The 115,343-nt window shown below is 60.1% G+C and carries 103 protein-coding genes and 3 pseudogenes (1 of these 106 only partly in view); 62 read left to right on the forward strand and 44 right to left on the reverse strand.

Annotated features, from left to right (window positions below; translation table 11 throughout):
* Positions 1-249 precede the first annotated feature (249 nt).
* On the forward strand, positions 250-1,587 hold the full coding sequence (locus J3P77_RS17605; RefSeq protein ID WP_434677863.1) for a hypothetical protein: 1,338 nt from the start codon (positions 250-252) through the stop codon (positions 1,585-1,587).
* A gap of 128 nt (positions 1,588-1,715) precedes the next feature.
* Here J3P77_RS17605 and J3P77_RS17610 read toward each other — a convergent pair whose 3' ends face one another.
* The 4 genes from J3P77_RS17610 to edd form a co-directional block, all read right to left on the reverse strand.
* A complete protein-coding gene (locus J3P77_RS17610) occupies positions 1,716-3,122 on the reverse strand; it encodes an ATP-binding protein (protein WP_434682048.1) in 1,407 nt (468 codons plus the stop codon).
* Between the two features lie 55 nt (positions 3,123-3,177).
* Entirely contained in the window at positions 3,178-3,915 is a 738-nt protein-coding gene (locus tag J3P77_RS17615) for a response regulator (RefSeq protein WP_434677864.1), read from the reverse strand.
* A gap of 92 nt (positions 3,916-4,007) precedes the next feature.
* Complete coding sequence (locus J3P77_RS17620; protein ID WP_434677865.1) at positions 4,008-4,979, reverse strand: glucokinase; 972 nt, start codon at positions 4,977-4,979, stop codon at positions 4,008-4,010.
* Entirely contained in the window at positions 4,976-6,802 is a 1,827-nt protein-coding gene (gene edd, locus J3P77_RS17625; protein ID WP_434677866.1) for a phosphogluconate dehydratase, read from the reverse strand. The genes J3P77_RS17620 and edd overlap by 4 nt, the downstream gene beginning before the upstream one ends.
* 218 nt (positions 6,803-7,020) lie before the next feature.
* Between edd and gap the strand changes: the two genes are divergently transcribed.
* The 13 genes from gap to J3P77_RS17690 all read left to right on the forward strand — a co-directional run bounded on the left by gap (position 7,021) and on the right by J3P77_RS17690 (position 21,776).
* Entirely contained in the window at positions 7,021-8,022 is a 1,002-nt protein-coding gene (gene gap / locus J3P77_RS17630; protein WP_434677867.1) for a type I glyceraldehyde-3-phosphate dehydrogenase, read from the forward strand.
* 176 nt (positions 8,023-8,198) lie between these two features.
* Positions 8,199-8,717: an RNA polymerase sigma factor gene (locus J3P77_RS17635; RefSeq protein ID WP_434677868.1), complete on the forward strand. Its 519-nt coding sequence runs from the start codon at positions 8,199-8,201 to the stop codon at positions 8,715-8,717.
* A 58-nt stretch (positions 8,718-8,775) separates the two neighbouring features.
* Positions 8,776-9,753 carry a FecR family protein gene (locus tag J3P77_RS17640; protein WP_434677869.1) on the forward strand — a complete coding sequence of 326 codons (978 nt, stop codon included), beginning with the start codon at positions 8,776-8,778 and terminating at the stop codon, positions 9,751-9,753.
* A 116-nt stretch (positions 9,754-9,869) separates the two neighbouring features.
* The gene (locus J3P77_RS17645; protein ID WP_434677870.1) at positions 9,870-12,443 is read left to right on the forward strand and encodes a TonB-dependent receptor; all 2,574 of its coding nucleotides are present in this window, start codon (positions 9,870-9,872) and stop codon (positions 12,441-12,443) included.
* Between the two features lie 114 nt (positions 12,444-12,557).
* Entirely contained in the window at positions 12,558-13,166 is a 609-nt protein-coding gene (locus J3P77_RS17650) for a biliverdin-producing heme oxygenase (protein ID WP_434677871.1), read from the forward strand.
* Between the two features lie 11 nt (positions 13,167-13,177).
* A complete protein-coding gene (locus J3P77_RS17655; RefSeq protein WP_434682049.1) occupies positions 13,178-13,669 on the forward strand; it encodes a YbaN family protein in 492 nt (163 codons plus the stop codon).
* Between the two features lie 114 nt (positions 13,670-13,783).
* Complete coding sequence (locus tag J3P77_RS17660; RefSeq protein WP_434677872.1) at positions 13,784-14,140, forward strand: DUF5064 family protein; 357 nt, start codon at positions 13,784-13,786, stop codon at positions 14,138-14,140.
* Between the two features lie 195 nt (positions 14,141-14,335).
* Positions 14,336-15,844 (forward strand): sigma-54-dependent transcriptional regulator, encoded by a 1,509-nt coding sequence (locus tag J3P77_RS17665; protein ID WP_434677873.1) that lies wholly within the window; start codon positions 14,336-14,338, stop codon positions 15,842-15,844.
* 281 nt (positions 15,845-16,125) lie between these two features.
* Positions 16,126-16,509 (forward strand): glycine cleavage system protein GcvH, encoded by a 384-nt coding sequence (gcvH, locus tag J3P77_RS17670; protein ID WP_434677874.1) that lies wholly within the window; start codon positions 16,126-16,128, stop codon positions 16,507-16,509.
* Positions 16,510-16,519: 10 nt separating this feature from the next.
* Positions 16,520-19,384, forward strand: coding sequence for an aminomethyl-transferring glycine dehydrogenase (gcvP, locus tag J3P77_RS17675; protein WP_434677875.1), 2,865 nt, complete (start codon positions 16,520-16,522; stop codon positions 19,382-19,384).
* A 79-nt stretch (positions 19,385-19,463) separates the two neighbouring features.
* The gene (gene gcvT, locus J3P77_RS17680; protein ID WP_434677876.1) at positions 19,464-20,588 is read left to right on the forward strand and encodes a glycine cleavage system aminomethyltransferase GcvT; all 1,125 of its coding nucleotides are present in this window, start codon (positions 19,464-19,466) and stop codon (positions 20,586-20,588) included.
* 393 nt (positions 20,589-20,981) lie between these two features.
* A complete protein-coding gene (locus J3P77_RS17685; protein WP_434677877.1) occupies positions 20,982-21,194 on the forward strand; it encodes a cold-shock protein in 213 nt (70 codons plus the stop codon).
* Between the two features lie 96 nt (positions 21,195-21,290).
* Positions 21,291-21,776, forward strand: coding sequence for an RDD family protein (locus J3P77_RS17690; RefSeq protein ID WP_434682050.1), 486 nt, complete (start codon positions 21,291-21,293; stop codon positions 21,774-21,776).
* A 62-nt stretch (positions 21,777-21,838) separates the two neighbouring features.
* On the opposite strand, the gene lptG is transcribed toward J3P77_RS17690, so the two are convergent.
* Together lptG and lptF are read right to left on the reverse strand one after the other, a co-directional pair.
* Positions 21,839-22,900 carry an LPS export ABC transporter permease LptG gene (gene lptG / locus J3P77_RS17695; protein ID WP_434677878.1) on the reverse strand — a complete coding sequence of 354 codons (1,062 nt, stop codon included), beginning with the start codon at positions 22,898-22,900 and terminating at the stop codon, positions 21,839-21,841.
* Complete coding sequence (lptF, locus tag J3P77_RS17700; protein WP_434677879.1) at positions 22,893-24,014, reverse strand: LPS export ABC transporter permease LptF; 1,122 nt, start codon at positions 24,012-24,014, stop codon at positions 22,893-22,895. Before lptF ends, lptG begins: the two co-directional genes overlap by 8 nt.
* 319 nt (positions 24,015-24,333) lie before the next feature.
* Here lptF and J3P77_RS17705 point away from each other — a divergent pair, with 319 nt between their 5' ends.
* The 5 genes from J3P77_RS17705 to rlmF all read left to right on the forward strand — a co-directional run bounded on the left by J3P77_RS17705 (position 24,334) and on the right by rlmF (position 30,848).
* Complete coding sequence (locus J3P77_RS17705) at positions 24,334-25,824, forward strand: leucyl aminopeptidase (protein WP_434677880.1); 1,491 nt, start codon at positions 24,334-24,336, stop codon at positions 25,822-25,824.
* A gap of 56 nt (positions 25,825-25,880) precedes the next feature.
* The gene (locus tag J3P77_RS17710; protein WP_434677881.1) at positions 25,881-26,309 is read left to right on the forward strand and encodes a DNA polymerase III subunit chi; all 429 of its coding nucleotides are present in this window, start codon (positions 25,881-25,883) and stop codon (positions 26,307-26,309) included.
* 7 nt (positions 26,310-26,316) lie between these two features.
* Positions 26,317-26,730: a DNA polymerase III subunit chi gene (locus J3P77_RS17715; RefSeq protein ID WP_434677882.1), complete on the forward strand. Its 414-nt coding sequence runs from the start codon at positions 26,317-26,319 to the stop codon at positions 26,728-26,730.
* Between the two features lie 122 nt (positions 26,731-26,852).
* Positions 26,853-29,699 carry a valine--tRNA ligase gene (locus J3P77_RS17720; RefSeq protein ID WP_434677883.1) on the forward strand — a complete coding sequence of 949 codons (2,847 nt, stop codon included), beginning with the start codon at positions 26,853-26,855 and terminating at the stop codon, positions 29,697-29,699.
* A gap of 147 nt (positions 29,700-29,846) precedes the next feature.
* Positions 29,847-30,848: a 23S rRNA (adenine(1618)-N(6))-methyltransferase RlmF gene (gene rlmF / locus J3P77_RS17725; protein ID WP_434682051.1), complete on the forward strand. Its 1,002-nt coding sequence runs from the start codon at positions 29,847-29,849 to the stop codon at positions 30,846-30,848.
* A 186-nt stretch (positions 30,849-31,034) separates the two neighbouring features.
* On the opposite strand, the gene J3P77_RS17730 is transcribed toward rlmF, so the two are convergent.
* Positions 31,035-31,316: an HU family DNA-binding protein gene (locus tag J3P77_RS17730; RefSeq protein WP_020292090.1), complete on the reverse strand. Its 282-nt coding sequence runs from the start codon at positions 31,314-31,316 to the stop codon at positions 31,035-31,037.
* Positions 31,317-31,710: 394 nt separating this feature from the next.
* On the opposite strand from J3P77_RS17730, the gene yejK reads away from it, so the two are divergent.
* Together yejK and J3P77_RS17740 are read left to right on the forward strand one after the other, a co-directional pair.
* Complete coding sequence (gene yejK / locus J3P77_RS17735) at positions 31,711-32,712, forward strand: nucleoid-associated protein YejK (RefSeq protein ID WP_434682052.1); 1,002 nt, start codon at positions 31,711-31,713, stop codon at positions 32,710-32,712.
* 3 nt (positions 32,713-32,715) lie between these two features.
* Positions 32,716-33,066, forward strand: coding sequence for a glutaredoxin family protein (locus J3P77_RS17740; RefSeq protein ID WP_434677884.1), 351 nt, complete (start codon positions 32,716-32,718; stop codon positions 33,064-33,066).
* A gap of 53 nt (positions 33,067-33,119) precedes the next feature.
* Here the strand turns inward: J3P77_RS17740 and J3P77_RS17745 are convergent, their stop codons facing one another.
* Positions 33,120-34,052 (reverse strand): glutathione S-transferase family protein, encoded by a 933-nt coding sequence (locus J3P77_RS17745; RefSeq protein ID WP_434677885.1) that lies wholly within the window; start codon positions 34,050-34,052, stop codon positions 33,120-33,122.
* A 302-nt stretch (positions 34,053-34,354) separates the two neighbouring features.
* Here J3P77_RS17745 and J3P77_RS17750 point away from each other — a divergent pair, with 302 nt between their 5' ends.
* A complete protein-coding gene (locus tag J3P77_RS17750) occupies positions 34,355-39,697 on the forward strand; it encodes an RHS repeat domain-containing protein (protein ID WP_434677886.1) in 5,343 nt (1,780 codons plus the stop codon).
* On the opposite strand, the gene J3P77_RS17755 is transcribed toward J3P77_RS17750, so the two are convergent.
* The 7 genes from J3P77_RS17755 to J3P77_RS17785 form a co-directional block, all read right to left on the reverse strand.
* Entirely contained in the window at positions 39,687-40,058 is a 372-nt protein-coding gene (locus tag J3P77_RS17755) for a GIY-YIG nuclease family protein (protein WP_434677887.1), read from the reverse strand. The two genes, J3P77_RS17750 and J3P77_RS17755, sit on opposite strands and share 11 nt — an antisense overlap.
* Complete coding sequence (locus J3P77_RS17760) at positions 40,030-40,521, reverse strand: nuclear transport factor 2 family protein (RefSeq protein ID WP_434677888.1); 492 nt, start codon at positions 40,519-40,521, stop codon at positions 40,030-40,032. The genes J3P77_RS17755 and J3P77_RS17760 overlap by 29 nt, the downstream gene beginning before the upstream one ends.
* Before the next feature lie 83 nt (positions 40,522-40,604).
* Positions 40,605-41,837, reverse strand: a complete 1,233-nt coding sequence (locus tag J3P77_RS17765) for a CynX/NimT family MFS transporter (RefSeq protein ID WP_434677889.1) — start codon at positions 41,835-41,837, stop codon at positions 40,605-40,607.
* A gap of 227 nt (positions 41,838-42,064) precedes the next feature.
* Complete coding sequence (locus tag J3P77_RS17770; protein ID WP_434677890.1) at positions 42,065-42,829, reverse strand: amino acid ABC transporter ATP-binding protein; 765 nt, start codon at positions 42,827-42,829, stop codon at positions 42,065-42,067.
* Between the two features lie 10 nt (positions 42,830-42,839).
* Entirely contained in the window at positions 42,840-43,937 is a 1,098-nt protein-coding gene (locus J3P77_RS17775; protein ID WP_434677891.1) for an amino acid ABC transporter permease, read from the reverse strand.
* 10 nt (positions 43,938-43,947) lie between these two features.
* Positions 43,948-45,129: an amino acid ABC transporter permease gene (locus J3P77_RS17780; protein ID WP_434677892.1), complete on the reverse strand. Its 1,182-nt coding sequence runs from the start codon at positions 45,127-45,129 to the stop codon at positions 43,948-43,950.
* Between the two features lie 70 nt (positions 45,130-45,199).
* Positions 45,200-46,228 (reverse strand): amino acid ABC transporter substrate-binding protein, encoded by a 1,029-nt coding sequence (locus tag J3P77_RS17785; protein ID WP_434677893.1) that lies wholly within the window; start codon positions 46,226-46,228, stop codon positions 45,200-45,202.
* 480 nt (positions 46,229-46,708) lie between these two features.
* Here J3P77_RS17785 and J3P77_RS17790 point away from each other — a divergent pair, with 480 nt between their 5' ends.
* Both J3P77_RS17790 and rhlB read left to right on the forward strand, forming a co-directional pair.
* Positions 46,709-47,368, forward strand: a complete 660-nt coding sequence (locus J3P77_RS17790; RefSeq protein WP_434677894.1) for an alpha/beta hydrolase — start codon at positions 46,709-46,711, stop codon at positions 47,366-47,368.
* A gap of 292 nt (positions 47,369-47,660) precedes the next feature.
* A pseudogene (gene rhlB / locus J3P77_RS17795) lies at positions 47,661-48,938 on the forward strand (ATP-dependent RNA helicase RhlB); the annotation flags it as partial.
* 63 nt (positions 48,939-49,001) lie between these two features.
* On the opposite strand, the gene J3P77_RS17800 reads toward rhlB, so the two are convergent.
* From J3P77_RS17800 to J3P77_RS17835, 8 genes and pseudogenes are all read right to left on the reverse strand, one after another.
* A complete protein-coding gene (locus J3P77_RS17800; RefSeq protein WP_434677895.1) occupies positions 49,002-49,661 on the reverse strand; it encodes a DUF799 domain-containing protein in 660 nt (219 codons plus the stop codon).
* Complete coding sequence (locus J3P77_RS17805; RefSeq protein WP_434677896.1) at positions 49,658-50,029, reverse strand: DUF4810 domain-containing protein; 372 nt, start codon at positions 50,027-50,029, stop codon at positions 49,658-49,660. The genes J3P77_RS17800 and J3P77_RS17805 overlap by 4 nt, the downstream gene beginning before the upstream one ends.
* A 24-nt stretch (positions 50,030-50,053) precedes the next feature.
* Entirely contained in the window at positions 50,054-50,704 is a 651-nt protein-coding gene (locus J3P77_RS17810; protein ID WP_434677897.1) for a CsgG/HfaB family protein, read from the reverse strand.
* 192 nt (positions 50,705-50,896) lie between these two features.
* Positions 50,897-51,346 (reverse strand): molybdopterin synthase catalytic subunit MoaE, encoded by a 450-nt coding sequence (moaE, locus tag J3P77_RS17815; protein ID WP_434677898.1) that lies wholly within the window; start codon positions 51,344-51,346, stop codon positions 50,897-50,899.
* A gap of 2 nt (positions 51,347-51,348) precedes the next feature.
* The gene (locus tag J3P77_RS17820; protein WP_434677899.1) at positions 51,349-51,594 is read right to left on the reverse strand and encodes a MoaD/ThiS family protein; all 246 of its coding nucleotides are present in this window, start codon (positions 51,592-51,594) and stop codon (positions 51,349-51,351) included.
* Complete coding sequence (moaC, locus tag J3P77_RS17825; RefSeq protein ID WP_434677900.1) at positions 51,591-52,076, reverse strand: cyclic pyranopterin monophosphate synthase MoaC; 486 nt, start codon at positions 52,074-52,076, stop codon at positions 51,591-51,593. Before moaC ends, J3P77_RS17820 begins: the two co-directional genes overlap by 4 nt.
* A gap of 195 nt (positions 52,077-52,271) precedes the next feature.
* On the reverse strand, positions 52,272-53,663 hold the full coding sequence (locus J3P77_RS17830) for a PhoH family protein (RefSeq protein WP_434677901.1): 1,392 nt from the start codon (positions 53,661-53,663) through the stop codon (positions 52,272-52,274).
* A gap of 439 nt (positions 53,664-54,102) precedes the next feature.
* Positions 54,103-55,284: pseudogene (locus J3P77_RS17835) on the reverse strand (polysaccharide deacetylase family protein); the annotation flags it as partial.
* Positions 55,285-55,435: 151 nt separating this feature from the next.
* On the opposite strand from J3P77_RS17835, the gene yaaA reads away from it, so the two are divergent.
* From yaaA to J3P77_RS17910, 15 genes are all read left to right on the forward strand, one after another.
* On the forward strand, positions 55,436-56,215 hold the full coding sequence (gene yaaA, locus J3P77_RS17840; protein ID WP_434677902.1) for a peroxide stress protein YaaA: 780 nt from the start codon (positions 55,436-55,438) through the stop codon (positions 56,213-56,215).
* An 815-nt stretch (positions 56,216-57,030) separates the two neighbouring features.
* Positions 57,031-58,347 carry a nucleotide sugar dehydrogenase gene (locus J3P77_RS17845; protein ID WP_434677903.1) on the forward strand — a complete coding sequence of 439 codons (1,317 nt, stop codon included), beginning with the start codon at positions 57,031-57,033 and terminating at the stop codon, positions 58,345-58,347.
* A 101-nt stretch (positions 58,348-58,448) separates the two neighbouring features.
* Positions 58,449-59,930: a mannuronan synthase gene (alg8, locus tag J3P77_RS17850; RefSeq protein WP_434677904.1), complete on the forward strand. Its 1,482-nt coding sequence runs from the start codon at positions 58,449-58,451 to the stop codon at positions 59,928-59,930.
* Positions 59,931-59,971: 41 nt separating this feature from the next.
* Positions 59,972-61,144 (forward strand): PilZ domain-containing protein, encoded by a 1,173-nt coding sequence (locus J3P77_RS17855; protein ID WP_434677905.1) that lies wholly within the window; start codon positions 59,972-59,974, stop codon positions 61,142-61,144.
* 2 nt (positions 61,145-61,146) lie between these two features.
* Positions 61,147-62,559, forward strand: coding sequence for an alginate biosynthesis TPR repeat lipoprotein AlgK (gene algK, locus J3P77_RS17860; protein WP_434677906.1), 1,413 nt, complete (start codon positions 61,147-61,149; stop codon positions 62,557-62,559).
* On the forward strand, positions 62,556-64,058 hold the full coding sequence (locus J3P77_RS17865) for an alginate export family protein (RefSeq protein ID WP_434677907.1): 1,503 nt from the start codon (positions 62,556-62,558) through the stop codon (positions 64,056-64,058). The genes algK and J3P77_RS17865 overlap by 4 nt, the downstream gene beginning before the upstream one ends.
* A 26-nt stretch (positions 64,059-64,084) precedes the next feature.
* On the forward strand, positions 64,085-65,695 hold the full coding sequence (gene algG, locus J3P77_RS17870) for a mannuronan 5-epimerase AlgG (RefSeq protein ID WP_434677908.1): 1,611 nt from the start codon (positions 64,085-64,087) through the stop codon (positions 65,693-65,695).
* Positions 65,696-65,709: 14 nt separating this feature from the next.
* Positions 65,710-67,152, forward strand: a complete 1,443-nt coding sequence (locus tag J3P77_RS17875) for an alginate O-acetyltransferase AlgX-related protein (RefSeq protein ID WP_434677909.1) — start codon at positions 65,710-65,712, stop codon at positions 67,150-67,152.
* Between the two features lie 8 nt (positions 67,153-67,160).
* Positions 67,161-68,294 carry a mannuronate-specific alginate lyase gene (locus J3P77_RS17880; protein ID WP_434677910.1) on the forward strand — a complete coding sequence of 378 codons (1,134 nt, stop codon included), beginning with the start codon at positions 67,161-67,163 and terminating at the stop codon, positions 68,292-68,294.
* 203 nt (positions 68,295-68,497) lie between these two features.
* The gene (locus J3P77_RS17885) at positions 68,498-70,054 is read left to right on the forward strand and encodes an MBOAT family O-acyltransferase (RefSeq protein ID WP_434677911.1); all 1,557 of its coding nucleotides are present in this window, start codon (positions 68,498-68,500) and stop codon (positions 70,052-70,054) included.
* 10 nt (positions 70,055-70,064) lie between these two features.
* Positions 70,065-71,240 (forward strand): alginate O-acetyltransferase, encoded by a 1,176-nt coding sequence (locus J3P77_RS17890; protein WP_434677912.1) that lies wholly within the window; start codon positions 70,065-70,067, stop codon positions 71,238-71,240.
* Positions 71,241-71,252: 12 nt separating this feature from the next.
* Positions 71,253-71,921, forward strand: a complete 669-nt coding sequence (locus J3P77_RS17895; protein ID WP_434677913.1) for an alginate O-acetyltransferase AlgF — start codon at positions 71,253-71,255, stop codon at positions 71,919-71,921.
* Between the two features lie 116 nt (positions 71,922-72,037).
* Positions 72,038-73,489, forward strand: coding sequence for a mannose-1-phosphate guanylyltransferase/mannose-6-phosphate isomerase (locus J3P77_RS17900; protein WP_434677914.1), 1,452 nt, complete (start codon positions 72,038-72,040; stop codon positions 73,487-73,489).
* A gap of 199 nt (positions 73,490-73,688) precedes the next feature.
* Positions 73,689-74,153: a multidrug transporter gene (locus J3P77_RS17905; protein WP_434677915.1), complete on the forward strand. Its 465-nt coding sequence runs from the start codon at positions 73,689-73,691 to the stop codon at positions 74,151-74,153.
* A 40-nt stretch (positions 74,154-74,193) separates the two neighbouring features.
* Positions 74,194-75,012 carry an SDR family oxidoreductase gene (locus tag J3P77_RS17910; RefSeq protein WP_434677916.1) on the forward strand — a complete coding sequence of 273 codons (819 nt, stop codon included), beginning with the start codon at positions 74,194-74,196 and terminating at the stop codon, positions 75,010-75,012.
* Between the two features lie 141 nt (positions 75,013-75,153).
* Here the strand turns inward: J3P77_RS17910 and J3P77_RS17915 are convergent, their stop codons facing one another.
* From J3P77_RS17915 to J3P77_RS17930, 4 genes are all read right to left on the reverse strand, one after another.
* Complete coding sequence (locus J3P77_RS17915; RefSeq protein ID WP_434677917.1) at positions 75,154-76,017, reverse strand: efflux RND transporter periplasmic adaptor subunit; 864 nt, start codon at positions 76,015-76,017, stop codon at positions 75,154-75,156.
* A gap of 19 nt (positions 76,018-76,036) precedes the next feature.
* A complete protein-coding gene (locus J3P77_RS17920; protein WP_434677918.1) occupies positions 76,037-76,237 on the reverse strand; it encodes a DUF1656 domain-containing protein in 201 nt (66 codons plus the stop codon).
* Complete coding sequence (locus J3P77_RS17925; RefSeq protein WP_434677919.1) at positions 76,227-78,413, reverse strand: FUSC family protein; 2,187 nt, start codon at positions 78,411-78,413, stop codon at positions 76,227-76,229. Before J3P77_RS17925 ends, J3P77_RS17920 begins: the two co-directional genes overlap by 11 nt.
* Before the next feature lie 100 nt (positions 78,414-78,513).
* Positions 78,514-80,025: an efflux transporter outer membrane subunit gene (locus J3P77_RS17930; protein WP_434677920.1), complete on the reverse strand. Its 1,512-nt coding sequence runs from the start codon at positions 80,023-80,025 to the stop codon at positions 78,514-78,516.
* A gap of 184 nt (positions 80,026-80,209) precedes the next feature.
* On the opposite strand from J3P77_RS17930, the gene J3P77_RS17935 reads away from it, so the two are divergent.
* The gene (locus J3P77_RS17935; protein ID WP_434677921.1) at positions 80,210-81,157 is read left to right on the forward strand and encodes a LysR family transcriptional regulator; all 948 of its coding nucleotides are present in this window, start codon (positions 80,210-80,212) and stop codon (positions 81,155-81,157) included.
* An 87-nt stretch (positions 81,158-81,244) separates the two neighbouring features.
* Positions 81,245-82,219 (forward strand): 2-hydroxyacid dehydrogenase, encoded by a 975-nt coding sequence (locus J3P77_RS17940; RefSeq protein WP_434677922.1) that lies wholly within the window; start codon positions 81,245-81,247, stop codon positions 82,217-82,219.
* Positions 82,220-82,375: 156 nt separating this feature from the next.
* Here the strand turns inward: J3P77_RS17940 and J3P77_RS17945 are convergent, their stop codons facing one another.
* The gene (locus J3P77_RS17945; protein ID WP_434677923.1) at positions 82,376-83,269 is read right to left on the reverse strand and encodes a DMT family transporter; all 894 of its coding nucleotides are present in this window, start codon (positions 83,267-83,269) and stop codon (positions 82,376-82,378) included.
* A gap of 135 nt (positions 83,270-83,404) precedes the next feature.
* On the opposite strand from J3P77_RS17945, the gene J3P77_RS17950 reads away from it, so the two are divergent.
* Positions 83,405-84,295 carry a helix-turn-helix domain-containing protein gene (locus J3P77_RS17950; RefSeq protein ID WP_434677924.1) on the forward strand — a complete coding sequence of 297 codons (891 nt, stop codon included), beginning with the start codon at positions 83,405-83,407 and terminating at the stop codon, positions 84,293-84,295.
* Here the strand turns inward: J3P77_RS17950 and J3P77_RS17955 are convergent.
* The 3 genes from J3P77_RS17955 to J3P77_RS17965 are packed head-to-tail and all read right to left on the reverse strand — an operon-like array spanning position 84,285 to position 86,529.
* The gene (locus J3P77_RS17955; protein WP_434677925.1) at positions 84,285-84,611 is read right to left on the reverse strand and encodes a DUF3325 domain-containing protein; all 327 of its coding nucleotides are present in this window, start codon (positions 84,609-84,611) and stop codon (positions 84,285-84,287) included. The two genes, J3P77_RS17950 and J3P77_RS17955, sit on opposite strands and share 11 nt — an antisense overlap.
* Entirely contained in the window at positions 84,611-86,164 is a 1,554-nt protein-coding gene (locus J3P77_RS17960) for a PepSY-associated TM helix domain-containing protein (protein ID WP_434682053.1), read from the reverse strand. Before J3P77_RS17960 ends, J3P77_RS17955 begins: the two co-directional genes overlap by 1 nt.
* 20 nt (positions 86,165-86,184) lie before the next feature.
* Positions 86,185-86,529: a DUF3649 domain-containing protein gene (locus J3P77_RS17965; protein ID WP_434677926.1), complete on the reverse strand. Its 345-nt coding sequence runs from the start codon at positions 86,527-86,529 to the stop codon at positions 86,185-86,187.
* Positions 86,530-86,697: 168 nt separating this feature from the next.
* Here J3P77_RS17965 and J3P77_RS17970 point away from each other — a divergent pair, with 168 nt between their 5' ends.
* From J3P77_RS17970 to J3P77_RS17990, 5 genes are all read left to right on the forward strand, one after another.
* Positions 86,698-87,201, forward strand: a complete 504-nt coding sequence (locus J3P77_RS17970) for a sigma-70 family RNA polymerase sigma factor (RefSeq protein WP_434677927.1) — start codon at positions 86,698-86,700, stop codon at positions 87,199-87,201.
* Between the two features lies 1 nt (position 87,202).
* Positions 87,203-88,174 carry a FecR domain-containing protein gene (locus tag J3P77_RS17975; RefSeq protein WP_434677928.1) on the forward strand — a complete coding sequence of 324 codons (972 nt, stop codon included), beginning with the start codon at positions 87,203-87,205 and terminating at the stop codon, positions 88,172-88,174.
* 447 nt (positions 88,175-88,621) lie between these two features.
* The gene (gene fecA / locus J3P77_RS17980) at positions 88,622-90,973 is read left to right on the forward strand and encodes a TonB-dependent Fe(3+) dicitrate receptor FecA (protein WP_434677929.1); all 2,352 of its coding nucleotides are present in this window, start codon (positions 88,622-88,624) and stop codon (positions 90,971-90,973) included.
* Between the two features lie 266 nt (positions 90,974-91,239).
* On the forward strand, positions 91,240-91,665 hold the full coding sequence (locus J3P77_RS17985; RefSeq protein ID WP_434677930.1) for an HPF/RaiA family ribosome-associated protein: 426 nt from the start codon (positions 91,240-91,242) through the stop codon (positions 91,663-91,665).
* A 360-nt stretch (positions 91,666-92,025) separates the two neighbouring features.
* Positions 92,026-92,355, forward strand: a complete 330-nt coding sequence (locus J3P77_RS17990; RefSeq protein ID WP_434677931.1) for a DUF3509 domain-containing protein — start codon at positions 92,026-92,028, stop codon at positions 92,353-92,355.
* Positions 92,356-92,386: 31 nt separating this feature from the next.
* Here the strand turns inward: J3P77_RS17990 and J3P77_RS17995 are convergent, their stop codons facing one another.
* A complete protein-coding gene (locus tag J3P77_RS17995; protein ID WP_434677932.1) occupies positions 92,387-92,875 on the reverse strand; it encodes a phosphate-starvation-inducible protein PsiE in 489 nt (162 codons plus the stop codon).
* Positions 92,876-93,136: 261 nt separating this feature from the next.
* Between J3P77_RS17995 and J3P77_RS18000 the strand changes: the two genes are divergently transcribed.
* Entirely contained in the window at positions 93,137-93,397 is a 261-nt protein-coding gene (locus J3P77_RS18000; protein ID WP_434677933.1) for a YebG family protein, read from the forward strand.
* Between the two features lie 13 nt (positions 93,398-93,410).
* Here J3P77_RS18000 and J3P77_RS18005 read toward each other — a convergent pair whose 3' ends face one another.
* Positions 93,411-94,433, reverse strand: a complete 1,023-nt coding sequence (locus tag J3P77_RS18005) for a Leu/Phe/Val dehydrogenase (RefSeq protein WP_434677934.1) — start codon at positions 94,431-94,433, stop codon at positions 93,411-93,413.
* 162 nt (positions 94,434-94,595) lie between these two features.
* Here J3P77_RS18005 and J3P77_RS18010 point away from each other — a divergent pair, with 162 nt between their 5' ends.
* Positions 94,596-95,399 carry a SirB1 family protein gene (locus tag J3P77_RS18010; protein ID WP_434677935.1) on the forward strand — a complete coding sequence of 268 codons (804 nt, stop codon included), beginning with the start codon at positions 94,596-94,598 and terminating at the stop codon, positions 95,397-95,399.
* Between the two features lie 225 nt (positions 95,400-95,624).
* Here J3P77_RS18010 and J3P77_RS18015 read toward each other — a convergent pair whose 3' ends face one another.
* From J3P77_RS18015 to J3P77_RS18025, 3 genes are all read right to left on the reverse strand, one after another.
* Entirely contained in the window at positions 95,625-96,182 is a 558-nt protein-coding gene (locus J3P77_RS18015; protein ID WP_434677936.1) for a hypothetical protein, read from the reverse strand.
* Between the two features lie 250 nt (positions 96,183-96,432).
* The gene (locus J3P77_RS18020; RefSeq protein WP_434677937.1) at positions 96,433-97,344 is read right to left on the reverse strand and encodes an SDR family oxidoreductase; all 912 of its coding nucleotides are present in this window, start codon (positions 97,342-97,344) and stop codon (positions 96,433-96,435) included.
* Between the two features lie 116 nt (positions 97,345-97,460).
* Positions 97,461-97,913, reverse strand: coding sequence for a flavodoxin (locus tag J3P77_RS18025; protein ID WP_434677938.1), 453 nt, complete (start codon positions 97,911-97,913; stop codon positions 97,461-97,463).
* A 90-nt stretch (positions 97,914-98,003) separates the two neighbouring features.
* Between J3P77_RS18025 and J3P77_RS18030 the strand changes: the two genes are divergently transcribed.
* Together J3P77_RS18030 and J3P77_RS18035 are read left to right on the forward strand one after the other, a co-directional pair.
* A complete protein-coding gene (locus J3P77_RS18030; RefSeq protein WP_434677939.1) occupies positions 98,004-98,450 on the forward strand; it encodes a PAS domain S-box protein in 447 nt (148 codons plus the stop codon).
* A 70-nt stretch (positions 98,451-98,520) separates the two neighbouring features.
* Positions 98,521-99,126, forward strand: coding sequence for a hypothetical protein (locus tag J3P77_RS18035; protein WP_434677940.1), 606 nt, complete (start codon positions 98,521-98,523; stop codon positions 99,124-99,126).
* A 12-nt stretch (positions 99,127-99,138) separates the two neighbouring features.
* On the opposite strand, the gene J3P77_RS18040 is transcribed toward J3P77_RS18035, so the two are convergent.
* Entirely contained in the window at positions 99,139-100,101 is a 963-nt protein-coding gene (locus J3P77_RS18040; protein ID WP_434677941.1) for a MerR family transcriptional regulator, read from the reverse strand.
* A gap of 224 nt (positions 100,102-100,325) precedes the next feature.
* Between J3P77_RS18040 and J3P77_RS18045 the strand changes: the two genes are divergently transcribed.
* The 5 genes from J3P77_RS18045 to J3P77_RS18065 all read left to right on the forward strand — a co-directional run bounded on the left by J3P77_RS18045 (position 100,326) and on the right by J3P77_RS18065 (position 102,866).
* Complete coding sequence (locus tag J3P77_RS18045; protein ID WP_434677942.1) at positions 100,326-100,895, forward strand: antibiotic biosynthesis monooxygenase; 570 nt, start codon at positions 100,326-100,328, stop codon at positions 100,893-100,895.
* A 178-nt stretch (positions 100,896-101,073) separates the two neighbouring features.
* Positions 101,074-101,784, forward strand: coding sequence for a dihydromonapterin reductase (folM, locus tag J3P77_RS18050; protein ID WP_434677943.1), 711 nt, complete (start codon positions 101,074-101,076; stop codon positions 101,782-101,784).
* Positions 101,785-101,820: 36 nt separating this feature from the next.
* Entirely contained in the window at positions 101,821-102,192 is a 372-nt protein-coding gene (gene folX, locus J3P77_RS18055; RefSeq protein ID WP_434677944.1) for a dihydroneopterin triphosphate 2'-epimerase, read from the forward strand.
* Between the two features lie 43 nt (positions 102,193-102,235).
* Positions 102,236-102,532, forward strand: coding sequence for a DUF1244 domain-containing protein (locus tag J3P77_RS18060; RefSeq protein WP_434677945.1), 297 nt, complete (start codon positions 102,236-102,238; stop codon positions 102,530-102,532).
* Complete coding sequence (locus J3P77_RS18065) at positions 102,525-102,866, forward strand: HopJ type III effector protein (protein WP_434677946.1); 342 nt, start codon at positions 102,525-102,527, stop codon at positions 102,864-102,866. The genes J3P77_RS18060 and J3P77_RS18065 overlap by 8 nt, the downstream gene beginning before the upstream one ends.
* Positions 102,867-103,043: 177 nt before the next feature.
* On the opposite strand, the gene trxB is transcribed toward J3P77_RS18065, so the two are convergent.
* Positions 103,044-104,006: a thioredoxin-disulfide reductase gene (trxB, locus tag J3P77_RS18070; RefSeq protein WP_434677947.1), complete on the reverse strand. Its 963-nt coding sequence runs from the start codon at positions 104,004-104,006 to the stop codon at positions 103,044-103,046.
* Between the two features lie 460 nt (positions 104,007-104,466).
* On the opposite strand from trxB, the gene cysZ reads away from it, so the two are divergent.
* A complete protein-coding gene (gene cysZ / locus J3P77_RS18075; protein ID WP_434677948.1) occupies positions 104,467-105,228 on the forward strand; it encodes a sulfate transporter CysZ in 762 nt (253 codons plus the stop codon).
* A gap of 67 nt (positions 105,229-105,295) precedes the next feature.
* On the opposite strand, the gene J3P77_RS18080 is transcribed toward cysZ, so the two are convergent.
* Positions 105,296-105,880, reverse strand: a complete 585-nt coding sequence (locus J3P77_RS18080; RefSeq protein ID WP_434677949.1) for a hypothetical protein — start codon at positions 105,878-105,880, stop codon at positions 105,296-105,298.
* A 323-nt stretch (positions 105,881-106,203) separates the two neighbouring features.
* Here J3P77_RS18080 and J3P77_RS18085 point away from each other — a divergent pair, with 323 nt between their 5' ends.
* Both J3P77_RS18085 and J3P77_RS18090 read left to right on the forward strand, forming a co-directional pair.
* Positions 106,204-106,530: a hypothetical protein gene (locus J3P77_RS18085; RefSeq protein WP_434677950.1), complete on the forward strand. Its 327-nt coding sequence runs from the start codon at positions 106,204-106,206 to the stop codon at positions 106,528-106,530.
* 149 nt (positions 106,531-106,679) lie between these two features.
* Complete coding sequence (locus J3P77_RS18090; RefSeq protein WP_434677951.1) at positions 106,680-107,894, forward strand: glycosyltransferase family 4 protein; 1,215 nt, start codon at positions 106,680-106,682, stop codon at positions 107,892-107,894.
* On the opposite strand, the gene J3P77_RS18095 is transcribed toward J3P77_RS18090, so the two are convergent.
* The 3 genes from J3P77_RS18095 to J3P77_RS18105 all read right to left on the reverse strand — a co-directional run bounded on the left by J3P77_RS18095 (position 107,863) and on the right by J3P77_RS18105 (position 110,220).
* Positions 107,863-108,966: an NADH:flavin oxidoreductase gene (locus tag J3P77_RS18095; protein WP_434677952.1), complete on the reverse strand. Its 1,104-nt coding sequence runs from the start codon at positions 108,964-108,966 to the stop codon at positions 107,863-107,865. The genes J3P77_RS18090 and J3P77_RS18095 overlap by 32 nt on opposite strands.
* Positions 108,967-109,113: 147 nt before the next feature.
* On the reverse strand, positions 109,114-109,602 hold the full coding sequence (locus J3P77_RS18100) for a glutathione peroxidase (protein WP_434677953.1): 489 nt from the start codon (positions 109,600-109,602) through the stop codon (positions 109,114-109,116).
* A gap of 132 nt (positions 109,603-109,734) precedes the next feature.
* Entirely contained in the window at positions 109,735-110,220 is a 486-nt protein-coding gene (locus tag J3P77_RS18105) for an FKBP-type peptidyl-prolyl cis-trans isomerase (protein WP_434677954.1), read from the reverse strand.
* Between the two features lie 13 nt (positions 110,221-110,233).
* Between J3P77_RS18105 and J3P77_RS18110 the strand changes: the two are divergent.
* The 3 genes and pseudogenes from J3P77_RS18110 (at position 110,234) to J3P77_RS18120 (ending at position 113,691) form a co-directional block, all read left to right on the forward strand.
* Positions 110,234-110,551 (forward strand): annotated as a pseudogene (locus J3P77_RS18110) (DUF3565 domain-containing protein).
* Positions 110,552-110,629: 78 nt separating this feature from the next.
* On the forward strand, positions 110,630-112,720 hold the full coding sequence (gene pta / locus J3P77_RS18115; RefSeq protein ID WP_434677955.1) for a phosphate acetyltransferase: 2,091 nt from the start codon (positions 110,630-110,632) through the stop codon (positions 112,718-112,720).
* 65 nt (positions 112,721-112,785) lie between these two features.
* Entirely contained in the window at positions 112,786-113,691 is a 906-nt protein-coding gene (locus J3P77_RS18120) for an acyltransferase (protein ID WP_434677956.1), read from the forward strand.
* 435 nt (positions 113,692-114,126) lie between these two features.
* Here the strand turns inward: J3P77_RS18120 and J3P77_RS18125 are convergent, their stop codons facing one another.
* Positions 114,127-114,831 carry an OmpA family protein gene (locus tag J3P77_RS18125; RefSeq protein ID WP_434677957.1) on the reverse strand — a complete coding sequence of 235 codons (705 nt, stop codon included), beginning with the start codon at positions 114,829-114,831 and terminating at the stop codon, positions 114,127-114,129.
* Between the two features lie 98 nt (positions 114,832-114,929).
* Positions 114,930-115,343, reverse strand: the end of a protein-coding gene (locus J3P77_RS18130; RefSeq protein ID WP_434677958.1) for an ABC transporter permease. The gene runs 513 nt beyond the window's last position; 414 of the gene's 927 nt are visible here — the last part of the coding sequence; its start codon lies beyond the right edge, outside the window; its stop codon occupies positions 114,930-114,932.

Raw genomic sequence — 115,343 nt, forward strand, 5'->3', positions numbered from 1 at the left:
CTTTCCAGGCCTCTCACCTCAGACTTTAGCGTGATGAAAGACACAAGAGACCGCGGGACGACGCCAGTAAAAGCGGCGACCGAGACAGCCAGTCCATATCTGGAAGGCAGGCCTACCAGTCACAACCGATCTAAGAGATCAGATCCAGACGCTTATTCTTTTAAAACCAATTTCCTGCTTGCAGGGAAAGCGGCATATAGCTGTACACCTTACACATGGAAGTAAATCGATCTTACAAGGAGTAAGAACATGAAAACTGCTCGCCAAAGCAGTCGAGCCGGTGAAGTCGATCCCGGATTCGCACCTATCGTCATACCTAATCCAGTTGCAGGTGAAAGAGAGCTGTATGCAGATCTCGTACTTGCGCTTCCCGAGGGCGGTTTGGTTGTGGGATGTCAGGACGACAACCCTATGCAACCACCCACCTTGGTCAGAATTGGCCCCGACTATCAGCTCGATACTCTTTTTGGCCAGCAAGGCTATGCATCTGTCGATCTCCAGACCGCAGAGCCGTCGGCGCGAAACGACGGTCATCTGCTGAGTCTGGACCGGCTTGCGGATGGCAGATTACTGGCAAGGCTGGAAACCCACGTGGTGCTGGAAGACGAGCGGCGTATCACTTGTCTGGCGTTGGCCTGCTTCAACAGCGACGGGTCGAAGGACCTGGGTTTCGCTAACGGCGGAGTGCGAATCTACCCCTTGCCCGGACCAGAACTGAAGCGGCCCAAGACATTGAGTAAACTCGCGAGCAAGATACCTGTGCCCAGAGTCGTCCGATTCCCGCTTAGATCCTATGGCGACCTGAAATTATTGCCCGATGGAAAGCTGCTGATAGTGACGTCGGTCCAGGACGTTACCGAAGGCACACATCGCGCCTACGTCCTGCGGCTGACACCCGATGGCGAATTCGATCCGACATTCAACGGGAACGGTCTCATGGAGCCGAAAAGTTACATGTGGTTCAAGCCGTATCGGCTGCTGCCACAGGGTAACGGCATGATGCTCATCGGCGGCGAGCATCCTGGCATACCGTTCATTGCCAGATTCGACGAAAGCGGCGCCCTTGATCAATCTTTCGCGGACGAGGGCTACTTTACCGATTTTGGCAATTACGCTTATACATCCTTCTTCAAACTGCTGCCCGACGAAGCCGGCAACGTCTTTTTTACAGGCCAGAGGGGTGGCACCACTTTCCTTGACGGCAGAGGCGTGGTCGCTGTCGGGAAATTTGATTCTCAAGGCCAGATATCTTCCGACTTCAACGGCGGGCAAACCGTCCTCATTGAACCGAACGAACCGGAGGACGTAGTTCTTTACAACTTCGATACCTTCATCGACAGCTCCAAAAGGGTTGTGCTTGCGGGCAGAAAAATGGCCCCTGGCGGAGCCATTGGGTACGTCGCCCGGTTGCTGGAGGACGGTCAGGTTGATACCAGCGTTGGCATGGACGGTGTGCGATATTTCACGCCCGAGGGGATCAGAGGCCTGACGGATATCTTCGAATCACCTGCCAGCCCTGAGTATTACTATGCGACTGCCCTAGCGCCGGATTATCAGCCTGCGCGGCTATACAGGCTGCTCAGTTGACAGGTTCGGATCTGCGTTACGCCTATCCCGTAAAAGCGCTTGCCCGCGACGGCGCGCTCAAAGACGACAGTTAAGCCGCGGCTGCACTGGCCTCTTCGCGAGTATGCTCGCGAAGAGGCCAGGCACCATTACTCCGCCGATCTGGGCAAAAACAACGTCACCCGCAACCCGCCATCGCGCAGGTTCTGCAGGGTGACCTCGCCGCCGTGGCTATGGGCGATGTTGCGGGCGATGCCGAGCCCGAGTCCATAGCCTTGCTGCTGATTGCCCGCCAGCCTGAAGTGCGGTTCGAACACATGCTCCAGTCGCTGTTCAGGCACGCCGGGGCCCTCGTCGTCCACGTGCAGGACAAACGCCAGTGGATTGTCCTCGACCTTCAGGTGAGCGCGATGGCCGTACTTGAGGGCGTTGTCGATGAGGTTGCCAATGCAGCGTTTGAGTGCCAGTGGCTTGCCGGGATAAGGCGCCAGCGCGTCGCCATGCTGGGTGACGCGCCCTTCTCCATCCGGTCGCAGGTAGGGTTCCACCAGACATTCGACCAGCGCATTGAGGTCGACCGGCTCGATGTTTTCATGGATATCGGTGTCCTTGACGCATTGCAGCGCGCCCTTGACCAGCAGCTCTAGTTCGTCGAGGTCACGACCGAATTTGGCCTGCACACGTTCGTCTTCCAGCAGCTCGACCCGCAGGCGCAGGCGTGTGATGGGCGTGCGCAAATCGTGGGAAATGGCGCTGAACAATTGACCGCGCTCGGTCAGGTAGCGACTGATGCGTGTGCGCATGGCGTTGAACGCCCGGCTGACTTCGACAACTTCGCTGCCGCCGCCTTCCACCACCGGCTCGACATCCGCCCCCAGCGACATGTCGTGCGCCGCACGCGCCAGCCGTTTCAGCGGGCGGCTCTGCCAATGCACCAACAGGCCGATGAACAGCAACAGAAATGCACTGGTCAGCAGGATGAACCAGACCTGCTGAACCGGCAATTCCTGTTCTTCTAGCGAGGTGTAGGGTTCGGGCAGCAGCGACGCGATGTAAAACCACTCGCCGGGTGCCAGCTCGATCTGCGTGACCAGAACTGGCGGGTTGACCGGCTCCAGCGTCAGCGCGTAGTGCGCCCAGGAGCGAGGCAGCTCGTCGAGTTTCAGGCCGCTGTTGAAGATCCGCAGTTCATCCGGTCTGACGAACCACACGGCAATGTTCGGATCGGTGCCCAGGTGCCGGCGCAACACATCGGTGACCACGTCGAGCACCGCTTGCTTGCGAGGCGTGGGTTGCAGCAGCTGCATGTCCAGCGGATGGTCATTGAGCGACACCACGAACCGCGTGCCACCCATGCTGCGCAACTGATCGAGCACCAGAGGCCGATAGGCCACCGGCAACGAACGAAAGTAACTGACGCTTGCCGCCATGGAATAGGCCAGGCTGCGGGCACTGGTCACCAGGCCTTCCATCTGCGTGGCGCGTAGCTGAGACAGCCAGATCACGCTGGATAACGCCTGCGCCAGAAGAACCGCCAGCAGCGTCAGCAACAACATGCGGCCCAGCAGCGAGCGCGGCAACGGCAGACGCCGCTTGCCCACGGACGCGATGTTAATAGCCGCTGCCCGCTTGCGCGTTGACGTTGGCCGCCAGCAGATAGCCGCTGCCGCGCACGGTGCGAATCAGGCGCGGAGACTTGCCGGTATCGCGCAGCCGTTGTCGCAGCCGACTGACCGCCATATCGACGATGCGCTCCAGCGGCATCAGCTCGCGCCCCCGGGTGGCGTTGCCGATGGTGTCGCGATCGAGGATCTGCTGCGGATTGTCGAGGAACAGTTTGAGCAGCGCAAAGTCGGCGCCCGACAGAATGACTTCTTCGCCATCGTTGTGAAACAGCCGGTGGCTGACCATATCCAGCCGCCATTCATCAAACACCAAGACCTCGCCACCGGAGCGTTCCTGACCGAACTGCGCGCGACGCAACAAGGCCTTGATCCTGGCCTGCAGTTCGCGAGGGCTGAACGGTTTGCCCAGGTAATCGTCAGCGCCCAGTTCCAGTCCGATCACCCGGTCGGCTTCATCGGAACTGGCGGTCAACATGATGATGGGCACGTGAGGCTGACGCGGATGCTGACGCACCCAGCGACATAAACTGAAACCGTCTTCGTCGGGCAGCATGACGTCCAGAATCAACAGGTCGGCGGGTGCCTCGTTGAACGCCTGACGAAATCCGGCACCGTCGCCGACTGTCCGAACCTGAAAACCGGCACGGCTCAGGTAGGTGTCCAGCAACTCGCGAATCTCCTGGTCGTCGTCGACCAGCAAAATCGATTTACTGACTGAACTCAAAATGGATCGTCCTTGTGACGCAATCGTTATTGTTTTTCAACCAGGCTTTCCTGCCAGCCGCGGCCGCCCTGGCTCGCAGTCATCACCAGAGATCAAGGCTCAAGCTGCGGACCGAATACCTGCTGCAGCGCCACGCCCGCGCCCATCAGGCCCGGATATTCGGCGGTAACCAGCCAGACCGGCAAGCCCTGGAAATAATCGCTCATGACGCCCTTTTCACCAAGGGCCCGCTTGAAGCCGCTGGCCATGAAGAAATCGATGAAGCGTGGCACCACGCCGCCGACAATATACACGCCGCCGAGGCCGCCCACGGTCAGAACCTGATTGCCGACCACTCGGCCCAGGAACACGCAGAACTGCTCCAGCACGGCGGCCGCGACTGGCTCACCCGCCAATGCGGCGGTGGTGATGGCGGCTGGCGATTTGTGAATCGGCTCGACGTCATCCAGCGCGCAACTGGCCTGATACAGATTCAACAGTCCCGCACCGCTGAGCACGGTTTCGGCGCTGACATGCTCGTGCTCGGCCATCAGACGCGCCCAGAGCAGCGCTTCGCGGGCGCTGCCGATGGGCAGGTCGACGTGTCCGCCTTCGCCGGGCAATGCCATCCAGTGACCGTCGCCGGTATTGATCAGGGTGCCGACGCCCAGACCGGTGCCCGGCCCGACCACGGCACGTGGACGCTCCGGCCTGCCGACGCCGTGACAGACGGTCAGGTACTCGTCGTCGCGCAAACGGGTCATGCCCAGCGCCATGGCGGTGAAGTCATTGATCAGCAGCAGATGTTCGACCTTCAAGGTCGCGCAGAACGCCTTGCGGCTCAATTCCCAATGGCTGTTGGTGAATTGAAAATGATCACCGTCCACCGGACCGGCTACCGCCAGGCAGACATGACCGATATCACCGCGTCGCAATTCGAGATCCTGCATGTAGATCTCGATGGCCTGCTCCGGCCCGCTGTAATCGATGGTCGGAAATACCCGCACGGAGTGCAGCTTGTTGTCTTCCCAAATGGCAAACCGCGCATTGGTGCCGCCTATATCTCCGACCAGGGCCAACTTCACTTGAGCTTCTCCAGACTTGAGGTAAATGCGCTTGCGCCCTGCTCCGCTGAGCTGAAGGCCATACGCATGAACCCGAACAATTCCCGTCCGCAGCCTACCCCGTTGTCGAGGTGGCCGACGGCCGGTTCCCTGGATGCCAATTCTGACGCTTCGACCAGAACTTGCAACGTGCCTTTTACGCCGTCGACGCGAATCACGTCACCATCCTGAACAAGCGCCAGCGGTCCGCCATCGAAAGCTTCGGGGCAGACGTGGATCGCCGCCGGGATTTTCCCGGACGCGCCGGACATGCGCCCGTCGGTGACCAGTGCGACCTTGAAGCCACGATCCTGCAATACGCCAAGGAACGGCGTCATCTTGTGCAGTTCGGGCATGCCGTTGGAGCGCGGGCCCTGAAAGCGCATGACCGCTACAAAGTCGCGCTCCAGCTCGCCTGCCTTGAACGCATCGGCGAGGTCCTGCTGATCGTGGAAAACCCTGGCCGGCGCTTCGACAATCTGATGTTCCGGCGCCACGGCCGAGACCTTCATAACGCCACGGCCGAGGTTGCCTTCCATGACCCGCAGGCCGCCTTCAGCCGAGAACGGACGGGAAATCGGGCGCAGTATGTCTTCGTCCAGGCTCTTGGTCGGGCCGTCGCGCCACACCAGTTTGCCGTCTTCAAGGAAGGGTTCGCGGGTGTAGCGGCTCAGGCCATGGCCCACCACGGTATTGACGTTTTCATGCAGCAACCCGGCGCTGAGCAGTTCACGAATCAGGAAGGCCATGCCGCCCGCTGCCTGGAAGTGGTTGATATCTGCCTTGCCGTTTGGATAGACGTGAGTAAGGGTCGGCACCACTTCAGACAGATCGGCCATGTCCTGCCAGGTCAGCTGAATGCCGGCAGCCTGGGCGATGGCTGGCATGTGCAGCGTGTGGTTGGTGGAGCCGCCGGTGGCATGCAGCGCCACGATGGAATTGACCAGCGAACGCTCGTCGACAATCTCACCGATGGGCATGAAGTTGCCGCTCTGAGTCGTCAGACGCGTCACCTGATGAGCAGCCTCTACCGTCAGCGCGTCACGCAGCGGTGTGTACGGATTCACGAATGAAGCGCCGGGCAGGTGCAGGCCCATCACTTCCATCAGCAACTGGTTGGTGTTCGCCGTACCGTAAAAGGTGCAGGTGCCAGGGCTGTGGTAGGACTTCATTTCCGAGTCCAGCAGCTCCTCGCGGGTCGCCTTGCCTTCGGCATAGCGTTGGCGAACGTCGGCTTTTTCCTTGTTGGACAGCCCGGACACCATCGGTCCGCCGGGCACGAATATCGTCGGCAAGTGGCCGAACCGCAGCGAGCCCATCATCAGGCCCGGCACGATCTTGTCGCAGATGCCGAGCATCAGTGCCGCGTCGAACATGTTGTGCGACAACGCCACGGCGGTGGACATGGCAATCACTTCGCGGCTGGCGATCCCCAGCTCCATGCCCGGCTCGCCCTGAGTAACGCCGTCGCACATTGCAGGCACCCCGCCGGCGAACTGGCCGACCGAGCCAATATCACGCAAGGCCTGTTTGATCTGGGCTGGATAGTGCTCGTAAGGCTGATGCGCCGAGAGCATTTCGTTATACGAGGAAACGATGGCGACGTTGGCGGCGTTCATCAAGCGCAGGCTTTGCTTGTCTTCCGGGCCGCAGGCGGCGACGCCATGAGCGAAGTTGGCGCATTGCAGTTTGCCGCGCACCGGACCTTCGCTGGCGGCGCCGCGAATCAGTTGCAGGTAGCGCTGACGGGTATCGCGGCTGCGGGCGATCAGCCGCTCGGTTACCTCAAGAATGCGGGGATGCATGTGATGAACTCCAGGCTAACGTCTGTGGTCACCCGTTAAGACATCTCCGGTTGACGGTCTCAAGCGATTGCGAACAAAAGCGTGATGTCGGTCAACTGAACAGGCCTTCCAGGCTTCTATTTGTAGATAAACCAAAATACTGCCACTAAAAAGGGTTGTTTTCTATTTTTATGAGCATAATCTTGTAATTCCAACAACAAATTCTGAGGGACGGCTGTATGACTCTTCGTATTGCAATCAATGGTTTTGGCCGTATCGGCCGCAACGTCCTACGCGCACTGTATACCCAAGGCTATCGTCAGGATCTGCAAGTCGTCGCGATCAATGATCTGGGCGACAGTGAAATGAACGCGCATCTGCTGCGATTCGACACTGTACACGGCCCCTTCGGCGGAACAGTCGAATGCGATAGTGAAAGTCTTACCGTCAATGGTGACCGTATTGCGGTCAGCGCGATCCGCAACCCGGCCGAGCTGCCATGGAAGTCCCACAATATCGACGTGGTCTTCGAATGCACCGGCCTGTTCACCAGCCGCGACAAAGCTGCCGCTCACCTGACTGCCGGCGCGCGCAAGGTGATTATCTCGGCCCCGGCCAAAGGTGCCGACGCGACCATCGTCTATGGCGTCAACCACGACACGCTGCGCCAGTCGCACCAGATCATTTCCAGCGCTTCCTGCACCACCAACTGCCTGGCACCGGTCGCTCAAGTGCTGCACCGTGAGCTGGGTATCGAAAACGGCCTGATGACCACGATCCACGCTTACACCAACGACCAGAACCTGATCGACGTGTACCACACCGATCCTTACCGCGCGCGGTCGGCCACTCAGTCGATGATCCCGAGCAAGACGGGCGCTGCTGAAGCGGTCGGTCTGGTACTGCCGGAACTGGCGGGCAAACTGACCGGCATGGCGGTACGAGTGCCGGTAATCAACGTTTCGCTGGTCGACCTGACCGTGACCCTCAAGCGCGAGACCACGGCCGACGAAGTCAACGCGCTGATGAAAGAAGCCAGCCAGCATTCGAAAGTCCTGGGTTACAACGCGTTGCCGCTGGTATCCCATGACTTCAACCACAACCCACTGTCGTCGATCTTCGACGCCAACCACACGAAGGTCAGCGGCAAGCTGCTCAAAGTGCTGTCGTGGTATGACAACGAATGGGCATTTTCCAACCGTATGCTGGACAACTGCCTGGCCCTGCATAACGCACAGTGATTCACAGGTAGTCCGGGCTGCCTGATTCTGCTGCCGCTTCGCGCCAGATCGCAGGCAAGCCAGCTCCTACAGGCTTTGCGTGCGCGCCGCCCGCCCCTGTAGGAGTTTTTTCTGGCTTGACCGGAGAAGCAGATGAGAAGCATTATCATCGGCTTCGTTTCCGGTCGGGCTCCGCCGTGTCGCAATCGCACTTCAATAATGTCTTTCATGCTCAACGCGATGTGTTGCTTCGCACCTTGCAACGCATGGTCGGGAATCACAGCGCCGCCGAGGACCTGCTGCAGGAAACCTGGCTGCGGGTGACTCGCGCATTGACTGAACGGCCCATTGAGCACCTCGAACCATTCGTATACCAGACCGCGCGCAATCTGGCGCTGGACCATCTGCGCGCGCGACGTCTGCACGGTCGGACCATGATCGAGGACGTGCCGGTAGCTCAGCTGGAAAGCGTCGTCGCACAGCTCGGCTCGCCCGAAGACGCCGCCCACGCCAACCGATTGCTGGAAAGCCTCAGCCTCAGTCTGAGCCAGCTGAGCCCGCGCCAGCAGAAGATCTTCACCCTCAACCGGATTCACGGATGCAGCTATCTGGAAATTGCCGAGCAACTGGGCGTCTCGGCCAGCACGGTGCAGAAGGAGCTCAAGCTGATCATGGCGATCTGCGTGGCTGTCGTCAGCAGGCTTGACCCGCCTTGATCGCTGCCGCAGGCTGCGCCCATTCCAGGCTACTCCCGATTCAGGACCACCACGCGCCATGACTTCACACCCGCAACGCCCGCAATCGCCTGCCGCTGATGTCTTGAGCGATCCAGCCATGGATCAGGCGCTGGACTGGTTGGTGACGCTGGAGTTCGCGGATGTGGACGAGCAAGCTCATTTCCAGGCCTGGCACGACGCCTGCCCCGGCAACGCCCGCGCGTTTGCAAAAGCCCAGGCGATCTGGAATTCGCAGACGGTGCACGCAACGGCCATGGTGCTGGATCGACCCGCGCGGCCTTCGGTGCTTCGCCGTTTGCGTCCGCACTGCAAGCCTCTCGCCACCGCTGCGGTGCTGGTGCTCGGGCTGTTCAACTTCAGCAACCTGCCGGTACGCCTTCAAGCAGATCACTTGACCGTCGTCGGCGAGCGGCAACGCCTGCAACTGGAGGACGGCTCCAGCATATTGCTCAACACAAACTCGGCATTTTCCAGCGAATTCGAGGCAGGCCGCCGTCACGCACGCCTGTATCAGGGCGAAGCCTATTTCGACGTGCCCGGCGCAGCCCCGGTCGACACCGGAGCCGCGCTTGAAGTCGAAGCCGGGCCGATCCGCATGCAAGCCAACGGCACCGAGTTTTCCGTGCGGTATCTTGACGGCGTCGCGCAGGTCAACGTGCAACGCGGGGCCGTGGATGTGCGCGCGATCCGTGGCAATGCACAGCTCAGCCTGGCGGCCGGCGAGAGCGTCAAGGTCGGGCCGGCCGGATTCGGGCAGCGGGAAAAGCTCGATGCTGCCAAGGACATGGCATGGGTTCAGGGCCGGCTGATCTTCGTCGATTGTCCGCTTGGCCAGGTGCTGAACGAGCTGCGGCGCTATTACCCCGGGCTGATCATCAACCCCAACAGCACGCTCAACCAAGTGGCGGTCACCGGTAATTACCGGCTCGACGATCCATTGAACGTGGTTCGCTCACTGGCGCAGGTCACGTCCGCCAGCCTGCACGAGTTGCCATCGATGCTGGTCATCAACTGAACGGATTTTTTTACGCGGTAGCCATTCGTCGTTCGTCAAGTCATAGCCAATGCAACTGATTCTCATCAGAAAACAGTTCGCAACTATAACTACAGACACGCCACGGAGCGCTATCCATGTCATCCAGCTTCATCGCCGACCACCCTTACCGTTCGCGTTTCGCACCTTCACTTCTGGCAATCGCCGTGCTGGCCGGACTGGTCCAGGCGCTGCCCGCGCAGGCCGCGCAAGACGGTACGCAGCTGTCCAGACCGGCCGGGACCTATCCGTTTTCGATTCCCCGCCAGCCGCTGGTATCAGCGCTCAATGAGTTCAGCCGGATCACGGGCTGGCAGGTCGGCGTGTCGTCGCAGCTTGTTCAGGGGATCGTGTCGCCCGGCGTAAGTGGCTCGCTGTCGGCGGATCAGGCGCTGGAACAACTGCTCGATGGCAGCCCGTTGAGCTATCGCAACCTGGGCGGCAACAACGTGGTGCTGGAAAAACGCGCCGACGGCGTGCTTGCGTTGAACCAAATCACCGTCAGCGCGACCCGGCAAGCGCAGGATGTATCGACAGTGCCCAACACCGTCAGCGTGCATACCCGCGAAGAATTGGACCGGAGCAACGTCAACAACATCCGCGACCTGGTGCGTTACGAACCGGGTGTGTCGGTAGGCGGTGCCGGGCAGCGCGCCGGGACCACCGGCTACAACATTCGCGGCATCGACGACGACCGTATCCTGACCCAGATCGACGGGGTCGAAGTTCCCGACAGTTTCTTCACCGGCCCCTATGCCCAGACCCACCGCAACTATGTCGACCCGGAAATCGTCAAGCGCGTGGAAATTCTGCGCGGCCCGGCTTCGGCCCTGTACGGCAGCAGTGCGATCGGCGGCGTGGTCAGCTATTACACACTGGACCAGGAAGACATCATCAAGCCGGGCAAAGATGTGGGTGCGCGTCTGAAAACCGGCTACAGCTCGGCGGACGACAGCTGGCTGACCTCGGCCACGGTCGCAGGTCGTCATGAAGATTTCGACGCGCTCCTGCACCTCAGCCAACGCAACGGCCATGAAACCGAATCCTATGGCAGCACCGGCGGCACCGGTCTGAATCGTACCGAAGCCAATCCTGAAGACGTGCGCAGCGCCAACCTGCTGGCCAAGCTCGGCTGGAACTACGCTGACGGTGCCCGCCTGGGCCTGACGTACGAAAAGTACAAGGATGATCGCGACACCGACCAGCAGAGCGCTGTCGGCGGTCCGTTCGCCGGCGGCAGCGGGATCGGCATGTACCAGGCGCGCGTCGGCAACGACACCATCACCCGGGAGCGCTTCGGTCTGGAAAACAGCTTTGCGCTCGACAGCCTGCTGGCTGACAACGTCAAGCTGAGCCTGAACTACCAGACAGCCAAGACCGATCAGAGCACCCAGGAACGTTACTTCCCGTTCTCCCGTGACGTGATTCGCGAGCGCGAAACGGTCTATCGGGAAAAGCAATGGATCCTCGATGCCCAGCTGGACAAGAGTTTTTCCCTCGCCAGCACCGATCACGTGCTGACCTATGGCACGACGGTAAAGCAGCAGAAAGTCACCGGGCTGCGCACCGGCAGCGCCACCTGCGCAAGGGTGTTCGGCTCGTGCCGCGCGCTCGGCGCGGACAGCCCCGCAGACCGGCTGGTGCCGACCAGTGACTTCCCGGACCCGACCATCACCAGCTACGCGCTGTTCGCCCAGGACCAGATCAGCTGGAACGACTGGACCTTCCTGCCGGGCGTGCGTTATGACCACACGCGTCTCAATCCGAAGATCACGCCGGAATTTCTCAGATCTGTGGGGTTGACCAGTCCGGATCAAGCCAGTGACGAGAACAAGACCTGGCATCGTGTTTCGCCCAAATTCGGCCTGACCTACGCGCTCAGCGATCAATACACCTGGTACGGCCAGTACGCCGAAGGTTTCCGCACGCCGTCGGCCAAGGCGCTGTATGGCCGCTTCGAAAACCTCAGCGCCGGCTACGTGGTGGAACCCAACCCGGATCTAGAACCGGAAAAGAGCAAAAGCTACGAGACTGGCCTGCGGGGCCGCTTCGACGCCGGCTCGTTCGATCTGGCGGTGTTCTACAACAAGTACCGAGACTTCATCGACGAGGATGCCATCACGCCCGGCTACGATCTGCCGACGTTCCGGTCGTCCAACATTCGCCACGCCACCATCAAGGGCGCGGAGTTCAAGGGCCGCCTGAACCTCGACAGCTTCGGCGCGCCACAAGGGCTCTATACCCAGGCTTCCATCGCTTACCTGCACGGCCGCAACAACGACACGGGCAAGCCGCTCAACAGCGTCAACCCGCTGACCGGCGTATTCGGCCTGGGCTACGAACGCGATGCCTACGGCGGCTTGCTGAGCTTGACGCTGGTCAAGGCCAAATCAGGCGTGGACGACCTGAATTTCCATACCCCCGATGGCACTAGCAGCCAATTCAAGACATCCGGGTTCGGCCTTATGGACCTGACCGGCTACTACAAACTCACCGACGATCTGACGCTCAACGCGGGCGTGTACAACCTGACCGATCGCAAGTACTGGCTGTGGGACGACGTTCGTGGCTACGACGGAGTGGGTGAAGCGGGCGTGACCTCTCCGGCGAACCTGGATCGCCTGACGCAGCCGGGCCGCAACTTCAGCGTCAACCTGGTGTGGGACATCTGATCGCAGCACCTTGCGCTCACGTCGTCTGCCGTTGCGGGCGACGTGATTTTTACGCATCACCCAGCCGCCAAACGTCTATTCAACAACCCCCTGATCATTTGCAAGGAAGACCGGATGACCACTGACAACCTTCATCACGTCCTGCGCTCGCAACGCCTGAACCAGATCACCCATGCGCCCCATGACCGGCTCGACAAGGCGGTCAAGGCTCATGCGCCTTTCGAAACCCTGACCAGCTACTCGCGCTTTCTGATCGCCCAGTATCTGTTCCAGGCCGAGTTGCAGGGCCTGTACAACGACCCGGAGCTGATCCGTCTTGTTCCCGATCTGGCCTTGCGGTGCCGGGCCGAGCAGGCCGCGGCGGACCTTGCCGACTTGGGCGTCGCGTTGCCAGCGCCGCTCGCCGAAGCCCTGCGCGCACCGAGCCAGGCCGAAGCGCTCGGCTGGCTGTTCGTGTCCGAAGGCTCGAAGCTCGGCGCGGCGTTTCTGATCAAGCGCGCTGTGGCGCTGGACTTGAGTGAAACCTTTGGCGCGCGCCATCTGGGCGAGCCCGCGGGCGGGCGCGCCGCAGGCTGGAAAGCTTTTGTCAGGACGCTCGATACCCTGTCCTTGAGCGTCGAGCAGGAAGCGCAACTGGACCAAGGCGCGGTCGCTGCGTTCGAGCGATTCAACCTGTTGCTGGAACACGCCTATGCCACCGCACCCGAGGTGGAAGTCGCGTGAACAAAACGCCGATGGTCCGCCGGGCTCATCGCGCCATCACCGCTCGACGCCAGCCGGCAGACCGCCTAAGCTGGCCGGGCTCTGTAAATCTGCCTGTAGTGACCATGACGTATAAACCGCCCGGTTCCAGACTCTCCCGCTTCCTGTTCGGCATCCTTGCCTACGTCAGCCTCGGTATCGGCATCGCTGCGATCTTCATTCCAGGGCTGCCGACCACCGAGTTCATTCTGCTCGCGGCCTGGGCGGCGACCCGCAGTTCACCACGGCTCAACGCCTGGCTGGAGCACCATTGGGTGTTCGGCCCCATCCTCCATAACTGGCGCAACGGGCGGCTGGTGGCCCGGCGCGCCAAGATCAGCGCGACGGTCAGCATGCTGGTCTGCGCCATCGTCATGCTTGGTCTGCTCGACCACGCCTGGTGGCTGTATCTGGCCATCGCCGGCATGGCGCTGGGCAATCTGTGGATCTGGTCGCGGCCCGAGCCGGTACGCGAACTGAGCTGAATCATCGGCACGTTGTCGCGGCGCGGCTACTCTGTGCACAGAGCAGATGCTGAACCGGCGGCTTGCCGGCAGTGTCTACCCGAGCACATTCCCCGTCCCGATGGAGCGAAATCCATGTTCGAGCCTGGCCACCTGCACCTTACCCACGCCGCGCTGCAGCAGTCGGACGTCACCTACGACATTCATATCCGTTACGAAGTGATCGAAGACCCCAAGGAAGGCAAGAGCATGGGCTTTACCATGGAGGGCGATATCAACGGCAAGGCGTTCAGCGAGCAGTTTCAGTTGCCGCGTGACCTGGCCTTCAACTTCGCCCACGACGCCAGCCGCATCGGCATCAAGCATGGTCTGCCCAACGCCGACAGCCTGCCGCTTGCCCGTGATCCAGATTACGACCGGATGTTCGAAGATGTGCGCGACCAGCTCGATGCCAAGTCCGGCGAGCCAGTGAAGCCCGAGCATCTGGAATAGCATGAGGGCTTGTGGAAGCGGACTTGTCCGCGAAGAGGCTCGTACAGCCGCAGCATGTGTTTCGCCTGTACCTGTACCTTTGCGCACAAGCGGAACGCCGCCCGGTCCGCTCCAACAGGCAAGTCGGCTTCTACAAAATCGCGCTTCCGCAAGGCATACTGGCCACCCTCTTGCGCCAGGAACCCGTAGCCTCTCATGCGTATCCACGTCACGTTCATCGACCGCGTCGGCATCACCCAGGAAGTGCTGGCGATTCTGGGCGGGCGGAATCTGAATCTGGACGCCGTGGAAATGGTGCCGCCCAACGTGTACATCGACGCACCGACCTTGAGCCACCAGATGCTCGAAGAGCTCAAGGACGCGCTGTTTCGGGTGCGAGGCGTCGAGGCGATCACCGTGGTCGACATCCTCCCCGGCCAGCGCCGCCACTTGCAGCTGGACGCTCTGCTCGCCGCGATGACCGATCCGGTGCTGGCGCTGGACAGCGCCGGCCACGTGCTGCTCGCCAACCCGGCATTCATCTCCCTGATCGGACGCGAGCTTGCCGGTGAGCCGATCGGCGAGCTATTCGCCGATCCTAGCCTGCAGGCCGAACTGCTGGAACATGGCTTCCGCCTGCCGCTGCGCGAGATCACCCTTAATGGCGAAGCGCTGCTGCTGGACGCAACACCCATCACCGAAGCCGGCGCGCTGATCACGCTGTACCTGCCCAGCCGGATCGGCGAACGTCTCTCGGCTCTGCACCATGACCATGCCGAAGGTTTCGATGCACTGCTGGGTGACTCACCGGCCATCCGCACGCTCAAGGCCCGCGCGCAACGGGTCGCGGCGCTGGATGCGCCGCTGCTCATCCAGGGTGAAACCGGCACCGGCAAAGAACTGGTTGCCCGGGCCTGTCACGCCAGCAGCGCTCGCCACGGCGAACCGTTTCTGGCCCTGAACTGTGCCGCACTGCCGGAAAATCTCGCCGAAAGCGAACTGTTCGGCTACGCGCCAGGCGCCTTTACCGGGGCGCAGCGCGGAGGGAAACCCGGTCTGATGGAGCTCGCCAATCAGGGGACGGTATTTCTCGACGAAATCGGCGAGATGTCACCGTACCTGCAAGCCAAGCTGCTGCGCTTTCTCAACGACGGCAGCTTTCGGCGAGTAGGCGGGGATCGGGAAGTGAAGGTCAACGTTCGTATCCTCAGCGCGACGCATCGCAATCTGGAAAAGATGGTCAGCGAAGGCACCTTTCGTGAAGATCTTTTCTACCGACTCAATGTGCTCAACCTGGAAGTGCCGCCCTTGCGCGAACGCGGCCAGGACATCCTGCTGCTGGCCCGCTACTTCATGGAACAGGCCTGCGCGCAGATCCAGCGACCGGTCTGTCGTCTGGCCTCAGCCACCTACCCCGCATTGCTGAGCAACCGCTGGCCGGGCAATGTGCGCCAGCTTCAGAACGTGATCTTCCGCGCCGCCGCCATCAGCGAAAGCAACCTGGTGGATATCGGTGATCTGGATATCGCCGGCACCGCTGTGGCCCGTCAGCACGACGGCGAAGTCGGCAGCCTGGAGCAGGCGGTCGAGGCCTTCGAAAGGGATCTGCTGGAAAAACTCTACCGTCAGCACCCTTCCACTCGCCAACTGGCCGCCCGTCTCAACACCTCCCATACCGCAATAGCCCATCGCCTGCGCAAGTACGGAATCCCTTCCCAACTCTAAACGCACAGTGGCGTAACGAATTCAACACACCGTAACGATTTCATTCCACTCTCTCTCCAAGCGCCACCGGTACGAGCGGACTTGTCCGCGAAAAGGCCAGAACCCTCAACAAAATTCCAGAAGTGGAACGATTTCGCTACACCAGCCATTCGCTATAACTACAACAGATAGATAAGTTGTTGATTTATATAATAAAAACCGTTGTGGCCGCAAAATTGCTAAGAGTTCCTCAATAACGTTCGCGCCCCCAAGCGCGAACCATCGAACCCTGAGGAGTTTTTATGAGCGAGTTGCGATTCACCGTTGAGCACGAATGGCTGCGGGCCGAGGCCGATGGCAGTGTGACGGTGGGTATCACCCCTTATGCGCAGGAATCGCTCGGCGACGTCGTATTCGTACAACTCCCGGAATTGCAGGCCTACACTCAACACGCCGAAGTATCGGTCGTGGAATCGGTGAAAGCCGCCAGCAGCATCAACATGCCACTGGACGGCGAAGTGGTCGAAGTCAATGCTGCGCTGGACGCCACTCCAGAGCTGGTCAATGAAGACGCCCTCGGCGCAGGCTGGTTCTTTCGCTTCATTCCCGCCAACGCTGATGCCATCCACGGCTTGCTGGATCAGGACGCCTACGACCGCCTGATCAAAGCCAACGCCGAAGCCTGAGGAGCGCGCCATGACTGACCGTATCGAATTGAACACCACCAACGAATTCATCGCCCGTCACATCGGCCCGCGCGCCGCTGACGAACGCGCCATGCTCGAAACCCTGGGTTTCGACTCCATTGAAGCGCTGAGCGAAAGCGTGATTCCGGAAAGCATCAAGGGCACCAGCGTCCTGGATCTGCCTGCCGGGCAAAGCGAAGCCGATGCGCTGGCATCGATCAAAGCCATCGCCAGCAAGAACCAGCTGTTCAAGACCTGGATCGGCCAGGGCTATTACAACACTCATACCCCGGCGCCGATCCTGCGCAACCTGCTGGAAAACCCGGCCTGGTACACCGCTTACACGCCTTATCAGCCTGAGATTTCCCAAGGTCGTCTGGAATCGCTGCTCAACTTCCAGACTTTGATCAGCGACCTGACCGGTCTGCCGATCGCCAACGCCTCTTTGCTCGACGAAGCCACTGCGGCCGCCGAGGCCATGACATTCTGCAAGCGCCTGAGCAAGAACAAAGGCAGCCAGCAGTTCTTCGCTTCCAGCCATTGCCATCCGCAGACACTCGACGTGCTGCGCACCCGCGCCGAACCGCTCGGCATTACCGTAGTGGTGGCTGACGAGTCGGAACTGGGCGACGTCAGCGATTACTTTGGCGCCCTGCTGCAATACCCGGCCAGTAACGGCGACGTGTTCGATTACAGGGACCTCGTGGAGCGTTTCCATCAGGCCAACGCGCTGGTCGCCGTTGCCGCCGACCTGCTGGCCCTGACCCTGCTGACGCCACCGGGCGAGTTCGGTGCCGATGTCGCTATCGGTACCGCGCAGCGCTTCGGTGTACCGCTGGGCTTCGGCGGGCCGCACGCGGCCTACTTCTCGACGCGTGATGCGTTCAAGCGCGACATGCCGGGCCGTCTGGTTGGCGTTTCCGTCGACCGCCATGGCAACCAGGCCCTGCGTCTGGCAATGCAGACCCGCGAACAACACATCCGCCGCGAGAAAGCCACCAGCAACATCTGCACAGCGCAGGTTCTGCTGGCCAACATCGCCAGCATGTACGCCGTTTACCATGGGCCGCGTGGCCTTGTGCAAATCGCCAATCGCGTGCATCGCCTGACCGCGATCTTCGCCGAAGGCATGAGCCAACTGGGTCATAAAGCCCAACAGGCGTTCTTCTTCGACAGCCTGACCTTCAACACCGGCGCCAACACCGCAGCCTTGCATGCCAAGGCCCGTGCGCAGCAGATCAACCTGCGTGAAGTGAGCGACGACGTGCTCGGCCTGTCGTTCGACGAGACGACTTCTCAAGCCGCAGTAAAAGCGCTGTGGGCAATCTTCGCCGCCGATGGCCAGGCCGTGCCTGACTTCGCAGCGCTAGCCGACAGCGCGCAATCGCGCCTGCCGGATGCCCTGCTGCGTCAGTCGGCGATCCTCAGCCACCCGGTATTCAACCGTTACCATTCCGAAACCGAACTGATGCGCTACCTGCGCAAGTTGGCGGACAAGGACCTGGCGCTGGACCGCACCATGATCCCGCTGGGCTCGTGCACCATGAAGCTCAACGCCGCCAGCGAAATGATCCCGATCACCTGGGCCGAGTTCGGCAACCTGCACCCGTTCGCACCTGCCGAGCAGAGCGCCGGTTACCAGCAACTGACCGACGAACTGGAAACGATGCTGTGTGCCGCCACCGGCTACGACGCGATTTCGCTGCAACCTAACGCAGGCTCCCAAGGCGAGTACGCCGGCCTGCTGGCGATCCGCGCTTATCACCAGAGCCGTGGTGACGATCACCGCGATATCTGCCTGATCCCGTCTTCCGCCCACGGCACCAACCCGGCAACGGCCAACATGGCCGGCATGCGCGTAGTTGTGACCGCCTGCGACAGCCGCGGCAACGTCGACATCGAAGACCTGCGCGCCAAGGCCGTCGAGCACAGCGAGCATCTGGCGGCGTTGATGATCACCTATCCGTCGACTCACGGCGTTTTCGAGGAAGGCATCCGCGAGATTTGCGGCATTGTCCACGACAACGGCGGCCAGGTTTACATCGATGGCGCGAACATGAACGCCATGGTCGGCCTGTGCGCACCGGGCAAGTTCGGTGGTGACGTTTCGCACCTCAACCTGCATAAGACCTTCTGCATTCCCCATGGCGGTGGCGGCCCGGGCGTCGGCCCGATCGGCGTCAAATCGCACCTCGCTCCGTTCATGCCCGGCCATGCCCGCATGGAGCGCAAGGAAGGTGCGGTGTGTGCCGCGCCATTCGGCAGCGCCAGCATCCTGCCGATCACCTGGATGTACATCCGCATGATGGGCGGCGAAGGTCTCAAGCGTGCTTCGCAGCTGGCGATCCTCAATGCCAACTACATCTCCCGCCGCCTTGAAGACCATTACCCGGTGCTCTACACCGGCAGCAACGGCCTGGTTGCTCACGAATGCATCCTCGATCTGCGCCCGATCAAGGACAGCAGCGGCATAACCGTCGACGACGTGGCCAAGCGCCTGATCGACTTCGGCTTCCACGCCCCGACCATGTCGTTCCCGGTGGCCGGGACGCTGATGATCGAGCCGACCGAAAGCGAATCCCGCGAGGAGCTGGACCGCTTCTGCGACGCGATGATCAAGATTCGCGAGGAGATCCGCGCGGTCGAAAACGGCACGCTGGACAAGGATGACAACCCGCTCAAGAACGCACCGCACACTGCAGCGGAAATCGTCGGCCAGTGGAGCCATCCGTACAGCCGCGAACAGGCGGTGTATCCGGTCGAGTCGCTGATCGACGGCAAGTACTGGCCACCGGTGGGCCGCGTCGACAACGTTTTCGGCGACCGCAATCTGGTTTGTGCCTGCCCGTCCATCGAGAGTTATCAAGAGGCGTAAGGCGCATTTTGATTGTAGGAGCCAGCTTGCTGGCGAAGCGTTGGCTCCTACGTCTGCCTATTTAACAAGGATTGAAACCATGACCACCGAACAACTGCTCACCACACCGTTGCACGCCCTGCACCGCGAACTGGGCGCGAAGATGGTGCCGTTCGCCGGCTACGACATGCCCGTGCAATACCCGGCGGGCGTCATGAAAGAGCACTTGCACACTCGCAGTCAGGCGGGTCTGTTCGACGTCTCGCACATGGGTCAGATTCTTCTGACCGGGCCTGAAGCAGCCATGGCCCTAGAGACCCTCGTGCCGGTCGATATCATCGACCTGCCGGTGGGCATGCAGCGTTACGCAATGTTCACCAACGAAAGCGGCGGCATTCTGGATGACCTGATGGTCGCCAATCTGGGTAACGATCAGCTGATGCTGGTAGTCAACGCTGCCTGCAAGGACCAGGATCTGGCGCACCTGCGCAAGCATCTGGGCGGCTATTGCACCATTCAACCTCTGTTCGAGGAGCGCGCGCTGCTCGCCCTGCAAGGACCGGCAGCCGTAACCGTGCTGGCGCGTCTGGCGCCGGAAGTGGCGAGCATGACGTTCATGCAGTTCGCTAGCGTCAAATTGCTGGGCGTCGACTGCTATGTCAGCCGCTCGGGCTACACCGGCGAAGATGGCTACGAGATTTCCGTTCCCGCCGGGCAGGCCGAAGCGCTTGCTCGCCGCTTGCTGGCTGAACCGGAAGTTGCGCCCATCGGCCTGGGCGCGCGCGATTCACTGCGCCTGGAAGCAGGCCTGTGCCTGTACGGCCACGACATGGATACGCAAACCTCGCCGATTCAGGCCAGCCTGCTTTGGGCAATCTCCAAAGCGCGGCGGGCCGACGGCATTCGAGCCGGTGGATTCCCGGGCGCTGAGCAGATCTTCGACCAGCACAAGAACGGCGTGAGCCAGAAACGGGTCGGCCTGTTGCCGCAGGAACGTACACCGGTTCGCGAAGGCACGGAGATCGTCGACGCGCAGGATCAGCGTATCGGGACGGTGTGCAGCGGCGGTTTTGGCCCGAGCCTCGGCGGCCCGCTGGCGATGGGTTATCTGGATAGCGCCTTCACCGCGCTCGATACACCAGTCTGGGCTATCGTGCGTGGAAAGAAGATACCGATGGTGGTGACTAAAATGCCTTTTGTTGTGCAGCGTTACTTCCGCGGTTGAATAACGGCGTCAAAAAACCGCTGCCGTTTTTTCGTTCTAACTCGCTGTTGCATTGCTCGTTTTCGGGGCGCGCAACTGCGTGTTAGAGCGCGCGCGAAGTGCACCGTCGCAGGGCAAAAACCTTGCCAGAACGAAGCCCTGCACCTAATAGGGGAAGGCGCTTGCATGGCCAGTCAGGGCCGCTGAATCAGGTAGCGAAGCGGGGCTTGTTTTTGTAACGAGAGTTGGCGTAGAGTTTCTGAACTGTGTTTGCATAGGTCGCTGAATCTGGACCTGGGCAGTAGCTCTAGGTTTGCTACATCCCGTTCTACGTTTCTTACTTCCTGCAACCAGCCCAGTACTCTTTCAGTTGAAAGAGGCTGTTATTAATTCAAGCGTCAAGGAAATAAGAAAATGTCTCAACGTCAGAGCGGCACCGTCAAGTGGTTCAACGATGAAAAAGGTTTTGGCTTTATCACTCCAGAAAGCGGTCCGGACCTGTTTGTACACTTCCGCGCTATTCAAGGCAGCGGCTTCAAGAGCCTGAAAGAAGGCCAGAAAGTGACATTCGTTGCGGTGCAGGGCCAGAAAGGCATGCAGGCTGACGAAGTTATCGCCGAGGGTTGATAGCTCGGTCACAAAAGCCTCTGATATTGATATCAGGGGCTTTTTTGTGGGCGCGATTCCGTACCATGCAGCCTCCACATGATCGAGAGCCCTGCGATGCCTCAACACCTGCTGCGACCGCAAGGCGATTTCGCCCCCGCCAGCTTTCCCCGACGTCTGGCTGCCATTTGCTACGACGCCCTGCTCTGCCTCGCCCTGTGGCTGGTTACAGGCTTCATCTACAAGCTGCTGCAGATGGCCTCCATCGGTGAGGCCCGTTTGCGCGAACTGTCCGAAGCGGGCGCCCTGGATGGCGATCCGTTGCTGTCTTCCATTCTGCTGCTGGTGACGTTCGGGTTCTTTGCCAAGTTCTGGACCCATGCCGGACAGACGCTGGGGATGCAGGTCTGGGGCATCCGCGTGCAGAACGCCGATGGCACCGCGATCAGCCTGATGCAGGCGCTGCTGCGCTTTATCGTGGCGATTGCGTCCTGGCTATGCGCGGGACTGGGATTTTTCTGGTGCCTGTTCGACAAGCAGCGCCGTACCTGGCATGACCGGTATTCGGACAGCGTGCTGGTGCGGGTGCCAAAGCAGAAATAAAAGGGGCCGCGTGCGGTCCGTGGCCGGCAAGCGCGCTCCTGCAGCGCGCCTGCCCGGGATCGTTAACCGGCGCGGCGCAGGAGCCAGACGCCCGCCAGCGCACAGAACGTGGCGGGAAGCAGTACCGCGAACAGCGGCGAGAAGCCGAACACCAGACTCGACGGCCCCAGCAGATCCTGAATGATGCGGAAGGTGAACCCGACCAGCACGCCAGTGAACACGCGCTGACCCAGAGTCACCGAACGCAGCGGGCCGAAGATAAAGGAAATCGCCATCAATACCAGTGCAACGGTTACCAGCGGCTGCAAGACCTTGGTCCAGAACGCCAGCCAGTAACGGCCGTTGCTCAGACCCTGATCGGCCAGATAATGCGTATAGCTCCACAAGCCGGTAATCGACAGCGACTCGGGCGGCATCACCACCGTGCTCAGCAGTTGCGGGCTCAGTGAGACGTCCCAGCGCTCGGTCGGCGTGTTGATGACTTCGGTGGCGCCTTCGCGGAAGAAGGTGGTTGCGACATCCTTCAGCTCCCAGAAATCGGTGTTGAAGGTGGCCTGACGGGCGAAACTGGATGAAAGCATGTGGCGCTGGTCGTCGAAACGGTAGCGCGTCACACCGTACATGACCCCGTTGGGCTGCACGCTGTTGATATGGATGAACTCGTCGCCCTGGCGATGCCACAGACCATGCTTTGCGCTTTGCGCGTCGCCACTGCCCTGCGCCAGGGAACGCGCGGCCTGGGCCTGGTTCTCGGCGTAGGGCGCAACGTATTCGCCGACCAGCACGCCGGCCACCATCAGAAACAGCATGGGTTTCATCACGGCCCAGACGATGCGCCCGATGGAAACGCCCGCCGCGCGCATGATGGTCAGCTCGCTGCTGCTGGCCAGACTGCCAAGGCCGATCAGGCAGCCGATCAGCGCCGCCATCGGCAGCATTTCATAAACCCGGCGCGGCGCGGTCAGCATAACGAAGCTGCCCGCGTCCCACAGGCTGTAGCTGTCGCTGACATCGCCCATCTCGTCGATGAAGGCAAACAGCGACGCCAGACCCAGGATGATCCCCAATACCGCGAGGATCGCCACGAAAACACTTTTGCCAATGTACCGGTCGAGCTTAACCACGAGCCACCTCCGAAACGCCGCGGCGACTCGCCATTTTCAGCCGCAAGGGCTCCCAGTAAAGCAGGCCCAGACCGATCAGCAGGAACAGGGCGTGCACCCACCACATGCCCAGCGCGAATGGCAGCCGGCCTTTTTCCAGCGCGCCGCGCACAGCGATGAGGATCGTCAGGTAAGACATGTACAACAGGATCGCCGGCAACAGTTTCAGGTAGCGACCCTGGCGCGGATTGACCCGCGACAGCGGCACGGCCATCAGCGTCACGATGAAGACCAGAATGGGCAGCGAGATGCGCCATTGCAGCTCGGCCTTGTAGCGCGGCGTGTCGTTGCCGAACAATTCTGGGGTAGGGATCGCTTCGCGGTCAGTGATTTCGTTGCTGATGTCGGGCTTGGGCAACATCGCGCCATAAGTCTCGTACTGGATGGCGCGGTAATTGGCCTGACCCGGATTGCCGTCGTAACGATAGCCGTTCTGCAGAATCAGAAACCGGCTGCCGTCGGGCCGGACTTCCAGATGGCCCTTTTCGGCGACCAGCACGGTGATGCCGCGATCCTTGGTCTTGTCGGTCGACAGACGTTTCTCGGAGATGAACACACCTCCAAGCCCGGCGCGGTCTTCCGACAGTTCCTGCGTATAGGTGACTCGCGTGCCATCACGCAGCGCCTGGAAACGTCCCGGCACCAGCGTGTCGAACTCTGTCATGGCGTCCTGCTTGTTGAGCAGCAGCGAAAATTGCGTGGCGCCCTGGGGCGCGAGGCTGAAGCTCAGCCAGGCCACCAGCAACGCCACCAGCGCAGCCGGAGCCATCGTCACTGCGAGCAGGCGCTGCTGGCTCATGCCGGTGGCGGCCAGCACGGTCATTTCGCTTTCCAGATACAGCCGGCCATAGGCAAGCAGAATGCCGAGGAACAGGCCCAGCGGCAGGATCAGCTGCAGAAAGCCCGGCAGGCGAAAGCCCATGATCATGAACAGCACGCCTGGGTCCAGCGCGCCCGAGGCAGCCTGGGCCAGGTATTTGATGAAACGCCCGCTCATGATGATGACCAGCAGTACGGCGCTGACCGCACTCAAAGTCACCAGCACTTCACGGGAGAGATAACGAAAGACAATCAAACCAGACACTCCAGAGTTGTCAGGCTCAGGCAGCCAAACAGAGAAAATGGTGAGCCACGGCAGCCCGGACTCGCAGCCGGTTAGAGGGCCGGCCGCCAAAAAATATGCGGCATTATCCTGTGATTGAGGGTTTCTGTCACTGCGCAGGCTGGATAGTTCGCACATACGCGTCCTACAAGCCTTTGATCGGGGTTGTCACAGGTCGTGCAGCGGGGTCAAACTGCGAGACTGATCGCCGGCATCGCCCTGCAATAGGCCTGAGTCCTGCCGCGTACGTCACGCAAACTTGCGAATCTCACAGATCATTTGAGGACCCGACATGGAATTGGTTGTTAAAAGCGTAAGCCCAGAAACCTTGAAAACCGCCACGCTGGTGGTCACTGTCGGTGAAGACCGCGTTCTGGGTCCCGCTGCGCAAGGCATCGACGCACTGAGCGGCGGCGCCATCGCGGCTGTTCTCAAGCGCGGCGACCTGGCGGGCAAGGTTGGTCAGAGCCTGCTGCTGCACAACCTGCCAAACCTCAAGGCCGAACGCGTGCTGCTGATCGGGATCGGCAAGGAATCCGAGCTGTCCGACCGCCAGCTCAAGAAAGCCGTGACCGGTGCCCTCTCGATCCTCAAGAGCCTGGGTGGCGCCGATGCAGCCATCGCGCTGGACGGCATCGCCGCCAAAAACCGCGACACCTACGGCACCGCACGCCTGCTGGTCGAAGCCCTGGCGGATGGCGAGTACGTGTTTGATCGTTTCAAGACGCAGAAAGCCGAACCGCGCGCGCTGAAGAAAATCACCCTGCTGACCGCCAAGCTTAATGTCGCCGAAGTCGAGCGCGCCGCCGCCCACGCACAGGCTATCGCCACCGGCATGGCGCTGACCCGCGACCTGGGCAACCTGCCGCCCAACATCTGCCACCCCGTCTACCTGGGCGAACAGGCCAAGGCGATGGGCAAGGAATTCAAGAATCTGAAAGTCGAAGTCCACGACGAGAAAAAGCTCGCCGAATTGGGCATGGGCTCGTTTCTCGCTGTCGGCCAGGGCAGCGCCCAGCCGCCGCGCCTGATCGTGATGAACTACCAGGGCGGCAAGAAAAACGATCAGCCGTTCGTGCTGGTGGGTAAAGGCATCACCTTCGACACCGGTGGCATCAGCATCAAGCCGTCTGCCGGCATGGACGAAATGAAGTTCGACATGTGCGGCGCCGCTAGCGTGTTCGGTACCCTGCGCGCCGTTCTCGAACTCAAGCTGCCGATCAATCTGGTGTGCATCCTGGCGTGCGCGGAAAACATGCCGAGCGGCAACGCGACACGTCCAGGCGATATCGTCACCACCATGAGCGGCCAGACTGTCGAAATCCTCAATACCGACGCCGAAGGCCGTCTGGTGCTGTGCGATGCGCTGACTTACGCCGAACGTTTCAAACCCAAAGCGGTGATCGATATCGCCACCCTGACCGGCGCTTGCGTCGTGGCACTGGGCGGTCACACCTCGGGTCTGCTGGGCAATAACGATGTGCTGATCAATCAGTTGCTCGACGCCGGCAAGCAAGCCGACGACCGTGCCTGGCAGTTGCCGTTGTTCGACGAGTATCAGGAGCAACTGGACAGCCCGTTCGCCGACGTCGCCAATATCGGCGGCCCGAAAGCCGGGACAATCACTGCGGCATGCTTCCTGTCGCGCTTCACCAAGGCTTATGACTGGGCGCATCTGGACATCGCCGGTACCGCCTGGCTCAGCGGCGGCAAGGAAAAAGGCGCCACCGGCCGTCCGGTACCGCTGCTGACTCAATACCTGCTCGACCGCGTCGGCGCTTGAGATGACCTGCGGCGTATCGCCCGTCCGGGCCATACGCCGCATGCTCGGAAACCCACATGACTCAAGTCGACTTCTACATTCTTCCCAGCGCAGACCCGGCGGCTCGCCTGGACTTCGCTTGCAAGCTCACGGAAAAAGCTTGGCGGCTGGGCCACAAGGTCTACCTGCATTGCAGCGATGCAGCGCAGCGCGACGACCTCGACGCCCGGCTCTGGCGTTTCAAAGGTGAGGTTTTTCTGCCGCACGGCAATGCCGAGGGCGATCACGACGCTCCGGTAGTCCTCGGTCTGGGCGAAGACGCCGGCCCCCACGAGGACCTGCTGATCAACCTCGACCTGCGCATCCCGGGTTTCTTCAAGCGCTTCGCGCGGGTGGCGGAAGTGGTTGTCGAAGAGCCTGCCATACGCCTGGCCGCGCGCGAGAGTTTCCGCTCGTATCGCGAACAGGGCTATCCTCCGCAAGACCACCGACTGCAGCGTCTTTGAGGACACGATGGACACTTCAAAAAAAGCTGAATCCGCACATTTGCTCGATGATCTTGAATCGATCCGCGAGCTGCTGGGCGATGACAGCCTGCAACCGCCGCTGCTGACCGATACCGTGCACCGCGAGGGCCAGATCCCGCTGTTGTTCGATGTGGTTGGCAGCCGACCCGAAATCATCGGGCACGATGATCATGACCCGGTCGAAATCCCGACCCTCGCGGTCGACCCCGTGCTTGCCGCCCCCGACGTGGAGCCGCCGTCAAACGCCGACGCCCTGCTCTATCTGGACCGCGAGCTGCGTGCCGCCGCCGAGCTGATCATGCAGGACGTCATCGACGACTTCGCGCCGCATATCGAAACCGAGATCAAGCGCCGCCTCGATGCCCGTCTGGAACGGCTGCTCAGCCAGTACCAGATCTGAGCGCCAAATCCGTCCGCAAGAGTGACGAAGGCTGCCCGCAGGCTTGAGCTTGTGGCCTGCGGCTGCCCCCATCGCTATACTTGTCGGCTTTCCCGAATTAATGCCACAGGTTCCCGCCGCGCATGGACAAGACCTACCAGCCGCACGCCATCGAAACTTCCTGGTACCAGACCTGGGAGTCCGAGAATTATTTCGCTCCGCAAGGCGCGGGTGACTCCTACACCATCATGATCCCACCGCCGAACGTCACCGGCAGCCTGCACATGGGCCACGGTTTCAACAACGCGATCATGGACGCGCTGATCCGTTTCCGTCGCATGCAGGGCCGCAATACCCTGTGGCAGCCGGGCACCGACCATGCCGGTATCGCGACGCAGATGCTGGTGGAACGCCGTATCGAAGCCCAGGGCCAGAACCGTCATGACCTGGGTCGCGAGAAGTTTCTTGAGAAAGTGTGGGAATGGAAAGCCGAGTCCGGTGGCAACATCAGCCGGCAGATTCGTCGCCTCGGCTCGTCGGTGGACTGGTCCCGCGAGCGCTTCACCATGGACGACGGCATGTCCAGGGCCGTTCAGGAAGCCTTCGTGCGCCTGCATGAAGACGGCCTGATCTATCGCGGCAAGCGTCTGGTCAACTGGGACACCAAACTGCACACGGCGATTTCCGACCTTGAAGTCGAGAACCATGACGAGAAAGGCAGCCTGTGGAACCTGCGTTATCCGCTGGCCGATGGCGCGAAAACCGCCGACGGCCTGGATTACCTGATCGTCGCCACCACCCGTCCGGAAACCATGCTCGGTGATGCCGCCGTTGCCGTAAACCCCGAGGACGAGCGCTACAAGGCGCTGATCGGCAAGTTCGTCGAGCTGCCGCTGGTAGGCCGTCGCATTCCGATCATTGCCGATGACTACTGCGACCCCGAGTTCGGCACCGGTTGCGTGAAGATCACCCCGGCCCACGACTTCAACGACTATGAAGTCGGCAAGCGCCACAACCTGCCGCTGCTCAACATCTTCGACAAGAACGCCTCGGTGCTGCCTGCCGCGCAGGTCTTCAACCTCGATGGCACCTTGAACGAAAGCATCGACGGCAGCCTGCCGGCCGAATACGCGGGTCTGGACCGCTTCGAGGCGCGCAAGCGCATCGTCGCCGCGTTCGACGCCGCCGGCCTGCTGGTCAGCGTGGATGATCACGCGTTGAAAGTACCCAAGGGCGACCGCTCCGGCACGATCATCGAGCCGTGGCTGACAGACCAGTGGTACGTTTCGACCAAGCCCTTGGCCGAGCCCGCCATCGCCGCCGTGGAAGATGGCCGCATCGCGTTCGTGCCCAAGCAGTACGAAAACATGTACTTCTCGTGGATGCGCGATATCCAGGACTGGTGCATCAGCCGTCAGCTGTGGTGGGGCCATCGTATTCCGGCGTGGTACGACGAGTCCGGCAAGGTCTACGTCGGTCGCGACGAGGCCGAAGTCCGCGCCAAACACAACATCGGCCCGGACGTTGCGCTTCAGCAGGACAACGACGTGCTGGATACCTGGTTCAGCTCGGGCTTGTGGACCTTCTCGACCCTCGGCTGGCCGGAAAAGACCGAAGCGCTGAAGACGTTCCACTCCACCGACGTGCTGGTCACCGGTTTCGACATCATCTTCTTCTGGGTCGCCCGGATGATCATGCTGACCATGCACCTGGTGAAGAACGAGGACGGCACGCCGCAGGTTCCGTTCAAGACCGTGTACGTGCATGGCCTGGTTCGCGATGGCCAGGGCCAGAAGATGTCCAAGTCCAAGGGCAACGTACTGGACCCGCTGGACATCGTCGACGGCATCGACCTGGAAACCTTGGTACAGAAACGCACCAGTGGCCTGATGCAGCCGCAGCTGGCCAAGAAGATCGAGAAGCAGACCCGCCAGGAATTCGCCGACGGTATCGCCAGCTACGGCACCGACGCGTTGCGCTTCACCTTCTGCTCGCTGGCGTCCACCGGTCGCGACATCAAGTTCGACATGGGCCGCGTCGAAGGCTATCGCAACTTCTGCAACAAGATCTGGAACGCTGCGCGTTACGTGCTGGACAAGGGTGAAGACTGCGGCCAGAACGGCGAAGCGGTCGAGCTGTCGCTGGCTGATCGCTGGATCATCTCGCAGCTGCAACGCACCGAAGCCGAAGTGACCCGTCAGCTGGAACAATTCCGCTTCGACCTCGCGGCCCAGGCGCTGTACGAGTTCATTTGGAACCAGTATTGCGACTGGTACCTGGAACTGTCCAAGCCTGTGCTGTGGGACGAAACCGCGCCGATCGAGCGTCAGCGTGGCACACGCCGCACGCTGGTTCGTGTACTGGAAGTAGCGCTGCGCCTGGCCCATCCGTTCATGCCGTTCATTACCGAAGAAATCTGGCAGCGCCTCGCGCCGCTGGCCGGCGTCAGCGGCAAGACCATCATGCTGCAGCCGTGGCCGGTGGCGAACGAATCGCGCATCGATCAGGCCGCCGAAGATGACATCGAATGGCTCAAGGGTTTGATGCTCGCCGTGCGCAACATCCGTGGCGAGATGAACATCGGTCCGGGCAAGCCGTTGCAGCTGTTCCTCAAGAACGTGACCGCCGAAGACCAGCGCCGCCTGAACGAGAACGACTACCTGCTCAAGAAACTGGCCAAGCTGGAATCCATGACCGTACTCGCCCAGGGTGCCGAAGCGCCGTTGTCCGCCACTGCGCTGGTGGGCGAGATGGAAGTGCTGGTGCCGATGGCCGGCCTGATCGACAAAGGTGCCGAACTGGCGCGTCTGGACAAGGAAATCCAGCGCCTGCAAGGCGAAGTGCAGCGCGTGGGCGGCAAGCTGTCCAACGCCGCATTCGTCGACAAGGCGCCGCCGGAAGTGATCGCCAAGGAACGCGCCAAGCTGACCGAGGCCGAACAGGCACTGGGCAAGCTGGCCGAACAACACGCACGCATCACCAGTTTGTAAAGGCTTGAGGTACACCGGCCCACGTCGGGCCGGTGGACGGCTGTAGGAGCGCTTGCCCGCGACAACGCGCTCCCGGTCGACATCTATATCGACCGGACATACGCCGTCGCGGGCAAGCGCTCCTACATACGTATCACGCCCATGACCATCTCTGATAAACCCAAACCTCCCCGCAAAAAACCGCAAAAGCCGGCCAAGCCCGCCGAGCCGCGCGAAAAAGCCACCCTGCACCCGCGCAACCGGCACCAGGGTCGCTACGATTTCCCCAAGCTGATCAAATCCAGCCCGGAACTGGCGGAGTTCGTGATCCTCAATCCGTACGGCAAGGAAAGCATCGACTTTGCCAACCCGCTGGCGGTGCGCGTGTTCAATCGCGCGTTGCTCAAGGCGTTCTACGGCATTGCCCACTGGGACATCCCGGCTGACTACCTGTGCCCACCGATTCCGGGGCGCGCGGATTACCTGCATTTTCTGGCGGACCTGCTGGCCAGCGACAACGACGGCACGATCCCGCGTGGCGCGGCGGTCAAGGTGCTGGACATCGGCACCGGCGCCAATTGCATCTATCCGTTACTCGGCCACAGCGATTACGGCTGGCACTTCGTGGGCTCGGACATCGACAAGGTTGCCATCGCCTCGGCCACCACCATCGTCAAGGCCAACGGGCTGCACAAGGCGATCAGCGTGCGTCAGCAGGCGGATCGCAAACACATTCTGCTGGGCCTGCTCGACAGCCAGGAGCAGTTTGATCTGAGCCTGTGCAACCCGCCTTTCCATGCGTCGCTGGACGAAGCGCAACGCGGCAGCCAGCGTAAATGGCGTGCGTTGGGCAAGGCCGATCCGAAGCGCAAGCTGCCGGTGCTGAATTTCGGTGGGCAGTCTCAGGAGTTGTGGTGCGAAGGCGGTGAGATCGGCTTCGTGACCCAGCTGATCAAGGAAAGCGCGCAAATCCCGATGCAAGTGCTTTGGTTCAGCACACTGGTGTCAAAAGCCTCGAACCTGCCCCCTATCCAGAGCGCACTGAAAAAAGCCGGAGCGCTTGAGGTGCGGGTCGTGGAGATGGGCCAAGGCCAGAAGCAAAGCCGATTCGTGGCCTGGACCTTCCAGAATCCGGCGCAGCAGCAAGCCTGGCGGCAACGCTGGAAGTAGACAGCCTCTCTGTGGGAGCGGACTTGTCCGCGAAGACTCACGTATATCCGCAGCAGATGCGGAGCCTGACGAAATGTCTTCGCGGACAAGTCCGCTCCTGCAAAAATGCGCCGCCACAATATCAACGCCCACAAAAAAGCCGTGCCCGGTTGTCCGGCGCACGGCTTTTTTACAGCAAGCGGATGCTTACTTGTTGATCGAGTCGCTCAGCACTTTGGCTGGTACGAACTTGATAACTTTCTTGGCAGCGATTTCGATGGCTGCGCCAGTCGAAGGGTTGCGGCCAGTACGGGCTGGACGCTCAGCCACTTTCAGCTTACCGATACCCGGCAGAGTGATTTCAACGCCGTTTTCCAACTGATCGGCAACGATCTGGCCCAACTGCTCAAGAGCATTACGCGCGGTGGTTTTCGGCGCGTCGATAGCTTCGGCGATATCGGCGATCAATTGGTCTTTAGTAAGAGCCATGGTGGTGTTCCTTCCCTATCAAATTCATTTGGATTGCAGAGCACAACATCGGCCGGCGGCCAGGCAACGAACCTGACCACCCGCTAGCAGCCACGATTAATCGCGAAATGTAGATACTGAAACCGGGTATTGGTTCGGCCTACGCGTGCACAAACTGCATGCTTGACGCGCTAGTGTGCGCAAGACCGCGCAAAACTAGCACAGAGCCGTGGCAAAATCCGCACCTACCTATCCTTTTGGTCAGGTTTAACGGCATTTTGCGTGAAAAACACTTCTCAAAGCCGCGCCGAAGGCCGAAAACCGGGCTGTGCAGGCCCGACCGGGGCGGACGTGAGTTACACTTGCCGCCCTGCAACGAGCCATGCGCTCTTCACCTCCACCAGCCGAGAAGCCCATGCCGATCCGTCACTGCATCGTCCACCTGATCGACAAGAAACCCGACGGTACGCCCGCTGTTCTCCATGCCCGCGACTCCGAACTCGCTGAGTCCCAAGCCATCGAGAACATGCTGGCCGACCTCAACGAAAGCTATAACGCCAAGCAAGGCAAAGCCTGGGGATTGTTCCATGCCGAGTCCGGCGCGCACCCCTTCAGCGGCTGGCTGAAGGAGTATCTGGACGGTGGCAAGGATTTCACGGCGTTCTCCCGCGTAGCGGTCGAGCATCTGCAGAAGCTGATGGAGGAATCCAATCTGTCGGTCGGTGGGCACGTGCTGTTCGCGCATTATCAGCAAGGCATGACCGACTACCTGGCCATCGCCCTGCTCCACCACAGCGAAGGCGTCGCTGTGGACGAAGAGCTGGACGTGAAGCCGTCCCGTCATCTGGATCTGGGCCAACTGCATCTGGCAGCGCGCATCAACATTTCCGAATGGCAGAACAACAAGCAGTCCAAGCAGTACATTTCGTTCATCAAAGGCAAGAACGGCAAGAAGGTCTCGGAATACTTCCGCGACTTCATCGGCTGCCAGGAGGGCGTCGACGGCCCTGGCGAAACGCGCACGCTGCTCAAGGCCTTCAGTGACTTCGTCGAAAGCGAAGACCTGCCTGAAGAATCCGCGCGCGAGAAAACCAAGACGCTCGTCGATTACGCCAGCAGCCAGACCAAGATGGGCGAACCCATGGGGCTGGAAGAGCTGTCCGAACTGATCGACGAGGACCGGCCGCGCGCTTTCTATGACCACATCCGCAACAAGGACTACGGCCTGTCGCCGGAAATCCCGGCCGATAAGCGCACCTTGAATCAGTTCCGTCGCTTCACCGGCCGCGCTGAAGGCCTGTCGATCAGTTTCGAAGCGCACCTGCTGGGTGACAAGATCGAATACGACGAAGCCGCCGGCACGTTGATCATCAAGGGACTGCCGACCCAGCTCACTGACCAGTTGAAGCGACGCTGACCGATGCTGCTGCGCACGCTCAAGAAGTTCGCCCTGATCATGCTGGTGGTCGTGGTCTGGCAGAACTGGGGCAAGATCGAAAACTTCTTCAGCCCGCCGCCGGCCACGGTCGCCCAGACCTACAGCCAGGCCAGGGTGGTGATGTACGCCACCGAATGGTGCGGCTACTGCAAACAGACCCGACGCTTCCTCGACAGCAAAGGTATTCCATTCAAGGAATACGATATCGAAAAGTCAGAAGAAGGCCGCAAGGCCTATGAGGCCCTGGGCGGGCGCGGGATCCCGATGATCGACGTCAACGGAACCCTGATACGCGGCTTTGCGCCGGATGAAATATTGGCGGCGTTGGAATAAGCGGCGGAGTGAAGCCTGTGGGAGCTGGCAGCGGCCAGCTCCCACAGCCTCAGCTAGAGCTTTTCGACGCGGAACCCCAGACGTGGGAAGTGCACGTGCACGATGCCGGCGCGTGGATCTTCGCGGCGCAGGATCAGTTCTTCGCGGCCGGCGAATACCAGCTCCCCTTCCACCGTATCTACACCGTAATCCACTGCGCTGATCGCTACCCGATCGCCCGGCGCGAGCCCGTTGAATGCTGCGAAGGGTTCTTCGGGCAGCGGCGCGGGAGCCGAGCGGGCGGCAATTTCGATCGCTTCAGCCGGGCTCAGCTCGCTCGGCGCGCCGTGACCGAAACCCAGCACGCGGCCCAGCCAGGCGGCCACGGTCGGGTAATCATCGACCAGCGGCGCGGTGACCGGCGTCTGTTTAAGGAACCACAAAGTGTGCGCCACGCTGAAGTCGGCAATCGAAGGTTCGTTCAGGAGGAAATCTCCATCGCGTGACAGTTGCTGCTCCAGGCGGCTCATCAGAGTCGGCCATTGCTGCAAGGCTTGCTCGGCCGGCAACCGCGTGGCGCTGCCTCCATCGAACAGCTTGCCGCGGTCGGCTACGAACGCCTTCATCACTTCAGCCGGAACATTGGCGAAGCGGGCCGCCAGGGACGCGGGCTGAAAAACCAGGCTGACGGCGTGGAAAAACATCGTCGCGTCGGCCCACGCGGCCAGGCTGGCGGCAGCGAACTCCTTGCCTTCGGGGTAGAAAGACGGCGATGCCTTTTCCTGCTCCAGGCGGCGCGCCATCAAGGCTGTGTCGCAATACACATCCGCGCCGATCTGCAGAACCGGTGTCTTGCGGTAACCACCGGTCAAGGCGGTCAGATCGGGCTTGGGCATGATCGAAGGAACGGTCACCGAGCGCCATGAGAGCCCTTTGAAGCCAAGCATCAGACGGGCCTTTTCGGCAAACAGCGAGGCGGGATAGTGGTGCAGAATCAATTCGTTCATGTGGATTCTCTTGGTCTGATCGGGCGTTTCCAGCGTAGCGCCTCAAACGGCTAATGCACAGCACGAACCATGGGCCTGGACATGTATTTACGGTGAAGCTTGTCTGCCGCCCGTCAGAGAAAGTTACCTCTTCGCGTAAAAAGACCGAGCAACCTTGAACCAATCACAAAAAACGTTAAGCACTGACATTTCTGTCAGCAGACAAAAGCGCTGAAAAACTTAAAATAAATGAACACGGATGTCATCTCATCAGCTGCAGTACGCGCGATCAGGAGCCCAAAACCTGATCATGGATAACCACCATGGAAAAGGCACTTCTCAAACAGCTCTATCAACTTCCGAAGAATACTCCGCTCCGCGTTCACGGAAATTTTGGATCAATCTCCGGCGACTTGGAGAAAGGCAATCTGGTTTCTCTGGATCTTGCCCGAAAGACTCTTACTCTTTATAACACGGTTTACAGCTCTAACCGAACCATCAACACTGAAAACATTAGATACATTACCTATACCCTTAACGGCAAATCATATCCGTTAGTACCGGATCGGCCTTCTTATTTAAACACCGGCATTGCGGAACACAACGACGGGGACTTACAAACAGGCGAATTCAATGCTTACTTGCCCATATCCAACCTCATCGGAAACAACGGCATGGGGCCCTCGCTGGCACTAAACTACTACTATTCAGTGGGTGTGGAATTTACCTTGGGCGGTTGGGCACCCCGTTTCAGCTACGTGACCATTTACGATACGGTTGTAAAGTTACACCTGCACACGGGGCAGACATTCACTATCTTCGAGTCGATGGTACCTTACTCCCCACAACCCGGACTTACTATCAAAGATTTCTCTACACCTTCGCAGATGAAAATCGTCCACAAAGACGGGACCGTAGAGATCCTGGAAGACATATTTGTAAAAAATATCAATAGCGATACCGTCTTCCAGCCCGAAATCTCGGCTTACGCCGGCAACGTCGATAGGTGCCTGGTGCCCACACAGATCATCAACAGCGCAGGCCACGCTCTTTATTTCGAATGGACGGGCACGCTGTATGCCAACCTCCTGCTCAGCAAGATTTCAGACGACACCCAGGTACTCTTAAATACAAGTCGGCTGACAAAGAAAACACTGCTTGCCAACCAAACCGTCAGCCTTGACGCCGTTGAATTTATCGAGCGCCCGAACCAGGCTCCTGTCACGCTGTGCACCCTTTATCTACAAGATTCAAAACTGATCAAATACGAGAAAAATAACGGTCCCGACGCTGATACTCAGGAGTTCACCTACACCGGTCAGCATCTTACAACCATCCAGCATTCTCGCCCTTTGAAAGAGCTGGTGACCTACTCCACAGACAACCGCGTTTCCCGTTACACCGTGACAGGCAACAACGCTTCATCCAGCCGAGTCGAAGACTATACATTTACCGCATCTACTGCAAAACGGGTCACCACCTTTGATAATACCTCGCTGACGACAGAGCTATTTTTTGACGCTGATGATCTTTTAACCAAAACATCTGTCATGCAGGGCGATTGCATAAAGAGCACGGAATATAAGCGGGAATTCGATTCGACAGCCGGCTTGCTATTGCTACACACTTTGACAACGTACAAAAACAAGCAATCACAAAGAACCGAGACCCAGTGTTCGGTGTTTGATGTCTTGGGCAACCTCGTCAAGCGGACCGCTAACGACGTAACAACTGAGTTCACCTACTACCGGGGGCAGGCCAAGGAAGAAGAAATGGTGACCAACACCAGCACCTATACTGATACATCTGGGCTGCACGGGAAACTGGGATGGATGCTCGATTACATGAACCCTATTGGCTGGGGTTTTCTGATGTTTGGCAAACAAGGGATGACGTGGGGAACCATCGAACATCGAAGCGTCGTACACAACCCTTACCCGACCAATACTGGAATGACATCCTATAACCTGCCCCTCAGAATAGAGTGCCCGGGCGACCCCAATTACTTCCGCGTTTACGTTGAGTCTGAAAAGAGTTACCGCACCATCAATGGAAAGCGGCTCGATCTACGCTGGACGTTCTATGGCTACACCAGCCTGCCAGTGAAGGGACAACGGGCGTCCGGCCCCGCAGTAAGACCGAGTGTGAAACTGATCATTCACAACCCGCAGTCCGATGACACGCTCAAACTCAGAGAGTGGAGCAACAGTCGCATGGTAGTGCAAGAGACCGACTATTACACCGACCCTGGAGACCTGTCTTTCGGCCGCATCAGATCTCTGACCCAGCGACTGCTCGATGCGTCCGGCAAGACCATCCCCCTGTCGCTCCAGAAGACCTCCTACACCTACCAGCTGCAGGGCGACGCGCTCACCACGACCACCACCTTCCAGTCTTCTGAAAACACTCAGGATGTGACTCAAGCTACGCATTCCATGAGGTCTTATCAGCTTGTACATTCGCAGGATCCGCACGGCAACAGCGTGAGCTACAGCTACGATGCCCGCGGTCGGATGTTGACCAAGTCCGAACAGCCCCAGGATAAAAGTGCCCCGCACAAAACCGGTTATGCATACTCGCTTACTCAGGGTTGCCCTACGGTGATCACGACATTCCCAACGGGGCAGCAGTATCGAGAATGCTATGACGCCTTTGGCCGCATCGCCAGCACTGAAACCCGTGCCTCAAGCGATACCAGCCTGGGATGGCGGCAGCTTTCCAGTACGGTCTACGATGGTCTGGGCCGAGAAAAAACAACCCTTGAATATGACTACGCTACTGCTGCCTCTGAAACTTCCCCGATCACCAAACGGCAACTGGAGCACATCTACGATAACTGGGGAAACCCTACAGGCCTCCAGGTACAGGGCGGCATTGCTCGCCATAACGAGTATGACCCCGTGACCCAGACGAGAACGGTGAGACAGCAATACCTCTCCACCGCGTGCTGCAAGCAAATCACGCAGTACAACTCACTGGGCGGTATTGATAAGCACTCTTTTGTCGACGCAGCCGGCACGGTGTGTCAAACGGTCCAATACGGATACGATGCTGCTGGCCGAATCAGTACACAAAGAGGGATCAATGCCCTTGAACAGACGTATGCGTGGGACAGTTTTGGTCGACTGCAGAAGTCTTGCGGCGACGCCGTTGAACACACGTGCGAATACCCTGATCACACGACATCGTCTCTTGCGTCACGCATTAAGCTCGACAGATTGTCTGACGCATACGCCTACGAGTGGGGAAGCCGCAAGATTGACGGCCTTGATCGAGTGGTCGAAGTGCGGGCAGGTGGGCGTGCCAGAACTTACACTTATACGGGAAGTAACACCTGGGGCACGTTGAGCAGCGCGCCTGCGCCATCGGTCAATCTTTCTCAAAGAGTGAGCACGCAACTGGCGTATGACTCATCGACATCCACATTGACCCAGACGACGACCGGCTACCCCGCGCAAACAACCAAGTCCGCCTACACGTATTCGCTACGAGGCGTGTTGCTTAAGTACACGGACGATTTCGGCAACCAGACAACATTCACCTACGACCTGCTGGGGCGTCTGACCGGTACTTCCGGCACGTGGGGCAGCACTGCCTTGAGCTATGACAGCGATGAGCGCCTCATCAAAGAAAGCGTCACGGAGTCGGCCGGCAAGGTCTGCATGACAATCACGTATAAATACGATAATCAAAGCCGCGAAATAGAGCGCGTCTTCACTGCTTCCGGGTACCCTAACCTGACAGCCAGGCAAAGCTTCGATGCCAACAACCGGTTGGCGGTTATCACGCTGCTTCGAGACAGCACCGAACTGTCCCAGGAACGTTTTTCCTACACTCCCGGCGGCCAGCTCGCTGTCTATGAATGCAGCGGATCGCAACGCCCCCTGGATGCCCAAGGCAAGAAGCTGAGCAAGCAGACATTTTCCTATAATCCGTTGGGCGGTATTCAACAGTGCATCAGCGTCTTCGACGGCGGTCAGGACACTGCCACTTTCAATTACGATGCTAAAGACAAGACCCAACTGCGCTCGATCAGTCACTCGGCTGCTGGCCGGAGCACCGTTACGCTTGACTACGATACGGATGGACGCCTGAGGAACAACGAAAGTGGATACTCGTTGTCCTACAACGCTGCTGGCCGGCTTGCTCGGCTTGTCCGCTCTGACGCGAACTTCCGTGAATACAGCTATCTCTATGACGAGCAAGGCAAGGTGATGGCTTGCTTCGGTACTTATTATTACGAGCGTTACTATTACCGTAATGGCCAGCAATATGCGCGAGATGGTGTGGTTCAGATCAACGGCAGCTATTACTCGCGTCTGTCTCGTTTTGCGAACCAGAGTGATGCCTGCCAGCTCCTGCAGCAGACTTTGACTTTGGCAGACACCAGCGGCAGCGGCAAACCCAGTTACAGTTTTGAACTCAAAAACGCCATGGGTTCCGTCATTGCCAGTTATGACTTGGCGACCAAAGCCCAGACGCTTTTCAGTTATACCCCATTCGGTTATCGCCCCGATGACTGGACGCAGCGAAGCTGGCTGGGTTTCAACGGTGAGCCCATCGACCGGCCTACCGGTGCCTACCATTTGGGCAATGGCGCTCGGGTCTACAACAGTGCATTGCAGACCTTCCAGACGCCTGACAGCTTCAGCCCATTCGGGATAGGCGGGCTTAATGGCTATGTGTATTGCAGCAATGATCCAGTTAACTTCAGTGATCCGGATGGCCATGCAGAAGTTGTCAGACAGTACAGTGAAGTGAGCCACGGCGCGTTTGTAGAAGACACGATCGTCAGGGCTTCAATGGACCTGGTCTTCGGCGCTGCCCTGTCCGTGGCAACCGGGGGGATATCCACAGGCTTCGGCGTTGCAACATTAGGGCTTGAGATTGTTTCAGGTAGTTTTGGAGTTGCCGCAGCAGCGTTGGCAGAGCGAGACCCTCACACCGCAAACATATTAAGTTGGGCGTCGTTTGGCACGTCTACGACCGGCAACATTTTCGATGTTGCTGACATGATAAAGGTCGGGCGCTATGCCACCGGCTCGCTTTCAGGCATTGCTATCAGTGCCGAGCGTCGAGCCACGGCCGCACTGACGAAAACCTTTGACGCCGCAGACCACCTGGTCACGATGGGCGGAACGATGCGCTCGCTCACGCAGATTGACGGGGAGCTTTACACCTTCGTCGACACTTACAAAGCCAAAGACCGTCTGAATATTGCGGTACACGGCAAAGACCTGAATTTCATTGAGGAGAAACTGCTTAACAACAGCTCATCCGTCATCCTGAATAATGCGGAGCATTCCGCCGCCGATGTGCTGAGGATGTTGAATGATCAAAACGTTGACCCGACGCTCTACGACAATATTCGTCTGCTGATCTGTTTTTCAGGCAACGGTGGGGCCAGTTCATTCGCTGCGCAATTCAAGAACCTTGTCCACCGACCTACCAAGGGGTTCATCGGCCCGGTCACAATGAATTATGGGTCTACCCCCATGGCCAAGATATTCTCCCACGCAGCCCAGTCAGGGGGCGCTGGAACGGCAGAACTGGCCGCAGTTTTTTCGCAGAGCATTGAGCACAGGGTGCTCAAGAAAAACCCTTATAACCTGTTGGAGAAACCTTTGCTTTACGCTGGTTTCAGGTATAAACCCGTCAAATTCTGATAGGCAGGATGTGAGTGCCAAGGTCGCCATTCGGCCTTGGCACTTCCGTGCGGCCGCCTGTCCTGGCTGTCTCTACCAAGGCCTCTTTGGCGCTCTTGCGCAACTTCTTGATCAGCCGTTCGTGACGCAGCGCCTCGCTCTTGCTGGGCCAGGCTTCCAAGTACACCAGAGCCACCGCCGGGCTGGAGTGGAAATAGCGCGCTCCTTTGCCACACTGGTGCGCAGCAAACCGCCGTTGCGGGTTATCGCTGATCCCGCAGTACAACGAGCCATTAGCGGCGCGCACAAGGTAGACGAACCAGGGTTTCGTCGTCGGCTCCTCAGGTTTGAAGTCAGACACGACGGCTCTCGGTGTAGGCATTCAGCCCCTTGAGCGCCTGGGCGCGGATAGCGTTCTGCACCAGCGGCGTCCAGCCCAGCAGCAGGCCCTTGGCGCCCAGCGCCTGGCGGGACCAACGCCAGAGGTCGAACCGGTCACGGTGCTCGCGGATCCTGCCATCACGAAAGACGAAACTTCCCTGGATATCGTTGACCACGGTGCGGCCGGTCTGGCTGAACAGGTAGGTGGCCACCCAATGCGCGCTGCCGATCCGGTCGTCGGCGCGGACCTGATCGAACACTACATTGAAGTCCCGTGCCCGCGACGTCAGCATCCGCCACATGTTGCCGACCTGCTCACCACGCAGCTCGCCGAACGCCGGATCGCTGAACACCACGTCCTCGGTGTAGCACGCAGTCATGGCTTCGGCGTCCAGCCGGGCGAAGGCTTCGTAGAATCGGGTGATCAGCGCACTATTGGCCTGGCTGGCTGTTTCGTAGCTCATGTCTGCGGGTCCCTTCCAAATGGTGCGAGCACGATAAGCGGCAACGCGAGGCTTTGCCATCCTTGATCGCGGCGCACTTCCGGTTACTCGACTTTCTCGCTGGTCACCTGCACGTACAGCGCCCGACCAGCGCCCAGACCAGCCACCGCCGCACCCAGGCCAAGCACAGCGAAGATCCAGCCGATGGCGTTCCAGCTGCCGGTCACGTCATGCACGACGCCGACCGCAAATGGCCCCATGGAAGCGATGGTGTAGCCGATACCCTGGGCCATGCTCGACAGGTTGGCGGCCACATGGGAATCGCGCGAGCGAAGCACGATCAAGGCCAGCGCCACGCTGAACATTCCGCCCTGCCCCAGGCCGAGCAGAATCGCCCAACCCCACAAACCTTCGAGCGGTGCATACAGACAGCCGAAAAGTCCGCTGAGCGTCAGCGTCATGAGAATCATGATCGGCAGGCGCTGATCCTTGCCGCGAGTCGCCAGCCACGGAACGCCCAGGGCACTGACGACCTGGACGATGATTGAACCCGACAGCAGCAGACCGGCGTGGGTAGGCGTCAGGCCGCGACCGATGAGGATTGACGGCAACCAGCCAAAGACGATGTATGACAGCGACGACTGCAACCCCATGTACAGCGTCACTTGCCACGCCAGCCGATCACGCAGCAGCCCTTTGACTCGATACACGGCTCGGTTCGAGTCGTGCGATTCGCGGGCCTGCGGAAACCACACCACTGCCGCGATCAGCGCGGGGATCAGCCAGAACCCGAGCCCTGCCTGCCAACTGTCATTGAAATACTGGCTCAAGGGCACGGTCGAGCCGGCCGCAATCGCGGCGCCAAGACACAACGCCATGGTGTAGACGCCGGTCATCGCGCCGGCCTGTTTCGGGAAGTCGCGCTTGACGATGCCAGGCAGCAGAACGCCGATCACACCGATGCTGGCACCCGCCAGCAGGCTGCCGCCGAACAGACCGATTTCGCCGAACAGGCTGCGCAGTGCCAAGCCGGCAGCGAGGGTCAGCAGAATCATCAGCACCACCCGCTCGCTACCGAAGCGACGCGCCAGCACCGGCGCCAGCGGCGCGAAAAGCCCCAGACACAGGACCGGCAAGGTGGTCAGCAATCCCGCCTCGGCGGCGGACATCCCGAGGTCTTTGGAGACCGTATTGAGTAGCGGCGCGATGCTCGACAACGCAGGACGCAAATTGAGAGCGACCAGCACCAACCCCAATAGCAGCAACCACGGGCGCTTCAGAATCGGATGGGCATGGTCGGAGGCAGGTTGAGGGGTCGGGGGTGCCTTGGCAGTCATCAGCTTCTCGTTATCAGGAATATCAGCCCGTTTCAGGGGGGCAATATCCTGTTGGAGAACGCAGAGGAATACAAGGTTCAGGCGGGAGGGGAATTCGGCGGGCCTCAGGCCCGTGGGAGCGAACTTGTTCGCGAAGACTTGTGTACAGCCAATGCAAATGCTTTGACTATACAGGCCTCTTCGCGGACGAGTCCGCTCCTACAGAGCTGTCTGCTCCTACCAGGGCATCAATGAATGATCTGGCTCAGGAACAGCTTGGTGCGGTCACTTTGCGGGTTGTCGAAGAAGTCGTTCGGCGCGGCCTGTTCGACGATTTCGCCCTTGTCCATGAAGATCACCCGGTTTGCCACGGTGCGGGCAAAGCCCATTTCGTGGGTCACGCAGAGCATGGTCATGCCTTCTTCGGCCAGGCTGACCATGGTGTCGAGCACTTCCTTGACCATTTCCGGGTCGAGCGCCGAGGTCGGCTCGTCGAACAGCATGATCTTGGGCTTCATGCACAGGGCACGGGCGATGGCCACACGCTGCTGCTGGCCGCCGGAAAGCTGGCCCGGATACTTGTGCGCCTGCTCCGGAATCCGCACGCGCTCCAGGTAGTGCATGGCGATTTCTTCAGCTTTCTTCTTCGGCATGTTACGCACCCACATCGGCGCCAGCGTGCAGTTCTGCAGGATGGTCAGGTGCGGGAACAGGTTGAAGTGCTGAAACACCATGCCGACTTCGCGGCGAATGGCTTCGATCTGCTTGAGGTCCGAGGTCAGCTCGGTGCCGTCCACCACGATCCGGCCTTGCTGATGCTCTTCCAGACGATTCAGGCAACGAATGGTGGTCGACTTGCCCGAACCCGAAGGCCCGCACAACACGATACGTTCACCCTGACGCACATTCAGGTTGATGTCCTTGAGCACGTGGAACTGGCCGTACCATTTATGGACGCCTTCCATGCGGATCATGCCTTCAGCGCCCAGAGGCTTATTGATAACTTCACTCATCACAAAACTCCTAACGCTTGTGGCCTGTGTCCAGCTTGCGTTCCAAATGCATGGAATAGCGGGACATGCCGAAACAGAAGATCCAGAACACCAGGGCCGCGAATACATAGCCCTCGGTAGCCATACCCAGCCATGACGGGTCGGCAGTGGCTTGTTTGACGCTGTTGAGCAGGTCGAACAGGCCGATGATGATGACCAGGCTGGTGTCTTTGAACAGGGCAATAAAGGTGTTGACGATGCCGGGGATAACCATCTTCAACGCTTGAGGCAGAATCACCAGCCCCATGCTGCGCCAGTAACCCAGGCCCATCGCGGAGGCGGCCTCGTACTGACCCTTGGGAATGGCCTGCATGCCGCCACGCACCACTTCAGCGATGTAGGCGGACTGGAACAGAATGACGCCGATCAAGGCCCGCAGCAGTTTGTCGAAGTTCATCCCTTCCGGCATGAACAGCGGCAGCATCACCGAAGACATGAACAGCACGGTGATCAACGGCACGCCGCGCCAGAACTCGATGAAGGTCACACACACCACGCGCACCGCAGGCATGTTCGACCGACGACCCAGCGCCAGCAGGATACCCAGCGGCAATGCACCGGCGATGCCGACGGTGGCGATCACCAGAGTCAGCATCAGGCCGCCCCACTGGCTGGTCGGAACGGTGGTCAGACCGAACGCGCCGCCATGCAGCAGGTAGAACGCAACTACCGGGTAGACCACCAGGAAACCGATGGCATAGATCGCCTTGCGCGGGAACCGGGAGATGAACAGCGGCGCAGCGCCGACGATTGCCAGAATAGCCGTCAGGTCTACCCGCCAGCGCAACTCGGTGGGGAAGTAGCCGTACATGAACTGGCCGAAACGCTGCTGGATGAACACCCAGCAAGCGCCTTCCTTGGTGCAGTCGGCGCGCGTGCTGCCGATCCAGTTGGCATCCAGCAATGCCCAGCTGATGATCGGCGGCACCACCAGATAGACCAGATACAGCGACAGCAAGGTCAGCAGCGTATTGATCCAGCTGGAGAACAGGTTCTGACGCATCCATGCAACCGGACCGAACACTTTGCCCGGTGGCGGCATATCAGGTTTGAAAGTATGAGTTGTCATGCGCGTTTCCTCACCGCTCGATCAGCGCAATGCGCTTGTTGTACCAGTTCATCAGCAGGGAAATGCTGATACTGATCGCCAGGTACACACTCATGGTGATGGCAATGACTTCGATTGCCTGACCGGTCTGGTTGAGCACCGTGCCGGCAAACAGCGAAACCATCTCCGGATAACCAATGGCTGCCGCCAGCGAGGAGTTCTTCGCCAGGTTCAGGTATTGGCTGGTCAAAGGCGGAATGATCACCCGCAGAGCCTGCGGAATGATGACCTTGCGCAGCGTCGGCCCGGGCCGCAGCCCCAGCGAACGCGCCGCCTCGGTCTGACCGTGGCTGACCGACTTGATACCCGAACGCACGATCTCGGCGATGAACGCCGCGGTATAGACCGTCAACGCCAGTGTCAACGAGATCAGTTCCGGGATCAGTACCCAGCCGCCTACGAAGTTGAAACCCCGCAGTTCCGGCATTTCCCAGTGCACCGGTGCGCCGAAAACCAGCATGCACAGGCCGGGAATGGCAAGCATCAGCGCCAGACCGACCCAGAACTTGTGGAACGGCTCGCCGGTGGCTTCGAAGCGCTTGTTGGCCCAGCGGGCCATCAGGATCACAGCCACGATGGCCAGCACGATGCTGATCACAAACGGCCATGCGCCTTCGGCGGCGATTGCGCTGGGCATGTTCAGGCCGCGGCTGCTGACGAAGAACATGTCGAAATAACCATGCGCCTGTCGCGGACCCGGCAGGGTCAGGAAGACGGCGGTGTACCAGAACAGGATCTGCAGCAGTGGCGGAATGTTACGGAAGACTTCGACATACACCGTTGCCAGCTTGTTGATCATCCAGTTGGGTGACAAGCGCGCAACACCAATGATGAAGCCCAGAATCGTGGCCAGAAAAATGCCGATGACCGAAACCAGCAATGTGTTCAGCAAGCCGATCACGAAGACCCGGGCATAGCTGTCCGATTCGGTGTAGTCGATCAGGTGCTGGGCAATACCGAAGCCCGCACTGCGTTCAAGAAAGCCGAAACCCGAGGTAATACCACGGTGTTCGAGGTTGGTCTGGACATTGTCGAACATGAACCAGCCCAACGAGACCACCGCCACGACGGTGATGATCTGAAACAACCACGCGCGCACTTTTGGGTCGCTCAAGGAGAGCTTTTGCTTGGGTGCGACGATTTGCTTTTCCATGAAGTGCCCCAGGGAAAATGAAACAGAACGACGCCCGACAGCCGGTGAAGGCTGTCGGGCGTCGGGTCAATCAGCGAATTGGTGGTGCGTACTGGATGCCGCCTGCGTTCCACAGAGCGTTCTGGCCGCGCTTGATTTTCAGCGGGGTAGATTCGCCCAGGTTGCGTTCGAACATTTCACCGTAGTTACCCACTTGCTTGACGATCTGTACTACCCAGTCCTTCGGCAGTTTCAGGTCAGCGCCGTAAGCGCCGTCAGCACCGAGCATACGGGCCACGTCCGGGTTCTTGGTGGACTTGGCTTCAGCTTCGACGTTCTTGGAAGTCACTTTGGCTTCTTCGGCGTTGAGCATCGCGAACAGGGTCCACTTGACGATCGAGAACCACTCTTCATCGCCTTTGCGAACGACAGGGCCTAGTGGCTCCTTGGAGATCACTTCCGGCAGAACGACGTAATCGTCCGGCTTGGCCAGCTTGCTGCGCTGTGCGTACAGCTGCGACTGGTCGGAGGTCAGTACGTCGCAACGGCCGCCTTCCAGCGACTTGGCGCTTTCGTCGGAGGTGTCGAAAGTGATAGGGGTGTACTTCATGCCGTTGGAGCGGAAGTAGTCGGAGACGTTCAGCTCGGTGGTGGTGCCGGCCTGGATACAGACGGTCGCGCCGTCCAGTTCCTTGGCGCTCTTGACGCCCAGCTTGTTGTTCACCAGGAAGCCGATACCGTCGTAGTAAGTCACGCCGGCGAAGACCAGACCCATGCCCGCATCGCGAGAGCTGGTCCAGGTGGTGTTACGCGACAGAACGTCGATTTCACCCGATTGCAGAGCGGTGAAACGCTCCTTGGCGTTCAGCTGGCTGAACTTGACCTTGTTGGCGTCGCCGAAAACGGCAGCAGCTACGGCACGGCAAACGTCAGCGTCGATACCGGTGATCTTGCCGCTGGCATCCGGAACGGAAAACCCTGGCAGGCCATCGCTGACGCCGCATTGAACAAAACCTTTCTTCTGAACAGCGTCAAGCGTGGCACCGGCGTTAGCCGCCCCGGCCACGCCGAGCGCTGCTACAGCTGTGACTACAGCCAGGGTGGATTTCAACATCTTCATTCAAACCTCCAGTTTGCTCTTTGTTGTTTGGGAGCCTTGATCTCGTCGCACCCTTGTGAGGCATGATTGACCCGTGCTGGCTTGTTTTTGGGTCATGCGACGTCGGGCCGGGTAATGAATCGCCTGCAAGCCTGGCTTGCCATGCGTCTCCATTGAAACGGCCCCTTGAATCCAAGCCCCGTGATTTCCCGATTACCGCACTGGTTTCCGGGTGAATCGTGCCGCGAATCCTGACGCATGGACTCCCGTGCTGCTTTTCGACCCTCACCTGTAATAGCCTGTGAGTGTTACCGGTCGAGGTGAGCGCTATGGCTCCAGTCGTTTCATAGCAAAGCCCGTACCAGCATGGTGGCAATGTCGAATTAGCGACAGCACAAGAGCTAAACTTGTAGCCTTGCGACATCTTCGTTCAGATTTGAACAACACGCGCACCGTATTAATGCGCTAAAAAAGCGCCCAGCGCACAACATTGGAGCAGTCATGACCGACCCGCTGATTCTCGAACCTGTCGACACCGTCGACGCCTGTGTCATCTGGCTTCACGGCCTGGGCGCCGACCGTTATGACTTCCTGCCAGTGGCCGAAGGCCTGCAGCAAACCCTGCGCAGCACAAGGTTCGTGCTGCCGCAGGCCCCGACCCAGCCGGTTACCATCAATGGCGGCTACCTGATGCCGAGCTGGTATGACATCAAGACCATGAGCGCTGCGGCTCGCGCCATCGACCATGATCAGATGGAAGCGTCGGCCCAGCAGGTGCTGAACCTGATCGAACAGCAGCGCGACAGTGGCATCGACCCGGCGCGGATCTTTCTCGCAGGCTTTTCGCAGGGCGGCGCGGTCGTGCTGCATACCGCCTATCTACGCTGGCAAGGCCCGCTGGGCGGCGTGCTGGCGCTGTCCACCTACGCGCCAACCTTCAACGAGCAGATGATTCTTTCAGCCAGTCAACAGCGCATTCCGGCGTACTGTCTGCACGGTTTCAACGATGAAGTGGTGCACGCCGCGATGGGACGTGCCGCCTACGAGCACCTCAAGGCTCAAGGTGTCACCGCACAATGGCAGGAATACCCAATGGGCCATCAAGTGTTACCGCAGGAAATTTCCGACATCGGCGGCTGGCTGGCCGACAAGCTGCGCTAAGTCGCGTTGACGCCGGCCGCCCCGACATCAACGGGCAGCTGCTCCGCATGAGACTACGCCGAGCACGGTTCTTGCTTTACACTGCTCGGCGTATATTCCTTAACCAATTGATGAGATGACCGTGCTCAAAGCACTTAAGAAGATGTTCGGCAAAAGCGAGGCCGGGCAGCCCGCGCCGAGCCCCGTAGTGCCCCCCGCTCCGCAGGCTGCGGCCCCGGCCATTGCGCGCGAACCCGTTGCGAACGAAGCCGCCGCCGAACCCGCTATCGCCATGCCCGACCCTGTCGCGCCACCGAAAACCGAGCGCCCGCGCCGTGAACGTGCGCCCAAACCGCCCGTCAAGCCGTGGAAGATCGAAGATTTCGTCGTCGAACCGATGGAAGGTAAAACCCGCTTTCACGACTTCGACCTCGCCCCTGAACTGATGCATGCCATCCAGGACCTGGGCTTTCCCTACTGCACACCCATTCAGGCGGGCGTTCTGGGCTTTACCCTCAAGGGTCGTGACGCCATCGGCCGCGCCCAGACCGGTACCGGCAAGACCGCCGCGTTTCTGATTTCGATCATCACCCAGCTGACCCAGACGCCGCCGCCCCGCGAGCGCTACATGGGCGAGCCACGCGCGCTGATCATCGCGCCTACCCGCGAGCTGGTGGTGCAGATCGCCAAGGACGCGGCCAACCTGACCAAGTACACCGACCTCAACGTGATGACGTTCGTCGGCGGCATGGATTTCGACAAACAGCTCAAGCAACTCGAAGCCCGTCACTGCGACATTCTGGTCGCGACCCCGGGCCGTCTGCTGGACTTCAACCAGCGCGGCGAAGTCCATCTGGACATGGTCGAAGTCATGGTGCTCGACGAAGCCGACCGCATGCTGGACATGGGCTTCATCCCGCAGGTACGGCAGATCATTCGCCAGACTCCGCACAAGGGTGAGCGCCAGACGCTGCTGTTCTCCGCGACGTTCACCGACGACGTCATGAACCTGGCCAAACAGTGGACCACCGATCCCGCCATCGTCGAGATCGAAGCCGAAAACGTGGCGAGCGAGAACGTCGAGCAGCATATCTACGCGGTAGCAGCGGCAGACAAATACAAGCTTCTGTACAACCTGGTCACGGATAACGGCTGGGAACGGGTGATGGTCTTTGCCAACCGCAAGGACGAAGTGCGCCGTATCGAAGAACGTCTGGTACGCGACGGCGTGAACGCCGCGCAGCTGTCAGGCGACGTTCCGCAGCACAAGCGTATCAAGACGCTGGAAGGCTTCCGCGAAGGCAAGATCCGCGTGCTGGTCGCCACCGACGTGGCCGGCCGTGGCATTCACATCGATGGCATCAGTCACGTGATCAACTTCACCCTGCCGGAAGTACCGGATGATTACGTGCACCGTATCGGCCGTACCGGCCGCGCCGGTGCCGACGGCGTATCGATCAGCTTCGCAGGTGAAGATGATTCCTATCAGCTGCCTGCCATCGAAGAGAAGCTGGGCCGCAAGATCAGCTGCGAAACGCCGCCGACCGAGCTGTTGCGTGCAGTGGTGCGCAAGCCAGCCCAGCCGCAGTAACTCCACGCTGAGCCAAACGGCAATCGTCCCCTGCACATTGCGCCAGGGGACGACTCTGGCAGGTCAATCCGTACCGTATTTCGGTGAACGCGGCCCGTACAGCAGGCCGGCTGGATGGCCCGCCGACAGCAGACGGTTGCTGGCGATCCCCGCAATCGGGTGGCCGGCATCGGTTGCGCTGTTGATGATCTGCTTGACGGCTGCAGTGATCAGCATGCCCACGAGCCCGCCACCACTGTTATTCCCGCCTTCATCACTGGACGCCGAAGCCGTGCCGGTCCACAAGGCAGCGCCTGTGCGCAGGTCCACCAGCTTGGCAGTGACCGTTACCAGCGTCTGACTAGAGATGACCATGTAGCTGGTGCCGTACTGCTTCACCGTGACATACATGGCAGCATCCGCACCGAATATCTCGCGCAGCTTGGCTGGCGAGGTGGCGTGAATGTCATTGGCGTTGGTCAAGCCATTGTTGCGGAAAGTCTCATCGACCAGAGCGACGGGCAGGACGTAATAGCCCGACTCCGCCAGCGGATAGGTCACTTGGGAGAATGTGCTGTACGTTGCCTTGATGTCCGGCGACTCGTTCACAGGTGGCAGCACCAGAATCGAGCGTGGCCGGCTTTCCTTGAAAGCCGAGTAGTCGATGGTCTTCGGTGCGACACAGCCTGTCAGCACGGCCAGGGCAAACACAGTACCTGCCACCCTCAGAATTGCACGGCTCATTTCACGACTCCTGTCTGGGTATTCTTGAGCAGAAAATCCATGTACGTGGCCGACTCCGGGAACAGAGCCTTTTCGGTACGCAGTTGCTGCACCATTTGATCGTCCTTGCCCAAGCTGCCATAGAGCATGCCGAGTTGTGCGTGATATCCCGGCGGCGGGGTAGCGTTGGATGCACGGATTTTCTGCAGATCCTCTTCCAGCTTGATGACCTGGGCTTCCTTGGATTCGCCTTTGAAATACTCGTATACCTCAGGCTGGTAACTGCCCCACTGGTACAGGGTTTTCGGCTGTTGTACGCAACCGGTGGCACACAGGCCCACCACTACAGATGTTGCGACCAGGCGCAACGAGACACTCATACTGCTCATAAACTTGAAATTCCGTTTCAGATATCAGTTGGCGGTGGGCTTCCAGGCGCCGCTGTCGAGCGCGCGAACCATATTGTTCACGGCCTCTCGCATGGCCAGATCCAAGACCTTGCCGTTAAGGGTCGAGTCATAGCTGGCGGTACCGCCAAAGCCGATGACTTCACGATTGGAAAGCTCGTATTCACCCGCGCCCTGGGTCGAGAAGACCACTTCCGACGTGCTGATGTTGACGATATTCAGCGCCACTTTTGCATAAGCGATCTGCGACTTGCCGCGACCCAGCAGACCGAACAGTTGCTGATCGCCTACTTCTTTGCGACCGAACTCGGTGACGTCGCCTGTGACCACATAATCGGCGCCCTTCAAGCGCTGAGCAGTGGCCTTGATGGTCGCCTCTTGCTGAATCTCGGCCATATTGTCCCGATCCAGGACATTGAAGCGGTTGGTTTGCTGCATGTGAGTTATGAGGATGGTCTTGGCCTGACCGCCGAGACGGTCGACGCCGTCGGAGAAAATTCCGCGCATGTAACTGGAGCGGTTATCAAACTTGCCGACCGCCACCGGATGGCGAGTTCCGCTGTAGGCAACACTCGCGCTCTCTACCTTGGCCACGGGCAGCGCCCGCGAACTTTCCGTCGCACAGCCACTGATCAGTGCGAGTGCAACTGTCGTCATCCCTGCTACTAACCCCTGTTGCAATCTCTTCACGTACCTACTCCATTTTTTCGGAAAACCTGTCTGCAACACCGGTTTCGCGAAAGCGAGCGCAGCCAGACAGCACAGTGCGTATCTGCCGGAAGACGGATAACTGTAGGTATCAGGCTGTTTTAATTGAACGATCCTGCGAATTGCGCTGGGGGCCGTCGCTCACTTCCAGCGTTGCGCGGCTTGCTCGTCGCTGAGACGCCCTTCGACCCAGCGCGGGCCCTGTGCGGTATTTTCGCGCTTCCAGAACGGCGCGCGGGTTTTCAGGTAGTCCATGACGAAATCGCAGGCCTCGAACGCGGCCTGGCGGTGGGCGCTGGCGACGCCGACAAAGACGATGGGTTCGCCAGGCTCCAGCGCACCGACCCGGTGCAATACCTCCAGCCGCAGCAAGGGCCAGCGGGCTTCGGCCTCGGCGATGATCTTATGCAGGGCTTTTTCGGTCATGCCCGGATAGTGCTCCAGGAACATGCCGGACACTTCGTGCCCGTCATTGAAATCCCGTACATAGCCGACAAAGCTGACCACCGCGCCGATGCCGACATTGGCAGCGTGCAGTGCGTTGACCTCGACGCCCGGATCGAAGGGTGCCGCCTGAACGCGAACGGCCATGGTCAGCCTCCGGTCACGGTGGGGAAAAACGCCACTTCATCGCCGTCCTGCAATGGCTCGTCCAGTGAACAGAGTTCCTGATTGCGGGCACACATCAGGTTCTGCTCGGCCAGCACCTGCCAGTTTTCGCCACGCTGCAACAAGTGCTGGCGCAGCGCGTCGAGGTTGGCGAACGAGCCGTCAACCTGTTCGCCGTCCAGACCGAGCGCCTCGCGATAGCGCGCGAAGTATTGAACCTGAATACTCATTGCGCCGACTCCGCGGGCTGGGCGATGAAGTGCCCGCTCTTGCCGCCGAGTTTTTCCAGCAGTTGCACGGACTCAATGACCATGCCGCGATCCACGGCCTTGCACATGTCATAAATGGTCAGCGCGGCTACGCTGGCGGCGGTCAGCGCTTCCATTTCCACACCGGTCTGACCGGCAAGCTTGCAGCGCGCCACGATCGATACGGCATCGTCGCCTTCGGCGTTGAGCTCGACTTTGACGCTGGTCAGCATCAGCGGGTGGCAGAGCGGGATCAGGTCACTGGTTTTCTTCGCGGCCTGGATGCCGGCGATACGAGCAACAGCGAACACATCGCCTTTGGGATGACCGCCGCTGACGATCATTTGCAAGGTAGCGGGCAACATGCGCACCCGCGCCTGAGCCACAGCCTCACGGGACGTCACAGCCTTGTCGGTAACGTCGACCATATTGGCGCGACCTTGAGAATCGAGATGTGTAAGCACGGGATGACTCCTTGACCGGAGCCCGGATTGTAAACCTGTAGCGGCGCGGTGTGGGAGCGGACTTGTCCGCGAAAGGGCCGGAGCAGGCGGCCCATTTGTTTTACCTTCGCCGACGCCTTCGCGGACAAGTCCGCTCCCACAGGCTCAGTTCAATTGCTGTGGGAGCGGACTTGTCCGCTCCCACAGGGTTAACTGTTACAAATGACTCTCCGCATATTCAGCCAGGATGGAGCGTGGCACGCCTTGCAGGGTGATGTGCACGCCGTTGGGGAAGTCCTTGAAGCGCTCCGTCAGGTAGGTCAGGCCGGAACTGGTGGCCGACAGGTAGGGGGTGTCGATCTGCGCCAGGTTGCCCAGGCAGACCACCTTGGAACCGGCGCCAGCACGGGTGATGATGGTTTTCATCTGGTGCGGTGTGAGGTTCTGGCATTCGTCGATCAGGATCAGGCTCTGCTGGAAGCTGCGGCCTCGGATGTAGTTAAGGGATTTGAACTGCAACGGCACTTTGCTGAGGATGTAATCGACGCTGCCATGGGTGTTTTCGTCATCCATATGCAAGGCTTCGAGGTTGTCGGTAATCGCGCCGAGCCAGGGTTCCATTTTCTCTGCCTCGGTGCCGGGCAGAAAGCCGATTTCCTGATCCAGGCCCTGCACGCTGCGGGTGGCGATGATCCGGCGATAACGCTTGGTGACCATGGTCTGTTCGATGGCGGCGGCCAGCGCCAGGATGGTTTTACCCGAACCGGCGGCGCCGGACAGGTTGACCAGGTGGATATCCGGATCCAGTAGCGCGAACAGTGCCAGCCCCTGGTAGATATCGCGCGGTTTCAGTCCCCACGCTTCCTGATGCAGCAGCGGTTCCTGATGCATGTCCAGGATCAGCAGTTCGTCGTTGCGGACACCCTTGATCCAGCCCACAAAACCCTGCTCATCAATGATGAATTCGTTCATGTGCACTGCGGGAAGGATTTCCGTCATCTGCACCCGGTGCCAGGTACGACCGCGGTCCTGGCGCGTGTCGACCTTGCTGACCCGATCCCAGAACGAGCCGGTCATTTCGTGATAGCCGCGCGACAACAGGGAAACGTCGTCCACCAGCTGATCGGTGCTGTAGTCCTCGGCCTCGATGCCACAGGCCCGCGCCTTGAGGCGCATGTTGATGTCTTTGGTCACCAGCACCACGCGCAGGTCCTTTTCGCGGGCGTGCAGGTCGATCAACTGGTTGATGATGATGTTGTCGTTCAGGTGGTCGGGCAGCAGGCTGTTTTCTTCGCGCTTGCTCATCAGGATCGACAGATAGCCCTTGAGCACACCCGTGCCGCGGTCTATCGGGACGCCCTTTTCAACTTCGTCCGGCGAGGCTTCGCCCAGCGTCTTATCGATCAGGCGGATGGCCTGGCGACATTCTGCGGCGACCGAGTGCTTGCCGTCCTTGAGTTTGTCCAGTTCCTCCAGAACCGTCATGGGGATGGCGACGTGATGCTCTTCAAAATTCAGCAGTGCATTTGGATCATGGATCAATACGTTGGTATCGAGCACGTAAAGGATAGGCTGGTTGGTGGAGGGGGTGCGTCCGTGATCATCCATACTCGCTCACCTTTTCAGAAGCCAGGTAGCGCAGAACCACACAAAGCTGCGCCACGGAAAGGCCGCCGGGGTCTTCCCTTAAGGCAGGGAAGATATTGCTCAAGGTGGGTCTTGGAGGACGCCACCTGTGTTGCAGGTTTCGGCGGTCTGTCTTCGTAATACAGCAAAACAGATGACAGGAAAAAGCTCTTTGACAGTTTTTTGAAGTTTATTTCACAGCTTGACGAATAGCGCTTGGCGGACGTTCCGGACGCGTTTACAGTCCGAAGTCAGCTCATGTCATTTACTGCCCGGATTGCTCTGCGAATCACTCCTGCGGCTGCTGTTCACTCCCCTCCTCCTGCACGTTCCCGCCTTGCTCTTCGGGTTCGGTGGCCGGCGTTTCTGCGGGCTCCGTCGACTCCTCGGACGACTCATCAGACGCAGCTTCCGGCACTTCCTCAGGCTCGGGCGCTTCTTCCGGCTCCGGCTCAGGTGCTTCGTACAGGTTGCGGCAGTCGTCCCAGATCAGCTCGCTCTGCCAGGTATTGGCAAGCAGCAGCGGCAGCGCCGACTGCGCCTTGTTGGCCGTGTCATGGAAAACCACTGTCCCGCGACGCCAGAGGAGCATCAGGGTCAGTACACGGTCGCTGATCTGCTCGGCGGTAAGCCGGCCGGTTTCGTCCTTCGCGTCGATATTCCAGAGCGAAACGCGCAGATGCTGTGAGCGAAAGAACTCGCCGCTGTCGGCGCGCCGATGGCCGTAAGGCGGACGGAACAGGGGAACGAAGTTATCCGGCAACACCTGCTCGACCAGACTCAGGGTGCGTTGCACTGAATCCTGCCAGCCTGTCCACTGGCTGTGCGACCGATACTCCCAGCCCTGTATGCCGACGCATTGCTGCCGGTACAGCGCCTGCAGGCTGCCCGCCGAGGAAGCTTGCAGCCGCTCCTGAAGATTCTTGCCCAATACGAAAAACGTCGCGGTCATCTTCTGCTGGCGCATGAAGTCGGCCAGCCAGTCTGTGTTGCCATTGGCTGCGCTCGGGCCGCTGTCGAAGTTGAGCATGAAGGTGCGATCCGGCATTTCATCGCCGCTCATCTCGTCGGAGTTGTAGCGCTCGATCTCGCTGCTGGTCTGCGGGAACAGCGCCGCCATATACAGCAGCTCGTTGAGATAGCGCTCATGGAATGCCGCGCTGGGCTGAGCCCACGCCGCATAGAACGAATCACCCGAGACGACATATTCCTCGGCGCGCTGACGCAGCTGTTCCATGTCTTCGACCAGCACGCAGAAGTTGGCATCTTCGCCGCAGCTCTTTTGCGCATGTTGGTAGTTATCCAGCAGACGCTGCCACAGTCGGTGACGCACGACATTCACCGAAGACAGATTGACGAAGCGCAGGCCCAGGCGGCGCTTGAGCCCTTCTTCATCGAGTTTTTCGCTGAGGTACAACGCATGGGCGAAGGCGAGAATCTCCGCGCGCGATGCCACGTCGAACAACGCCGCCGTTTCCAGGCGCTCAGGCCACACGCTGCGGTCCATGGTCGCGCTGACCGGTGGCGCCGCTTGCACTGTAAGCCCCGACAGACACGCGCACACTGCTAGAACGATACGCCAACCCACTACTCTCTCCTTCAATCAACCGCATCACGCAACGCCGGCACTATAGCCGATCTGCGGTCCGCATCCGGCATGCGGCAACGATGCCTCAGGCCTGCTATCGCCACCATAGATGGAGTCACGCGCCTCCATCCCCTAGAATCGCGCCTCGATCAAAGGAGACGATTTCATGCTGATGGTGATATCTCCGGCAAAGACGCTCGATTTCGAGACGCCGCCGACCACTGCACGTTATACCCAGCCGCAATATCTGGATCACTCCCAGGAGTTGATCACTCAGCTCCGCGAGCTGACGCCCGCGCAGATCAGCGAACTGATGCACCTCTCGGACAAGCTTTCGGGCCTCAATGCCGCACGTTTCGGCAGCTGGAACCCGGCTTTTACGCCGGATAACGCCAAGCAGGCACTGCTGGCTTTCAAGGGCGATGTGTACACGGGACTGGACGCTGAAACGCTGGATGAAGCCGAACTCAGCTATGCGCAGGACCATCTGCGCATGCTGTCCGGGTTGTACGGCCTGTTGCGCCCACTGGACCTGATGCAACCCTATCGTCTTGAAATGGGCACGCGCCTGGCCAATGCGCGTGGCAAGGATCTTTATGCGTTCTGGGGCACGCGGATCAGCGAATGGCTGAACCAGGCACTGGCAGACCAGGGTGACGACGTGCTGTTGAACCTGGCATCCACCGAATATTTTTCAGCGGTAAAGCGCTCGGCGCTCAATGCACGAATCATTGACACCGAATTCAAGGACCTGAAAAACGGCCAGTACAAGATCATCAGTTTCTACGCGAAAAAGGCACGCGGGATGATGAGTCGTTTCGTGATTTCCGAACGTATCAACGACCCCGCACAGCTCAAGTCATTTGATATTCAAGGCTACCGATACAGTGCCGAACAGTCCTCGCCGGACAAGCTCGTTTTTCTGCGCGATACCCCCGAACGATAGAAGTTACCCTCAAGCGCGGTAAGCCAAATACCGCGCAAATACCGCTTAAATACCCGTGCAAAATACAGATTTGCCGGGAATCTGACGCCAGCCAAACGTCAAAAAACAGCATGTGTATTCGACCCCTCGTTTGATACGAAAAAAACTTAAATTTTTTTTTGTGGGACGCATCGCAAGCCGCTCGTGATGGCAAAACCGTAGCTACGCCGCTTCACCCTTACAGAATCGGGCTTGCGTCGTAGTTGCCATCATTGTGCAACCACAGTCTGTAATCGCGTTGATACGATTGAATCTCGAAATGAGGACGAACGGCCTGGAACTATCGCCAAACGTTACGCTCCTACATCCCGTAACAATTCTCGCCAACCTTGTAAGAGATCACTTACAACGAGGCGAGACAAAGGGAAGTTACCGACGACGAAGTTTGATCTCAGGATCAAGGCTGTAGGTACCAGGTTAAATGCACATCACAAGTTGAATAAGGTAGCCAGGCCAAGCCCCGGAAAGGTGTATCGAGCAGGACACGAGCTGGACGCGCAGGGCTCTAGCCCATGGGTTTTCAGATCGGGAGTTCAGGTATTGCCCTAAAGGAGTGGTTCACCACACTCAGAGAGCAGGGCCCTTCCCAACAGGGACAGGACACTTGCCGCTTGCACTTAGTGCCATTGAGTCAGCCTCATTGATTTAGGCACTCACTTATTAAATATGCCTGCGTTAGTTATGTGGACTTTATAAGCCCGCATCCACTGACGTGTGATATCTGCTGGCCAAAATTAATATCCAGCCAACTTTGGCGTGAAATCGAGGAGAGTACGATGCGTATCAGCATCTTTGGTTTGGGTTACGTCGGTGCAGTATGTGCCGGTTGCCTTTCTGCACGTGGTCATGATGTTGTGGGTGTAGATATCTCCAGCACCAAGATCGACCTTATCAATAACGGCAAATCGCCTATCGTTGAACCCGGCCTGGAAGACCTCCTGGCGCAAGGTATCCGCAACGGCAAACTGCGCGGTACTACGGACTTCTCCGAAGCCATTCGCGCCACTGACGTTTCGATGATCTGCGTCGGTACGCCAAGCAAGAAGAACGGCGATCTGGAACTCGATTTCATTGAATCGGTTTGCCGCGAAATCGGTTACGTTCTGCGTGACAAGACTTCCCGCCACACCATCGTGGTTCGCAGCACCGTTCTGCCAGGCACTGTCGCCAACGTGGTCATCCCGATTCTGGAAGACTGCTCGGGCAAGAAAGCCGGCGTTGATTTCGGCGTGGCAGTGAACCCTGAGTTCCTGCGTGAAAGCACCGCGATCAAAGACTACGATCACCCGCCAATGACCGTTATCGGTGAGTTCGACAAGGCCTCCGGTGACGTACTGCAATCGCTGTACGAAGAACTCGACGCACCGATCATCCGCAAGGACATCGCCGTTGCCGAAATGATCAAGTACACCTGCAACGTATGGCACGCGACCAAGGTCACTTTCGCCAACGAGATCGGCAACATTGCCAAGGCTTGCGGCGTCGATGGCCGTGAAGTCATGGAAGTGGTCTGCCAGGACAAGCAGCTGAACCTGTCCCAGTACTACATGCGCCCAGGCTTCGCCTTCGGTGGTTCGTGCCTGCCAAAAGACGTTCGCGCCCTGACCTATCGCGCCGGCAGCCTGGACGTGGAAGCGCCTCTGCTCAACTCGCTGATGCGCAGCAACGTTTCCCAGGTACAGAACGCTTTCGACATCGTGGCCGCCCACGACACTCGCAAAGTCGCCCTGCTGGGTCTGAGCTTCAAGGCCGGTACCGACGACCTGCGTGAAAGCCCGCTGGTAGAGCTGGCCGAAATGCTCATCGGTAAAGGCTTCGACCTGAGCATCTACGACGCCAACGTTGAATACGCTCGCGTTCACGGTGCCAACAAGGACTACATCGAATCGAAGATTCCGCACGTTTCCTCGCTGCTGAATTCCGACTTCGACGAAGTCATCAACAACTCTGACGTCATCATCCTGGGTAACCGCGACGAGCGTTTCCGCTCTCTTGCCAACGAAACCCCGGCTGGCAAGCACGTTGTGGATCTCGTGGGCTTCATGTCCAAGAGCACCAGCGAAAGCGGCCAGGCCGAAGGGATCTGCTGGTAAATCAGCCGCAAGCCACAAGCGCCAAGTTCCAAGCCACAAGTTTCAAGCCCCGTGCTTGAAACTTGGGGCCTGAGGCTTGCAACTGACTCAGGGATACCGATATGCAGAGGCTCAAGCACGGCCTTTTAGAGGCCGCCGGTTGGCTGTTTTACCTAAGTTTGTTAATGGGCATCGCTACGGCGTTGCCTACCAGTATCTTCGACTCTCAGTCGAAGAACTTTATTTTCCTGATTGGCGCCGTGGGCATCTGGCGCTATTCGATGGGCATCACGCACTTCGTGCGCGGGATGATCTTTCTGTACATCGTCTACCCTCGCCTGCGCCGCAAGGTTCGCAAGCTGGGCAAGGCTGCGGATCCATCCCATGTGTTCCTGATGGTCACCAGCTTCCGGATCGACGCGCTGACCACCGCCCAGGTGTACAGCTCGGTGATTCGCGAAGCGATCGACTGCGGTCTGCCGACCACAGTGGTCTGCTCGCTGGTGGAGATGTCTGACGAGCTGCTGGTCAAGAGCCTGTGGGCCCGCATGAATCCGCCGGATCGGGTGACACTCGACTTCGTGCGCATTCCCGGCACCGGCAAGCGTGACGGCCTGGCTTACGGCTTCCGCGCCATCTCGCGCCACATGCCGGATGACCGCGCTGTCGTGGCGGTGATCGATGGTGACACCGTGCTGAACGAAGGCGTCGTGCTCAAGACCGTGCCGTGGTTCCACATGTTCGACAACGTCGGCGGCCTGACCACCAACGAGTTCTGCGAAGTGCGTGGCGGCTACATCATGAGCGAGTGGCACAAGCTGCGCTTCGCCCAGCGTCACATCAACATGTGCTCGATGGCGCTGTCCCAGCGTGTTCTGACCATGACCGGCCGGATGTCGGTGTTTCGCGCCACGGTGGTGACCGACCCTGAGTTCATCGCCGACGTGGAAAGCGACTCGCTCAAGCACTGGCGTCTGGGCACTTTCCGGTTCCTGACCGGCGACGACAAGTCCAGCTGGTTCAGCCTGATGCGCCTGGGCTACGACACGTTCTACGTGCCTGACGCAGCGATCAACACAGTGGAGCACCCGCCCGAGAAGAGCTTCTTCAAGGCCAGCCGCAAGCTGATGTATCGCTGGTACGGCAACAACCTGCGTCAGAACTCCCGCGCTCTGGGCCTGGGCGTCGGTCGTCTCGGTCTGTTCACCAGCGTGGTGCTGTTCGACCAGCGTGTGTCGATGTGGACTTCGATCCTCGGCCTGACCGTCGCGATCATCGCCAGCTTCAAGTACGGCGGCGCTTTCCTGCTGATGTACCTGCTGTGGATCGGCATGACCCGCCTGATTCTGACGCTGCTGCTGTCGTGCTCGGGACACAGGATAGGCCCGGCCTACCCGATCATTCTCTATTACAACCAGATTGTCGGCGCCCTGATGAAGATCTACGTGTTCTTCCGCCTGGATCGCCAGTCCTGGACGCGCCAGGACACCAAACTCAGCCGCGATCTGGCCAGCTTTCAAGGTTGGTTCAACACCTGGTCGTCCCGGACCATGACTTTCTCGGCTGGCACCATCTTCGTCGCTGTGCTGTTGACGATGGTTTGACCGGGCCAATGGATTAAATCGATTAAGTAGGAAAAATAGCCATGAATACAGCCGTGAAGAATGTAAACGTCGTACACGAATCCGAAGCCCAGCGCCAACACGCCCGGGTCAAGATCCCAGCCAAATTGCGCCTGCTCGACGAGCCGAACGCACCTCTGGTTCGTATCGAAGACCTGTCCGCCGGCGGTCTGAGCTTCATCGCTCCGGGCCAGCGTCGCCTGCAGGCCGGTGAAGTGCTCAAGGGCCGTCTGCAGTTCCTGATCGACAACCTGGGTCTGGCGATGGATGTGGACCTGCAGGTTCGCTCCATCGATTCGAGCACCGGCCGCGTCGGTTGCCAGTTCCAGAACCTGGAAGCTCAGGACATCGCGACCCTGCGCCACCTGATCACTTCGCACTTGTCCGGTGACATCGTCAGCATGGGCGAAGTACTCGCCACCCTGCAGCGCGACAACTTCACCAAGGCGCGCAAGACCAAGGGCAGCGACGGCGGCATGAGCACGGCGGGTCGTATCCGCGCCGTGGTGTTCAGCCTGGGCATCTTCCTGGTAGGTCTGGCAGCGTTCGGTTTCATCTTCAAGACTGTTTACGGCCTGTATTTCGTCAGCCACGCCTCGGCTGGCCTGGTATCCGTACCGAGCATGGATGTGACCATGCCTCGCGAAGGCACCGTACAAAGCCTGGTACCGGTCAACAGCGAAGCCACCAAAGGCGCGCCGCTGGCGACTTTCAACACCAGCATGCTGGAAATGCTCAAAGGCAGCCTGACCGGTGAAGACCTGCAGCCTGCCAAGATCGAAGAGCTCTACGGCAAGCAAATGAACGGCACCATGACCAGCCCATGTGACTGCGTCGTTGCTCGCCAGCTGGTTCCGGACGGTCAGTTCGCATCCAAAGGCCAGGTGGTTTTCCAACTGGTGCCACGCAATGCTCCGGCCACTGTTGAAGCACGCTTCACCTACCGCCAGTTCAACGACGTCAAACCAGGCACTCGCGTGAGCTTCCAGGTTGCCGGCGAAGACCGCACCCGTACCGGTCAGATCATCAGCAGCGCCAACCTGAACGACGCCGACCTGGCCACCGACATCCGTGTCCAGATCAAGCCTGACGAAAGCCTGAGCAGCTCGCTCGCCGGCCGTCCAGTTGAAGTGGTCAGCGACCGTGGTCCTTCGATGAACTGGCTGATCGACAAAGCCATGGCTGCAGGTCTGTAACCATGACCAGCCCACTACGACGCCTGTCGACCCCCACGCTATTGAGCCTCGCCGTCGCGCTCGGCCTGAGCGGCTGTGCCGGCCTGCCTGATCAACGCCTTGCCAATGAAGCCTTGAAAAACGGCGACACCACATTGGCCGAGCAAAATTATCGGCAGCTGGCGGACCTGGGCTACAGCGATGCACAGGTCGGTCTGGCCGATATTCAGGTGGCCACGCGCGACCCTGCGCAGCTCAAGGAAGCGGAAGCGACCTACCGCGCAGCCGCTCAGACTTCGCCACGGGCGCAATCGCGCCTGGGGCGTCTGCTGGCCGCCAAGCCTGATGCCACCGACGCCGAACGTCAGGAAGCGGAGGCCCTGCTCAAGCAGGCCTTCGCCAACGGCGAATCCGGCACTCTGTTGTCGCTGGCAATGCTGTATCTGCAATATCCGCACAGCTTCCCGAATGTGAACGCGCAGCAGAAGATCGATCAATGGCGCGCCCAGGGTTATCCGGAAGCTGGCCTGGCTCAGGTGCTGCTGTATCGCACCCAGGGCACCTACGACCAGCACCTGGACCAGGTCGAAAGCATCTGCAAACAGGCGCTGACGACCACCGACATCTGCTACGTCGAACTGGCGACCGTCTACCAGAAGCGTGGCCAGACCGAGCAGCAGACTGCGCTGATCGAACAGCTCAAGAGCGCCCATGCCGCCGGCCGCGTCAATGCGCAGCGCGTCGACAGCGTCGCTCGCGTGCTGGGCGATGCCGAAGTCGGTACGCCGGACCCGAAAACCGCTCAGCAGTTGCTCGAAGGCATTGCTCCGGGCTACCCGATTTCCTGGGTCACCCTGGCCAAGCTGCTGTACGACTTCCCGGAGCTGGGTGACGTCGACAAGATGATGGAATACCTCGACAACGGTCGCGCCGCGGACCAACCGCGTGCCGAACTGCTGCTGGGCAAGCTCTATTACGAAGGCAAGTGGGTGACGCCAGACGCCAAAAAGGCCGAGGAACACCTCAAGCGCGCCGCTGCGACTGAAATCTCTGCCCACTACTACCTCGGCCAGATCTACCGCCGCGGTTACCTGGGCCAGGTTTACCCGCAGAAAGCCGTGGACGAGCTGCTGATCGCTGCTCGCGGTGGTCAGAACAGCGCCGATTTCGCCATGGCGCAGCTGTTCTCCCAGGGCAAGGGCACCAAGCCGGATCCGGTCAACGCCTGGGTCTTCAGCCAGCTCGCACTCGCCAATCAGACCCCGCAGGCTGTTGAGCTTGCGCAAACCCTGAACGCACAACTGCCGCCTGAAAAACTCGCCGTCGCCAAGGACCTGTTGGCCCGCGAGCAAAAAGTACGGGGAGCTACCGCCAGCCAGAACGCGCTGGTGATGCAGTCCCTGCAAGAAGAAAAAGACGGTGAGGAAGCACTATGAAGTTGAAACCCCTGGTGGCCGCGGGCATGGGCCTGGGCTTCACCCTGCTTTGGGCCTGCCCGACATTGGCAGCGCTGACCGAAGCACAGAATTTTGGCCTGGAAGTGAAAGTCACTGCTCAGGCGGAAGACGACCGTGATCTGGGCACTCGCTCGGGCGGCGACGTCAATGGTCTGGGTCTGGACCTGCGCCCTTGGGTCTACGGCGAACGCGGCAACTGGAGCGGTTATGCAATGGGCCAGGTGGTGACCGCCACTGACACCATTCAGACCGACCCGCTGGAACAGGCAACGACGGACGGCGAAGGCACCACCCAGGCTCGCGGCAACGCCAGCGAGCGTGAAGTCGACAAATCGTATGCCGCACTGCGGGAATTCTGGGTCGGCTACAGCGGTTTCACGCCCTACCCCGGCGAACTGCTGAAGGTCGGTCGCCAGCGCCTGCGCAATGACGACGGCCAGTGGCACGACGTGAACATCGAGGCGGTGAACTGGGTCTTCGATACCACGCTGCTGCGTGCCGATGTGGGCGCTGCACAGCGCTTCAGCGAATATCGCACCGACCTGACCGAACTCTCGCCTGAAGGCGAAGACCGCATGCACCTGTTCGGTGACGTCAGCTACCAGTGGCTGCCCGGCCATTGGGCAGGCGTCCGCGCTCATTACAGCAAGGATGACGGCAGCCTGAAGAATGAGGGCGAGCGCCTCGACGATCTGGACAAGATCGAGAACGGCAAGCTTACCTGGCTGGGTCTGCAGGCCAACAGCGACGCTTACAACTACCGCAACACCAACACGGTCAATTACTGGGGCAGCGTCACCTGGCTCAACGGTGACCGGACTCGCACCGGCGCCAATCTGGTCGACGGCACCAGCGATCAATATGAAGCCGGCGCCAGGCAAAAACGCGATGTCAGCGGCTGGGCAACTGACCTGGGCCTGCGTCTGCGCGTCGATCCCCAGTGGCAAGTAGGCGCCGCCTACTCCCGCGCCAGCAAGGACTACGAGCAGAACGGTCTGGAGAGCAACCGCTCGAACTGGACCGGTACCCGCTCGCGCGTTCACCGCTTCGGCGAGGCGTTCCAGGGCGAAATGGCCAACGTGGAAAGCGGCTCGCTGTTCGCCTCCTGGCAGATGAACGACGAGTACGACGCATCGCTGATCTACCACAAGTTCCGTCGCGTGGACGGCAACTCCGGTATCGGCGGCGCGGGCGTCAACCCGGTGCGCGAGAACCGCGACGGCGCTGGCGCACTCGACGGCACGTTCAGCTCGCTGCCGCTGGAAGACGGCCGCAAGGACCTGGGTCAGGAAATGGATCTGGTAGTCACTAAGTACTTCAAGGGTGGCTTGCTGCCCGCTGCGGTGAGCCAGTCGTTCGACGAGCCATCGGCTCTGGTGCGTCTGCGTGCCGGCGTCTTCAAGCCTGGCGATGCTTACCACAACGGCGTGGATGAATACATGCACCGCGCCATTGTCGACGTCATCTGGCGCTTCTGATGCAAACCGTCCAAGGAGTGCGATAGATGAACAGTCAAGCAAGCAATGTGCGTAACCGCACCTGGCCGCACGCTCTGCTCGAAAGCGCAGTGTTGAGCGGCGCGCTGTTGGTCGCCAGCACCGCGGCGCTGGCCAACACGCCGGTCGCAGTCAGTCCGGCTAAAGGCATAGTCAAGGAGCTGCAACAGGCCAAGACCTACACCATCAGCAGTCCGCCTGCCGAACCGCTGGCGATGGAAAAGCCGGTTCTGCCTGATTTGAGCGGCTACACCGCCGAGGCGGCGCTGAAAAAGATCGTGCGCAACAAACCGGGCAAGGTCACCGTCACGCGGATGATGGAAGAAATCGGCCTGAAGGAGTTCATCGGCGGCGATAACAAGATGGCCGAGTGGGTGGAGCGTCAGCGCGGCATCCCGCAAGCCATCATCATCTCCGACGGTTACGTGAATCTGCAGGACCTGGCGAAGAAAGTCCCCAAGCAATTCCTGAGCGAAGTCTCGCCGGGCGTCTACGTGGCGCGCCTACCGATTCTGGTCAAGGAAACCGGGATTTTCGAGATCGACAAGCAGACCAAAGAGCTGCGCCTGTCCCAGGAAAAAGGCTCGTTCCTGGTCAGCGAAGGCAAGCTGCTGATCACTCACACTCAGGTCAACGCCTGGAGTGAGTCGCGCAACAGCCTGGCCACGTATCGCAAGCCTGACGAGTTCCGCCCGTTCGTGCTGACCTGGGGTGGTTCGGAAACCTGGATCGCCAACACCAAGATGGCGAGCATGGGCTATGACCAGAGCAAGTCGTACGGCATCAGTATTTCGCAGTACACGCCCAACACCGCCAAGGTGCTCAAGCGTCCGGAACCGACCGGCTGGATCATCGATTCGGAGTTCTCGGACTTCTGGTACGGCTTCTACTGCTACGAAACCCGCGACTTCGTGGTCAAGGGCAACGTCTACCGCGACAACATTGTTTACGGCATCGACCCCCACGACCGTTCCCACGGTCTGATCATTGCCGAAAACGATGTGTACGGGACCAAGAAGAAGCACGGGATCATCATTTCCCGTGAAGTGGACAACAGCTTCATCTTCCGTAACAAGAGCCACAACAACAAATTGTCGGGCGTGGTACTGGACCGTAACAGCGTCAACAACATCGTCGCCTACAACGAGATCTATCAGAACCACACCGACGGCATCACCTTGTACGAGAGCGGCGACAACCTGCTCTGGGGCAACCGTGTGATCGCCAACCGTCGCCACGGCATCCGCGTGCGCAACAGCGTGAACATCAAGCTGTACGAAAACGTCGCGATAGCCAACGGCCTGATGGGCGTCTACGGGCACATCAAGGACCTGACCGACACCGACCGTGACATCCAGCTCGACCCGTTCGACGCCCAGGTCTCGCTGATCGTGGTCGGTGGCGAGCTGACCAGCAATGGTTCCGGCCCGCTGTCCATCGACTCCCCGCTGAGCGTGGAGCTGTATCGCGTAGCGATGCTGGCTCCCACCAAGGCGGCGGGCATCACCTTCAACGGTGTGTTAGGTGATCGCCAGGATGAAATCCTCGACCTGCTGGTCCGCCAGAAGAAAGCCGTATTGATCGATCCCGTCGAAAGCCAGTCGGAGCTGCGGGAATGAGGAAGGGTATTGCCATGCAAGCACAATTGATCAAGTTCCTGGGCCTCTCCGGCCTCACCGCCGCGCTCATGGCAGCGGCCGGTGCGGCGCGTGCCGATGACACCCAGGCGCCATCGTTCACCGCTGAACCGTGCTGCCAACTGTGCCCGGCCGCTCACGATGCGAAGAACTACGTCACCCGTTACCAGCAGAACTTCACCACCCTGGTACAGGCCGAAGGCGACTGGCTGTTCCGTACTCAGGAAGACCTGCGCACCGAGTTCGACACCACGCCGGCCGGCTATCGCCGCATGAAGCAATTGCACGATGCCTTCAAGCGCAAAGGTGTGGAACTGGTAGTGGTGTATCAGCCAACCCGTGGTCTGGTGGATCGCAACAAGTTGCTGCCAACCGAACGCAACAAGTTCAACTACGACACCGCGCTGAAGAACTACCAGGCCATGCTCGGTCGCTTCAGCAAGATGGGTTACTGGGTGCCGGATCTGTCGCCGTTGACCAACGAGCAGCAGGCTCACGATTTCTACTTCCGCGGCGACCAGCACTGGACGCCTTATGGCGCGCAGCGTACGGCGAAAATCGTGGCCGAGACCGTGAAAAAGATCCCGGCCTACAACGACATTCCCAAGCGTGAGTTCGAGAGCAAGGTCACCGGGCGCATGGGCAAGACCGGCACTCTGCACAACATGGCCGGCCAGCTCTGCGGCACCAGTTATGCAATCCAGTACATGGACCAGTTCAGCACCGAACCCAAGGGCGAAGCCGGCGACGGCGACCTGTTCGGCGATTCCGGCAACCCGGAAATTACCCTGGTCGGCACCAGCCACAGTGGCAAGAACTACAACTTCGGCGGCTTCCTGCAGGAATACATGAGCGCCGACGTGCTCAACGTAGCGTTCCCCGGCGGTGGTCTGGAAGGCGCGATGATCCAGTACCTGGGCAGCGAAGACTTCCAGCAGCGTCCGCCGAAGATCCTGATCTGGGAATTCTCGCCGCTGTATCGCCTGGACCAGGAAACCATCTATCGCCAGATGATGGCGTTGCTGGACGGCAATGGTTGCGAAGGCAAGCCGGCGGTCATGAGCGCCAGCACCACGCTCAAGCCGGGCAACAACGAAGTGCTGGTCAACGGCAAGAACGGCATCAAAGACATTCGCAACGGCAACAACCAGATCGACATCCGTTTCGCCGACACCTCGGTGAAAACCCTTCAGGCCCGTCTCTGGTACATGAACGGTCGCCACGAAGACGTGAAGATCGAAAAACCGAACACCGCCGATACCGACGGACGCTTCGCCTTCCAGCTGCGTGAAGACGAGGACTGGGCTGGCCAGCAACTGCTGGCGCTCGAAATCCAGGGACCGGAAGCAGGCACAGCACCACAGAAAGTCGAAGCCAAAGTATGTAAACGCAACGTGCTTTCGAGCGCTGCGCAACAGACCGCTCAAGCCGGACTATGAGGTGACCGATGCAGACTCCGAAACTGATTCGCCCTACCCTGCTGTCGATGGCAATCCTGTCGTCGATGGCTTGGGCAACAGCCGCGTCCGCTGCCGCGACGCTCGTGCCACCAAAGGGCTACGACGCGCCGATCGAGAAAGTCAAAACCGGCAGCAATGACTTCAAGTGCGAAGCCGTGCCGAAGCCGTACACCGACAAACTGGTGTTCCGCAGCAAGTACGAAGGCTCGGACAAGGCCCGCGCGACGCTCAACGAAGAGTCCGAAAAGGCCTTCCGCGATGCGACCAAGGACATCACCACACTTGAGCGCGGCATCAGCAAAGTGGTCATGCAGTACATGCGCGATGGCCGCCCCGAGCAACTCGATTGCGCCATGAACATGCTGACCACCTGGGCCGAAGCCGATGCGCTGGAGTCCACGGACTTCAACCACACCGGCAAATCGATGCGCAAATGGGCATTGGGCAGCATGGCGTCGGCCTACCTGCGCCTGAAGTTCTCGGACTCCCAACCGCTGGCCAACCGTCAACAGGAAGCACAGGTCATCGAAGCCTGGTTCGCCAGACTGGGTGAACAGGTGGTCGGTGACTGGAGCAACCTGCCGCTGGACAAGGTCAACAACCACTCGTACTGGGCCGCCTGGTCGGTGATGGCAACCTCCGTCGCCACCAACCGCAAGGACTTGTTCGACTGGGCGGTGAAGGAGTTCAAGGTCGCCGCCAATCAGGTGGACAGGGACGGCTTCCTGCCGAACGAGATCAAGCGCCGTCAACGCGCTCTGGCCTATCACAACTACGCGTTGCCGCCGCTGGCGATGATCGCCAGTTTCGCCCAGGCCAACGGTGTCGATCTGCGCCAGGAAAACAACGCCGCGCTCAAGCGCCTGGCCGACCGGGTGCTGGCCGGCGTGAAAGATCCGGACGACTTCGCCTCGCGCGGCGGTGAGAAGCAGGACATGGAAGACCTGAAAAAGGATCCGAAGTACGCCTGGCTCGAACCTTATTGCTCGCTCTACAGCTGCAGTGCGGATGTGTTGCAGGAGAAGCACGACAAGCAACCGTTCAAGACGTTTCGCCTCGGCGGCGACCTGACCAAGGTCTACGACCCGGAGCATGAAAAGGGCGACAAGAACGGTTCTTGATGGGTCAGGAACTTTTTGTAGGAGCGAGCTTGCTCGCGATGGCGATTGTTCGATCAACACCTCTGTTGCGAACGTACCGGCCTTTTCGCGAGCAAGCTCGCTCCTACAAGACAGTGATGTGAGTGGATTCACCCCCCTTGGTTTCCACGGGGGGTTTGGGGGGGCCTTGAGCCCTTGAATGTTGGACCTACGGAGAGATAAGGATGGTTTTCTCATCCAACGTGTTCCTGTTCCTGTTCTTGCCGATCTTCCTCGGCTTGTACTACTTGAGCGGGCAACGCTATCGCAACCTGCTGTTGCTGATTGCCAGTTACATCTTCTACGCCTGGTGGCGTGTGGACTTCCTGGCGCTGTTCATCGGCGTGACCGTCTGGAACTACTGGATCGGCCTGAGAGTGGGTGCCGCCGGGGTCAGGACCAAACGCGCGCAGCGCTGGTTGCTGCTGGGTGTTGTCGTCGACCTGGGTATTCTGGGCTACTTCAAATACGCCAACTTCGGTGTGGACAGCATCAACGCGGCCATGACTTCCATGGGCCTTGAGCCGTTCATCCTGACCCACGTGCTGTTGCCGATCGGTATCTCGTTCTACGTGTTCGAGTCCATCAGCTACATCATCGACGTCTATCGCGGTGACACGCCGGCGACCCGCAACCTGATCGACTTCGCAGCATTCGTCGCGATCTTCCCGCACCTGATTGCAGGTCCGGTGTTGCGCTTCCGTGACCTGGCCGATCAGTTCAACAATCGTACGCACACGCTGGACAAGTTCTCCGAAGGCTGCACGCGCTTCATGCAGGGTTTCATCAAGAAGGTGTTCATCGCCGATACCCTGGCGGTCGTTGCCGACCATTGCTTCGCCCTGCAGAACCCGACCACGGGCGACGCCTGGCTTGGCGCTCTGGCCTACACCGCGCAGCTGTACTTCGACTTCTCCGGTTACAGCGACATGGCGATCGGTCTGGGTCTGATGATGGGTTTCCGCTTCATGGAAAACTTCAAGCAGCCCTACATCAGCCAGTCGATCACCGAGTTCTGGCGTCGCTGGCATATCAGCCTGTCCACCTGGCTGCGTGATTACCTGTACATCACCCTGGGCGGCAACCGTGGCGGCAAGTTCGCAACCTACCGCAACCTTTTCCTGACCATGCTGTTGGGAGGTCTGTGGCACGGCGCGAACGTCACCTACATCATCTGGGGTGCATGGCACGGCATGTGGCTGGCGATTGAAAAAGCGATCGGCATCAATACCAAGCCATACAGCTTCAACGTGATTCGCTGGGCGTTCACCTTCCTGCTCGTTGTCACTGGCTGGGTGATCTTCCGTGCCGAGAACCTGCATGTCGCCACCCGTATGTACGGCGCGATGTTCAGCTTCGGCGACTGGCAGCTGTCCGAGCTCAACCGCGCAAGCCTGACCGGCCTGCAAGTAGCAACCATGGTCGTGGCTTACGCGACGCTGGCTTACTTCGGCCTGCGTGACTTCTACCAGAACCGCGAGCCGCAGGACCGCAAGGTTGCCAAGGCCGACGGCCCTGCTACTGAACAACCCGGCACCATCAAGGCGGTACCTGGCGACAACCCAGGCAGCCTGCATCTGCCCGGCTACACCGTAGGCGCCGAAGCTCAAGTACAACCGGCCTACTGGACTGCCGACTGGCCCCGCTACGCCATGCGCACGCTGATTCTGCTGCTGTTCGTGGCTTCGATTCTCAAACTTTCGGCGCAAAGCTTCTCGCCGTTCCTTTACTTCCAGTTCTGAGGAGACTGACATGACCCGTTCATTACGAATCCTCTACATCGCGATCTTCCTGGGCCTGCTGCTGGCTCTGGGCATCTGGTCGCTGCGCAGCTTTGCCAACTTCTCCACGTCGACCGAGACCACCGTGCTCGACGGCAAATGGACCAAGGCGGCAGAGACGCACTACGACGACGAGTTTCCGATCAAGCGGCTGGGCACCAACCTCTGGGCGGCGCTGGACTACAAGCTGTTCAACGAAGGCCGTCCTGGCGTGGTGCTTGGCAAGGATCAGTGGCTGTACACCGACGAAGAGTTCGACGCGGTGGTCAACGCCGAGCAGAACGAAGCCGATAACCTGGCGCTGATTCAGGGTGTCCGCGACACCCTGGAGGCCAAGGGCAGCAAGCTGGTTCTGGCCATCGTCCCGGCCAAGACCCGCTTGTATCCCGAGCACATCGGTGACAACAAGCCGGCCAGCCTGCACGTCGATCTTTATCAGCAGTTCCACGCCGAAGTGGCCAAGGCCGGCATCGTCGCGCCGGATCTGCTCGCCCCGCTGCAAGCGGCCAAGCAGAAAGGCCAGGTGTTCCTGCGTACTGACACCCACTGGACGCCCATGGGCGCCGAAGTGGCCGCGCAGCAACTGGGGCTGACCATTGCCGAGAAGGCGCCGCTGGAAGGTGAACCCGCGCAGTTTGTTACCCAGGCCAAGGACAGCGCCCCTTATAAGGGCGACCTGACCAACTTCCTGCCGCTGGACCCACTTTTCACAAATTTGCTGCCAAAACCAGATACTTTGCAACAAATGAGCACCGATCTTGTCCAATCTGCGCCAACCGGTGACGACGCTCTTTTTGCAGACAGCGAGGTACCGGTCGGCCTGGTTGGCACCAGTTACAGCGCCAACCCGAACTGGAATTTCGTAGGTGCGCTCAAGCAGGCACTGCGCAGCGACGTGGTCAATTACGCCGAAGACGGCAAAGGCCCGATCCTGCCAATGCTCAAGTACCTGCAAACAGATGCATTCAAGAATTCAGCGCCACAAGTGGTGATCTGGGAATTCCCTGAACGTTATCTGCCCGCTCACAACGACCTTGGCGAGTTTGATCCACAGTGGATCGCCGAGCTGAAGAAATCGCGTGATAACCAAGAAAATCTGGCACTAAACGCCAAACAATCCGAGTCGCCCAACCGGGCGCAAAACTGAGAGGACTGACTCATGACCTTACAGAAAACTCCAAATCGTCTGGCTAAAAACCGCCTGTTCAAAACCTGCGCCATGGCTGCCGGCCTGGGCCTGATGTCCTTGCAAGCGTTTGCCGGTGATTCGGCTCTGTACGGCCCGACCGCACCGAAAGGCTCGACCTTTGTGCGTGTCTACAACGCCAGCAGCGCTGAAATCAGCGCCAGCGTCGGCAACACCAACATGAACGAAGTTGCGCCGTTGGGCAGCACCGCGTTCAGCTTCATGCCACAGGGCGACTACACCGCCAAGCTGGGTAGCCAGACCGTGCCGGTGAAACTGGCCAGCGATCACTACTACACCCTGGTCAACCACGCGAGCGGCAAGCCGCAACTGGTGGAAGAGCCTCCATTCCGCAACAAGCAAAAGTCGCTGGTTCGCGTTCAGAACCTCACCGACAAATCCCTGACCCTCAAGACTGCCGATGGCAAGACCGAGGTCGTCAAGACCGTAGCCGCCAAGGGCACTGGCGAGCGTGAGATCAACCCCGTCAAGGTCAGCCTGGCGCTGTACGACGGCGACAAGAAAGTCACTGATGTGAAACCGGTAGCGCTGGAGCGTGGCGAAGCCGCCGTGCTGTACATCACCGGCAGCGGCAACAGCCTGTCGCCAGTGTGGGTCAAGCCACCTGTCGCTAACCGCTAAACGGATTTGATCGGTCGGTCACGGCCCTGCCCATGACCGACCGACGCGGTACAAGAACGAGAAAGAAACGACAGAAACGACGTACAGCCCTTATTGAATGCTATTGGAGAAACAAAATGATTCCAGTGATCTTGTCAGGCGGTAGCGGTTCACGACTCTGGCCGCTTTCGCGCAAGCAATTCCCGAAACAGTTCCTGGCACTGACCGGCGAACACACGCTTTTCCAACAGACGCTTGAGCGTCTGGTCTTCGACGGCATGCAACAGCCGATCGTAGTCTGCAACAAGGAACACCGTTTCATCGTCACCGAACAGCTGGCGGCCCTGAAACTGCAAACCCAGGCGATCCTGATGGAACCGTTTGGTCGCAACACCGCACCGGCCGTGGCCCTGACCGCGATGAAGCTGGTCAATGAAGGCAACGACGGCCTGATGCTGGTCATGCCGGCCGACCACGTCATCGAAGACCAGAAAGCGCTGCAACGCGCACTGGCTCTGGCGACTGTCGCCGCCGAACGCGGTGAGATGGTGCTGTTCGGCGTTCCGGCCACCAAACCGGAAACAGGTTATGGCTACATCAAGTCCACCGCCGACGCCCTGCTGCCTGAAGGCGTGAGCCGCGTATCGCAGTTCGTCGAGAAGCCGGACGAAGTGCGCGCCGCCGAGTTCGTCGAAGCCGGCGGTTACTACTGGAACAGCGGCATGTTCCTGTTCCGTGCCAGCCGCTTCCTGGAAGAGCTGAAAAAGCACGATCCGGACATCTACGACACCTGCATGCTGACCCTGGAGCGCAGCGTTCACGACGGCGACGCGGTCGAGATCGATGCAGCCACCTTCGCATGCTGCCCGGACAACTCCATCGACTACGCCGTGATGGAAAAAACCCAGCGCGCTTGCGTAGTGCCACTGACAGCAGGCTGGAGCGACGTGGGTTGCTGGTCGTCGCTGTGGGACGTCCATGAGAAAGACGCAAACGGCAACGTGACCAAGGGTGACGTGGTCATCCAGGACAGCCGCAACTGCATGATCCATGGCAACGGCAAGCTGGTATCGGTGATCGGTCTGGACAACATCGTGGTTGTCGAAACCAAGGACGCGATGATGATTGCCCACAAGGACAAGGTCCAGGGCGTCAAGCAGATGGTCAACACCCTGAACGAACAGGGCCGTACCGAGACCCAGAACCACCTCGAAGTTTACCGTCCGTGGGGTTCCTACGACTCGGTGGACATGGGCGGCCGTTTCCAGGTCAAGCGCATTTCGGTCAAGCCAGGCGCGTGCCTGTCGCTGCAGATGCACCACCACCGCGCCGAGCACTGGATCGTGGTGTCGGGTACTGCTCAGGTCACCTGCGACGAGAACGTGTTCCTGCTGACTGAAAACCAGTCCACCTACATCCCGATCGCTTCGGTACACCGCCTGAAAAACCCAGGCAAGATCCCGCTGGAGATCATCGAAGTGCAATCGGGCAGCTACCTGGGCGAAGACGATATCGAGCGGTTCGAAGATATCTACGGTCGTTCGGGCGCACTGGAAGCGGGCGTGAAGACCCAGACCATCGCGCGCTGATAACAGGCAAGCGGCAGGCGGAAAACCTGACCCTCAACACTTTTCTGCGTATCCCCATCCGCAGGAGAGTGTTGAGGGTTTTTTGTGCCAATCAAAAAATACCGCTGAATCGCGCCGCGCGAGGTCTTTGCCGGCCCATTGGCAACTCACACCTCGCTTTCTGTAGGATGTCCGCTTCACCTTCAAAGAGACGCGACTCATGTTGATCGGTGTGCTGCTCATCCTGGCCTGGCTTATCCTGCTGCTGCGCTACCCTGCCAAGGCGCTGCCGGTGTCGCTGGCGGCCGTGGTCGGTCTGGCTATCGTCGCCGCCGTCGTGGTCTGGCAGGACAGCCGCGAGACACACCAGCTGGAGCGGCTGGATATTCGCCTTGGCTACGCGCCACAGGCATGCCCGGCCGACCGGCCGCTGCAGGTGCAGATCACCAATACCAACCGGGTGCCGTTGCATGAGCTGCGCTGGCGAATCGCGGCCTATGCGCCGGGCGACACGGTGAATCTGGCGGACAACACCTACACTTCGGCACGCTATCGCGGCCCCGGTGCGCTGCAAGCGGACGCGCAGTGGCAGGACTGCGTGCCGCTTCCGGCGTTGCGTAACGGCTATCGCCCGCAGACGCTGGAATTTCGTGCGGAACACCTGCAAGGCAGTTTCTCGGATTGACCTCTATTGTTTTCTTCACAAGCCTTTACAAGGACCTGCCATGCCCATCGCTCTGATTACAGGCTGTTCCAGCGGCATCGGCCGCGCGCTGGCCGATGCTTTCAAGGCCACCGGCTATGAGGTCTGGGCCACGGCTCGCCGCGCCGAAGACGTCGCCGCATTGAGCGCCGCCGGGTTCATCGCGGTGCAGCTGGATGTCAACGACAGCGTTACGCTGGAGCAGATCGCCGCATCGCTGGAGCACGGCGGTCTGGACGTATTGATCAACAACGCCGGTTACGGCGCGATGGGTCCGTTGCTCGACGGCGGCGTGGAGGCCATGCAGCGCCAGTTCGAAACCAATGTGTTTTCCGTCGTCGGCGTCACCCGTGCGCTGTTCCCGGCGTTGCGTCGCAATAAAGGGTTGGTGATCAACATCGGCAGCGTTTCGGGGATTCTGGTCACGCCATTCGCCGGCGCCTACTGCGCATCCAAGGCCGCCGTTCATGCGATCAGCGATGCCTTGCGTCTGGAGCTGGCGCCGTTCGGGGTGCAGGTCATGGAAGTCCAGCCCGGTGCAATCGCTTCGAGCTTCGCCAAAAACGCCAGTAATCAGGCTGAGCAACTGATCAACGAACAGAGCCCTTGGTGGCCGGTGCGAGAAGGCATCCGCACACGGGCCAAAGCCTCCCAGGACAATCCTACGCCCGCTACGGACTTCGCCCGCGACGTGCTCAAAGCCGCCCAACAAGCCAACCCGCCACGTCTGCTGCGCCTGGGCAACGGCTCGCGGGCGCTTCCGCTGTTGGCGCAATGGCTGCCCAAAGGGTTGCTGGAGAAGGTGTTGAGCAGACGATTCGGGTTGAATACGTCGTTGTAGCTGGTTTCTGCAGTTGGTGGCTCGCCGCTCACGCGTGGGAGGGAGCTTGCTCGCGACGACTGTCTAACCGCCCCTACAAGGGCGACTGACACACCGCAGTCGCGAGCAAGCGCCCTCCCACAGTTTTCGCCGTCACAAGGATCAATGCACATCCGCAGGATTCACGATTACCGTGCAGGTGATTCCGGCAGCCAGCAGTACATTGTCCGGCACCGGGTCCAGGTGGATGCGAACCGGTACGCGCTGGGCCAGGCGTACCCAGTTGAAGGTCGGGTTGACGTCGGCGATCAGCTCCCGGCTTTCTGGATTGTCACGGTCGTAGATCCCTCGGGCGATGCTTTCGACCTGGCCGGTGAGTACCTGGCCGCTCATCAATTGCATTTCTGCAGGGTCGCCGACCTGAACGCGGGGCAGTTTGGTTTCTTCGAAAAAGCCGTAGACCCAGAACGAGTTCATGTCGACTACCGCCATCTTGGCGTCGCCGATCCGCGCGTAGTCGCCCCGGTGGACGTTGAGGTTGGTGACATAACCGTCAACCGACGCCAGAACCCGGGTGCGAGACAGGTTCAGCTCGGCGGCTTCCAGCTGCGCCTGGGCCATCTGGTAATCGGCCAGTGCCGATGAAGCAATGTTGCTGGCGTCGTCGCGGTTTTCCGCAGAGATCACCAGCTCGTCCATGTCCGCCCGGCGCTTGGCGTTGAGCTTGCGCATCTCCCATGTGGCTTTGCGGGAGGCCAACAACGCCTGGGCCTGCTTGACCGCCAGTTGGTAATGCTCCGGATCGATCTGCATCAGCAGGTCGCCCTTCTTCACCCGCTGGTTGTCACGCACGGGCACGTCGACCACGATCCCGGACACGTCGGCCGCCACATTGATGATGTCGGCGCGAACCCGGCCGTCGCGGGTCCACGGGGTGTCCATGTAATGCACCCACAGCGTCCTGCCAATCACAATGGCCAGGGCCAGGACCAGCAGCGTGGCAATAAAACTGAACAGCTTTTTCATCGAAATTCTCGAACCGGGGTCAGCGATAAAGAGGCAGCGCCAGGGCGCCGAACAGGCAAACGAACAGGCTCAGGCGCAGCAGCGCCGGGTGCCAGAAGAATCGGTACAGGTCCAGCCCGGACAACAACCGGTCCAGCGCCCAGGCCAGCACACCGGCGATCAGAAACATCAGGGTCATGCTGGGCATGTACAGGCCGTGGAAGGCGATTTCACGGGGCACTGGAAGGTCCTTGTGCAAAGCGGTCAGGCGCATAGGTCGCCAGCGGTGATTGTGGGTCGAGCAGCGAGCTGCGTATGAAGTGCAGGTAACTCTTGACCCGGCGCAGCACCGAGGTGTCGAAGTGCGAGGCGAAAGGCTCGTCGGTGCGCTGGACGCGCTCAATGGCATGATCGACAGCGTTCAGGCAGCGTTCGAGGTTGCTGGCGTCCGGCTGGATGAACAGGCGGATCAAGGCGCGGCCCATGGCCCGGATCGCAATGCGCCAGGAACGATATTCCGCATAGCTGGGGTGAACCGGCAGCACCGCCTGCTCACGCCGCAGCTCGATCACCGCATGGCCGATTTCCAGTACTACGAACATCCAGCGCAGCAGTTCGCGCTGCACCAGAGGTTTGCCGATCGCCAGGCCATATGCCTGGTGCATCAGGTCACGGGTCTGGCTTTCAAAGCTGGAGCCGAGCCGGTTCAATGGCGCGCTGATGGCGAACACCACCTGTCGGCGCAACTCGTTCTCCATTCGCATCCACATCCAGCGACTGTTGGGCGGCAGGATGATCGCGCCAGCCGCCGCGCACAGCAGCATGCCGATGACCATGGCGATGTAGTCGTTGATAAAGGTGTAAGGGTTGTAGATCGTCAGGTTGTCAGGCACCGAACCGATGCTGAAGAAAATCAGCAGGCCCAGCCCATAACCGGACCACTGCGGGCGTGAGCCCAGGAACGCGCCGAACATGAAGACCGGAGCGAGCAACACGCACAACAGCGGAAAACCGTCGACGTGCGGGAACAGAAAAAAGGTTTCGACAAAGCCTGCGATGGCGCCGAGCAATGTGCCGCAGGCCATCTGGAAGGACAGCCGTCGCGGGTTGTTGGTGGTCGACGACAATGCAACCGTCGCCGCTGATGCGAGGGTCATCATCGCGCCGCTGGGCCAGGCGGTGAGCACCCAGTACGCGCTCATCAGGCCCACCACACAACTGGCGCGAAGCCCGGCTGCCAGCGCGGTCATCCAGTGCGTTCTGGGAACGAAGGACTCCTGCCACATTTCGCGCACGTGGTTATGGTCCGCCAGAGAAGCGTGGGTTTCGGCGTAGTTGAGCAACTCGCCGACGAAGCGATACAACAGTTCATAAGCGGTGTGGAAATCCAGCAGCTCGGCTTCGCTCGGCCCGGTCTGTTCCAGCTCGGCTCTGGCGCTGCGCACCCGGCGCGGGAAATCCGCCTTGAACGACTCCAGCCGCTGCACCAGGTGCAGCGCATCGTTGTTGGTCAGGGCGCGGTCGGCGAACGCTTCCAACAGATCGGTCAGCCCGTCGATGCCCGGCTCGATATGCATGATCAGCGAACCTGCCCGCTCGGCCCGCAGCCTTTCGAGCAACTGGTGCATCGCATTGAACCGCGTCGTGATCGCCATGAACTCGCTGTTGAGGCGGTTCAATCGACCGTTGCGCCTGCGCATGTGCGGGTCCTCGAAGACAGTGACGCTGCGCAGCCCTTCCAGGCCGATGGCCTCGGCCACGAAGCGCACGTTGCCTGTCTCGAACGCGGCTTGTTCATGACGGCCGTGCAGCCCTTCGACGACGAAACGGGCGAACACGCCGAAGCGCAGGTACAGCGCGTTGCGCATGGCGGCAGCCGAACTCTGCGGCAGGATGGCGGCGGTGATCGCCGTGGAGCAGACGATCCCCAGCGAAATCTCCAGCACCCGCCAGACTGCTGCCATGAACGAGCCCTCCGGGTGCGCGAGCGCGGGCAAGCCGGCCATTGCCGCGGTGTAGCCGGCGAGCACAAAGCCGTAGGCGCGGAAGTTGCGATAGCGCGCGCCCCCCGCCGAGCAGAGCCCGACCCACAGCGCAAGGCAGCCCAGAAACGGCACCGAATTCTGGGCGAACAGCGCCATCAACAGGACCATCATCACCGAGCCGGCCAGCGTACCCAGCAAGCGATAGAAGCTTTTTGCGAACACCTGCCCGCTCTGCGGCTGCATCACGATAAACACCGTGATCACGGCCGTCCGCGGTTGCGGCAACTCCAGGCGCAGCGCCACCCAATAGGTAACAAACGCAGCGAGCAGCACCTTGAAGATATAGATCCAGGTCACCCCGTCGCTGCGCGCCCAACCGTTGAATTCACGACGCCAGGGTAAGGCCGTGAGTTGTTGCAGGAGGTGGGTCATTGGATAAGGCCGTAGGAGTGCGCTTGCCCGCGATGCCCTGTCGCGGGCAAGCGCGCTCCTGCCGGAACTGCGCGCGATTCATGACAGCGGACAAATCGCATCATTGATGAAGCACCGCCAACACCGCCGGGGTCTTGGGCGCCTGGGTCTGCTCATCGCCTGGCGTGTCATCACCCGCCGACAGGCCGCCGCCCAGCGCAACCACAAGGCCGGCGTAAGCAGTCAGACGCGCGGCTTCGACCTGCTGCTGAATTTGCTGCTGGCGGAATAGCAGAGTCTGCGCATTGAGCACATTCAGGTAGTCGGTCAGGCCGCGCTGGTAGGCAATCATCGCGATGTCATAGGTCTTTTGCGCCGAAGCGACCGACTCGGCGGCGAACACTTGCTGCTTGTCCATCGATTCGCGACGAATCAGCTGATCGGAAATACTCTTGAGGGCCATCACCAGCGTCTGGTTGTACTGCGCCACGGCGATGTCGTAACCGGCCGAAGCCTGCCCGAGCTCGGCACGCAGACGACCGGCGTCGAAAATCGGCAGGCTGATGGCCGGGCCCACTTTGTAGCTGAATTTTTTGCCGGTCAGAAACTCCAGCATCCCGCCGCCGGTTGCCATGTAGCCCAGGCTGCCGACCAGATCGACATTGGGGTAAAAACCGGCGTGGGCGACGTCGATACCGCGAGCCTGGGCGGCAACTGCCCAGCGACTGGCGACAACGTCCGGACGCTGACCCAGCAACTGCGCAGGCAGTGCCGAAGGCAAGCGCAGCGCAGTGCGCAACGACAACGTCGGTCGCTGCGCGGCTACAGGTTCACCCGGTCCCTTGCCCGTCAGCGCCGCCAACTGGTTACGACCTAGCGCAATCGCTTCTTCAAGCGCATCGATCTGCCGATGGGTTTCCGGCAGGACGCTATCGGCCTGGCTCACTTCGAAGTGCGTACCCAGGCCACCTTTCAGACGTCGTTGAGCAAGGTCCAGAAGCTGTTGTTGCTGGCTGAGAGTCGCTTCGGCGATATCGAGCTGCGCGTAGTTCAACGACAGCTGGATGTAGGCGCGGACGATATTTTCCTGCAGCTCCAGCTGTGCCTGGCGCTGTTGCGCGGCGCTCTGATGCGCCATGTCAAGCGCCTGTTCGCTGGCGTTACGGTCACGCCCCCAGAAATCCAGCGGGTAGCTCAAGCCAAGCGCTGCATTGTTGTCCCAGGTGCGAGTATCGGCCAGGGCGCCCGGCCCATAGAACTGATCGTTCGGCCAGCCGTGACGCGCCAGGTTTGCCGTCGCGTTGACCTGAGGGCCTTCGGCAGATTCGGCAAGGCCTGCCATCGCTCTGGCCTGACGCACCCTGGCCGCCGCGATGGCAAGACTCGGGCTGCCCTCGACGGCGAGTTCGATCAAACGGTTCAGTTGGGGGTCGGCATACGCACGCCACCACTGGCCGGTCGGCCAGTGTGCGTCCTGTGCAGCGCTCTGGATCGCCTTGTCAGTGGCCAGGCCATCGACTGACAATGCGCTGCCTTGAGGTGCGATTCCGTGGGTTCCGATACAGCCGCTGATGACAAATGATAAAGCCAGAACACTGAGGGGCTTGAACCCTCCGATGATGCGACGCGGCACAGCTGCAAGTTCCCGAATGGAGATGAAGCACCTTTGAGTGGCGCGATTCTAGGGGGCGGCTGGCACGGCGATAAGCATGGAGAAATGTGAATCTTTATTACAGATTCGGTGATAATCCGACGGTAAGGCTGACATGGATCAGTAACTTCATGTCACAATTTGGTATCTCTCCAGAGAAACTCCCATGGACACCCTGCAAAACATGCGCGCCTTCAGTTGTGTGGCGCAAGCGGGCAGCTTCACCGCAGCCGCTGCACAGCTGGACACCACCACTGCCAACGTATCGCGCGCCGTCTCGAACCTCGAAGCCCATCTGCAAACCCGTCTGCTGAACCGCACCACCCGGCGCATCGCGCTGACCGAAGCGGGCAAGCGTTATCTGCTGCGCTGCGAGCAGATTCTGGCCTCGGTGGAAGAAGCCGAAGCCGAAGCCAGCGATGCCCACGCGCGCCCCGCCGGCCAGCTCAAGGTGCATTCGATGCCCGGCGTTGCCCAGCATTACGTGATTGACGCCATCGCACGCTATCGGCGTAATCACCCGGACGTCTCCTTCGACCTGACCATGACCAACCGCGTGCCCGACCTGCTTGAAGAGGGCTATGACGTTTCAATCGTGCTGGCCAGCGAGCTGCCGGACTCGGGTTTCGTCTCCCAGCGGCTGGGCATCACCTACAGCATCGTGTGTGCGTCGCCGGAGTACGTCAAAACCTTCGGCATGCCGCACAAGCCCGCGGAGCTGCTCAACCACGCCTGCCTGCGCCTGGTGAGCCCGGTCTTTCCGCTGGAGAAATGGCTGTTCGACGGTCCTGAAGGTCAGGAAATGGTGACCATCACCCAGTCGCCGCTGCTGGTCAATTCCGCGGATGCCATGCAGACCGCGATCTCCAGCGGAATGGGCGTCGGCATCCTGCCGATCTATTCGGCCATTGACGGCCTGCGCAACGGGTCGCTGGTGCGGGTGCTGCCCGACTATCGTTCGCAGGAGCTGAACCTGTACGCCATCTATCCGTCGCGTCAGTACCTGGATGCCAAGATCAAGACCTGGGTGGAATACCTGCGCGGTTCCTTGCCGGAAATCCTCGCGGCGGACGAGGCGGACCTGCACGTTCAGGCGCTTAAAGGCTTGGCATGACATCGTACAACTGAAAAAAATCGGCTGCCAAAGGGTGGGCAGGAATGTTAGGTTGCTTAGCATCAACCGCTCAAGAGTGACTGCCCAATGAAAAAAACCGTACTCGCCTTCAGCCGTGTTTCCCCTGAGCTGGCCGAACGCCTGTCTGAGGAATTCAACGTCATCGTGCCCGACCCCAAGCTGGGTGACATCAGCGCTCAGTTCAACGAGGCGTTGCCCGAATCGCACGGCCTGATCGGCTCCGGTCGCAAGCTGGGCCGTGAACAGTTGGAGAGCGCGAAGAAGCTGGAGGTGATTTCGAGCATTTCAGTGGGCTATGACAATTACGATGTCGGCTACCTGAGCGAGCGCGGCATCATGCTCACCAACACCCCGGACGTGCTGACCGAAAGCACCGCCGACCTGGGGTTCTCGCTGATCATGAGCAGCGCCCGCCGCGTCGCGGAACTGGATGCCTGGACCAAGTCCGGCCAGTGGAAGCGCAGCATCGAGGCGCCGCATTTCGGCACCGACGTGTATGGCAAGACTCTGGGCATCGTCGGCATGGGCAACATCGGCGCGGCCATCGCCCGTCGCGGTCGCCTGGGCTTCAACATGCCGATTCTGTACAGCGGCAACAGCCACAAGCCCGAGCTGGAAAAAGAGCTGGGCGCGCAGTTCCGCAGCCTGGACCAGTTGCTGGCCGAATCCGATTTCGTGTGTCTGGTCGTGCCGCTGAGCGAAAAGACCAGGCACATGATTGGTCGTCGTGAACTGTCGCTGATGAAGCCGAACGCCATTCTGGTGAACATCGCCCGCGGCCCGATCGTCGACGAACCGGCACTGATCGAAGCCCTGCAGAACGGCACTATTCGTGGCGCGGGCCTGGATGTGTATGAGAAGGAACCACTGAGCGAGTCGCCGCTGTTCCAGCTCAAGAATGCCGTCACCCTGCCCCATATCGGTTCCGCCACCTCCGAGACCCGCGACGCCATGGCCAATCGCGCCTGCGACAACCTGCGCAGCGCACTGCTGGGCAGCAAGCCGCAGGATCTGGTGAACCCGCAGGTGTGGAAGGGCTGATGCCTTGAGGTACTTCCCGTTACAGGAAGTACCTCGTTTTGTGGGAGGGAGCTTGCTCGCGACTTCCGGATCACAGACTGAAAACTTGTTGTGAATCCGCAGCCCTCATCGCCAGCGAGCTGACTCCTACATTGCTCGCGCCCAGCCTGATGGCCGTCACGCCCTCGCAGGCACCAGCACCGGCCTGGGTTTTCTGAACACCAGGACGTTACCCAGCATCACCAGCACCAGCCCGAACAATGCCGGCATGGTCCACTGGTAACCCTCGACCCACGCCGAGATATTCAGCGCCACCACCGGGAACAGTACGGTGCAGTAGGCCGCGCGTTCCGGGCCCATGCTGCCGACCAGGGTCAGGTAGGCGGTAAACCCGATGACCGAGCCTGGCACCACCAGATACAACAACGAACCGACGTAACGCCCGTTCCATTCGAAGTCGTACGGCGTGCCGCTGGCCACGCAGTACAGACCCAGAATCGCGGCCCCGTAAAACATGCCCCAGGCATTGGTGGTCAGCGGTCGCAGGCCGGCTTTCTGCTGCATGCTGGACAGCATATTGCCCGCCGAGAAACACAGGGTGCCCAACAGGGCCAGGCCAAGCCCCAACAGCGTTTCGAAACTGGCGCCATGCCCGGACAGCTCCGGCCAGAACAGAAAGCCCAGGCCCAGCAAGCCCATGCCGCCGCCCGCCAGCACATTGCTTGCCACGCGCTGGCGGAAGAAGATCCTCGCATTCAGCGCATTCCATAGCGTGGCGGTAGAGAACACCACGGCGATCAGGCCGCTGGGGATCCAGCGGCTGGCGCTGTAGAAACACATGAAATTGATGCAGAACAGGCACAGGCCCTGCGCCAGACAGATCAGTTGCCCACGACGATTGACCGGTTGCAGCCGCCGGCTCAGCAGCAGAATCGCGAACAGCACCAGCGCCGCCAGGGCAAAGCGATAGAAGATCGAAACGGGGATCGCGACCACACCCAGTTGCAGTTTCAAGGCGATCCAGGTCGTACCCCAGATCAGCACGGTCAGCAGGTAAAGCGAGATGTTCATGATGCGGCTCCTTTGCGAGCCCGCAGTCTGAGGCGCGAATTGCCCGGGCCGTTTGCACAAACTTGCGCATTTGATCACGCCTCTGCTGGCAAGCGGTCGCGCGGCGCGTAGGATGCGAGGTCTGGAGGAAACGTCATGCCACCCATTGAATCCATTCAGGTCTTTGAGTCCCTGAGCAATTCGCCCCACGCGCGTCTCGAACAGAGCGCGGCGCTGGGCGACGGGCTGGTGGCTGCGCTATGGAATAACCGGCATGACGCGCGGGAGTATCACGCCCCGACTCACCACACACTGTCCTGCTACATCGCCGACGGCACGGGCACTTTCCGTCGCGATCAGCCGGACCAGAAAGGCGCGCCGGGCAAACTGTGCATCTTGCCCGCCGGACATGAATCGGCATGGGTCATCAACGGCGAGATACGTCTGGCGCACTTGTACTTCAGCCAGGAGCAATTCGCGCTGGGTTGCCTCACGCTACTCGACCGCGAACCCCGCGAGATGCAGCTGCGCGAAAACACCTTTCTGGAAGATCCGCGCCAAGCCGAGCGTTTCCAGCAACTGATCCGCATGAACTGGAACGAACCCGGCGAACGCCTGCTGACCTGCAGCCTGGCGCATGAAATGCTCAGCCACGCCCTGCTCAGCCAAGTGGGCAAACGGCAAGGGCTACGGCTAAAAGGCGGGCTTGCTTCTCATCTACGACGCCGTCTGGTGGAGTTCATCGAAGCACATCTGGCCGATCCTCTGACGCTCGGTCAGCTGGCAGGCATGTGCGCACTGTCCGAATATCACTTCGCACGGATGTTTCGCGAGAGCTTCGGTTTGCCGCCTCACCAGTACTTGCTCGCCCGGCGCATGGAGCACGCCCGACGTCTGCTTCGGCAGACCGAACGGCCGTTGGGCGATGTAGCGCTGGCCTGTGGATTCGCCAGTGCCAGCCACTTCAGCAATCGCTTTCGTCAGGTTATGGGCGCTACGCCCGGAGAATACCGGCAGGCACTGGCGGGTGCCCGGGTCAGCCACTGACGCCCGCGACAATCGGCACAAGCACCGTGCTCAGTGCAGCGAGCTTCAATACCCAGCCCGGTCGGAACGGCATCAGAAAGACCAGCAACATGACGCTCGCCATCAGCACCGCGACGCCCTGCACAAGTCCGAACCCCCAACCATCCGCCGCGACCGATGCCCACATCGACAGGGCCAGCAACAGCCAACCGGCCAGCTTGACCAGTCTGGCGCGACCGGGCGAAATCGTCCCGCTCAGCAGCTCGCTGTAATGCCTCGGCATAGACAGGCAAAGAGCGGTGAAACCCATGTAGGACAGCAAGGCAGGCAACAGCATCAGCTCGGTTCCTGCGTATTGGCATGTAGAGTCACCCGGGACGCGCGAAGCGATGCATTCGCCGGTTGCGCCTTGAACTTCATCGCCGCCCAGCCAAGGAATACGCCAGTGCCGAGGGCGGTGAGGTTGAACGCCAGCAGCACCCATTGCCCCTGCGCCACGGCTTCAAGCATGTAACGAGCATTGCCGGTCAGCAGATCGAGCAGCGGCAGGCCGGCGAACAACAGCGCGCCCAGCGCCAGCTGTTCGCGCCAGCCTTGCTGGCCGGTGCGTAACGCGGCGTGCAGCACGGCCAGCCCCCAGATCACGAAGAACAGATCGACTTCCCAGTCAGCACGACCGGCCAGCCCGGAAGGCAGTAGCCGGTTGGCCCAGAAGAAACTCGCCACAGCGATCATCAGCCCGGCCATGCTGGCGATATTGAGCACCTGCACCAACCGCAGCTCGAACGGCAGCACGCCGCTTTTCGCATGTTTGAGCTGACGTTTGCCCAGCCACATCACCAGCCCGGTGCCGATCATTGCCGTGCCCGCAATACCAAAGATGAAGTACAGCCAACGCATAGTCGGCCCGGCGAAGTGCCCGACATGCAGACCGTACATGGCGCTGGAGATCAGCAGCGGCAAGGAGCGCGCTGGCACTTCGCTCTCCAGCTCGCCGCTAACTCCATTGAAGGTCAACGCGCCGCCACGGTCGGGCACGATGCTGCCCCGGTCATCACGAGACAGAGTGACCGAGGCGGTGATATCGCCCGGATTGTTGATAAAGACACGACCAACCCGGTCGCCTGCCCAGCGCTCATCTGCAACCTTGAACAGCGGTGCCAGCGGCACCAGCGGAACGGGCGTGCCTTGCGCCTTGACCATTTTGCCGGTCGGAAATACTTCGTTGTAGAACGCCTGGACGCTGCCATAGCTGGTCAGGATGCTCGCCGGCATGACCATTGACATAAAGATCACCAGACTGCTGTAGGTGATCATCAGGTGAAACGGCAACGCCAGAACGCCCACGGCATTGTGGCCATCCAGCCAGGAGCGCTGGCCCTTGCGCGGGCGGAAGGTGAAAAACTCTTTGAAGATTTTCTTGTGAACGATCACTCCAGAGACCAGCGTGATGAGCATCACCATTGCAGCGGCGGCCGCGAGCCAGCGGCCCCAGGGGTGCGGCATCTGCAACTGGAAATGGAAGCGATAGAAAAAGTCCCCGCCACGGGTTTCGCGGGCCTGCACCTCGGTGCCGGTCTGTGGGTCTAGCAATGCGCGTTTGAAATTGCCACGCTGCCCTGGCTTGCCTTCCGGCAACCAGCCTACCGACAGTGCAGGCGTGCGCTCGTCGGGCATGTTGATAAACCAGCGCGACGCACCCGCTGCGTGATGCTGCAGGTATTGCTGGGCGACCTGGATGCTGGCCGCGCCATCGACCGCGCGCACCGGGATTTCCGGCTGCATCCACTGAGTGATTTCGTTTTTGAAGTACGAAAGCGTGCCGGTCAGGAAAATCGCAAACAGCAGCCAGCCGAACAGCAGGCCGATCCAGGTGTGCAGCCAGGCCATGGCCTGACGAAAGCCTTCCTTCATGACAGCCACCGATCACAGCAGTACATGGCACCCAGCACGGCACACGGAAGCAGCATTCCCGCCCAGGCTCGCGAGGCCGAGCGACATGAGAAACACCACAACACTGCCCCCAGATAAACCAGAAAGGACAGCATCATCGAAATGACCACCGCCTCGGCGCGGGCCACGGGCAGCCAGTGAGCAAGGCAAATGCTTGCAAGGGACGCCAGCAGATAGCCGGCAAAGATCGCGGCCAGCGCGCGCGATGCGACGGCCAGCCGGTAGGCGAGCGTTACGCCGCCGGTCTTTACCTTGCCACTGCGCTTGTCAGCGATCGGGCCGCTTACAGAGGAGCCGTCCATCATCGAACCTTTAGCCGATGCGCGCCGCACATAACGAGCTGCCGGCGCTGCGAGAGATCCGCCGGGAGCGCGGCGAACGATACGCAATATTAATGATAAATATTCTCATATGCAAAAGACTCTGCCAGAATCCACGCCTTCCAGAGACTTCGTGAATCGGTCCGCGTGATGCCCGTCACTCATCCAGCCCTCAACAGCACAATCGACAGCCTGTATCGCGCCCACAATGTGTGGCTGACCGGTTGGCTGCGACGCAGGCTCGGCTGCCCGCACAGCGCCGCGGATCTCGCTCAAGACACCTTCATCAAGGTACTGACGGCGCGGGATGCGGCGCGGATCAATGAACCGCGTGCGTTTCTGACCACCATCGCCAGACGCGTGCTGGGCAACCACTACCGACGTCAGGATCTGGAGCGCGCTTACTGCCAGGCGTTGGCGCAAATGCCGGAAGACCTGGCGCCATCCGAAGAAGAACGCGCCATCCTGTTTGAAACCCTGGTAGAGCTCGACGAGCGTCTGGACGGCCTGCCGGCGCTGGTCAAACGTGCATTCCTGCTGTCGCAGGTCGACGGCCTGAGCCACGGCGAGGTGGCAGCCGAACTGGGTATTTCCATCGCGACCGTCAAACGCCACCTGAACAAAGCAGCCATGCGCTGCTATTTCGCGTTGTGACATGAACGGCGAATCCTTGAACAAATCCGGTATTTCACCGCAGGTTGCCAGGCAGGCGGTCGACTGGCTGCTCGAAATCCAGGAGGCGCCGTTACAGGGGCAGCGTCAGGCGGCCTGGCAACAGTGGTTGAACGGCAACGCTGAGCACCAGCGCGCGTGGGCGCACATTCAGAAGGTCAACCAGCGCTTGAGCGGCCTGCCGTCGCCACTAGCCCATGCCGCCCTCGCCTCCCGCACAAGCGGCGGCCGTCGCCAGGCGCTCAAGCTGCTATTGCTGCTCGGCGTCGGTTCGGCGGTGGGCTGGAACGTGCGCGAGCAGATTGCCCTGCAACCGATGTTTGCCGATCTCGACAGTGGCGTAGGTGAGAGGCGTGACGTGCGCCTGGATGACGGCAGCCAGCTGCAACTTAATACCGCCACTGCGGTGGATGTGCGTTTTGACGTGCAACAGCGGCTGATTCGTTTATTGCAGGGCGAAATCCTCGTGACCTCTTCCCCGGATGCCCGACCGCTGGAACTGGTGACTGCTGAAGGTTCGCTCCAGGCATCACCGGGCGCCGCACGTTTCAACCTCCGTCAGCTGGACGGGCATACTCGACTGGAAGTATTTGCGGGCTCGTTACTGGTCCGGCCGACGGCCCGATCCGGTCAGGGTCTGCAGCTGGAGGCCAGGCAGCAAGTGAGCTTCAGCCACGAGGGCTGGGCCGACATCCGTCCTCTGGACGCCGGCAGCGGTGCCTGGGCCGACGGCATGCTCGTGGCGTCGCGCATGCGTCTGGCCGATTTTCTCGCCGAGCTTGGCCGCTACCGGCGAGGGCGTTTGCAATGCGACGCCGCAGTCGCTGACCTGCTGATCTCCGGCAGTTATCCGCTGGCCGATAGCGAGCGCATCCTTGCCATGCTGGAACTCGCCTTGCCGGTTCGCGTGCAGCGCTTCACCCGGTATTGGGTGAACGTGCAAGCGCGGGTTTGATGCTGCCGGCAGGCCTGACCTCAGCACCCTGTGGGAGATTCTATGTCTGGGGGGTAGCCCTAAACCGCCCTTGGGCAGAAACTCCTGGTGCCCGCGAATCCGCTTTTGATTCTGCCCGCAGGGCGTGGGAGTGAGCTTGCTCGCGATCTGGCGCGTAGCGGCAGTAATCCTGGCGACCTTGGTTATACCGCATGAACCATCTTGCTGCCGGTTCCCGGCAGATCGCAGGCAAGCCAGCTCCTACAGTTCGTGCAGCGCTGCGGTTCTTGTGGGCCAGCTTGCTGGCGAAAGCGGTCTCGCCGTCATCAATGCAACATCAGGCAGATTGCCGTCGCGGGCAAGCGCGCTCCTACGATGATAAAAATTCATATTCGTTGAGCCGTTTTCCCGCGCTCGCGTGACAGACAGGGAAAGCATTTCTTCCCTTACCGGTCAAAGGACTCCTGCATGTCAGCCCGCCCAACTCAACCTGCCCCACTGGTTCGCGCCCTGCGTCATGTACTGTTCGGCGCAAGCCTTTCCCTTGGCAGCCTGTCGATGACCCAGGCCGCGGAAACGGCGCCCAGGGTTTACCACATTGCACCCAGTGATCTGGAAACGGCTCTGACTCAGTTCGGCCGTGAATCCGGCGTGCTGATTTCCTACGGTTCGCAAGTCACCAGCGGCCTCAAGACCCAGGGGCTTGAGGGTCAGTACACCGCCGAGCAGGGTCTGAACGCGCTGCTCGAAGGCACCGGTCTGCGGGCGCAGGCCGATGGCAATGACGGCTTTACCGTACAGCAGGCCAGCGCTAGCGTGAGCGGGCCCATCGAACTCGGTGCTTCTACCGTGGTTGGCGACTGGTTGGGCGATGCTCAGCAGACCGATGTCTTCGAGCACCCCGGCGCCAGGGATGTAATCCGCCGCGAGGAGTTCGAACGCGTCGGAGCGACGTCGGCACGAGAAGTGCTGAACCGTATTCCGGGCGTCAATGCGCCGGACAACAACGGCACCGGCAGCCACGACATGGCGCTGAACTTTGGTATTCGCGGCCTCAATCCGCGTCTGGCGTCGCGCTCGACAGTGCTGATGGACGGCATCCCCGTGCCATTTGCGCCATATGGCCAGCCGCAGCTTTCGTTTGCCCCGGTGAGCATGGGCAACATGGATGCGGTGGACGTCGTACGCGGCGGCGGCGCGGTGCGTTACGGTCCGCAGAACGTCGGCGGGATCGTCAACTTCGTGACCCGCGCCATCCCCGATGAGCCAACTCTCAAGGGCGGCATCCAGACCGAAACCAGCCCGTCTTCCAGCCACGACGGCTTCAAGACGACCGGCAACCTGCTTGCAGGCGGCACTGCCGACAACGGCCTGGGCGGCGCGATTCTGTATTCCGGGGTGCGTGGTGGCGACTGGCGTGAACACAGCGACACGCAGATCGACGATCTGATCCTCAAGGGCAACTACCAGATTGACGATGCCAACAGCGTCAATGCCATGGCCCAGTATTACGAGGGAGAAGCACAGATGCCCGGCGGCTTGAGCGTGGCCGACTATGATGCCGACCCGTACCAGTCCACGCGCCTCAAAGACAAATTCTGGGGTCGTCGTACGCTGGTCAACTTCGGCTATCGCTACGAGCAGGACGCGCGGGTATTCACCGCCAACACCTTCTTTACCAAAACCCTGCGCAGTGGTTACCTGGACCAAGGCAGTTTTGTTTCCCTGTCGCCCCGCGAATATTGGGTGCGCGGCGTGGAAACCCGCTTCTCTCAAGGCTTTGCGCTGGGCGAGACGTGGCATGAAGTCGGTGTCGGCTACCGTTACGTCAACGAGGCAGGCCATGAACTGCGCTATCGCGAGCCAGTGACCGGCGAGCTGCCGACCACCGCCAGCCGCAACGACCGGGACACCCGCGGTGCCACCGAAGCCAACGCGTTCTACATTGATGACCGCATCGATATTGGCAAGTGGACTATCACCCCCGGTGTCCGGTATGAGCGGATCGATACCGCGCAGAACAACAATCTGACCAACGTCAAATACCAGGGCAATTACCACACGGCTTTGCCCGCTCTGAACGTGCTGTACCACCTGACCGACACCTGGAATCTGTACGCCAATACCGAAGGTTCGTTCGGCAGCGTGCAGTACAGCCAGATGCCCAATCGCGTCAGCGGCGGTGCCGTCAAACCCGAAAAAGCGCGCACCTGGGAGCTGGGGACACGTTATGACAACGGTCATCTGAAGGCAGAGATCGGCGCGTTTCTGATCAACTTCGACAACCAGTACGAAAGCAACCAGACCAACGACACCGTCATCGCCAGAGGCGAAACCCGGCATCAGGGCATCGAGACAAGCGTCAACTACGCGCTCGACGGACTGAGCCCGGCACTGGCTGGGTTCGACGTCTACGCCAGCTACGCGTTCGTGGATGCGACGATTCGCGAGGACGGCCCCAACAAGGGTAATCGCGTGCCGTTTTCGTCCCGCCACAAAGGCACGATGGGTGTGACCTATACCGAGGGGCCGTGGAAGCTGAATCTGGACAGCGCGTTCCAGAGCAACCAGTTCGCCGACAACGCCAACACCTCGGCTGAAAGCGCCGACGGCAGCACCGGCAAGATCCCCGGCTACATGCTGTTCAGCACCCGCGCGGCCTACGATTTCGGACCAAAGATGTCGGATCTGAATGTCGCGGTCGGCGTTAAAAACCTGCTGAACCGCGAGTACTTCACCCGCTCTTTCGATGACAACAACAAGGGCAAATACGTGGGCGAACCGCGCACGGTCTATGTACAGACCTCGGTGGCCTTCTGACGATGACATGTCCGCGCCATGCCCGGCATGGCGCGCGCGCAATCCGGAACAGCTTGCTCAGCGTCGACTGGCAGGCAGGCGCAACTACGTGTGACCTCTTATCCAAACGAATGGTTGCACCTTTCGTAGAGCGAAATATTTCTTACATTTGGGGGGTTGAATTGTTCGAGCCCAGACGCCAACACTGTAAGCGAGCGCAAACGAAATCGGTTCCGCATGGAGCCGGACAGCCTGCCTCAGGCGAGCAAGCCCAAGAAGGATTAACTATGCAGATCCAGGTCAATAGTAATAATCACATCGAAAGCAGTATCCGACTGGAGGAATGGGTTCGCACCACCGTTGAAAGCACGCTCGAACATTACGACGAATACCTGACCCGCGTGGAAGTCCATATCCGCGACGAGACTGGTGACAAGCCCGGCCCCGGCGATATCAAGTGCCAGATGGAGGCCCGGCCAAAAGGTCATCAACCCATTTCCGTTTCCCACAAGGCCGACACGCTGGACCAGGCCGTGGATGGCGCAGCCGTCAAACTGGATCACGCCCTTGAGCACCTGTTTGGCAAACTGCGCGACAAGCGTGGTGCCGCTCCCGTGGACCCCGAATCTGTAGATACAGAAAGCGCCGACGCACTCCTTCAACAGGAGTTCCTGGAGAAGGAGCAAGCTCAGGAGGCTGCCCGCCTGGCTTGACGCAATCGGTTCCAGACATAGGCGACCCCGAAAGGGCTCGCCTTTTTTCATGGTTGCTGTTTAGTACCGATACCAAAGCGTCGCACCATGGAAGGTCACTGTGCGCTTTTGTCGAACAAAGCCAAGGATTTGCTTAATGTCACGGTGACGCTCGGCTGGCTGAAACTGCCCACTGATGCGTCCGCCGCGTTCTAGCCGAAGGGTGGCCCGAACCGTGCATTGGTCGAAGCAATGCACCATGACGCTGGCCATCTAACGTTGACCAGGCTCCAGGGCGAGCCAACCGCCGATGAGCGGTTGAGAACTAAATGAAGTAACCCTCGGTCAACTTATGCAGAACCATTGAGCAGGTAAATGAAAATGGATAATCCTTTTCAGATGATCACGGACACTTTTCATCCTCAATATCGGGTCAACCTGAGTATTCAGGGCCTGGACGGCAGCATCATGCTGACCCTCTCCAACGAGGATGGCGTTGTGGCCAAGCGCTTGATCAGCGCTGCCCAGCGCAATGACCCGGAAAAGCTCAAGCGCCTGATTGAAAGCGTGCAGTTCGGCATCGCTATCGAGCAAGGCGACAGTGCGATCAAGGTCCTGGCCGCCATGACGGACAGTGTGACTTCCAAAACAATGCCCGCTCCATCGCGCGACTGGATGCGCGGTCGTTCCAGCCTTGCGGTTGGCATCTGAGCTGACACCTGATCAGGGTGTCAGCCACCTGTCAGATCTCGCCTTTCTCCTCGGTCACTGCACCTTTCACGGCGCTGGACGGGTCCGGAATCTTGGCTGACGGGTACTTGTACGATGCATAGCGCACCACAAGAATCGCAAACGCCAGCAGCAGAATACCGCCGCACAGATAGATGATCCCGATATCTGGCGGGTTGTGGTGCGAGACATCCGAGATCAGCAGTCGGGTCAGCGCAGTGATCGCCACGTAGATCAGAAAGCGCACGGGCATGTGGTTGGTTTTGAAATAAATCCCGGTCATCGCGCCGAGTTCGAGGTAGATGAACAGCAGCAGGATGTCATCGACCGTGACGTTCCCCTTCTCGACCATCCCCAGAAAAGCAACGATCGACGCCCAGGCTGTGATGGCTCCGATGGCGAACAGCGCCAGAAAATGGAAGCTCTCCACGCAAAGATTGCCCAGCGATTCGGCTTGCGAATGCACCTTGTGGCGCATTTTTTCTGCCCATCTGTTTCCCATGACTCTCTACCTCTGAACCTTCATGTATGCCCGTCAGCTGATGCCGACAGGTCGTGACGTTTTTTCCGCCCGCGTGCTTTGTAAAGCAGAAACGGGGCCATCGGCTATGGTTGAGAGCGCGACGCGTTGTCGCAAGGCACAACCGGCTGACGAAAAGATGCATCAACGCCACTTTCCAACGAAGAGGTATTGGCTTATTCTTACCACTGTACAAAGATACAGTAATCGCTGAAATTATCGCAAAGGCATGTGAGGTGGTGAATGGCCGTCGAAGTGGTATACCGCAGCAGCCGAGATCTGGAGCGTTTGTTCATGGATAAAGCCGAAGCTGATCGTCATGACAAGATGCTGGAACTCGCTGAATTGCTCGCAACCGTGTTGAACAAGGCAGTGCCGTCGCTGACGGATGCGCAAGTGGAAGAAGCCGGCATTTACATGGCGAAAAATCGGGATGTGTTCGCCCGGGCTTTCAAGAACCAGCCGGATGCGTTGAACGAGCTGTTGAGCGACTCGGCAGAGTAACCGCCGACCCGCGTTAATCAATGTGCAGCAAACGCTCCGCCAACGCATCGGCAACCCGCGCAGGCGAGCGTTTTTCGGCTTGGGAGTGGGCATAGACCTCGGTCAGCCGCAGCCCGATTCGCGACAAATGATTAGTGACGGTGGCGAGGTTTTCTCCGGAATGCCTCAGCGCCACGTTGATCAACCCCCCCGAATTGATTACATAGTCAGGCGCATACAGGATGCCCCGGCCCTCAAGCTGATCGGCAATCTGCAAACTGCTCAGCTGGTTGTTGGCGGCCCCCGCCACTGCGGCGCAACGCAATTGCGGCACGCTCTGCCCGCTCAGGATACGTCCCAGACCACAGGGCGCGAGAATGTCGCAAGGCGTGCTGAGCAATGCCTCGCAGGCAATCGGATGCGCGCCCAGCTCTTCCATCGCGCGTTGCACCTTGCTGCTGTCCAGATCGCTGACCAGCAATTCGGCACCGGCGGCATGCAGCTGTTCAGCCAGTGGGTACCCGACATGGCCCAGCCCCTGGATCGCAACACGCAGCCCCTCCAGGTTGTCGCTGCCCAGACGCGCCAGGGCCGTGGTACGGATGCCGGCAAACACGCCCATCGCGGTGAACACCGAGGGATCGCCCTCCTCGCTGGTGCTGGTCACGTGCCGGGTGTGCAACGCGGCGCAGTCCATATCGGTGCTGGACGTTCCGCTGTCGACAGCCGTGATGTAACGACCGGCCAGCGTCTCGATGAAACGACCGAACGATTCAAACAGCGCGGTGCGGTCATACACATGCGGCGGGCGCATGATGACCGCCTTGCCACCCCCGAGCGGGAGACCGGCAAGGACCGCTTTGTAGCTCATGTTTCTGGCCAGCTGCAGAGCATCTTCGACGGCGCTGTCTTCGTCTGGATAGGCCAGAAAACGACATCCTCCCAGCGCCGGCCCCATGCGAGTGCTATGAATGGCGATAACGGCTTTGAGGCCGACTTGCGGATCGCAGACCAGATGCAGGGACTCAGCGCGCGAATTTTGCATGAGAGCGAACATGGTGGGTGCTCCCGTCTTCTTGTAGCCGGAGTATAGGAGGCAGGTGAGAAACCGCCCGACCATTCAGGCATATCCATGCGGTGCTGGACGAAATTCACAGGCAAGGCTAAAACGGTTGTGGATGTGTACGTTCAATAGACGAGGCCAGCGCGAGGAGCGTCGATGACTCAACACCGACCGTATCTGGACTGCCTGCAACGTACCCCGCCTTCTGTGTTCGAGGCCGCGTTGTGGATCTGTGCCGAACATGACTCGCGGTTTCTGATGGCGCCGGTCATGGACGCGATGGATCGCCTGGAACGGGAAGTCGGCAAAGCACTGCCTGCCTCTCCGACTCAGGAGTTGGCGCAGCTCATGCTGCGACACCTCAATACGCTGGGTTTCCAGCAAGATGACTGGAATCCGCCGAAGCCTGAATCCGCACTGCTGCACCGGATCGTCGAACGCCGACGCGGGCAGCCTTTAGGCTTGGCGTTGATTGCGATAGAAATCGCCAGGCGCCTGGGCCTGGCGCTTGAAGGGGTGAATTTCCCTGGTCACTTCCTGCTGCGGGTGCCTGGCGCGGACCATTTGCTTGATCCATGCGGCGGACGCAGGCTCTACCCCAAGGATTGCCGCGAACTGCTCGTACGCCAGTTCGGCGCGGACACGCCGCTGCGCGCCGAACATATGGTCAGCGCAACACCGGTCGGAATGCTGCAACGCATGTCGCGCAACCTGCGCCATTTGCACAAGGTCAATGACGACCTGATCTCGGCCCTCAAGGACGCCAACCGGATTCTCGAACTGGGCGAAGCCACGATCAGCGACCACATTGCCCGCGCCAGCCTGTACCGCGCGCTCGAATGTCCGCAGGCCGAGCGTTTCGATCTGGAGCACGCAATGCTGCTGAGCGACGATCCGGTCCAGCGTCTGCGCCTGGCAGAGCGTCTTAGCCAGCTGCCGACCAGCAGGAGCCTGCACTGAGGCTCCTTGTCCCGGTTGCCCGCTACTTGCCGCGACCAACTAACATTGTTGCGCTCAGGGCAATAAACATTATCTTCGCCAGGGATTTTTCGACCCGGCTACAACTTCTATCATTGGCGCCCTGAATCGCTGTTAAACCTCTTCGATTTAGTGACGTTGATTTTCAAGCTCCTGGATCACGTCTTGTTTAGCCGCTGCCAGTGCAGCGGCTTTTTTTATCCAGCGCTAACCCTGCATGGGGCGGCCTTTGGGTATTTTCCCTTCTTTTTCCAAGGCGATAATCTTGAGCATTTCAGGACTATCACCGGAGCTTACGAACGTGTACAGATTCTTGATAACGTGGACGGTTCTGACGTAATCGGGCATCAACGCTTTTGCATAAGGATCTCCAGACAGCGACTTTTCCTGCATGCGCGCAATCCGATTGGCGAAAAACTCCAGTGCGTTAAGTTGCTTGTCCGGGTCCACGACATTGCCTTCCTTGTCGAATTCTTCCCCGGCGCTGTTGAGCAGATTTGCCGTCAGATTATCGATAAAGCCGCCTTTGTAGAGCAGCGCCCCGACGCGTCCGAGCTCCTTGGGCGTGACCTGCTCCGGATTGAAATTCTTGAACAGCGGCTTCATGCGCCGCTTTTCCATTTCAACAGAGTTGAGTGCAATGGCGTTATCCCCGATCTCGCGCAAAACTTGTGACGCATGCACGGTCGTTTTCTCTGCCTCCACCTTCCTGGCGGCCATTTTGATTTGAACGGGCGGCAAGTCGCCCCAGATAGGTTTTGGCATGTCCTGTTCCCTGACTTTTGAGTGAGTTCACAGGTGCTATCGGTGCCGTTGCCCAGGAATTAATGGCCAATTGGGACGTGCGTGAAAATCCAGAGCCGGCTTACTTGCCACAAAGATACATCCTACAAATAGCTCGGAATTATCGCGAATTTTCGTTAGTTGCAGCGAGACAAGTTACTTACCCGTCGCGCAATTATCGCAGCGACCTGGCCATTTGAAATCTCCGCTTGCCGGGTTGCTGCGTGCGACGTTACCTGACGTGCTTCTGAAGATGCGCCATCATTTCCCGCAGCGCCTCGACGTTGTCCGCGGGGTGGGCAGCGCCCTGGAAGTTACCGATGTCTGACCATCGGGCAGCGATGTCTTCGGGGCTGAACCCGGCATGCGGATCGAAGCCGACGCCGAGGCTGCGCTCCCAACGGACCTTGCCGACCCAGCCGCCACCGACCTCGTAAAGCCCGCCCGTGTCCTGGCACTGTTCGCTGGCCAGGTACACCACCAGCGGGCTGACCAGCTCAGGTTTGAGCAACGCGAAGATTTCAGGCTCGATCAGCCCCTCGGTCATTCGCGTCCCGCCAGTCGGAGCAATCGCGTTGACCAGAATCCCGTGCTTGCGGCCTTCCAGCGCCAGGGTGCGGGTCAGGCCATAGAGCCCAAGTTTGGCCATCGCATAATTGGACTGGCCGAAGTTGCCATAAATGCCCGAGGTCGAAGAGGTAAAGATGACCCGACCAAGATTCTGCTCGCGCAGATGCGGCCACGCGGCGCGGGTGACCTTGTAGGCACCCTCCACATGAACGCGATAGACCAGGTCCCAATCGGCGTCTTCGATTTTGGCGAAGGTCTTGTCGCGCAATATGCCGGCGTTATTCACCACCACATCCACTCTGCCGAAGGCATCGAGCGCGTGCTCCACGATGCGCTCGCCGTCGGTAACGGATTCGTGGTTGGCAACGGCGGTGCCGCCCGCCTCGCGGATCTCTGCCACCACAAGGTCGGCAGCCGATGCATTGGCGCCCTCGCCATGCGCCGAACCGCCCAGGTCGTTGACCAGAACGCGGGCGCCGTGCCGCGCAAACAGCAAGGCATGAGCGCGGCCCAGACCTCCGCCTGCGCCGGTCACGATCACTACCTTATCGTCGAATCGAACGGGATCACTCATCGCTGGCCACTCCCTCAGAGGATGTATGGGTCTGGCGAAGAGTGTGGGTCAGCCGTACGGCGCTGACCATCAACCCGACAATGCTGAATGGTGTTCGATAACGCAGCGGGATGGCCTCAGCCCAGGCGTCCGACGAACCCGGCCAGCCAGGGTTCGGCATCAGTCTCGGGCGTAACGCTTTCGCTGCCGTCCAGACGCAGCATGTCCTGCACCTCGGTCACGCCCAGTTCGGCGAACAGCTCACGCAGCTGCTCCCCGCCGGCACAGAAAGTATCGCCGTAACTGGCATCGCCCAAGGCAATCACACCACCTGGCAGACCACGCAGCGCACCTGGCAACTGATCGCGCAGTTGGGCATAAAGCGGATAGAGGTTATCCGGCAGCTCACCCATGCCGGTGGTCGACGCTACGGCCAGCAGCGCCTGTGGTTCGAATGCAAGCAACTGCGCCAATGCAATGCGCGGGTTGTGCAGGACCTGATGACCGGCGGTGCTCAGAATACGACCCGCATGATGGGCGACTTCCTCGGCCGAGCCATAGACCGAACCGGAAATGATGGCGACTCTCATGACAACCCCGATGGCAGCTTAAACAGCCAGACAGTATGCCCTATCAGCTAGAATGCAGACTTCGCATTTTTTTCAGGGGCGACGTCACGAATGATCAATGCAAAACTGCTGCAGCTGGTGGTAGACGCTTCGAGCGATGGAATCGTGGTCGCCGAACAGGAAGGCGAAGACAACATTCTTATCTACGCGAACAAGGCTTTTACCCGCCTGACCGGCTACGCTAATGAGGAAATCCTCTACCGGGATTGCCGCTTCCTGCAGGGCGATGATCGCCAGCAACCTGCCTTAGACCTTATTCGGCAATCGGTTGCGCGGGGCGAGCACAGCCGACAGATTCTTCGCAATTACCGCAAGGACGGCAGCGTATTCTGGAACGAGCTGTCCATCACTCCGGTCCGCAACGAGGCCAACAAACTGATGTACTACATCGGAATTCAGAAAGACGTGACCGAACAGGTCCGCCGCGAAGAGCGCATTCGCGAACTGGAAGCCGCCCTGGCCGCCGCGCAAGCCAGAATCGCCGAGCTGAGCAAATGATACTGGTACGGAACCCGACGGCAATTTTGCGGTCATTCTCCTCACCTGCCGAATCCGCATGAGTAGCTCAATGCACCCCGACTCCCTGCTGACCCAGGCTGAACTGGACTTTATCCAGAGCATGCAGCACAACCCCAGGCTGAACGTACGTGACAGTACGCGCAGCATGCTGGTCAATGGCGGCGTCCAGGTTCAGGACTTGCTGACGCGTCTGGCTGCCCATGAACAGGTGACGATCCACGCGCAGTTCAAGAACCAGCAGATGAACTTTCCGCTGCACCTGGTCGAGGACGAGTTCCACGCGCTACATCTTGAGCTGGGCGCGCCGAGCATCTACGAGGAAGGCCCAAGGATTCGCCCCTGGAGGCTGGTGTTGCCCGAGCCCGTTCCGCTGGAAACCGAGAAAGGTGCGCTTACGGCGCTGTGGGCCCACGAAATTTCCTTCAAGGGCGTGCTGCTTGAACTGCGCAAACGGGGCAATTTCCCCAAGCAGTTCACTGCATGGTTCAACCCGGCCGGCCTTGCGCCTATTTCAATGCGCGGTCGGCTCGAACGACTGACCGAAAAGGGTCTGGGTGCCTATCGTCTCAGCCAGCACAACAAGGACGACTCCGAGCGCCTGCGCCAGTACATCCTGCAGCAGCATCAGCGCATGCATCCAGGCTTGCACCGCTAGACCGAACTTCCTTCAGGTATCCATCCGCCCCGCCAGGAACTGCTGCAGCAATTGTTGCATCGAGCGTCCCTCGCTGCCCAGGCAGGCAATCGGCGAGCCGTTGAGCATGTCCTGCGCCAGATGCGACGCCTCACCAGCCAGTAACACCGGACAATCCAGCGTCAGCGCCAGGCGGTTAAGTCGACGCGGCAGATCAGGCGCGGGCGGGACATTGGAGTACAGCACCAGCGCCACCGGCTGAACCTTGTCGCAGATCAGGCTCAGTTCTTCCAGCGGCTGCCCGACGGCCAGCACTTGCACCGTGATGTCAGGGCCGCCCATCAACAGCCCGGCCACCCACAGCTCCAGCTCCCGGCACTGCCCCGAAAGACCGGCCAGCATGACCGGCGCCACACTTGCGCCGGCGGCGAGCTGCAAACGTTGCAGAGTCCGCGCGCGAAGGAACGTGTCGAGGAACAACCACTCGCTGGTTCTGCCGAATTCGTCCTGATTGACCAGCAGCTCGCGCCACACAGGCATGAAGATTTCTTCGAACACTACCGTCAGCGTGTAGCTGGAAAATATCTGGCCATAGAGCTGCTCAAGACGGCGTTCGTCAAATGCGTTGACCGCACGACGAACCTGCGTCTGCCACTGCGTCCAGTCTTCGCGAGCGACCATGCTGTCCGCGCAGACCGACTGGCTGCGCGATATGTCGGTGCGAGCCAGAATCTTGCCAACCTTGCTGACCGCCACGCCTCGCTCGATCCAGCCAAGGATGCTACGCACCGCTTCGATGTCGGCCTGTGAATACAGACGGTGACCGCTGTCGGTGCGGGTCGGCTGGATCAGCCCGTAACGGCGTTCCCAGGCTCTGAGAGTGACGGGATTGATGCCGGTCATCCGCGCCACTTCCCGGATCGGGAAAAGCTCTTGCTGCTTGAAGCCCGATTTCGGATCGGCGCCAGAGACCGGGCCTTCGGCAAATTCAGTCATGACGGATCATCGTTCTGGGGAGTCCGCGCATTGTACTGCCCGATGGCACAGGGTCACAAAAGATAACGTCGACGAACTGCGGCTGACAAAGTCCTATGTCCGGTGTCTGTATTGGGGAATAATCCTTGCTTGCTTTTGTATGAAGCTGACGCGGCCCACCACCCCGGTGCCGTGCCATGTGAGTTCCCTACCCGGGAAGTTCACGCATCCAATGGAGATACACAATGTCTACCTCACCCGTCACCTTGATGGTGGCCCGCCGTGTCGCCCACGGTCGCTACCAGGAAATGATGGCCTGGCTGCAAGAAGGCGAACAGCTGGCAACCGATTTCCCCGGCTATCTGGGTTCAGGTGTGTTGGCACCGCCACCAGGCGGCGATGAATTCCAGATCATTTTCCGTTTCGCCGATGAGCAAACGATGCACACCTGGGAGCATTCCGCGTCACGACGCTCCTGGCTGGTGCGCGGCAGCGGGCTATTCGCGCAGCCCTCCGAGCATCGGGTGAGCGGCATAGACGGCTGGTTCGGCGCGGCAGATCAACGCCCGCCGCGCTGGAAGCAGGCCGTGGCAATCTGGCTGGCCTTCTTTCCGGTATCGCTGATCTTCAACTTCCTGCTCGGGCCGTTGCTCAACCATCTGGAGCTGATACCACGGGTAATGCTGAGCACGCTGGTACTGACGCCGTTGATGGTCTACCTGTTCATCCCGCTGTCCACTCGCCTTCTGGCTTCGTGGCTGCACAGCTCGCCCGCCGCGCCGACACGCAGCGCCCAATCGGCGTCGTCACGCTGATGCCGGCAGGCCCCGTATCAGGCGGATGACTGCGTGCGGGTCTTTTGCCTACGGCCTTACGGTTGTACAAATACACCCGTTGGTTTAACTTCGCGCTCAATCAACGCGGATTTCTGGGCCTGGCGGCCGGCTTGCCGACCAGGCCCGCCTCCGCGCCGACCCGATTCACGAGCAGCCGATGGCCTTTTCTTCAGCACCCATTCTGATCACCGGCGCCAGCCAGCGTATCGGTCTGCACTGCGCACAGCGGCTGCTCGCCGACGGGCACCCGGTCATTTTCAGCTACCGCAGTGACCGGCCCGGCGTGGCGGCATTGGAGCAGGCCGGTGCGACGGGGATTCAGGCAGACTTTTCCTCGCAGGCCGGAATTCTGGATTTCATCGCGCGGCTCAAGGACCACACCGTGAGCCTGCGCGCCATCGTGCACAATGCCTCGGAATGGCTGGCGGAAACGCCGGGCGAGGAAGCCGAGAACTTCACCCGGATGCTCAGCGTCCACATGCTGGCGCCCTACCTGATCAACCTGCACTGTGAGCAGCTGCTGCAAGCCAGCGAAGTCGCCGACATCGTGCATATCAGCGACGACGTAACGCGCAAGGGCAGCAGCAAGCATATTGCCTATTGCGCCAGCAAGGCCGGCCTCGACAACCTGACGCTGTCGTTCGCCGCGCGCCTGGCCCCGCACATCAAGGTCAACGGCATCGCTCCGGCGCTCCTGATGTTTCAGCCTCAGGACGACGAGGCTTACCGGGCCCGCGCGCTGGCCAAGTCGGCGCTGGGCATCGAGCCGGGTCCTGAAGTGATCTACCAGAGCCTGCGTTACCTGCTCGACAGCCCTTATGTGACCGGCACTACCCTGACCGTGAACGGCGGCCGCCACGTCAAATAGCGAATACCTGCAACTGATCCGACGGAGCAAACAGTAATGGCAAGACTTGAACCAGGAACGGCGCGGATACGGGTCAAGGATCTGCGCCTGCGCACCTTCATTGGTATCAACGAGGACGAGATTCTCAACAAGCAGGATGTGCTGATCAACCTGACCATCCTGTATGCCGCGCAGGACGCGGTGCGCGATAACGACATTGAGCATGCGCTCAACTACCGCACCATCACCAAGGCGATCATCCAGCACGTGGAAGGCAACCGCTTTGCCTTGCTGGAACGCCTGACCCAGGAAGTGCTGGATCTGGTGATGAGCCATCAGGCAGTGAGCTATGCCGAGGTGGAAGTAGACAAGCCCCACGCGCTGCGTTTTGCCGAATCGGTGTCGATCACGCTCGCTGGTCAGCGCTGAACCTCTTATCATTGCGCCATCAACCGCCTGAACAGAGCCTCTCATGACCGAGCAAGAACGCCTCCAACTCGAAGCCGCCGCCTTTCGCCGACTGGTCGCGCATCTGGACAGCCGCAAGGACGTCCAGAACATCGATCTGATGAACCTCTCCGGCTTCTGCCGCAATTGCCTGTCCAAATGGTACAAGGCAGCGGCCGATGAAAAGAACATCGACGTCAGCCTTGATGACGCCCGCGAAGTCGTCTACGGCATGCCGTACGGCGAGTGGAAAGCCCTTTACCAGAAAGAAGCCAGCGCCGAGCAGCAGGCTGCGTTTGCCAAGGAACCCAAGCATGACTGACCTGAACACCCTGCGCGCCAGCTTGCGCAACGGTCAACACGCCTTTGCCGATACCCTGGCGTTCATCGCCCAAGGCTACGACTACCAGCCTCAGGCGTTCACCAATGGTGATGTGGAAAACGCCGCCGGCCAGAACGAAGGTTCGTGCAAAACCTTGAGCCTGGCACTGCTCGAAGGCCTGAGTGATGAAGAAGCGCTGCTTGCGTTCGGCGAACACTACCGTTCCATGCTGGCAACACCCGAAGGCAGCGACCACGGCAACATCCGCGCCCTCATCGCCAATGGCCTGGCCGGCGTGAAATTCCAGGGCGAAGCGCTCAAGCGCAAGGCCTGATACACGCCCGTGGGAGCGGACTTGTCCGCGAAGTAGTTGGCATCGACGAAAAAAACGGCGACTGCACCGGCCCTTTCGCGGACAAGTCCGCTCCCACAACTCTGCTGTCGCACAGCAGTTTTGCGGCAATAAAAAAACCGGCCCTGAGGCCGGTTTTTTTATGCTTGATGGTTGCTGTCAGAAAGAGACTTCTGCCAGACCATCCAGATAACGCTCGACGTCCAGTGCAGCCATGCAGCCTGCGCCGGCCGAGGTGATTGCCTGACGGTAGACGTGGTCAGCCACGTCGCCTGCGGCAAAAACACCTTCGACGCTGGTCGCCGTCGCATTACCTTCACGACCGCCCTGAACGACCATGTAGCCGTCTTTCAGCGCCAGCTGGCCTTCGAACAGCGAAGTGTTCGGGGTGTGGCCGATGGCGATGAACACGCCGTCGACTTTCAACTCGTCAGTGGTGCCGTCATTGTTCTTCAGGCGCGCACCGGTAACACCCATGTTATCGCCCAGCACTTCGTCCAGAGTCGCATTCAGCTTGAGCTCGATCTTGCCTTCGGCAACACGGGCGTGCAGCTTGTCGATCAGAATCTTCTCGGCGCGGAATGTCTCGCGGCGATGGACCAGGGTCACTTTGCTGGCGATGTTGGCCAGATACAGCGCTTCTTCAACCGCGGTATTACCACCGCCAACCACGGCTACTTCACGGTTGCGATAGAAGAAACCGTCACAGGTCGCGCAAGCGGAAACGCCCTTGCCCATGAACGCTTCTTCGGATGGCAGGCCCAGGTAACGTGCGCTGGCGCCGGTCGCAATGATCAGTGCATCGCAGGTGTAGGTGGCGCTGTCGCCCTGCAGGCTGAAAGGTTTGCCGGCCAGATCCACGGAGTTGATGTGGTCAAACACGATCTCGGTTTCAAAACGTTCAGCGTGTTCGCGCATACGTTCCATCAACGCCGGGCCGGTCAGGCCATGTGGATCGCCTGGCCAGTTATCGACCTCGGTGGTGGTGGTCAACTGACCGCCAGCCTGCATGCCGGTGATCAGCAGAGGCTTGAGGTTGGCGCGGGCGGCATAGACCGCTGCGCTGTAACCGGCAGGACCGGAGCCGAGAATGATCACTCGGGAATGACGTACGTCGGACATGACACGCTCCTATGGCCGGCCGTTAACGCCGGGCTGAATAAAAAGGATTGCCGATGCGCTTGGGGAAGCGCGGTGCAGCTCGGCAATCCGAAAGTTCTGACGCGGTGGCCTGGCCGTAGTCGGACACGCGAACCGCTGTGACCTGTTACGGGCACCGGACATTGCGAATCTGTGAGCCGCAAGTCCGGGCTATCGGCGACGCCCTGTGCATCGACCATCGCGAAAGTTAATGAGACAGGTCCGGAAATTGCTGCCAAGCCTATCGAGGTAGGAAAGGTTAAGGAAATATCGTTTCACAATCCACCTTATAGGACGTCTCTATTCATAATCGTGTGCCAACAAAGGGTTGCGCGTGTCTCGTGACGGAGACTCGCCAGCAGTACTCGACCGCTTCCGATGGCTCTATCGCGCGCATCGCAAAGTCGGTAAGGTCGGGCGTTTCCACGCTTCGGAGGCTGCCATGCCCGCGCCCGCTCTTACCGGCCCTCAATACCTCAGCCAAGGCCTGAAACTGGTCTTGAGCCCCGGCCTGCGGCTGTTTGTCCTGCTGCCGTTGAGCATCAATCTGGTGTTGTTCTCGGGTCTGATCTACCTGGCGATCCATCAGTTTGACATGTGGGTCGACACCTTCATGCCAACCTTGCCCGACTGGCTGAGTTTTCTGAGCTACATCCTGTGGCCGCTGTTCGTGGCGCTGGTTCTGCTGATGGTGTTTTTCAGTTTCACCATGATCGCCAATATCATCGCGGCCCCGTTCAATGGTTTCCTGTCCGAAAAGGTCGAAGCGGTGGTGCGCGGCGTGGACCTGTCGCCAGCGTTCAGCTGGGCTGAACTGGCCGCGATGGTCCCACGAACCCTGGCGCGCGAAGCACGCAAGCTCGGCTATATGCTGCCGCGCATGCTGGGGCTGTTTATCCTGTCCTTCATTCCAGTGGTCAATCTGATCGCCGCACCGCTGTGGCTGCTCTTCGGTATATGGATGATGGCGATCCAGTACATTGATTACCCCGCCGACAACCACAAGCTGGGCTGGAACGAGATGCTCGCCTGGCTCAAAAGCAAACGCCTGCGGAGCCTGAGCTTCGGCGGCGTGGTCTACGCGGCGCTGCTGATTCCAGGCGTAAACCTGCTGATGATGCCAGCGGCGGTGGCCGGTGCGACGCTGTTCTGGGTCCGGGAACGCGGGGAAGAAGCGCTACTGACGCACAGGGCTTCGGTTTAACGTGGCCGGCGTGCCGGGACGCAAACGAATTGCGGCCCGGCCGATTGCGCCTCACCCTTTCGATCATTCAGATCCCGGGCAACAGGACGACTGCCAGGTTAAGCGTCCAGAACAGGCTGCCAAACACGATCCAGGCCCAGTTCGCACCGGTGAAGGTGGAGTTGCTCGCTCCGCCGGGATCCAGCGCCGCGACGTTCATCTTGCGTTGCACGATAGAGAGGTTAAGGATCTGGGCGGTCAGCAACGCCACGGACAGCCCGAACCACGCGGCCCTGTCCTCGATCCGCGTATTTCCACTGGCCAGAAACATCAGCACAGACGCAAGGCTCAGCACCAGCAAAACTCCGGCGCTGACCAGCCAGGATCGCATGGCGCCGAGTCCCTGCCGCCTTAGGCTCTGATCCACCTTGCGAAATAGCGGGAATGCAAAAATAAAGGGAAAGATGGCGCGAATGACCGGCAAGACTGAAGTGCCTGAAAATCGCCTGTGTTCTGACCAATGACGGTAAAACCAGTACAGGCTATACCAGCCGAAAGTGGCCACATAAAGCATGACGAATTTACGCATCGAAACTCTATAAAACTCCACGCGCTCAACGAAAAGTTCAGGCTCCAGATTGGAGCGCGGGGGCGCGTACATCGAATCAGCCATGACTAATCTCCTTGAAACCGGAGATCATACCCGTTCAATAAAATGAATTTAAAACTACAATAAAAATAAGGAAAATCCTTCAGGCGATACCGAATAAGCCTACATCACAGCTCTTCCAGTAGATAACCGGCAACGGCAAATTATTGCCGCCACTGGCTATAAGTTGCCGGGATCGCTACTGATAGGTTATGTAAGAATAAAAGTTGTGGGACCAAATTATTTCATTCCGGTTTTCTCGAATAAAACGTGTAGGACGGCACAGTTCAATAAACAATCGGCACCGTATTTGCTCTTCTGTCAAAAACCACAGGAGCAATGCAATTATGGAAATCAACGCTAAAACCGCCGTTAGCCACCCAGACACCTGGAGCCGTGCCAGAGCTGCCAACACCGCTGCGAACGACGGCCCGTTCTCGCAGATCTTCAAGAATGCCGTCAAGCCTGCAAGCAGCACTCCCCTCGTCCCCGCCCCCGCGACCCTGACCCCTCTGGCTCCCACCCGCTCGGTCTTCTTCATGCAGAACATGCCGATTGAACAACGCCGGTCTGCGGTTGAACACGAAACGTTCAAACCTCAGGCCGCTGCGCTGGAGCCGCAGAAAGGCGCCGCGAACCGGGTTTTGACGCAGAACGCGGTTAGCGGAAGGTAACTGTAGAACCGGACTCGCCGAACTGGTTGCCTCGACTGAATCTGACCGGGGCAACTTCAAACCCGCCACCATGGCTTTGCCAGATGGCCGTCACAAATCCATCACCCCGTTGCCACATGGCAGACACGCAACCGGTGGAGACTGGTGTCATGAGCAAATTTCTCCATGTCACGCTGATCACTGAAACGTTTTCCCCCGAGATCAATGGCGTCGCCAATACGTTGGGGCGGCTGTGTGACGGGTTGCGTCTGCGCGGGCATCGGGTCGAGCTGGTGCGGCCTCGTCAGAATCGCGAGGCGCGGGCCGGTGCGGCTGAGGATTTGCTGTTGTGCCGGGGCTGGCCGATTCCGGGATATCCGGGATTGCAATGGGGGCAGTCATCGATGCACAAGCTGCTGCGGCGCTGGCAGCGGCGGCGTCCGGATGTGCTGTACATCGCGACCGAAGGCCCGCTCGGACTCTCCGCATTGCGCGCGGCGAGGCGGTTGGGGATTGCGGTGGTGAGCGGTTTTCATACCAACTTCCCGCAGTACACCCATCAATATGGAATGGGTTTCATCACGCGGCTGGTGACCAATTACCTGCGCTGGTTCCATAACCGGTCCAGGGTCACGCTGGTGCCCAGCATCAGTCAGAAGATCGAACTGGAGCGCCGGGGTTTCGAGCGAATTGAGCTGCTGTCGCGCGGCGTCGACAGCCAGCTGTTCCACCCGGCCAGGCGCTCGCAGTCACTGCGTGAAAGCTGGAGCCTGCAAACCGACGATACCGCCGTGATCCACGTCGGGCGGCTGGCACCGGAAAAGAACCTCGGGCTGCTTCAGAGCTGTTTCCGGGCACTGCAGGTCGAATATCCGCAGCGCAACCTCAAGCTGATCATCGTCGGCGACGGTCCGCAACGCGCCGCACTGCAACAACAGTTGCCCGACGCAATCTTCTGCGGCACTCAGCGAGGCGAAGAACTGGCCACGCACTATGCGTCGGGCGACATGTTTCTATTCCCCAGCCTGACCGAAACGTTCGGCAATGTGGTTCTGGAAGCGCTGGCCTCGGGTCTTGGCGTGGTGGCGTACGACGAAGCCGCAGCCGGGCAACACATCCGCCACGGCCACAACGGCGCATTGGCGATGCCGGGCGATGAAGATGCGTTCATCGACGCCGCCCGCTGGCTGCTCGAAGACAGCGAGACGCTGCGCCGGGTAAGACTCAACGCCCGCCAGCACGCCAGTCGCCAGGGCTGGCAGGCGATCATCGAACAGTTCGAGCAGCAACTGTTGAGTGCCTGCCCGGCGCAGGAAGTCACCAGCGCGGCGCCTTTGCGCAGCGCACCGATGATCAGACCAGAGTCGTCAGCGCCTCTCGACTGAATGGCAGGATATCCTGCTCGCGGCCGTCACGGACCTTGATCGCCCAATCGGGATCGACGAGCAAGGCACGACCAACCGCTACCAGGTCAAACTCTTCGTTGTTCAGCCGCTCAAGCAGCTTTTCAAGGCTGGCCGGCTGGGCAACCTTGTCGGTCTTGACCATGAATTGCAGAAACTCATCGTCAAGGCCGACGCTGCCCACGGTAATGGTCGGCTTGCCGGTCAGCTTGCGAGTCCAGCCCGCGAGGTTCAGCGACGAGCCTTCGAACTCCGCTTCCCAGAACCGTCGTGTGGAGCAGTGAAAGATATCCACACCCGCGGCGGCCAACGGCTGCAGAAACCCGGCAAGCGCTTGTGGCGTTTCGACCAGACGCGCGCTGTAGTCCTGCTGCTTCCATTGCGAAAAGCGGAAGATGATCGGATAGTCCGGACCGACCGCGGCACGTACCGCTTCAATCAGCTCGATGGCGAAGCGCGAGCGGTTGGCGAGGCTGCCACCATACTCGTCGGTTCGGCGGTTGCTGCCCTCCCAGAAAAACTGGTCGATGAGATAGCCGTGCGCGCCGTGTATCTCAACGCCGTCCATACCGATGGCTTTTGCATCCGTCGCGGCCTGGGCGAATGCCGCAATCACTTCCTTGATGTCCGCCTGGCTCATGCCATGGACCAGCACTTGCCCGTCCTTGATTTTTTCGCTCGGGCCGTAGGCCGGCACACTGCCGTCCGGTTCGGTGCCCAGACGACGAACCGCGCCCACATGCCAGAGCTGCGGAACGATCTTGCCGCCCTCGCCATGGACCGCTTCGACCACATTTTTCCAGCCCGCCAGCGCGGCCTCGCCGAAGAACTGCGGCACATTGGGGTAGCCATTGGAAGCCTTGTGGTTGACCGTGGTCCCTTCGGTGACTATCAGCCCGACGCCTGCGGCCGCACGACGACGGTAATACTCGACCACCTGGGCGTTCGGCACATGCCCCGGCGAAAAGGAGCGGGTCATCGGCGCCATGACCACACGCGAGGTCAGCGACAGGCCGCCGAGTTGAAAGGGTTGGAACAAGGCTTTGACCGGCATGCGTAACTCCTCCAATGGAATGGTGGTCGAGCGCGCAGCATAGGGCCGGACGTGACAGGCAGCCCAGTACTATTGATCCGGTTGATCGAGTTGTAAAAGCCTGTAGGTAAGGCACCGGGCCAGCTTCGCCTGGCCCGGCGAATCAGGTCACGGGTGGGCAAGAGCCTTTTCGATGGCCTGGATGACTGCGGGATCGTCCGGCGCCGTGCGTGGCGAGAAGCGTGCGATGACCGCGCCGTTTCTGCCCACCAGGAATTTTTCGAAATTCCAGGTAATGTCGCCGGGAAACTCAGCGCCTTCGCCGGCCAGCAGGCGATACAGCGGATGACGATGCGCGCCGTTGACGTCGAGCTTTTCGCCCAGCGGGAAGGTCACGCCGTAGTTGAGCTGACAGAACGACTGAATCTCGTCCTCGGTTCCGGGCTCTTGCCCGGCAAATTGATTGCAAGGCAGCCCCAACACGCTGAAGTCTCTACTCTTGTATTGTTCGTGAAGGTTTTCAAGCGCTGCGTACTGCGGCGTCAGCCCGCACTTGGACGCGACGTTCACCACCAGGACCACTTTGTTCTTGAAAGGCGCCAGCGGCAATGCCTGCCCATCCAGAGCCTTCAGCGTGATGTCGTGAAAAGCACTCATGAAACACCCCCTTGAAGCCCAAATCCCGAAGCCAGAACCTGAAAAAAGGCGCCGTGGCGGTCCGCGTAACGAACTTCGTCATCGCAGGACAGCCAGGGCGCCTGTGTCAGTGACCTGAGCTTAGCAGGACAATCAGTGGTGATGACCACCTTCGCCGTGGATATGGCCGTGGGCCATTTCTTCGGCGCTGGCGTCGCGAATGTTCACGACCTTCACTTCGAAGTTCAGGCGCTGGCCTGCCAGCGGGTGATTGCCGTCGACGGTCACGTCGTCGCCGTCCAGGTCACGGATGGTCACGATCTGCATGCTGCCGTCCGGGCCGGAGGCGTGGAACTGCATGCCGACTTCAAGCTCATCGACACCTTCGAACATGCTGCGGCTCAGGGTGCTGACCAGCTCGGCGGAGTATTCGCCGTAGGCGTCTTCCGGCTCGATGGACACTTTAAGCTCGTCACCGACATCCTTGCCGTCCAGCGCTTTTTCAAGACCCGGAATGATGTTACCGGCACCTTGCAGATACACCAGCGGCGCGCCGCCGGCAGAGCTGTCGATGACCTCACCAGCGTCATTGGTCAGGGTATAGTCAATGGAGACAGCCTTATTGGCGGCAATCGGCATGGGAACAGGACCTTTGCTTTGGATTCAAGAAAGGGCCAAGTTTAACCAAGCAATCGCCCGAAAGCGAACGCAACTCTGACAGACGGGCTGGCAGGCGGCTTACATGGAAAATTCGACACTGATCGATTTCAGGCAGGACGAGGACGGCCACTGGGTCGCGGTGCTGTCCTGCGGGCATACTCAGCATCTGCGCCACCAGCCGCCCTGGCAATCGCGCGCCTGGGTACTGGACCCGCGCCAGCGGCAGCAGAAAACAGGTCAACCGTTTCACTGCGGCTGGTGTGCTAACGCGGCGGATAAAGATAGTCTTGTCGACGAGGCGCCGCGTTAGACGGCTCCCGGCATTTTTCCGGTCGTGCCGCTGTCCATTATCGGGACGACCCTTGCACTGCTCAATCGAGAAGCCCGTATGCAGACGTTTTTCATTGCCCCGACCGATTTCGGCGTGGGGTTGACCTCTATCAGCCTGGGCCTGGTGCGCACCCTGGAACGCGCAGGCCTGAAGGTCGGTTTCTTCAAGCCTATCGCACAGCCGCACCCCGGCGATCTCGGCCCTGAGCGTTCGACCGAGCTGATCGCTCGCACCCATGGCCTCAAGCCGCCCAGACCGCTGGGGCTGGCGCATGTCGAGCGCATGCTCGGTGATGGCCAGTTGGATGAGCTGCTCGAAGAAATCATCACGCTGTATCAAGAGGCCTCGGTCGGCAAGGACGTGCTGATCGTCGAGGGCATGGTTCCGACCCGCAATGCCAGCTATGCGGCACGGGTCAATCTGCATATTGCCAAGAGCCTCGATGCCGAGGTCATTCTGGTGTCCGCGCCGGAAAACGAAGTGCTGACCGAACTCTCCGGCCGGGTGGAGTTGCAGGCGCAGCTGTTCGGCGGCCCGAAAGACCCCAAGGTGCTGGGCGTAATTCTCAACAAGGTGCGCACCGAGGAAAGCATGGAGGACTTCGCCACCCGGCTTAAGGAACATTCTCCCTTGCTGCGCAGCGGTGATTTCCGGCTGCTGGGCTGCATCCCGTTCCAGGCCGACCTGAACGCACCACGCACGCGGGACGTTGCCGAGCTGCTGGGCGCGCAGGTGCTCAATGCCGGCGATTACGACCAGCGCCGCATGTCGCGGATCATCATCTGCGCGCGGACCGTGCTTAACACCGTTCCGCTGCTCAAACCCGGCGTGCTGGTCGTGACGCCGGGTGACCGCGACGACATCATTCTGGCGGTCAGCCTTGCGGCGATGAACGGCGTGCCACTCGCTGGCCTGCTACTAACCAGCGACACTGTGCCGGACCCGCGGATCATGGAGCTGTGTCGCGGCGCGTTGCAGGCCGGCTTGCCGGTTCTGTCGGTCAGCACCGGCTCGTACGACACGGCCAATCAGCTCAACCAGCTGAACAAGGAAATCCCCATCGACGACCGCGAGCGCGCTGAAATCATCACCGATTTCGTCGCCGGTCATCTGGACGCCGCCTGGCTGCATCAACGCTGCGGCACGCCGCGCGAGCTGCGCCTGTCGCCTGCGGTATTCCGTTATCAACTGATTCAGCGCGCCCAGGCCGCGGACAAACGCATTGTGTTGCCGGAAGGCAGCGAGCCGCTGGTGATCCAGGCCGCGGCCATCTGCCAGGCGCGCGGAATCGCACGCTGCGTGCTGCTGGCCAGACCCGAAGACGTCCATGCAGTGGCCAAGGCGCAGGGCATCGAACTGCCGCAAGGGCTTGAGATTCTCGACCCGGATCTGATCCGCGAGCGCTATGTTGCGCCCATGGTCGAACTGCGCCGCAGCAAAGGGCTGAACGAGCCGATGGCCGAGCAGCAACTGGAGGACCCGGTGGTGATCGGCACCGTGATGCTGGCGCTGGATGAAGTCGACGGGCTGGTGTCAGGCGTCGTGCATTCGACCGCCAACACCATCCGCCCCGCCCTGCAACTGATCAAGACCGCGCCGGGCTGCACGCTGGTGTCCTCGGTGTTCTTCATGCTGTTTCCCGAGCAGGTGCTGGTTTATGGCGACTGCATCATGAACCCGCACCCCAGCGCCAGCGAGCTTGCTGAAATCGCTCTGCAAAGTGCCAGTTCCGCGGTGGCCTTCGGGATCGCGCCGCGGGTGGCGATGATCAGCCATTCGAGCGGCGATTCGGCCAGCGGTGAGGAAGTGGATAAAGTCCGCGAGGCAACCCTGCTGGCGCGTGAGACAAGGCGCGACCTTCTGATCGACGGACCGCTCCAGTATGATGCCGCCGCCAACGAAAACGTCGCGCGGCAACTGGCGCCGGACAGTCAGGTAGCGGGTCGTGCCAATGTGTTCGTGTTTCCGGACCTCAACACCGGCAACACCACGTACAAGGCGGTGCAACGCAGCGCCGACTGCGTGAGTCTGGGGCCGATGCTGCAAGGGCTGCGCAAACCGGTCAACGATTTGCCCCGCGGTGCTCAGGTAGATGACATCGTTTATACCATCGCACTGACGGCCATTCAGGCCGACACACTTTCCTGATAGACATTCAGGGCGCCGCAGACAGAACCTGCGACGTCCCCTATTTTTTCGGAGTCTGATCCTTCATGGATTTCCTGCCTGCCCCATTGCGCGGCGTCATCGCCTCGCTGCTGTTGGCGCTCAACACCGTGGTGTGCTGTTCGGTGTTGTTCGTGGTCACGATCTTCAAGGTCTGCCTGCCGTTCAAGGCCGCTCAGCGTTTCACCGACTGGCTGATGAGCCACATCCATGAAACCTGGATTGCTAACAACAACGCGTGGATACGCCTGCTCGGCCACACCCGCTGGCATTTGTCCGGGCTGGAAGGGCTGGATTATCGTCATTCGTATCTGGTGACCAGCAATCACCAGAGCTGGGTCGACATCATGGTCCTGCAGTACCTGCTCAACCGTCGAATCAGGCCGCTGAAGTTCTTCCTCAAGCAGGAGCTGATCTGGGTACCGGTCATCGGCCTGGCGTGGTGGGCGCTGGGTTTTCCGTTCATGAAGCGCTATTCCAAGGCGTACCTGGCCAGACACCCGGAAAAGAAAGGCAAGGATCTGGAAACCACCCGCCGCACCTGCGCGCGCTTCCGGCATAACCCGGTAGGGATTTTCAACTTTGCCGAAGGCACGCGATTCACGCCGGGCAAGCACGCCGCGCAGAATTCACCGTTCCGCCACCTGCTCAAACCCAAGGCCGGCGGCATTGCTTTCGTGCTGGATGCGATGGGCGACCAGCTCGAATCGATCATCAATGTGACCCTGTACTACCCAGGCGGCCGCCCGGGCTTTTGGGACCTGCTGTGCGGCAATGTCCGGGAAGTAGTCGCGCACTTCGAAGAGATCCGCATCCCGCCGGAGTTCGTCGGCAAGAGCTACGACCAGGATCAGGAATACCGCCTGGCTTTCCAGATGTGGATCAATACGCTGTGGGAAGAGAAAGACCGACTGCTGGAGCGAATGGAGCAGGAGCATCCGCCAAAGCGGTGAAATCTGTGAAAGCGGACTTGTGGGAGCGGACTTGTCCGCGAAGAGGGCGGTACATCCACAACAATTGCCTGGCCTGGAATGCCGTCTTCGCGGACAAGTCCGCTCCTACGCCCTCCGGGCAGAATCAAAAGCGGAATTCGCTTCTGCCCGGAGGGCGTAGGAGTTAGCTTGCTGTGGGCGGCAATCCGACGATCTGGCGCGAAGCGGCAGCAAGTACGGTGGATGCAGTCTGTCTGACCGTTGATCAGCGGTGGGTGTAAGACAGTTGGCCCCTACAGGTCTTGGCTATGACTGGGGGCCGAGGGAGGCGGTGGGCACCGATCCAGCTTACTGGCGAAGGCGGCGGTGACTACGCAAGATATCTGTTCTCAGGACCGGCCTCTTCGCTGTCGCCAGCAAGCTGGCCCCCACAAAAGCGTCTACACGTGGTGTTGGTTACTGCTGATACTGCTCGTACTGCTGACCCGGAATCGGCTTGAGGTTGACCTCGACGCGACGGTTCTGGGCGCGGCCGTTGACATCGGCGTTGCTGGCAACCGGCTGATCGGGACCGGCACCGCGCACCGACAGGTGAGTCTGGTCAACACCCTGCGACGTCAGGTAAGTCGCCACGCTCTGGGCGCGTTGCAAAGACAGATCCATGTTGTGCTGGCGGCTGCCGGTGCTGTCGGTATAACCGACGATCTCGATATTGTTCTGGTTGAACTGCTTGAGCGAGCCGGCCAGGTTATTGAGCGGCGAATAGAAGCTGCTGGCGATGGCCGAAGAGTCGGTAGCAAAGGTAATGTTGCCCGGCATGATCAGCTTGATCTGATCGCCCTGGCGTTGCACTTCTACACCGGTGTTGGCCATGCTTTCACGCAGCGCGGCTTCCTGTTTGTCGGCGTAGTAACCGTAACCGGCCGACGCGGCACCTACTACGGCGGCACCGATCAGCGCGCCCTTGCCGCGGCTGTTGTGGTCGATGGCGGCGCCGGCCACGGCACCTGCCAGAGCACCGAGACCGCCATACTTGGCGGTCTTGCTCATCCCGGCGGAGTTCTGCGCCTGGCCCTGATTGTCATACGGGTTGTTGGATGCACATCCCGACAGCATGGCTACTGCCGTTGCAGCCAGAATCAAACGGCGCGAGGTCAACATGGAAAACTCCTGATTTTACGGACGCTAATGAGCGGATTAGAGCACGGAGCACGGAAAAAATTCCTTAACCCGGCCTGAACCGACGACGCGCCCGGCCTTCAGCGCCTCTCCTCGCGAATGTAGGGCTCTCCCAAAGCGCCCGGCTGACTGCTGGCCTGACGCTTGCTCATGGCCACCCAGACCATCACCAGCAACGTGACCGCGTAAGGCGTCATCAGCACGAAATACTGTGGCAAGCGCACCCCGGTGGCGGCCAGTTGCGGAATCAGCGCTTCTATACCGCCGAACAGCAGCGCACCGGCCAGCGCCCGCCACGGCGACCAGCGGGCGAAGATCACCAGCGCCACCGCAATCCAGCCGCGCCCGCCGGTCATGTCGGCGATCCACATCTTGGTGCTGAGCACCGCAATGAACCCGCCCGCCAGCCCCATCAGAGCCGACCCTGCAATGATCGCCAGGAGGCGGTAGCGCAACACCGCGATTCCCGCAGCGTCGGCCGCCTGCGGATTTTC

The sequence above is a fragment of the Pseudomonas sp. R1-18 genome (assembly GCF_051132095.1).
Taxonomy (GTDB): domain Bacteria; phylum Pseudomonadota; class Gammaproteobacteria; order Pseudomonadales; family Pseudomonadaceae; genus Aquipseudomonas.

Coding starts and splice junctions, on each gene's coding strand:
- J3P77_RS17605 (WP_434677863.1), top strand. CDS start 250: ATGAAAACTGCTCGCCAAAGCAGTCGAGCCGGTGAAGTCGATCCCGGA.
- J3P77_RS17610 (WP_434682048.1), bottom strand. CDS start 3,122: ATGTTGTTGCTGACGCTGCTGGCGGTTCTTCTGGCGCAGGCGTTATCC.
- edd (WP_434677866.1), bottom strand. CDS start 6,802: ATGCATCCCCGCATTCTTGAGGTAACCGAGCGGCTGATCGCCCGCAGC.
- gap (WP_434677867.1), top strand. CDS start 7,021: ATGACTCTTCGTATTGCAATCAATGGTTTTGGCCGTATCGGCCGCAAC.
- J3P77_RS17640 (WP_434677869.1), top strand. CDS start 8,776: ATGACTTCACACCCGCAACGCCCGCAATCGCCTGCCGCTGATGTCTTG.
- J3P77_RS17645 (WP_434677870.1), top strand. CDS start 9,870: ATGTCATCCAGCTTCATCGCCGACCACCCTTACCGTTCGCGTTTCGCA.
- J3P77_RS17650 (WP_434677871.1), top strand. CDS start 12,558: ATGACCACTGACAACCTTCATCACGTCCTGCGCTCGCAACGCCTGAAC.
- J3P77_RS17655 (WP_434682049.1), top strand. CDS start 13,178: ATGGTCCGCCGGGCTCATCGCGCCATCACCGCTCGACGCCAGCCGGCA.
- J3P77_RS17660 (WP_434677872.1), top strand. CDS start 13,784: ATGTTCGAGCCTGGCCACCTGCACCTTACCCACGCCGCGCTGCAGCAG.
- J3P77_RS17665 (WP_434677873.1), top strand. CDS start 14,336: ATGCGTATCCACGTCACGTTCATCGACCGCGTCGGCATCACCCAGGAA.
- gcvH (WP_434677874.1), top strand. CDS start 16,126: ATGAGCGAGTTGCGATTCACCGTTGAGCACGAATGGCTGCGGGCCGAG.
- gcvP (WP_434677875.1), top strand. CDS start 16,520: ATGACTGACCGTATCGAATTGAACACCACCAACGAATTCATCGCCCGT.
- gcvT (WP_434677876.1), top strand. CDS start 19,464: ATGACCACCGAACAACTGCTCACCACACCGTTGCACGCCCTGCACCGC.
- J3P77_RS17685 (WP_434677877.1), top strand. CDS start 20,982: ATGTCTCAACGTCAGAGCGGCACCGTCAAGTGGTTCAACGATGAAAAA.
- J3P77_RS17690 (WP_434682050.1), top strand. CDS start 21,291: ATGCCTCAACACCTGCTGCGACCGCAAGGCGATTTCGCCCCCGCCAGC.
- J3P77_RS17705 (WP_434677880.1), top strand. CDS start 24,334: ATGGAATTGGTTGTTAAAAGCGTAAGCCCAGAAACCTTGAAAACCGCC.
- J3P77_RS17710 (WP_434677881.1), top strand. CDS start 25,881: ATGACTCAAGTCGACTTCTACATTCTTCCCAGCGCAGACCCGGCGGCT.
- J3P77_RS17715 (WP_434677882.1), top strand. CDS start 26,317: ATGGACACTTCAAAAAAAGCTGAATCCGCACATTTGCTCGATGATCTT.
- J3P77_RS17720 (WP_434677883.1), top strand. CDS start 26,853: ATGGACAAGACCTACCAGCCGCACGCCATCGAAACTTCCTGGTACCAG.
- J3P77_RS17730 (WP_020292090.1), bottom strand. CDS start 31,316: ATGGCTCTTACTAAAGACCAATTGATCGCCGATATCGCCGAAGCTATC.
- yejK (WP_434682052.1), top strand. CDS start 31,711: ATGCCGATCCGTCACTGCATCGTCCACCTGATCGACAAGAAACCCGAC.
- J3P77_RS17740 (WP_434677884.1), top strand. CDS start 32,716: ATGCTGCTGCGCACGCTCAAGAAGTTCGCCCTGATCATGCTGGTGGTC.
- J3P77_RS17745 (WP_434677885.1), bottom strand. CDS start 34,052: ATGAACGAATTGATTCTGCACCACTATCCCGCCTCGCTGTTTGCCGAA.
- J3P77_RS17750 (WP_434677886.1), top strand. CDS start 34,355: ATGGAAAAGGCACTTCTCAAACAGCTCTATCAACTTCCGAAGAATACT.
- J3P77_RS17755 (WP_434677887.1), bottom strand. CDS start 40,058: ATGCCTACACCGAGAGCCGTCGTGTCTGACTTCAAACCTGAGGAGCCG.
- J3P77_RS17760 (WP_434677888.1), bottom strand. CDS start 40,521: ATGAGCTACGAAACAGCCAGCCAGGCCAATAGTGCGCTGATCACCCGA.
- J3P77_RS17765 (WP_434677889.1), bottom strand. CDS start 41,837: ATGACTGCCAAGGCACCCCCGACCCCTCAACCTGCCTCCGACCATGCC.
- J3P77_RS17770 (WP_434677890.1), bottom strand. CDS start 42,829: ATGAGTGAAGTTATCAATAAGCCTCTGGGCGCTGAAGGCATGATCCGC.
- J3P77_RS17775 (WP_434677891.1), bottom strand. CDS start 43,937: ATGACAACTCATACTTTCAAACCTGATATGCCGCCACCGGGCAAAGTG.
- J3P77_RS17780 (WP_434677892.1), bottom strand. CDS start 45,129: ATGGAAAAGCAAATCGTCGCACCCAAGCAAAAGCTCTCCTTGAGCGAC.
- J3P77_RS17785 (WP_434677893.1), bottom strand. CDS start 46,228: ATGAAGATGTTGAAATCCACCCTGGCTGTAGTCACAGCTGTAGCAGCG.
- J3P77_RS17790 (WP_434677894.1), top strand. CDS start 46,709: ATGACCGACCCGCTGATTCTCGAACCTGTCGACACCGTCGACGCCTGT.
- J3P77_RS17800 (WP_434677895.1), bottom strand. CDS start 49,661: ATGAGCCGTGCAATTCTGAGGGTGGCAGGTACTGTGTTTGCCCTGGCC.
- J3P77_RS17805 (WP_434677896.1), bottom strand. CDS start 50,029: ATGAGCAGTATGAGTGTCTCGTTGCGCCTGGTCGCAACATCTGTAGTG.
- J3P77_RS17810 (WP_434677897.1), bottom strand. CDS start 50,704: ATGACGACAGTTGCACTCGCACTGATCAGTGGCTGTGCGACGGAAAGT.
- moaE (WP_434677898.1), bottom strand. CDS start 51,346: ATGGCCGTTCGCGTTCAGGCGGCACCCTTCGATCCGGGCGTCGAGGTC.
- J3P77_RS17820 (WP_434677899.1), bottom strand. CDS start 51,594: ATGAGTATTCAGGTTCAATACTTCGCGCGCTATCGCGAGGCGCTCGGT.
- J3P77_RS17830 (WP_434677901.1), bottom strand. CDS start 53,663: ATGGATGATCACGGACGCACCCCCTCCACCAACCAGCCTATCCTTTAC.
- yaaA (WP_434677902.1), top strand. CDS start 55,436: ATGCTGATGGTGATATCTCCGGCAAAGACGCTCGATTTCGAGACGCCG.
- J3P77_RS17845 (WP_434677903.1), top strand. CDS start 57,031: ATGCGTATCAGCATCTTTGGTTTGGGTTACGTCGGTGCAGTATGTGCC.
- alg8 (WP_434677904.1), top strand. CDS start 58,449: ATGCAGAGGCTCAAGCACGGCCTTTTAGAGGCCGCCGGTTGGCTGTTT.
- J3P77_RS17855 (WP_434677905.1), top strand. CDS start 59,972: ATGAATACAGCCGTGAAGAATGTAAACGTCGTACACGAATCCGAAGCC.
- algK (WP_434677906.1), top strand. CDS start 61,147: ATGACCAGCCCACTACGACGCCTGTCGACCCCCACGCTATTGAGCCTC.
- J3P77_RS17865 (WP_434677907.1), top strand. CDS start 62,556: ATGAAGTTGAAACCCCTGGTGGCCGCGGGCATGGGCCTGGGCTTCACC.
- algG (WP_434677908.1), top strand. CDS start 64,085: ATGAACAGTCAAGCAAGCAATGTGCGTAACCGCACCTGGCCGCACGCT.
- J3P77_RS17875 (WP_434677909.1), top strand. CDS start 65,710: ATGCAAGCACAATTGATCAAGTTCCTGGGCCTCTCCGGCCTCACCGCC.
- J3P77_RS17880 (WP_434677910.1), top strand. CDS start 67,161: ATGCAGACTCCGAAACTGATTCGCCCTACCCTGCTGTCGATGGCAATC.
- J3P77_RS17885 (WP_434677911.1), top strand. CDS start 68,498: ATGGTTTTCTCATCCAACGTGTTCCTGTTCCTGTTCTTGCCGATCTTC.
- J3P77_RS17890 (WP_434677912.1), top strand. CDS start 70,065: ATGACCCGTTCATTACGAATCCTCTACATCGCGATCTTCCTGGGCCTG.
- J3P77_RS17895 (WP_434677913.1), top strand. CDS start 71,253: ATGACCTTACAGAAAACTCCAAATCGTCTGGCTAAAAACCGCCTGTTC.
- J3P77_RS17900 (WP_434677914.1), top strand. CDS start 72,038: ATGATTCCAGTGATCTTGTCAGGCGGTAGCGGTTCACGACTCTGGCCG.
- J3P77_RS17905 (WP_434677915.1), top strand. CDS start 73,689: ATGTTGATCGGTGTGCTGCTCATCCTGGCCTGGCTTATCCTGCTGCTG.
- J3P77_RS17910 (WP_434677916.1), top strand. CDS start 74,194: ATGCCCATCGCTCTGATTACAGGCTGTTCCAGCGGCATCGGCCGCGCG.
- J3P77_RS17915 (WP_434677917.1), bottom strand. CDS start 76,017: ATGAAAAAGCTGTTCAGTTTTATTGCCACGCTGCTGGTCCTGGCCCTG.
- J3P77_RS17925 (WP_434677919.1), bottom strand. CDS start 78,413: ATGACCCACCTCCTGCAACAACTCACGGCCTTACCCTGGCGTCGTGAA.
- J3P77_RS17935 (WP_434677921.1), top strand. CDS start 80,210: ATGGACACCCTGCAAAACATGCGCGCCTTCAGTTGTGTGGCGCAAGCG.
- J3P77_RS17940 (WP_434677922.1), top strand. CDS start 81,245: ATGAAAAAAACCGTACTCGCCTTCAGCCGTGTTTCCCCTGAGCTGGCC.
- J3P77_RS17945 (WP_434677923.1), bottom strand. CDS start 83,269: ATGAACATCTCGCTTTACCTGCTGACCGTGCTGATCTGGGGTACGACC.
- J3P77_RS17950 (WP_434677924.1), top strand. CDS start 83,405: ATGCCACCCATTGAATCCATTCAGGTCTTTGAGTCCCTGAGCAATTCG.
- J3P77_RS17955 (WP_434677925.1), bottom strand. CDS start 84,611: ATGCTGTTGCCTGCCTTGCTGTCCTACATGGGTTTCACCGCTCTTTGC.
- J3P77_RS17960 (WP_434682053.1), bottom strand. CDS start 86,164: ATGGCCTGGCTGCACACCTGGATCGGCCTGCTGTTCGGCTGGCTGCTG.
- J3P77_RS17965 (WP_434677926.1), bottom strand. CDS start 86,529: ATGGACGGCTCCTCTGTAAGCGGCCCGATCGCTGACAAGCGCAGTGGC.
- J3P77_RS17970 (WP_434677927.1), top strand. CDS start 86,698: ATGCCCGTCACTCATCCAGCCCTCAACAGCACAATCGACAGCCTGTAT.
- J3P77_RS17975 (WP_434677928.1), top strand. CDS start 87,203: ATGAACGGCGAATCCTTGAACAAATCCGGTATTTCACCGCAGGTTGCC.
- fecA (WP_434677929.1), top strand. CDS start 88,622: ATGTCAGCCCGCCCAACTCAACCTGCCCCACTGGTTCGCGCCCTGCGT.
- J3P77_RS17985 (WP_434677930.1), top strand. CDS start 91,240: ATGCAGATCCAGGTCAATAGTAATAATCACATCGAAAGCAGTATCCGA.
- J3P77_RS17990 (WP_434677931.1), top strand. CDS start 92,026: ATGGATAATCCTTTTCAGATGATCACGGACACTTTTCATCCTCAATAT.
- J3P77_RS17995 (WP_434677932.1), bottom strand. CDS start 92,875: ATGGGAAACAGATGGGCAGAAAAAATGCGCCACAAGGTGCATTCGCAA.
- J3P77_RS18000 (WP_434677933.1), top strand. CDS start 93,137: ATGGCCGTCGAAGTGGTATACCGCAGCAGCCGAGATCTGGAGCGTTTG.
- J3P77_RS18005 (WP_434677934.1), bottom strand. CDS start 94,433: ATGTTCGCTCTCATGCAAAATTCGCGCGCTGAGTCCCTGCATCTGGTC.
- J3P77_RS18010 (WP_434677935.1), top strand. CDS start 94,596: ATGACTCAACACCGACCGTATCTGGACTGCCTGCAACGTACCCCGCCT.
- J3P77_RS18015 (WP_434677936.1), bottom strand. CDS start 96,182: ATGCCAAAACCTATCTGGGGCGACTTGCCGCCCGTTCAAATCAAAATG.
- J3P77_RS18020 (WP_434677937.1), bottom strand. CDS start 97,344: ATGAGTGATCCCGTTCGATTCGACGATAAGGTAGTGATCGTGACCGGC.
- J3P77_RS18025 (WP_434677938.1), bottom strand. CDS start 97,913: ATGAGAGTCGCCATCATTTCCGGTTCGGTCTATGGCTCGGCCGAGGAA.
- J3P77_RS18030 (WP_434677939.1), top strand. CDS start 98,004: ATGATCAATGCAAAACTGCTGCAGCTGGTGGTAGACGCTTCGAGCGAT.
- J3P77_RS18035 (WP_434677940.1), top strand. CDS start 98,521: ATGCACCCCGACTCCCTGCTGACCCAGGCTGAACTGGACTTTATCCAG.
- J3P77_RS18040 (WP_434677941.1), bottom strand. CDS start 100,101: ATGACTGAATTTGCCGAAGGCCCGGTCTCTGGCGCCGATCCGAAATCG.
- J3P77_RS18045 (WP_434677942.1), top strand. CDS start 100,326: ATGTCTACCTCACCCGTCACCTTGATGGTGGCCCGCCGTGTCGCCCAC.
- folM (WP_434677943.1), top strand. CDS start 101,074: ATGGCCTTTTCTTCAGCACCCATTCTGATCACCGGCGCCAGCCAGCGT.
- folX (WP_434677944.1), top strand. CDS start 101,821: ATGGCAAGACTTGAACCAGGAACGGCGCGGATACGGGTCAAGGATCTG.
- J3P77_RS18060 (WP_434677945.1), top strand. CDS start 102,236: ATGACCGAGCAAGAACGCCTCCAACTCGAAGCCGCCGCCTTTCGCCGA.
- J3P77_RS18065 (WP_434677946.1), top strand. CDS start 102,525: ATGACTGACCTGAACACCCTGCGCGCCAGCTTGCGCAACGGTCAACAC.
- trxB (WP_434677947.1), bottom strand. CDS start 104,006: ATGTCCGACGTACGTCATTCCCGAGTGATCATTCTCGGCTCCGGTCCT.
- cysZ (WP_434677948.1), top strand. CDS start 104,467: ATGCCCGCGCCCGCTCTTACCGGCCCTCAATACCTCAGCCAAGGCCTG.
- J3P77_RS18080 (WP_434677949.1), bottom strand. CDS start 105,880: ATGGCTGATTCGATGTACGCGCCCCCGCGCTCCAATCTGGAGCCTGAA.
- J3P77_RS18085 (WP_434677950.1), top strand. CDS start 106,204: ATGGAAATCAACGCTAAAACCGCCGTTAGCCACCCAGACACCTGGAGC.
- J3P77_RS18090 (WP_434677951.1), top strand. CDS start 106,680: ATGAGCAAATTTCTCCATGTCACGCTGATCACTGAAACGTTTTCCCCC.
- J3P77_RS18095 (WP_434677952.1), bottom strand. CDS start 108,966: ATGCCGGTCAAAGCCTTGTTCCAACCCTTTCAACTCGGCGGCCTGTCG.
- J3P77_RS18100 (WP_434677953.1), bottom strand. CDS start 109,602: ATGAGTGCTTTTCACGACATCACGCTGAAGGCTCTGGATGGGCAGGCA.
- J3P77_RS18105 (WP_434677954.1), bottom strand. CDS start 110,220: ATGCCGATTGCCGCCAATAAGGCTGTCTCCATTGACTATACCCTGACC.
- pta (WP_434677955.1), top strand. CDS start 110,630: ATGCAGACGTTTTTCATTGCCCCGACCGATTTCGGCGTGGGGTTGACC.
- J3P77_RS18120 (WP_434677956.1), top strand. CDS start 112,786: ATGGATTTCCTGCCTGCCCCATTGCGCGGCGTCATCGCCTCGCTGCTG.
- J3P77_RS18125 (WP_434677957.1), bottom strand. CDS start 114,831: ATGTTGACCTCGCGCCGTTTGATTCTGGCTGCAACGGCAGTAGCCATG.